The sequence below is a fragment of the Bradyrhizobium sp. ORS 285 genome (genome assembly GCF_900176205.1).
Lineage (GTDB): Bacteria > Pseudomonadota > Alphaproteobacteria > Rhizobiales > Xanthobacteraceae > Bradyrhizobium.
Window position 1 is genome coordinate 287,049 of record NZ_LT859959.1, and the last position, 115,343, is coordinate 402,391.

Here is a 115,343-nt window from a genome sequence, read left to right on the forward strand (position 1 = left end):
TTGACGACGCCCGCATCGAAGCCGTGATCGTGAGAACGTTGGAGAGTTGCCCCGAGAACGCCACTCACTGGAGCTCCCGGGACATGGCGAAGGCGAGCGGCCTATCCGTATCGACGGTACGACGCATCTGGCGGGCCTTCGGCCTCCAGCCGCACCGGATGGAGACGTTCAAGCTCTCGACCGACCCGAACTTCGTGGCCAAGGTGCGCGATGTCGTAGGCCTCTACGTCTCACCGCCGGAGCACGCCATCGTTCTGTGTGTGGACGAGAAGTCCCAAATCCAGGCGCTAGACCGCAGCCAGCCGATGCTGCCGATGCGTCCCGGCCAAGCAGCCCGAAGAACCCATGACGACAAAAGGCATGGCACCACATCTCTGTTCGCTGCCCTCGATATTGCGACCGGACGGGTGATTGGCAAATGCTACGGGCGCCATCGCGCAGCCGAGTTCCGCAAGTTCCTTGACGAGATCGAAGCGAGAGTGCCGTCTGAGCTCGACGTTCACTTGGTCATGGATAACTACGCCACGCACAAGACGCCATTGATCCAAAGATGGCTCGTAAAACGGCCGCGCTGGCACGTCCACCTGACCCCGACCAGTTCGTCGTGGCTCAACCAGGTGGAGCGCTTCTTCTCGCTCCTCACCGATAAGAAGATCAGGCGCGGCGTCTATCGCAGCGTAGCCGCCCTCAGGGCAGACATCGCCTCATTCATCGAACGACACAACGCCGATCCGAAACCGTTCCGATGGACCAAATCCGCCGACGACATCCTTGCTTCCATCGAGCGCTTCTGTCGTTACAATGCCCCGAAAAAACAAGACCTGATGTTGCGAACTTCTGGTTCAGGACACTAGTCAACCCGACGATTGCGCACAGGCTGCTACTACTCTGCGATGCCGTTGGCTAATATCGCTGTTGAGCTTTATCTGAAATGAACGATTTTCCATATCCTGCACATTAAAAGTGTGCGAATCAATAGTTCGAATTCAGATTGTGGGCGATCTTATTGTTGAATGAATAGAGGATTGGCGTCGTGGATATATTCAAACTCGATGGCGCTTTGATAGAAAGATATGAAGCGTTCGCTCGCTCATTCTCTGAGATCCGCGCGCCTGAAATTCGCAAGCAGGTCGATGCTGCTTATCGAGAGCAGCGCTTTTGGCCCGAGCCTCTCATTACAATCAATCCGCATTTCGAGGCTGGTCATTCAGTCGATCAACTTGTCGATCAGGGTGTGCTAGATCCAGCTCTCAGCAGGATATTCATAGGTGGCCCGCATAGGGCGCCGATCAAGCTTCATCGCCATCAGGAGCGTGCTGTCGCGAAAGCCCGCAACGGCGAAAGCTTCATCGTAACAACCGGCACAGGGTCGGGAAAATCGCTCTGCTTCTTCTTGCCGATCGTCGATGCGGTCGTGCGCGCGCGGCGCGCTGGCGAGGCTCAGCGGACGCGCGCGATCATCATTTATCCGATGAACGCTTTGGCCAACAGCCAACTTGAGGAGCTGGAAAAGTTCATTGGCGGCTCGGGAGTGGAAGAGGAGCTCCGTCCGACCTTTGGTCGCTATACAGGCCAGGAGAGCGATGCCGATCGACAAGCCATCGCCAAGGCCAAGCCGGACATTTTGCTCACAAACTTCATGATGCTCGAACTGCTCATGACGCGCCAGGACGATCTCGATCGTGCTGTCATCGCCAACGCGTGCGGCTTGGATTTCTTGGTGCTGGATGAATTGCACACATATCGCGGGCGACAAGGAGCTGACGTCGCGATGCTGGTGCGCCGCGTCAAGGACCGCCTTGTCAAAGAGCGAAAGCTGCTGTGCATCGGCACGTCGGCGACGATGTCGAGCGCGCAGGACGAGATGGAGCGAGCAAGTGCAGTGGCGCGCGTTGGCAAGCTCATTTTCGGCGAAGAACTAAGTCCGGCTTCGATCATCGATGAGAATCTTGCCCGGGCGACGGATCCTCGGATCGACAGTAAGAGCCTCGGAGCATCGCTTGTAGACGCGGCTCGAGCGCCAATTCCCGCCGATCTCAAAGACAAGGAGCTGTACGGCAATCCGCTTGCCTGCTGGATCGAAACCGAGATTGGGCTCGCTGAAGGTGAAAAGCTCCGCCGTCGCCCACCCATGACGTTAAGCGAAGCGACTGAGAAGCTAGCAGCTCAGACAAAGAGTCCCTCTGGGGAATGCAGGAATGCTCTGGCCGGAATGCTGTCTTTGATGGGGCGTCGAGAGGACCTTCGCGGTGGCATCAGCGACCGCGCATTCCTGGCGTTCAAGCTTCACCGCTTTATTTCCGGCGCCGGGCACGCCTATGCAACGCTAGAGCCTGCCACCGGCCGGCGTGTCGTGTTGGAGGGGCAGGTCTTTCATCCATCTGATCCAAACGCACGCCTATATCCAGTCTTCTTCTGCCGAGAATGTGGTCAGGAGCATCATAGCGTGCGCATCGAAAACGCGCTGGATGGGGTCCGCGTTCTTGCGCGGGCTATCGATGAGCCGGCAAGAGAAGACCCTGAACCAGACGGCTCGCGAGCGGGCTTCTTGGTTCCCGCTGTTAACGTCGATTTCCAGTTCGGGGGCGCTGTCGCTGACTATCCGGACGATTGGCAAGAAACGACGCCGGCCGGACAGGAGCGCCTCAAGGGAGGACACCGCGGCAAGCATGAGGGGCAGCTCCTTTTAGTGAAGCCTGATGGATCGCTCGGCGACGACGGGGTGCCAGCCTGGTTCTTCAGCGGCAAATATCGTTTCTGTCCCCACTGCCGCCATCAACCGCCTCAACAAGCACGCGACATCAACAAGCTGGCGGGCCTGTCAGCTGAAGGCCGCAGTTCGGCGACGACGCAAATCCGGCAGCCTCTCGCCGCTCAAACATTTCGCCTACGACCTGCGCGAGATCGTCCGCCGTCAGACATTGCCGGGCTACGAGCTCGTGCTCACCCGCGATCCGAACGGGACCGAGCGGCTGAACTTTACGGCCGCCGTCACGGACCCTGTCGCGCGCCGCTTCGCTAGGCATCCCTCATCGAGCGCTGCGGGGGACAAGCTGTGAATTGGCTCGTGCTATCGGGGACCGGAAGGCTCGTGCCATCGGGGACCGGATCCTCGTGCTATCGGGGACCGAAATCGGTCTTAAGTCGCTCTGTCCGCTTGGCTTTTCGGCCCCTTAACTTACCTAACTGCAAAATCCTTCGGATTTTGTCTAACGGGCACCGTTAGCGCCGCCCCGTTGGACGCCCGCCGCCTTTGCGTGGGCGGTCCTCAGGGGTGCCGGTCGGCGTGCCGATGCTGAAGCGGATCCTTGCCCTTCCCGGCCAAACCGTCTGTCGCCGCGCACTCGCGATCATCGTGGATGGCGTCGAAATCGGCGCCGCGCGATCGAACGATCACCATGGTCGTCCGCTTCCGGATTGGCAGGGATGTCGCATCGTCGGCGACGGGCAGATCTTCCTGATGAATTGGCAGTCGGACAGCTCGTTGGACGGCCGGTATTTCGGTTTGACGGCGATGTCGGATGTCGTCGGACGCGCGGTTCCCGCGTGGACCAGGGAGCCGTCGTGATGCGCTCGATCTGCAGCCGACTTGCAATGAAACCGTCTGACCCGCAGCAGAGCCGCAGCGGCTTTGGGGCTCTTAGCAGTGCTGCTAGCACCAGTGTTAGCACTATTGATAACGCCTGCTCGGGCGTCCATTTGGGTGCTATTGATAACACCGAAGGTCAATTTGCGGTCGAATGCCGTGCCGGGCAACCCCATGCTCAAAGAGCGTACGCCTTGCACTCCGGGCGTTTGTCTGGCGCCGGATTAGACGACGAAAGAGCTCGTTGGCCGAACGACTCAGATCGTGCAGTTGCCGCCTGCGGCCCTCGTCCGGACTACGCGAGACTGCACGGCGAACGACGGAAGTTTGCTCTCCTTCCGGCACCATCGTTGCAGCAGATTCAGTCGGTTGCTGAGGCCCTTAGCGGCCGATCTCCGGCCGACCTGTCGTCTGATGACGAGCACTGCCGTGACATGTCAGATGCCGCTCAGCCGGCTTTCCTGGTTGCTGCCAACCTGCCGTCATGTCGCACACCGCGCGCGCTGGTGGCGGCCAACGTTCTCGGCTTGTTTCGGGGTCGCCGTTTCATCTCTAGACTCGTCTGGAGTACGACGCGACGCGCGAACGTACGAACTAATAGCGCCGTAGAGAGCCAGCCGGAATCGAGCGACGTTTCAGGGCAAGATAAAAGGGGCTCGCCGGTTGAACGCCAAGCCATTGACATGGCTTGCGTTCAACCGTGCCGGTCGGTCGGAGCGCGTGCCGCGCTCTGCACTTTTAGTAATGAGATCAATGTTGTTTTCGGCACTGTAGAGTTTTGGGCCGCCTTGGGGCGCCGCGCATGAGCACGAGCGAGCGCGAGCTCCGCATCCGACCTGGCCGCATTCGTCAGGGGCGGAGCGCCAAGACGAAGAGCTTCATCAATCGCGTGCTGCGGGCGGCGAATGCAGCGGGGCACATGCCGCCGCTGTCAGTCGTGAATGGACGCTACGCGGTACGGGCACATTCGACCTTCGGGCGGGGCCGCGTCAGCTTCAGCCGAGAGCGGCTGTTCGCCCCCGCCCGACGGGTGACGGTCAAGGCGCGTATCGCAAGACACAAGGGGCGCGCGTTTCGTTCAGCGCCTCTGGTGACGCATCTCGCTTACCTGAAGCGGGACGGGGTAACGCGCGATGGCGAGCCGGCGCGGATGTTCGATGCAACTGGCGATCAGGCCGATGAGGCTGGCTTCGAAGCGCGGGGCAGGGGTGACCGGCATCACTTCCGGTTCATTGTGTCGCCGGAGGATGCCGCCGATATGGTGGACCTCAGGGCCTTCACCCGCGATCTGATGCGACAGATGGAGGCCGATCTCTCGACGCGATTGGAGTGGATCGCTGTCGACCATTGGAACACGGATAATCCACACGTCCACGTGCTCGTCCGCGGCGTCGACGAGACGGGCGCGGATCTCGTGATTTCTCGCGACTACATCAGCCGCGGCTTGCGCGCTCGTGCCGAGGAACTGGTTGCGCTCGAACTCGGTCCGAAGCCGGAGCACGAGATCCGCAGCGCGCTGGGGAGGGAGATCACAGCCGACCGTTGGACGCGCATCGATCGTGAGATCCGGATGGTGGCCGACGAGGTCGGCGCGATCGATCTTCGTCGAGACGCGCCCGGTCTTCCGGATCGGCAGGTCGTCGGACTAATGCGGGGGCGTCTACAATATCTCGAACGGCTGGGGCTCGCGACTGCGGCCGGCCCGAACGAGTGGATGGTCGAGCTCGGCGCCGAGCGGAAGCTGCGGGAGCTTGGAGCGCGCGGCGACATCATCAAGACCATGCATCGTGCGTTCGTTGTCCGCGGCGAAGAGCGCGCTGTCGCGGATTACACCATCGACGGCTTGGTGGCTGACTCGCCGATTGCTGGCCGACTGGTCGACCGCGGGCTGCACGACGAACTGACGGGCGAAGCCTATGCAGTGATCGACGGCGTGGATGGCCGAGCCCATCACGTCCGGTTCCGCGGGCTCGAAGCCTTTGCACAGGCGCCGCCGGCCGGCGGCATCGTCGAGGTTCGCCGCTTTGGCGGATCAGACGAGGCCCGGCCCACACTGGTGCTGGCGACGCGGTCCGACCTAGGCCTGGCCGACCAAGTCGGGGCCGAGGGCGCGACCTGGCTCGACCATCGGCTGGTCGAGCGCGAGCCCATGCCGCTGGCCCATGGCGGCTTCGGGGCCGAGACCAGGGACGCGCTTCGCGCCAGGGCCGAGCATCTCGTGCGCCAAGGTCTGGCCCGGCGTGACGGTCAGCGGATCGTCGTCCAGCGCGATCTTCTGAAGACGCTGCGGCAGCGGGAGCTCGAGGCTGTCGGCGCTAGGATCTCGTCCGAGTTCAAGCTCCCGCATCTGCCGGTCGCGGCCGGTGTGCCGATCGCCGGGACCTACCGCCAGCGGCTCGTACTCACCTCCGGTCGATTTGCCCTGATCGACAATGGGCTCGGCTTCTACCTCGTGCCGTGGTCGCGCGAGATCGATCAAAGGCTCGGCAAGTCAGTCTCGGGACTCGCCAAGGCCGGGGGCATCGAATGGCAGATCGGTCGCAAGCGCGACCTCGGCCTCTAGGTTCATCGGGAGAGCGTACATGCCGGCGACCAGGATTCTGTGGGGCCAAGTCTTTGCTGTCGCGCTGATCGTGCTGGTCGCGATCTGGGGAGCGACCGAATGGACGGCGTGGCAGCTTGTGTTTCAGCCACGACTGGGTCCGCCGTGGTTCACACTTGCAGGTTGGCCGGTCTATTGGCCGCCGGCGTTCTTCTGGTGGTGGTTCGTCTATGACGCCTACGCGCCTGCGGTGTTCGCTGAGGGCGCGGCCATCGCGGCGCTGGGAAGCATCGTGGCTGTCGCGGCCGCGATCGGCATGTCGCTGTGGCGGGCGCGTGAGGCGCGGATCGTTGCGACCTACGGGTCTGCACGCTGGGCTGAGCCGGCGGAGGTGGAGAGGGCTGGGCTGCTCGGCGAGGACGGTGTGGTCCTGGGGCGTCTCGGCCTACGCTATCTTCGTCACGAGGGACCCGAACACGTCCTCTGCTTTGCGCCGACGCGTTCCGGCAAGGGTGTGGGTCTCGTGGTGCCATCGCTTCTGACCTGGTCGGGATCAGCCATCGTCCACGACATCAAGGGCGAGAACTGGCAGCTGACGGCCGGCTTCCGCGCGCGGCACGGTCGGGTCCTGATATTCGACCCGACCAATCCGCATGCCTCGGCCTACAATCCGCTGCTCGAGGTCAGACGCGGGGCATTCGAAGTCCGAGACGTCCAGAATGTCGCCGACGTGCTTGTGGATCCCGAAGGGTCGCTCGACAAACGCAACCATTGGGAAAAGACCAGCCATTCGCTGCTGGTCGGCGCCATCCTTCACGTCCTCTACGCCGAGCCCAATAAGACCCTCGCTGGCGTTGCAGCCTTCCTGTCAGATCCGAAGCGTCCCATCGAGACCACGCTGATGGCCATGATGGCGACGCCCCATCTGGGCGAAGAGGGGCCGCATCCCGTCATCGCATCGAGCGCACGCGAACTCTTGAACAAATCGGAGAACGAGCGATCAGGCGTGCTGTCGACTGCAATGTCGTTCCTCGGGCTCTACCGCGATCCTGTCGTAGCCGAGGTCACCGGCCGCTGTGATTGGCGCATCGCCGATCTGATTTCTGGCGAAGAGCCGACCACGCTGTACCTCGTCGTGCCGCCGTCCGACATCTCCCGCACCAAGCCGCTCATCCGGCTCGTGCTGAATCAGATCGGCCGTCGCCTCACCGAGGATCTGCAGGCGCGCGAGCGCCGGCATCGCGTGCTGATGATGCTGGACGAGTTTCCGGCGCTCGGACGGCTCGACTTCTTCGAATCTGCGCTCGCCTTCATGGCGGGCTACGGGATCAAGAGCTTTCTGATCGCGCAGTCGCTCAATCAGATCGAGAAGGCCTATGGGCCGAACAACGCGATCCTGGACAATTGCCATGTCCGGGTTAGCTTTGCCACCAACGACGAGCGGACCGCCAAGCGTGTCTCGGATGCGCTCGGCACTGCCACCGAAATGCGGGCCATGAAGAACTATGCCGGTCATCGCCTGGCGCCCTGGCTCGGCCACCTCATGGTCTCGCGCCAGGAAACCCCGCGGGCGCTGCTGACGCCGGGCGAAGTGATGCAGCTGCCGCCGACCGATGAGGTTGTCATGGTCGCGGGCGCGCCGCCGATCCGGGCCAAGAAGGCCCGCTACTTCGAGGACCAGCGGCTCGTCTCTCGGATCCTGTCGCCACCAGAGTTCACTCGATGCGAGACGTTGCGACGGAAAGACGACTGGTCGGTTCTCGCGCCAATCGCGGCGGTGCTGGCCAAGTCGGAGGCGAGATCGCCGGCGAGCGAGGATCAGGCCAATGGTGGTTTGCGCCGTGAGCCGGAGCTGCCGGAGCACGTCGCGATTGCGACTGAAGCGGTGCCGGCGGACCCAGCTGACGAGTTCTCGCTCGTGCTCGATGATGATGACCAAGCGCCTCTTCCCAGAAGTGGTCGAGATCCGACGATGGTGGGTGTCGCGCGCCAAGCTGCGCTCGACCCTGGCGACGATCTCGGTCTCTGAGGATCGTCCGATGCGTGATCGCATGAATGTCTACTTCCCGCCCGCGCTGCTGAAGCAGATCACCGAGCTGGCCGACCGCAAGAAGCTGTCGCGCTCGGCGATCGTGGAGGCAGCCGTGCTGTCCTTCCTGTCGCCCGACGGCGCTGACCGCCGCGAGGCGGCCTTCACCCGCAGGCTCGACCGGCTGTCGCGGCAGATGCAGCGGCTGGAGCGCGATGTCGGCATTCTTGCCGAGACGCTCGCGCTGTTCGTCCGCTTCTGGCTGACCGTAACACCACCACTGCCGAACGAGATGCAGTCCGCGGCGCAGCTCAAGGGGCGTGAGCGCTTCGAAGGCTTCGTTGAGGCGCTTGGCCGGCGGTTGCAGAAAGGACAGAGCTTCTTGCGGGAGATCCCGGAGGACTTCGTGAGGAAGACACCGGAAGAGCCAGGCGAATGAGAGACGGCTTCGGACAGGGGCGAAGCAGGCGTCTACGCTGGAGCTTCTTTTCCTGCGCTTGAGCGAGAACGCTCGCTCGCCTCAGGTGCCATTCAGCAAGCAGGGGGATATCGACGGACCAAATGGGTCCGAACGATGAAGAAGAAGATCACTCTGCAGCTCTCTGATGAGATTCTCGATCGTCTGAAGAGCGCGACGGATGAGCGATGTGTGAACCGCGCGATCCTGGTGGAGAAGGCGCTGGAGCGCTTCCTTCGTGAGCCGGTGGATGGCGGAGCGCCGTCGCAAAATCGACTAAGTGGGTTGGAAGAGCAGCTCGAAGGCATTCAGCGGGATCTGAAGGCGCTGAATGAAACGGTCGGCCTGCATGCCCGCTATCACCTGGCCTTGACGTCGCTCGGGCGGGACGGGACCACCAAGGCGACGGCGGATCATTCTGGGGAGGCTCCAGGGAGCGGACGGGTTGAAGCGGAGGTTCGCGAGCGTGTAACGGCGGACCTTTCTTCCGAGCAGGGTGGCGAGCCCTTGCCGTTCGGAGCTCCGACCCGTCGTGCGAACCACACCGGGATCGCGGCGCCGATCACTGAGGTGTCGTGGGGTGTGCCGGCCGCCCGGGAGGGCGGCGAGGACCCCTTTCGCCTTGCGGAGGGATTGCTGCGCTGAGCAATCTTACCCGAACTGTCCCCGAGAGGCTGGGCCGGACTACATGTTCGGCAGGAAGGGAGCAGACGCCAAGGACGGCGGTGCCGGAATCTCCGGCTGGGCTGTCGTGGCTCTGGTCTTCATGCCATTCGCGGCCGGGTATTTCCTGTCGTACCTGTTCCGGACAATCAATGGCGTCGTCTCCGCACGCTTGGCCCCGGAGCTCGGACTGAATGCCGCCGATCTCGGCCTGATCACGGCCGTCTACTTTCTGGTGCTCGCGGCCGCCCAGATCCCGGTCGGCGTGATGCTCGATCGCTACGGGCCGCGGCGCGTGCAGAGCGCTCTGCTTCTGGTTGCTGCGTTCGGCGCAGCCGCGTTTGCGCGCTCGTCCGGGCCGCTCTCGCTGCTGATGTCGCGCGCTGTCATTGGGCTTGGCGTCGCAGCTGCTCTCACCGCCGGCTTGAAGGCGATCGTTCTCTGGTTCCCGCGGGAGCGTGTGGCGCTCGTGAATGGATACATGGTCATGCTCGGCGCGCTTGGTGCCGTTGCCGCCACGCTTCCAGCAGAAGCAGTGCTGGCGAAAACTGGATGGCGGGATCTGTTCGATATCCTGGCCGTGACCACAGCGGGCACGGCGATCCTGATCTTCTTCCTGGTCCCGGAGCGCGATGTCGAGGCGTCATCCGCATCGGCCGGCGGCGGTCTGCGAGAGATCCTGGCTGATCGACGTTTCTGGAGGATCGCGCCGCTCTCGGGCGCCTGCATCGGATCGGCCTGGTCGATGCAAGGTCTCTGGGCACCCGCGTGGCTGACGGACGTCGAGGGTATGACACGGACCGAGGTCGTGACGGCGCTCTGTGCGACGGCCATCGTGCTCAGTCTTGGGGCTTGGCTGCTCGGCATGCTCGCGAGTTGGACTCGCGGGAAAGGCATCAGGTCCGAGACATTGCTCGCGCTCGTGGCGGTCCTGTTCATCCTGGCCCAACTGGCGCTGGTGCTACGACTGCCGCTGCCGTCGATCGGTCCCTGGTTGATGATCGCCATTGTGGGATCGGCAACCGTGCTGAGCTTTGCAATCATCTCGGACTATTTTCCCAAGGAGATGGCGGGCCGAGCGAACGGCGTTTTGAATGTCGTGCATTTCGGGTGGGGTTTCCTTGCTCAATACGGGACAGGACTGCTGGTGGCGCAATGGGTCCAACAAGACGGACACTACCCGGCCGTCGCTTATCAGGTCGCGTTCGGCGTCAATGTTGCCCTGCAAGCTGCTGCCCTTGTTTGGTTCGCAATTCCGCACCGAAGGCGAGCGATAAGGCAGTCAGACGATCGATTCAGCTTCGCATCGGCTAAGGGCGCTGACGATTTCGGATCGTACTCCGAACTGCCTGTTCTGATCGAGGAGCCGGCGGTTCAAGGCAAGTGGTGAGGCGGTCGGTCCGACGTCCTCAGACCCTCTGAACGCGAGATCCGAGAAAAATTCGTGACGCATGACGGGCCGCCGCGCCTTCGAGATGCGGCGGCTCGTCGCGCACGCCGACAATTGTTTGGCGATCCTCCGGAAGCGGACCAGGCTCAGCGTCTACGCTTTTCTTCGCCAGAGCACGCAGACGGCAAGGGTGATCTTGCTCGGTTCGAGCTGCTGCATTCTTTGATTGTCCGGTTCGCGCAGCGTGAGTGCGCTTGACGAGTCGGAGATCAGGGGTGACCGAGATCGCTCAAACGCAGAGTGCCTCGCGTGGCGCGCGTATGCTGCGGACAGCTCTGGGGTCGGCAATAGAGCTCCTTCTCGACGATGCATCTGTGGTCGAGGTGATGCTCAATCCGGACGGCCGGCTCTGGGCTGATCGTCTGGCATCTGGTTTGGTCGACACGGGCGAGATGGTTTCCGCTGCCGATGGCGAGCGGATCATTCGTCTCGTCGCCCACCATGTCGGGCTCGAGGTCCATGCCGGATCTCCACGCGTCTCGGCAGAATTGCCAGGTACGGGCGAACGGTTCGAAGTTCTGATGCCTCCTGTCGTTGCCGCGCCGACCTTCGCGATCCGCAAGCCGGCCGTCGCGGTCTTCACGCTCGATCATTACGTCGCGGACGGGATCATGAGCCAGGTGCAGGCTGGTGGCTTGCGGAAAGCCGTGCTCGATCGCTGCAACATTCTGGTGGCTGGAGGCACGTCGACGGGCAAGACCACGCTGACGAACGCGCTGCTAGCCGTCGTTGCCGAAACCTGCGACCGCGTGGTGCTGATCGAGGATACCCGTGAGCTGCAGTGCCACGCGCCCAATCTGGTTGCGCTTCGGACCAAGGACGGCGTGGCGTCGCTCTCCGATTTGGTTCGTTCGTCTCTGCGCCTGCGGCCGGATCGCATTCCGATCGGCGAAGTGCGCGGTCCCGAGGCGCTCGATCTCCTGAAGGCCTGGGGCACGGGCCATCCCGGGGGTATCGGGACGATTCACGCGGGCTCCGCGCTCGGCGCGCTCCGGCGGCTGGAGCAATTGGTCCAGGAAGCCGTGGTGACTGTACCGCGAGCCCTGATCGCCGAAACCATCGACGTCATCGCTGTGCTGACGGGCCGCGGTCGAGCGCGCTGCCTGAGCGAGCTGGTGCGCGTGGAGGGGCTTTCTGAATCCGGAGACTACGTCCTCGCACAGATGGGAGATCACAGGTGACGACACCGACGAGAATATTGCTGGCGAGCTGGGTTGTTGCGACGGCGCTTTCGATGCTGCTTGACGCCCCCGCTCACGCCGCCGGTTCGAACATGCCGTGGGAGCAGCCGCTCAATCAGATCCTGCTGTCGGTCGAGGGGCCGGTCGCCAAGATCGTCGCCGTGATCATCATTATCACGACCGGTCTGTCGCTTGCCTTCGGAGAGACCTCGGGCGGTTTCCGGCGGCTGATCCAGATCGTGTTCGGGCTCTCCATCGCCTTCGCTGCCTCGAGCTTCTTCCTGTCGTTCTTCTCGTTCGGCGGCGGGGTGGTGATCTGATGGATGAAGAGGTCAAAGGTTTTGCCGCGCCGGTTCATCGCTCCCTGACGGAGCCGATCCTGCTGGGTGGGGCGCCGCGCTCTGTCGCGATCGTCAACGGCACGCTGTCGGCCGCGTTGGGCCTTGGTTTGCGGCTCTGGTTCTTCGGCCTGCTGCTTTGGTTCGTCGGTCACATGATCGCAGTGTGGGCCACGAAGCGCGATCCGTCCTTCATCGAAGTGGTGCGCCGTCATCTGCGCATTCCCGGTCATCTCGGTCAGTGAGATCAGCCATGTTCAATCTCGCCGAATATCGCCGCACCAACATCCGCCTTGCTGACTTCCTGCCCTGGGCGGCGCTGGTCGATGAGGGCATCGTCCTCAACAAGGACGGCTCGCTGCAGCGGACGGCGCGCTTTCGAGGTCCCGATCTGGAGAGTTCGGTCGAGTCCGAGCTCGTGGCGGTCGCTGCCCGCCTCAACAACACGCTGCGACGGCTGGGATCGGGGTGGGCCATCTTCGTGGAGGCCCAGCGGCATTCGGCGGGAGCTTATCCGCCCTGCATGTTTCCGGATGCCGCGTCCGCGCTGGTCGATGCCGAGCGGAAGGCGCAGTTCGAGGAAGAGGGGGCCCACTATGAGTCAAGCTATTTTCTGACCTTTCTCTATCTGCCGCCGCGCGAGGACGTCGCACGTTCCGAACGCGTGCTCTACGAGGGCCGGCCGCAGCCGGATGGTGTCAATGGGCGGGAGATCTTGCGCGGTTTCGTCGACCGAACCGATCGCATCCTGCAACTGATTGCGGGCTTCATGCCGGAATGCGCCTGGCTCGGTGACGACGCCGTGCTGAGCTACCTGCAATCGACGATCTCGACCCAGCGCCAGCGCGTCCGCGTCCCCGAAATCCCAATGCATCTCGATGGGTTGCTCGCCGATCAGCCGCTCACCTGCGGTCTCGAGCCGATGCTGGGATCGGTTCATCTGCGTGTTTTGACTATCGTAGGGTTTCCGTCGGCGACGACGCCGGGGATTCTGGATGATCTCAATCGGCTGGCTTTTGCCTATCGCTGGTCGACCCGCGCCATCATGCTGGACAAGCAGGATGCCGTGAAGCTCGTGACGCGAATCCGCCGGCAATGGTTCGCCAAGCGCAAATCGCTGGCTGCTCTTCTCAAGGAGGTGATGACCAACGAGGCAGCGAGCCTGGTGGATACCGACGCCCACAACAAGGCGATCGACGCCGATGCGGCGCTGCAGGACCTCGGCTCCGATGACATCGGCCAAGCCTATGTCACGGCGACCGTGACCGTCTGGGATGCGGACCCGGCACGAGCGGACGAGAAGCGGCGGCTGGTTGAGAAGGTCATCCAGGGGCGCGACTTCACCTGCATGGCCGAGAGCGTGAATGCCGTCGAAGCCTGGCTCGGCGGATTGCCTGGGCACGTCTACGCCAATGTTCGACAGCCTCCGCTCTCGACCCTGAATCTGGCGCATATGATTCCGCTGTCCGCCGTCTGGGCCGGCGAGACGCGTGACCATCACCTCAAGGCTCCGCCGCTGCTATTCGGCCGAACGGAAGGGGCGACGCCGTTCCGGTTCGCGCTACATGTCGGTGATGTCGGTCATACGCTGGTGGTCGGCCCGACTGGTGCTGGAAAGTCGGTTCTGCTGGCGACGATGGCTCTGCAGTTCCGCCGCTATCCCGGCTCGCAAATCTTCGCCTTCGACTTCGGCGGCTCAATGCGGGTCGCAGCGCTCGCCATGGATGGTGACTGGCACGACCTCGGTGGTGCGCTGTCGGCCGAGAGCGAGAGCTCGGTTGCGCTGCAGCCCTTGGGTGGTCGTGCTGCTCGCCTTCTTCATCCTGGCGATCCAGATCTTCGTCACCCTCATCGAGTTCAAGCTGACGACGCTCGCCGGCTTCGTGCTGATCCCGTTTGGCCTATTTGGCAAGACGGCGTTCGCTGCTGAGCGGGTGCTCGGGAACGTCATCTCGTCGGGCATCAAGGTCCTCGTACTGGCCGTGATCTCCGGCGTCGGCTCGACGTTGTTCACGCAGCTGACGCAAGCCGCCGGTGGCGATCCGCCGACGATCGACAGCGCCATGGCTCTGGTACTGGCATCGCTGTCGCTGCTCGGTCTCGGACTGTTCGGACCTGGCATCGCCAATGGACTGGTGTCTGGCGGGCCGCAGCTGGGCGCCGGTAGCGTTGCCGGCGCATCATTGGCGGCAGGCGGCCTTGTCGTGGCTGGCGCTGGTCTCGCGACAGGAGCTGCGGGGCTCGGTGGTGCTGCCTTATCTGGCTCAGCAAAGGCGGCTGCTTCTATTCGCTCTGGTGTGTCTAGCGCTTTGCGCGGCGGCATGACCGGAGATGATGAGGCGGAGGCAACCGCAAGCCCGCTTCGTCATAAGGCGGAAGCACGGAGGAGCGGAGTCGATGGCTCTCATGGAGCCGAGGGCGGCGGTTCGGCCGGCGGCTCGCCCCGTTGGGCGCAACGCATCAAGGCGGCGCGAGCCATTCATCAGGGCACATCCACGACCACGCAGGCCGTGCGCAACGCCGAGCAAGGCGGGCATGGCGGCTCGATTGATCTCTCCGAGGGGAAATCCTGACATGTTCAAGCGTCCATCCGTTCACTACGGCCGCACGCCCGAGCCGGTGACGCCATATCAGAAGGCGGCCCAGGTTTGGGACGAGCGCATTGGTTCGGCGCGCGTCCAGGCTAGGAATTGGCGGCTGATGGCGTTCGGCTGCCTTGTCCTCGCGGCCAGCTTTGCCGCCGCTCTGATACCGTGCCTTCGTCGACATGGTCGTCGGCCGGCGCAACGCCCATGTCGTCAAGCGGATCGCGATCGAGAAGGAGATGCTGGCACCGCTGCCGCGAGGTCGCACCAGCGACTTCGAGGAGAAGGTGATCCGCGTGACGTCGTCGGGCGGCTTCATCCTGCGCCGCGTTTTCTACACGATGCCCTCGAAGCTGATCGGCCATCGTCTGCGCGTGCGCATCTTCGATGATCGCCTCGAATGCTTCCTCGGCACCACGCAGGTCGCGATGCTCAGGCGAGGCCAGCCTGTGTCGGAAAGCCGGGGCGGACACGTCGTCGATTATCGTCACGTCATCCATGCCCTGCGCCGCAAGCCGATGGCACTTGCCAATCTCGTCTACCGCGATCAGCTGTTCCCGCGGGCAGCCTACCGACGCGCGTTCGAGACGCTGCAGGACAGATATGACGAGCGTCATGCCTGCAAGGTCACGGTCGAGCCCCTTGCTCTCGCTCACGAGCGGGCCTGCGAGGCCGAGCTCGCCGAGGCCATTGCCGCCGATCTCGATGCGGGACGGCTGCCGGATCTCGCCACGCTCCGCATCCGCTTCCGCCCCGAACAGGCATCAGTCCCCGACGTCGCCGTCGAGCTTGCTCCGCTCGCCGCCTACGACGAACTGGCGTCCCTGGGCTTTGCGCCGATGACCTCGAACACGGGAGATGCAGCATGACCAGCACGACGACACCCATTGATGCCGCGCGCGTCGAGTTGCTGCTCACCGAGCTGCGCCTGCCGAGCGTCAAGGCGATCTGGCCAAAGCTCGCCGCGCAATCTGACAAGGAGGGCTGGCCCGCCGCGCGCTTCCTCGCAGCACTCGCCGAGCACGAGGTCGCCGATCGTGGTCGCCGCCGGATCGAACGGCACATGCTCGAAGCGCGCCTGCCTGCCGGCAAAACGCTCGCGAGCTTCGACTTCGACAGCGTGCCGACGCTGTCCAAGGCGCAGGTGATGGCGCTCGCCGCGGGCGACGTCTGGCTCGAGTCTGGCGCCAACCTGCTGCTGTTCGGTCCGCCCGGCGGCGGCAAGAGCCATCTCAGCGCGGCCATTGGCCTGGCCCTCGTCGAGAACGGCTGGCGCGTGTTGTTCACGCGCACGACCGATCTCGTGCAGCGGCTGCAGACGGCGCGGCGAGAGCTGGCGCTGGAAGCGGCCATCGCCAAGCTCGACCGCTACGATCTGCTGATCCTCGACGACATCACCTACGTGTCGAAAGATCAGGCCGAGACCAGCGTGCTGTTCGAACTGATAGCCACCCGCTACGAGCGGCGCTCGCTGCTCATCACGGCCAATCAGCCGTTCGGCGAGTGGGGCCGCATCTTCCCCGATCAGGCCATGACGCTCGCCGCCGTCGACCGTCTCGTCCACCACGCCACGATCATCGAGATGAACGTCGAGAGCTACCGCCGCAAGGCCGCCCTCGGCCGCAAGCGCGGCGCCGGCCGACCGCCGGTTCACGCCACACCGAAGGAGGTCGAAAGCACGGCTGATTGACGCTGCGGCAATGCTGATTGTCGCCCAGCGTCAATCAGCCCTTGCCAAGCCGGGAGCCAGCGACAATGATCCGGCCACCCGGCTCCAATCTTCTCCTCCAGATTGACGCCAAGTTCTCATCCTGATCGTCGCGCTATACGAGGATCAACACACACAGCCCGCACGCCCCGGGCACGCAATTCCGTATAAAGCCAACGGGCAAGACCACCAATTTCAAGGCCGACCTTGTTAATGTCGACCTCAACGCTTGCGAGCCACTGGGCAATCGCATCTGGCTCCGATGCCGTCTTGCCCTCCCTCAGAATGAAGCCTTTCTCATCGACGACGCAGATCGCCGTTTCTTTCAAAGATACGTCCAGGCCAGCGTAGTGCATCATAGTGACCCCTCCGAGGAAGCGCGGCTCCTGCGGCCGCTCCGATCGACTTTGCCAAACGGAGCAGCGGCCGCAATCACCTCATCTACTCGATGACCAAGAACGCCGACGCCATCCGGCGGCTGTTCGGAGTGCAGCCGGGGAACGACCGCACCGGCAACCTGCCGTCCATGCCGGGCATCTTCCCGGACTATCCCGCGCCGATCGTCCGAAACTCGGCCGCCGGCCTCGAGCTTGCGATGGCGAGGTGGGGCATGCCGTGCTCGGCAAAGGCACTGATGGACGCGACCAAGAAGCGGGCCGAGAAGCTTGAAGCCAAGGGCAGGACCGTTGATTTCAAGGAGCTGTTGCGGCTTGAGCCGGACAGCGGGACGACCAACATCCGCAACGTCAACAGCGCACACTGGAAGCGCTGGCTCGGCCCCGACCACCGGTGCTTGGTCCCGTTCACCTCATTCTCCGAGTACGACACGATTGACGGCAAGAAGGTGCCCGTCTGGTTCGCCACCGACGAGAGCCGGCCTCTCCTGGCGTTCGCCGGCCTCTGGACGACCTGGACATCAGTCCGCAAAGCCAAGGAGGGCGAGATCACGATCGACGTGTATGGTTTTCTGACCTGCGAGCCGAACGCCGAGGTCGGCGCCGTGCACCCGAAGGCGATGCCGGTGATCCTGACTAGATCCGAGGAATTCGACGCCTGGCTGGGCGGCCCGTGGGACGAGGCCAAGGCGCTGCAGCGGCCCTTACCAGACGGCGCGCTGCGGATCGTAGCGACCGGTCCGAAAGAGGACCCTTGGCCGTCGGGTTAGGTCTTGAGGCCCGCAACAGCTGGACCAACGCGAGCTCTGACGATTGCGAATCCCTGCTGCGTGCTGACCGAGCGGAACGAGCAGGCGGACGGAAGGATTCGTTCTGGTGGAGTGATTTCGCCCCCTCAGCACCTCGCCTGACGAAGCCGCCTCCGAGTTCCGTAATGTCCTCGATCAAACGGGAGACGCCTTCCCAGAGTGCCTGCCCGAATAGCGCCATGTATCTGCGCGTGTTGCAAATTCGCGTGGTGTCCGCTTTGCTCATAAGCGACCTAATTTGTTGTGCCCAGCCAATGACGCGACCCGTCACATGCTGACGTCCATCTGCAGGCGCGTCGCAGATCTTGTCTTTAACGAGTCTTGGAATTAATCTTCCGGTATTGATTTCGGAATACGATCATCGATCGCGCTTCTGGTTCGTTCATTCCACATGGTGCCGATTGGGCTGCTTCGCAATTTCGCAAAACAGCCTAGACGGCGGGCTTTGCCCCCCACCCATCGTAAACACACAGCACGCTCTGCAGACATGCCGATCGTGCGCCCTCAATGGGAGAGAAGTTGCACTTCAATCAGGCGCGCTATTCAGTGGCGACATCAGCTGCTCTTCAGTCGGTTCTGAAGTTCCTGCCGATCGACGACGAGGTTGCTAAGGTTGAGATCTACCTGTCGCCCTCCTGCGAGCCTTCGTGCCAGCGCTCTCGTGCCGTCGACGACAAAAACGCCGCAATCGTAGCTGTTCCTCTGCTGAGCTATTGGGCCATGTCGCAGATTGGCCCCTACTGCCGCGGCGAGTGTTGCCGCGGGGCCGGCATTGCCGTGCCCTTGAGCGGAGTCGTAGTGATAGGCAACCGGCCTGTCGCGGTTGCGACGGTCGACCAGCAGCAACGACCAATGAGTGCCTCGCTCAGCGAGGCCTGCGACACTGGCATTGTTCACGGGCAAGAACAGGAAGTCGGCTGTGTCGTCTCCATTCCGATCGACCACGATTATATGGAATGCCCTTAGGGCATCGGCGCCGGTGCTATGGGCCACCTGGAAGGCCATCAGAGGATCCACGAACCGGGTCCGAGCGGCGAGATCTGGATTGCTTTGCTGCAATTCCTCCGACAGAAGCTCGTAGTCTCGCTGGATGTGCTCGTCACCCAGCCACTGCATGGAGCCCAGCACGCGTCCGCTACGGTCTGCGGAAGAAGCAGCGGCAACCGATGGGCCGGCCTGGGCATCCCGGGCGGCGAAGTGACCAGGATGATGGACAAATTGGAAGTCGTAGCGACTTTGGGGTCCCATTGTGATGGAATAGGTCTCTCTGTTGATGGTCACCGGCTGGGAAACCATTCCCGAATTCGGCAACAGCATCTTGTTGTCCAGCACATTCAGCAGATAATCCGGCACCGCCTGTGAGCGATGCTGCCAATCCTCACCGACGAGATGTCCAATGTCTTCGAGCTGCTGCAGAACGCCTGAGGGGCCGATGAAGAACGGTGGAGCGCCGGCTGGGCTGAGCACCGGCCTTGACTGGGCTTCGTCACGCAAGTCCCGCGGTGTAGACGGCAGATCGACGAACGAAGAGAGACCCTGGTAAATCTCTGAAGACGGGGCAGGGGCGCGCTCCGGCGCAGAATTGAAGTAGGAAGACCGGGCGTCGTCACGCAAATCCTGGGGAGTGTACGGCAGATCCATGAACGAAGAAAGACCCTGGTAAATCTCTGAAGACGGGGCAGGCGCGCGCTCCGGCAAAGAATTGACGTAGGCCGACCGAGCGTCGTCACGCAAGTCCTGCGGTGTGTACGGCAGATCCGCGAACGAAGAAAGACCCTGGTAAATCTGTGAGGACGGGGCAGGGGCGCGCTCCGGCAAAGAATTGAAGTAGGCCGACCGAGCGTCGTCACGCAAGTCCTGCGGTGTGTACGGCAGATCCGCGAACGAAGAAAGACCTTGGTAAATCTGTGAGGACGGGGCAGGCGCGCGCTCCGGCGAAGAAGCGACGTAGGCCGACCGGGCGTCGTCACGCAAGTCCGGCGGTGTGTACGGCAGATCCATGAACGAAGAAAGGCCCTGGTAGATCTGTGAGTACGGGGAGGGCGCGCGCTCCGACGTGGGAAAGTCGAAGAAGGACGGCAGCTGCAAATCTTGAAGCCACGTTGAGGTCGAGCTTAGGTCAGCCGGGATCTGCAACCCCGCCTGCCTAAGCGGCTCTATCAGCGGCCGGGGCAGCTCAGCTTCGGGGCGCGTCTGCGGCAAAGTTCGTGTCAAGGCCGAGCTCGAGCTCGGCTCGACTCTCTGCTGCGGGAAGTTCAGGCCGAGCGCCCTGTTTGCATCGACGATCTGCGCATACTGCCTGAGCTTACTCAGAGGTACGAAGACGTCACCCCTAACTTCTGTGAACGCCTGGTAGTCTCGATCCAGCGAGTGTCGCTGCTCGACATTGCCATTGATCCGGCTAGCGATGCTCGTTCTACCGGTTGTTCGGAGCCACTCGCCGAACTCGCGCAGTGTTGAAGCAGTTCTTCGTGCTGCTGCTTTCTTTTGTTGGAGAAGATTGGGCTTGTTCAACTCCTCGTTGGTAAGGCCCTCGATCAGACTGGCGTCCTCGTCGTAAAGGTAAATTCCTTCGATACCCAAAAATGCACGAATTCGATCAAGCTGAGGCACCTCCTTTCCGGCTTTCCGACACGCCGCGATATCATCCCTCAACGAGTCCTGCTGCTCAACAGTCCCGTCAATCCGGTTCACAATGCTGGGCCTGCTCTCCCTCTGAAGCCAATCACTGAAACTGCGCAGTCGCGAGGCTTGCGTCGTAGCGGTGCTTTTTTCTTCGCCCATAGACGGTGCATTGCTCAAGCCGCGGTCGATGGCGACGGCGTCTTCCCGATAAGGAGCTAATGTTTTGTGCCCCATCAGGCGGGGGCGGCTAAGAATACCTACGAGCTGCCCATCAGTCCCTAATCTACACAAATGAGACAGTGCCACACTGAGCCGGCCGTTATCGTCGCCAACGGCTTCGATGTACTCGTTCAGGTCGTCGCCCAACGACGTTGGCTCCGTGTATAACCGAGCCAATGTCTCCTTATCGTGCTCTCGGAGCCAACGCGCAAAATGCCTGAGAGCTCTCACGTACGATTTAATGGTCTCGGAGGCAATCACCCCAGTCCCGCGGCTGCTGGTACCATCAGGCGCAACTCCATACTCTCTGACGGCCTTCTCAAACTGAGAGATCATTTGCTCGTCGGCAGGATACATGGGGCCGAGACGTATACCCCGGCTAGGGACTGTGCTAGACCCTCCAGCCTGAAAGATCTGAAGCTCATGGAGAGCTCCACTCAAGGACCTCCTAGCCGTGCTAAAGGCGCCCGCGCCCTTTATAAATTCATCCTTACAGGCCGTCAGTAGATCAGGATGGCCAAGCACGTCCGTCAGAATGAGGTCTTTGGATTGGAGGAACTCACTGAACCCCCGAAGCGCCGACGAGTAGTTATTAATCGTGCCGCGTCTAAAGTGCGCGGCCGTCAACGCTTTCCTGAGCTCTATAAATAGTGCCTGGTCTGCAGCGGACGGGCGCTTGCGCTTTGCGCGCCTGATATGAAGCTCGGAGCGGAGCGTGACATCTTCTGGGTCACCAGACGACTTCTCTCGGCGGCTTCCTCCCAGGACATTGCCTAGTCCGGATTTGACCCGGGAGAGCAATCCAAGTGGCTTTCTGCATTCATCCGTCCGGACTTTAGATTGCACCTCCAGAGGCGCTTCGTAGCGCATGCTGCCGGATGACACCGAATCCAAGCCGTCTGAGCCCGGTCCAAGATGACCGCGCGGAACATCGGCGCTGTAGCGCGCATTGCTCAACGAGCTGTCGCGCAAGTTATGCTCTTGTGGCACACACATCGCAGCATCACTGGTCGTGCGCTGAGTATTGTCGCCCGATCGCGCGTCTGGAGTGTCAGGCGAACTCTCCTTGAAGGATAGAGGCTGCAGTTCGCCCAGTTGCTGCTCAAAGCGAGCCTGATCAACTGGCTCGAGATCGGCCTCCTGCCGCGTGCGCTGGAGCTCTTGCCGCTCTGCGTGCCGGCGCATCGAATAGTTCGGGTCGCTATAGCCGGGTTCCATGTCCCCTCCTTCGGCCAGATAACTCTTCATAGCTTCACCCGGACCACAGCCAGGTGGAGCGCCAACAAACTCTGAATTCAAGAGACCGAAAGCCACTTTCGGAGCAGCCGCTTCGAACTCAGTTCGATGTCCTCAACTTCGCGTTAACCGACGTGTCGTCACGGATTTCGTCTCACCTGCGACCCTATGGATATTGTAATCCTACTTCCGATCGTGAAGCGTAACGCTTTACCGGCCGAAGTTACAACCTGACGCAACGTGGGATTCAAGCTCAGTTTTACCAAGTGCCCCGAATATTGAGGCGCGACACCCGAGCGAGTGTTCGTTCGGGACGGTCTCTGAATGGAGCAGACACCTGTAGTAGGCCCTGACCCTGCCCTTTGGGTGAAGTTCGTTCTGGCCAAGATCGTGTCCCGTGGCGTGGTGTAGCTCGCGGTGGGTCACCGCGTTCGCCGGCGAGAGCCGGGCTGGTCAGCTGGCGATAGCCTGAAGGCTGACGGTAGGATCATCGCTCATCGGTGCGATGGTTTCCAGTGTCACATAGCGGGCTCGCTGGACGGCCCATTCGTCGTTTTGTTCGAGCAGGATCGCGCCGATGAGGCGGACGATGGCATCCTCATTTGGGAAGATGCCGACCACCTCGGTGCGCCGCTTGATCTCTCCGTTGAGACGCTCGATCGGATTGGTGGAGTGCAACTTGGTCCGGTGCTGGGGCGGGAACGTCATGTAGGCGAGTACGTCGGTCTCGGCCTCGTCGAGGAAGCCGGCCAGCTTGGGCAGCTTGGGGCGGAGCTGATCGGCGACCTTGCGCCACTGCGTTTTTGCGGCATCGGCATCGTCCTGGGCGAACGCGGTGGCGATGAAAGCGGAGACCACGCGGCGCCCGCTCTTTCCGGCATGGGCCAGCGCGTTGCGCATGAAGTGGACGCGGCAGCGCTGCCAGCTGGCGTTGAGCACCTTGGCGACGGTGGCCTTGATGCCCTCGTGGGCGTCGGACACGACGAGCTTGACGCCGCGCAGGCCGCGGCGGGCGAGCTTGCGCAAGAACGCGGTCCAGAACGTCTCGGCTTCGGAGGGGCCGACGTCCATGCCGAGAACCTCGCGCCGGCCGTCGCTGTTGACACCGACTGCGACGATCACCGCCACCGACACGATGCGCCCGTTCTGGCGCACCTTCACGTAGGTGGCGTCGATCCACAGATACGGCCAGTCGCCCTCGATCGGACGGCCGAGGAAGGCCTTCACCTTGTCATCGATCTCACCGCACAGCCGGCTCACTTGGCTCTTCGAGATGCCGGTCATGCCCATGGCCTGCACCAGGTCATCCACCGAGCGGGTTGAAACGCCTTGCACATAGGCTTCCTGGACCACGGCGGTGAGCGCCTTCTCGGCCATCCGGCGCGGCTCTAAGAAGCCCGGGAAATAGGAGCCCTTGCGCAGCTTGGGAATACGCAGTTCGACCGTACCGGCCCGGGTCTCCCAGGTCCGGTCGCGGTAGCCGTTGCGCTGGGCCAGACGCTCGGGGGTCTTCTCGCCGTAGCCTGCTCCGGTCTGGCTTTCGACCTCCAGCTCCATCAGGCGCTGGGCGGCAAAGCCGATCATCTCGCGCAACAAATCCGCATCAGGGGTCTTCTCCACGAGTGTTCGCAGGTTCATCATGTCGTCGGTCATCGGTGGGTCCTCGGTTGCGTTGGCGTGTCGCAACCCGATCCTACCGGAGAACTGCCGATGACCACCGCAAAGCCGCCCGCCCGCTACGGCGCTACGTGACAGCGCGCGTCCGGGCGGCTTTGCTCTACCGAGCTACACCACCACCGGGGACACGACCCTGGCCAACGAAGACCAGAGGATCAAGTGTAGCCGCTTTACGGCAGATGACCTGCCCCTAAGAATTTCCTCCAGAAGGATTTAGAGTCCGCCCTGACGAAGGACGGACAGATGAAGCGGAAGCGGTTCACGGAAGAGCAGATCATCGCGGTTTTGAAAGAGCACGAGGCCGGTGCGAAGACGGCCGATCTGGCTCGCAAGCACGGGATCTCGGAGGCGACGCACTACAATTGGAAGGCCAAGTTCGGCGGCATGGACGTCTCCGAGGCCAAGCGGCTCAAGGCGCTCGAGGACGAGAATGCCAAGCTGAAGAAGCTGCTGGCCGAGCAGATGCTCGATGCGGCGGCGCTGCCGGAGCTGCTTTCAAAAAAATGGTAGGCCCTGCCGCCAAGCGCGCCGCATCGGCGCACCTGCAGGCCAAGCTCGGCCTGTCGGAACGTAAGCATCCGCCGTAGGCCGCGGGGGGAGCCGGTTTGCGGCGTCATCTGGGAAGAGATTTCAGAGCTGCCGACGTGTTTTGACGAGTTCGATCAGGTTGTCGATCCCGAAGTCGGTCAAGGCCATGACGCCATCGTCACCAGCGCCATAGACCCAGATGACGCCATCCTCGATGTCCAATTCGCTGGCGACGTCGTGCAACCATTCCTCATCTTCGCCGAGGTCCTTGGCAACCTTGGCGATGGTGGTGACGTGGTGAACTTTGTTGACGTGCGTGGTCATGCTGCTCGGGTGGAGAGCGCTGCGGCCTGAGGCGTCCAGTTCCAGGGCAGCAGTTCGTCGAGCCGTTGGGACGGGTGAGCGGCAATCCGGTCAATGACATCGGTCAGCCAGGCTTGCGGATCGATCCCGTTCATTTTGGCGGTGACGATCAGGCTGTACATCGCAGCTGCGCGCCGGCCGCCGCGATCAGACCCGCAGAAGAGCCAGGATTTTCGACCTAGGGCGATGCCTCGCAGACCGCGCTCGGCGGCATTGTTGGAGAGGCACACACGACCGTCATCGAGGAACAGCGTGAAGCTCGGCCATCGCTTCAGCACGTAATTGAATGCCTTGGCAAGGTCGTGCCCCCGGGCGAGCTTGGCGAGTTGCTCTTGCATGTAGAGCCGCAGGTCTTCGGTCAAAGGCCGACTGAGCGTCTGCCGTGCTTCGAGACGCTCCTGCGCGCTTTTGCCATTGATGGAACGCTCGATCTCGAACAACGCGTCGATCCGGCGCACGACCTCGATTGCGATCGGAGAAAGCGGGATCTCCTTCTTGCCCGCAGCCTTGCGGCGCGCATTCTCCTCCAGATCGGCCATGGCAAAGAACGGGCGCCGCGCATGCGCCCAGCACGACGCCTCGCGGATCGGTCCAGGGCCGCGTCCAGCCAGATAGAGCTGGTTATAGCCGTCATAGGCGTCGGCCTGCAGGATGCCGGCATACCGCGCCAGATGCGCCTGCGGATGCTCGCCCTTGCGATCGCGCGAGTAGTAGAACATCGCTGCCGGCGGGTCCGCACCACCGAACGGCCGGTCGTCCCGGACATAGATCCAGCACCGCCCCGTGTCAGTCTTTCCCTTGGCCAGCACCGGCACGGTCGTATCGTCGGCATGAAGGCGCTCGGCCGTCATGACATGCGCTTCAACCAGGCGCAGCAGCGGGTCCAGCGACGCACAGACCGACCCCACGGCATCCGCCATGGTCGAGAGCGCTATCGGCACGCCCTCCAGCGCATAGCGCTCGGCCTGGCGGTTCAAGGGCTGATGCTGACCGAACTTCTCGAACATGATCATCGCCAGCAGGCTCGGCCCGGCCCATCCTCGCGCCACGGCATGGAACGGCGCCGGCACCTGGCTGATCTTCTCGCAGTCCCGGCAGGAGAACTTCTCCCGCACCGTCTCGATCACCTTCCATTGGCGCGGCACCACCTCCAGCGTCCGCGTCACGTCCTCGCCGAGCTTGCGCAGGCGATTGCTGCCGCAGCATTCGCAAGCCGTCGGCGGCTCGATCACCACCCGCTCGCGGGGCAGATGTTCGGGGAAGGTTTGTCGCTCGGTGCGCTTGCGCGTGAAGGCGCGGACCGTGCTGGTCTTCGCCGCGGCGCGTTCCGCCGCAAGCTCGTCCTCGGTGGCGCCAGCTTCCTGCTCTTCGAACGTCAGCGCCAGTTGTTCGAGCAGGCGTGATGAACGCTCCGACCGCTGCCCGTAGATCTGATGCCTCAGCTTGGCGATCTGCAGCTTCTGGGACGCGATCAGGGCTTCGTCTTCCGATGCCTTGGCTCGGGCAGCCGCAAGCTCGGCAGCGACCTCCAATTCCTTCGCGCGCTCGGCCGCCAGCGCCTGTTTCAGGGCGACGACGTCATCCGGTCCAGCATCGCAATCGGCGTTCATGCGACGCAGTGAATCACAGATCAGGCCGGTTGGAACTCCCTAAATACCGGAAAGCCGCAACTATCTCTGCTCAGCCTGCGCTCTGTGGCCGCCATGTCAGCTGCGGATTCCTCCAATCGATCGCCTCAAGCATGTAGGCCATCTGCGCGGCCGAGATCGACACCGCGCCATTGGACACCGAGGGCCAGATGAACTTTCCTCGGTCGAGGCGCTTGGCGTAGAGCGACAAGCCGATTCCGTCATGCCACAGGATCTTGACCAGATCCCCGCGACGGCCGCGGAAGATGTAGAGATCGCCGGCGTGGGGATCTCGCTTCAAAATCTCCTGGACCATCAGGGCCAGGCTCTGCATACCACGGCGCATGTCCGTGTGGCCGGTCGCAATCCAGACCTTGACGTCGCTCGGGATCGGAATCATCGCCGCCTCAAAAGGTCGAGAATGCGCCGAAGTGCCTCGGTGTCCACGTCGCGGTCGACGCGCACGCAGCAGTCGTCCAGTTCGATCTCGATCGTTCCGGCCCGCATGCTCGGTGCGGCACGCGATGGCGACGGTGGTGATGGCACCCTCGTCAAGTCGTCAGCCTGCGACGACACGATGGCGACAGGAACGATAGCCGGCACAGCCTCGGCACCCAGCCGGCCCTGCCGCGCCTGCCGGCGCCAGGTGAACAGCAGGCTCTGAGCCACCCCATGCCGCCGGGCAACTCCGCAGACGGTCTGCCCGGACTGCATCGTCTCCTCGATCAGACGAACCTTATCCTCATAACTCCATCGACGCCGCCGTTCGGCGCCCAAAACTTCCATCTGCATCGCCGCATGACCTCAAGGCTGGACTTAAGGCCATATCCTTAGGCGGCCGGTGACGCCGAACAAGGCGGCCTACGCCGGAGCGATACGTCGGAACGGCGGGCCTGCTCGATCGTCGGGGCGGATCGGACGATGGTGCGCTACCAGTCTCGTCGCCCCTCGGACGCCGAGCTTCGGGTCAGACTGCGCGAGCTTGCCAACGAACGGCGGCGGTTCGGCTATCGTCGGCTGTTCATCCTGCTGCGACGGGAGGGCGAGCGATCCGGCATCAACCGTATCCATCGGCTGTACCGCGAAGAAGGGCTTACGGTGCGCAAGCGACGCGCTCGTCGAAAGGCGATCGGGATGCGGGCTCCGATCCCGGTGGAAGCGAGACCGAATGCGCGCTGGTCGCTGGACTTTGTCTCCGACCAGTTCGCCAACGGTCGGCGCTTCCGCATCCTCAATATCGTCGATGATGTCACCAAGGAGTGTCTGGGCGCGATCCCGGACACCTCGATCTCGGGCCGGCGGGTGGCACGAGAACTGACGGCCATCGTCGCTTGGCGCGGCAAACCGGGATCAATTGTGTCCGACAACGGCACCGAGTTCACCTGCAATGCGATGCTGGCTTGGTGCCAGGACAACAGCATCGCCTGGCACTTCATCGCACCGGGCAAGCCGATCCAGAACGCCTTCGTCGAAAGCTTCAACGGCAGGATGCGCGACGAGCTGCTGAACGAGACGCTGTTCTTCGGCATCGCCGAGGCACGAAGCAAAATTGCTGCATGGGTCGCCGACTACAATGGCGAGCGGCCTCACTCCTCGCTGCAATACCAGACCCCGGCGGCCTACGCTGCCACATTCACCGCAACGGGCGATCGGCTGCGCAACCCCGACCTGCTCCGCCGCTCGCCCGTTGCTCAACACGCGCCAATCGGCGTAAAACCCACTCGGACTCTAAATGCTGCTGGATGAAACTTCGGTGGCAGGTCAGCTGTTGAATGGCAAAAATTTGCGGCGTTGGATTAAAGCCACTGAGGAATACTATTGCTATCCGTATTCACTGCCGCAAACACGGCACTGCTTATCGCCTGCTGTTGGCGCCGGAGGTGATCTCCCAACAGCCTAGGGCGCGTAATGTAGCCAGCGTTTACGCCAGGAATTGCGTGGTTCATCAGCAGCTTTGCGTCGAACTCCGACACGCCTGCCGCGGCTGCTATCGTGCGGAAGCTTTGTCGCAGATCGTTACCCCATTTCGACAGTATGGCCCGATTTTCTTTCTGCTCAACGATATGCCCCGATCCGCTGTCGGCAGGGAATATCCATCGGCGTGCCTGAGAGGGGTACATCTGATGTCCGGAGCGAATGACTCGGATCAGGCAGCGGATCATTTCGCGAGATAGGGGAATATCGAAAGCTCGCTTCGAGCCGCCCTTGGGCTTCGGGATGTGCAAGATCCGCCTCTTGAAGTCGATATCGCCGGGAGTTGTTTCCTGCAGTGCGGTCGGCCGACATCCCGAAAGTAGCGTGAAGAGATGGAATTCTCGACGGATCGGATTGTCCAGGGCGGACAGTTCGGCAAACCAGGCCTTTAGGTCACCTGGTCCCATGCCAGTGTCGCGTCGCTTCTCTCCATTCCAGTCGATCGCCCCAACGGGATTATCTGGCGGCAAGGTCTTATTGGCTTTGCGTGCGTGGGCATAGATGGCTCGGAGAGTCCGCATGCTGCCATTCGCGATATAGGGTCCGTTCTCCTTGGTGATTTCATCATGCCTCTCGACCACCTTTGCCGGGTGGCGGCCCAGATCCTCCAATGGCGTCTCGAGCCACTTGGCGAAGATCCGCTCCACGTGATCCCGATAGCTCTCGATCGTGCGCTCGCTGCGGCCTTTTCGGATCATGTGGGCGTCGCGATATCGCTCCCAAGCTTGCCTCAGCGTGATGCCGCCGGACTGGTGCGCCGTCGTGCCGTCACCGCCGCCCGCGATGCGATTCGGTTTCGATCCGGGCTTGGGGTGCTGGCCCCGGCTGATCTGAGCAAGATATTCCTTGGCAGTCGCGCGGGCCGTCCTTGTCGAAAGCTCTTTGACGTCGCCGATTGCGACCCGGACGGACGTTGCTCGCTTGCCGTCTTCGCGAAGGTCGCCTTGGACGGTGAAGGTTCGTTTCCGCTTTCCGACGACGACGAAGAAGCCCTTCAGTTCGGTATCGCGAGCCAAATACCACCCCTCGTTCGGGGTCGGCAGGCGGGCGATTTCCTTGTCGGTCAGCAGGAGGCGGACATCGGCCATCGGAGCGCTCCAAAACTCGAACGGTTTTTCAAACGGTTTTGGCAAATCGGGGAGTTCGACGGTTCGACCCCGACGTTGTGCGAGGATGTACGATAAATGTCTCGAAATTAAGGACTTTTTCGTCTATCGTTGCGCTGTGGCGTACAGTCGGATAGCGTGGCGAAGCGATGTTTTTGAACTACGAATCTGAGGGTCGGACGTTCGAATCGTTCCGGGCGCGCCATTTGCCGATGAAACTCTCCCCATCGCATCCGTACCTTCCGGGCCGCTCGGCGCTACGTCGGGCGCCGACGCTCGTGTCCGCTGGAGAACAGTCGTGAGTCGTTTCTGGTCAGAGCTGGCCCGCGGGCTGTCGCCTTACGTGCCCGGCGAGCAGCCGCAGATTCCGGGCCTCGTCAAGCTCAACACCAATGAGAGTCCGTTCGGACCGTCGCCCAAGGCAATCGAGGCCATCCGGGCGGCGGCGTCCGACGCGCTGCGCCTCTATCCCGATCCGCAGGCCACCCGCCTGCGCGAGGTCCTGGCCGACTATCACAAGGTCTCGCCCGCGCAGGTGTTCGTCGGCAACGGCTCCGACGAGGTGCTCGCGCACACCTTTGCCGCGCTGTTGAAGCAGCCGGCGCCCTTGCTGTTTCCCGACGTGACCTACAGCTTCTATCCGGTCTATTGCCGGCTGCTCGGGATCGACGCCACCACCGTTCCGCTCGATGCCGAGATGCGCGTGCGCATCGACGACTATCTCGATCGGCCGGGCCCGGTGATCATCGCCAATCCGAATGCGCCGACCGGCATCGCGCTGCCGCTCCAGGAGATCGCGCGACTCGCTGCGGCGCGCAGCGACACGGCGGTCGTGATCGACGAGGCCTATGTCGATTTCGGCGCGGAGACGGCCATCCCCCTCATCGCCGAGCATCCCAATCTGCTGGTGGTGCAGACGATGTCCAAGTCGCGCGCGCTGGCTGGCCTGCGCGTCGGCTATGCCATCGGCGATGCCGACCTGATCGGGGGCCTGACGCGGGTGAAGGACAGCTTCAACTCCTATCCGCTCGGCCGCCCCGCCCAGGCCGGCGCGATCGCCTCGATCGAGGACGAGGCGCATTTCCAGCAGACCCGCACGGCCATCATGCAGAACCGTGCCGACCTCACCACCGCGCTGATCCGGCTCGGCTTCGAGGTGCTGCCGTCGAGCGCCAATTTCGTCTTCGCGCGCCACCCTGACCATTCAGGCCAGGCACTCTCCGCTGCCTTGCGCGAACGTGCGGTGCTCGTCCGCCACTTCACCGCGCCACGCATCGCGGACTATCTGCGCATCACGATCGGCTCGGCGGCGGAGCTGGCGCGGCTGACCGATGCCTTGGGCGAGATCCTGGCGAGCGCTCGGGCGGTCTGATCGCCGTCCACAAGAGCGCCTTGCTGCGAGCGCACGACGCGCTGTTGCTTCGGCTTGCGAAACGGCAGCAGGACGCTCCGCACCATCAGTGCAATCAGCCCGCCCAGGAACATCGTCAAGGAGACGTCACGCCACACCGGGCCGGTCTCCAGCTGATGTGTGGCGTCGAGCGCATGGCGGATGGCAAAGCCGAGACAGGCCGAGAGAGCGCGCTCGCCCACATCAGGCGTGCACAGGCTGGAGCCCGCTCACACATAGTCCATGCTCACGCGCGTGTCGCCGCCAATGACGAGATATTCGCCTTCGCCCTTCAGTGCGTGTGACGCCAAAAGAGTGTTGAAGAACACGACCTTGCTCACGGGAATTCGTGCGGTGAGGATCATGTCGCCGAAGCAGCCCGCGGTGTCGCGGTCGGTGGAGAACGAGACGACATTGTTGAGCCGGATCACTGCCTCCCGCCGCGTCGTCCGCTCCACGATCCAATGTTCGTCGAACGAGTTGATGCCGCGATAGAGCGTCAGATGGGTGTCGTCCGGGAAGGCGAAGCGACGGATCGCCCATTGGCAGAACTCGAACAGGATGTCGAGCTGCACCCAGATCGCGTTGTTGTGGAAGCGGCTCGACATCTTCTCTTCGACATAGTTGGTCCATGCCCGGCTTGCCACGCGCTCGATGATCTGCTTGTGGTAGGACGGACCGAGGCCGAACCGGCTCTCGACCCAGCCTTTGAGCACCGCGCCCTCAGGGCCGTTGCTGTCGAAGCCCCAGCCCTGGATCAGCCGCAGGAACGAGGAACGGAAGCGCCGCTGCCCCCGGTATGCTGCTGCGCGCTGCTCCGGATCGAGGCCGAACATCGCCATCATGTAGCTGGAGAACGCCTGGCCGGCCTCGGTCAGGTCCTCTGCCTGATCGAGCATCGTGAACAGGCTGGGGTTCATCTCGGTGACACCCCAGATGTGCAGCGGCACTGCGCTGTCGTTGAAGGCGCAACTTGCCAGCCACTCGGAGGGGCGTCCCACCAGATTGGTCGAATGGCCGATGCCGCGGCGTGTGACGTCGCTCATGCCGCGCATGATGCCGCTTCGAGCGATGTTAGGAAAGGCTTTACGTATACCGGCGGTGAGCGACTGTATCAGCTGCAGCCGCCGCAACCGCCTCCGCCACCACCTCCGCAACCGCCTCCGCCGCAACCACCGCCGCTGCTGCTGAGCGCCTTGGACGTTGCCAGCACCGAGGCATAGGCGGTGCCGGACAGCACGCTCGCCCCCGTGAGTGCAACTGCGAGCAGCAATTCGTGCTCGCGCGGCGCGCGGGCGGCGCGCGCATGCGTCGCCTGATAGCTCCGCAGCACTTCGTTGCCGGCGTGGGTCCGTGTTGGGGCCCGGGCGAGCACGGCCGCGCCCAGTACGGTGGCAAAGATCAGCATCATCAGAAAGCCGACGTCGTGATGCCGCGAAGTACCGACGAGGACCTTGATGAGTCCGAACAGGACGAGTGCGCCGACGAACGGCAACACGGACTTGCGGAATGCCGTCATCTGGCTGGTGGTCGGTGCATAGCCGAGCGCCTCGAGCCGCGCCTGAATGCGGGCCGTGAGCGGCGCCAGCGCCTCCTGAAATTCCTGCCGTGTCATCTCCGGGCGGAGCGCAAGCTTCGGCGGACGATCCAGCAGCATTGCGAGCGGCGCCTGGTCCGTCACCGTGTGATCGCGCGCCGTGAACGTCGCTGCATTGTTCGCAGCGAAGCCGAGCAGAACGGTATCGCCGAGGCGTGCTGTGCCGCCGGCGAGATAAGCCAGCTCGAGCTCGTTCAAGGGCGGCTGAGGCGTGGCCGCGGTCGGGCCGATCGTGCCGCGCAGAACAAAGCCCTTGAGAAACACGATGGCGCCGAGAACGATGTAGACGAGTAGGAATGGGCCGGCCGTCCAGTCGAACGGATTAAGCGCCATCATCATCTCCTGAATAGCCGCCGCAGCCATGCGCGGGGCCGCGGCAGGATGAACCAATGATTGCGATCGGTGACGTGATAGCGCGGGCCGGCGAAACGGATGTGTGTCGCCGGCCACAGATCGGGGGTGGGCGGCCCGAAGAAGCGTTCGTGCAGCGCCAGCGTCGCGGCATATTGCCGGCGATAGGTTGTCTGCGCGTCCGGGCCGCCGGGTGTCGGATCATGATGCAGCGGGGCCTGCAGCCGTTCGCCGCACCAGATCGTCCAATAGTCGCGCGAGTAGATCAGATGCTGGTGCCAGACCTCGTCGACCACCTCGCTCGGCGTCACCGGGGTCGGCGAGACCATCGCAAGGAAGCAGAAGCGACGGTAGGCCTCGATGGCAGCACGAGCCTCGTCGAGGCTCCAGCCGTGATCGCGGGCCAGACGTTGTGTGAAGTTGAACGGCGTGGCCGGCTCGAAATCATGCGCGGCGATGCGCCGCCACAAATCCTGCCGCGCAGGCGTCCAGTCCGGCTCGTTGGCCTGGACATCGACCTTGAGCTGCGCGCGCTGTACCGACGGGTCTCGGAGATCGTGCACGAATGGACCATAGCACGGGCGCGCGCCGAGTTCCAAGGAGAGGCAGGCGCCGCCAGCAGATATGTTGAACGTCAGCCTCCAAGGCGGACCCTGATCTGTGCCGATTTGCACCACGCGGCATCGAGCCGGGCCGACAGCTCGCGTGCGGTATCCGGCGACAGCAGTCGTCCGATGGCCGGCGCCTCGATCGGATCGACCGCGGGGAGCGCCGTATAGCCGAGATTGGCAAGGCTCGCGCGAAGCGGCGGGTGGGTCGAGTCAGGGTTCTCGATGGGCTCCTCTTCCATCGTCTTGGCCGCGGCAGCGGTGAGCGCATCATGGTCGCGTATCTCGCCCAGATGGGTCGATATCCGCTGCTGCGGCGTGGCCGGCAGGCTGATGGCGCCGAGCATGTCGCTCTCCAGAGGAGCGAACACCAGATCGCGCAGCCGCGCCACGCCGCCGGCGATCAACACCAGGGATCGCGCCATTTCGGGTTGTCCCATCAGCGTGGCTGCGCGCCGGTCGGCGGCCAGCTCATTCTGACGCGAGAGGGCGAGATACTCCTTGTTGACCCATCCAAGCACCGCACGCAGCAGCCATGCTGCGATCCGGCCGGTGATCGTGCGATCAGGGTTCGCGTAATGGAGAACGTTCTCGCAGGCGCGCAGAAAGTCGAACAGATTGCCGGCCCCGGTGATGTGACGCAGCTCGGCATGGGCGACCTCATGGGCGATGGTGGCACGGACGGCGCGCTCGTCGAGGATCATCAGCAGCGGAAGTCCGACAGTCATGGTGACGTGCTGGCCGAAAAGGCCGGCATAGCCGCGCGCTTCGCTGATCGACGCATTGAACTCTGCATCGAACCGCAAGGTGCGCTTCGGCTTGGCAAAAGCCGGATCGAGCTCCCGCCAGATCCGCCAGAGCGCAGGCGCGGAGGCTTCGTCCAAGACGTTGCTCCGGTCGCGCCGAACCGGGACGAACAGAATTCCAAGCGCCAGCGCAACGGCGGCCGCGATCACGCAGAACATGACCGGCGCCGTGACGAGCGCGACCCGCGTGTAGTCGTCGAGCAGCATCAGCCAGGCAACGAGCAGTCCCCCGGCCAGCGCGACGACCGGCAGAACCGCGTAGCGCCCGAGTTGGAGGATGCAGGTGAGGACCAGACGCTTCATCGGCTCCCTGCGCAATCGGACAAACGGACGTCTCCCGCCTCAACTGATGCATCGCGGACCATCTGTGCATCGCGGTCGGCTCGCAGCCCGAGCTGGCGCGCTTGACTGCGCTGTGCGAGGTGCTGGCGCAGAATGGCTGAGACTGTCTGCGCCACCAGTGGGACCGCGTCAGCGACCTCCGGGCGACAGCCGCTCGATCAACGCAACGAGCTGCCGCCTTGCGCCGGGTCCGACAGACCAATCGCGTGCGAGCCCTTGATCATCGGACTCACCAGGCGTAACGCACGACGCCCTTGCCGGCGTAGGAACGCGTGACGTTCGAAAATTCACCCTCGAAGGTCGCAGCTGCCGCCCATCCGTTCGTCCACTTCATCTCGGCGGATGCGGTCGTCAGCGCGGATTCGCTGGCCTGCGCCGCGCCGTTGACGACGAAGCTCGCTGCCGGCAGCGCCTGGAAGGTCGCTGCGACCGCGCGGTTTGGATTGAAGTCGTGCGCCCACGCCGCGCGGCCGCGCAGGGTCAGCACGGCGTCCTGCAGGGCATAGGATTTGTCGCTGCGCAGGCCGATCTCGGTGCGCGTGTCGGTCGATGTCCGGGCTGCATAAGCGAGCGCAAAGGCGCCGCTGCCGGAGACCGCGCGCTCGCTATAGCCCGGCAGATCCAGGGCGGTCACCTGCGCCGCGGCATAAGGCGTGAAGCCGATGCCGCCGATCCAGGGCGCGACGAAGCGGGTGCCGGCTTCGACACGACCTGAATAGGCATTGGCGTTGAACGCGGCGCCCAGATGATCGATACCGGCAGCGGTCACGATGCGGTCGGTCGTGACCGCCTGCCAGCCATAGGCGAGCGACGCCGCGACATAGGCCGGGCCTTGCACATGACGCAGATAGGCGCCCGCCTGGAACAGGTCGGAGCGGCCCCAACCCTGGCCGGAGACGTTGAAGTTGGTGCCACCGCCCGCCAGCGCGAAGCCGGCAAGCGTGTTCGGAGACATCTGATAGTCGGCGCCGACGGCCGTGCCGTACAGGTTGCTGGTCGTGTTGGTCGAGCCGGCGGCCGCATTGCCGTCGGTGGTCTGAGAGCCGCCGAAGCCAGCGGCCCACATGCTCCAGCGTGAGGCGAACGGGGCCGCCGGCGCCTTGGTGGCCATCGCGAATGGGTCGCCGCGCCGGCGTGCCGCATAGGCGCTGGCGCGATCGTCTTCCTCGGCATAACCCGTCGCCGCGCCTGGAGCGCCCGTCGGGCCGCCGCGCTGCGCCGGATCGGTCAGCAGGCCCATGAACTGCCCCATCGCGCTGAACGTCGTCTGCTGTGGCGACGTGCCGAGCTGGCCGGCGACCTGGGTCAGGCCGGCTGGCGTCAGCGACGCGTAGGCGGCGGAAATGCCGCCGGCGGTGTTGAAGGCGTTCGTCAGCGCGTCACCGGCAGCGCGCTGATTGCCGTTCAGACCGGCGATGCCGGCATAGCCCAGCGCGACGTTTAGATAGACGTTGTTGGCGTCATAGCTGAGCGACCTCGTCAGCGTCGTCGAGTTCGTGGCGACGATCGGGGCGAAGCTGCCGGACACGCCGCCGCTCGCGGTGAGGATGGTGTAGGTCTTGGCGACATAGTTCCCCGATGCGAAGGCGACGCTCACGGTGGCGCCGCCGAGGCTTGCGGTGCCGCTGACATTTGTCGTGGACGCGGTCGTGGGCGAGACCTGCACCAGATAGATCGCCCCGGATTGGAAGGCGAGGTTGCCGGAGACGCCGAGCGAGCTGCCGGCGGTGCCGTTGCCGGGCGCCAGCGCGCCGCCGCTTGCAACCGTCGTGCGGCCGATCGTGCCGGTGCCGCTGAGGCTGCCCCCGGTGTTCACGGTCAGGCTGCCGGCGGACGCGAAGTTGCCGTCGACGCGCAAGGTGCCGGCATTGACGTTGACGGCGCCGGTGTAGGTGCTGGTGCCGGTCAGGGTCCAGGTCGAGTCCCCGACCTTGTTGAAGGTGGAGAAGTCACGATACTGCGCGGCCGGTCCGAGCTGCGAGATGTCGAAGCTGGCGCTGCCGCTGCCGCCGAGCTGCAGCGTGTTGTTGAGGCTGCCGCCGACGAGGCCGTTGATGACGGATCCCGGCAGGAGCGTCAGCGTGTTGCCGGGGCCAAAGAAGCTGATCCCGCCGTTGATCGTCCCGGCGTTGACGATCTGAGAGCCGGAGCCGGAGATGCCATAGGCGGCGCCGCTGATCGTGCCGTCATTGTAGATCAGAGAGTTGCTGCCGAGGGCGACACCGCCCCCTGAGCTGCTGCTGATCGTGCCCGAATTGAGAATTGCGAGAACACCGTAGCCGCCGCCGATGCCCAGATTTGTCCCGGTGATGAGGCCGCCCGCGAGGTTCGTGATGGTGCCCGAGCCGAATGGGCTGAGGAAGCCCGCCGCGCCGGAGATGGTGCCGGAATTGACGATGATGAAGGAAGAGTAGGCTTCGATCGCGTTGTTGTGTCCGGTGATGGTGGCGCCGGCTGCGTTCGAGATGGCGAGATCATAGCCCTGCACACCGTTCAAGCCGATGCCGGTGATGGCGCCTGCATTGATGATGCTGCCGTCGTGGATGTTCAGCCCGGCATTCGCGCCGGTCACCGTGGCTCCCGAGGCGATATTGACCGCGACCCCTCTCTCGGATCCGGTGCCGTAGCCGAAGGTGCTGCCGCTCGTTCCGGGCGCGCCCCCGCCCTGGTTCGCGGTCGTGCCGGAGCAGGACGCAGTGACGTTGTCGGCGGCGGCCGGCGTACAGTCGGCGTTGGCCGCATTGGTGCCGAGCGCCAGCACTGCAAGCCCGAGCGCTAGCGCCGAAACGGTGCTCTCATAAGGAAGCCGCCGGCGCTGCGGGGTGGGCTCGCGCAATGCACAGACGTCCCGATTGAGCTGCAATCCCATCCTCATTCCCATCACCCGCTACGCAACGTCAACGGTGTTCCCCTGAGGGAACCTATCATCTGAAACATGGCGTGCGATGGGAAACGTTGGGACATGATGAGAGATCGATCATCTGTGGCCGACCTGCTACATCGAGGTGTGATCTATCAAACTACTCGCGTTGGTGGTGATCGGCGGCGCCGCGGGCGAGCGTAGGCTGCTTAGAGATGATCGCTGATCCTCTCACTGTGCCGGCGCTCTAATCCCCGCCATCCTCCGGTCGCACCAGCTTGATGTCCTGCGCGGCGGCCCAGGACCAGATGTCCTGGCGCTTCAGCGCGGTGGCCATCAGCTCGGGAAACTGGTGCGGTGTGCAGGCGAACACCGGGCAGCCGAGCGAGGCGATGATTGCGGCGTGCCTGGCGTCGTAGGCGGGGCGGCCGTCGTCGTTGAGCGCGAGCAGCACGATCAGGTTGACACCGGAGGAGACCAGCGCCTTGGCGCGCGCCAGCATCTGCTCGGCGATGCCGCCTTCGATCAGGTCGCTGATCAGAACCATGTGCGTCCGTGTCGGCTCGTGCACAAGACGCTCGCAATAGGCCAGCGCCTGGTTGATGTCGGTGCCGCCGCCGAGCTGCACAGAGAACAGCACCTCGACGGGGTCAGCGAGCTCCTCGGTGAGATCGATGATGCTGGTGTCGAACACGACGAGCTTCATCGCGATCGCCGGGATCGACGCCAGCACCGCGGCGAAGATCGAGGAGTAGACCACGGAGGTCCCCATGGAGCCCGATTGGTCGACGCAGAGGATGACCTCCTCCAGATTGGTCCGCCGCGCCGCGCGGGCGTGACCGACCAGCGTCTCCGGCACGATGGTGCGATGCTCGGCCTGCCAGTGCCGCAGGTTCTTTCCGATCGTGCGCGGCCAGTCGATGTCACCAGCGCGCGGCCGCCTTGTGCGGCGGCGGCGGTCGACTGCGCCGCGGATGGTCTCGGTGGTGCGGGCGTCGAGCTTCTCCATCAGGTCCTTGACGACCTTCGCCACCACCTCGCGCGCCGTCGCCTTGGTCTTCTCCGGCATCACCGAGCGCAGTGCCATCAGATCGGCGACGAGATGCACGTCGGCTTCGAGCGCTGCGAGAAATTCCGGCTGCAGCAGCATCTCCTTCAGCCCGAGCCGCTCGAACGCATCCTTCTGGATCACCTGCACGACCGGCGCCGGAAAGAACTCCCTGATGTCGCCGAGCCAGCTCGCCACCCGTGGCGCCGAGCCGCCGAGCCCGCCACGGCGTCCGCCGCCGCGCTTGCCGCCTGAGCCGGCGTCATAGAGCCCGGCGAGCGCGGCATCGAGCCTGCGGTCGCGATCCGACAGGCCGGCCTGATCGTCGCCGCCGAGCACGAGGCGCCAGCGGCGATTGCGCTCGGCGTCAGCATCATCGCTCATCGCTTGGCATCCTTCATCGGCCGGTCTGCGCCGAGGATCGTCAGAAGCAGCGGCAGCGCGGCCTCGAAATCGGCAGTTCCGGCAGGCAGCGGCGTCAGCGGCTGCAAGGGCGCGACCTCGGTCGTCGTCGCCACAGCCAGCGGACGCTGTTTCGCGAGCTCATCGAGCAGCCGCCGTCGCTCGTTGCGATCGAAGCTCGAGAAAGCGCGGCGCATCACAGGCAGCAGATTGTTGAACGCCTCGTCATCGATCGCCGCGAGCCAGCCGTCGATGATCCGGCGCAGCGCGTGGTCGTGCAGCAGCACCTGGCCGCTCTGGCCGAGAAAGCCGTCGAGCCAGTCGCCGGCCTGCAAGGTCGGCACGCTGTGCGAGAGTGCGCGCGACAGAGCGAGCGCCGTCTGCTCCGGCGAGACCACGCCGTGATCATAGAGCGCGCGGCTCGCGAGTCCCTTCAACAGGGGATGCGCCGCCGCATCATTGGCGACGGATGCCAGCGCGCGCCGCCATCCCTCGCGCAGGCCGGCATCCTCGATCAGCCCGATCGCAGCGTCGAGCCGCGCCAGCCTGCCCCGCAGATCGGCCGCGACATCAGCCTGCAGGTTGCGGCAGGCATAGACGAGCCCGGCGCAGATCGCCTCGACCAGGCTGATCACCAGCAGCCGCAGCGCCTCGGTCGGCAGCTCGCGCGCCGTGCCATAGCGCAGGATCTCGGCCAGCGGCGGCACGGCCTCGGTAAGATTCGTGACGTCGCTGGTGGCCGCCGAGCGCTGCTGCAGCAGCGCGATCGTGGTCTCGGCGGCCTCGCTCAGGCCGGCTTCGAGACAGCCGCGCACGATGGCGGCGACCATGTTCAGCGACGTCGCCGTCTGCGCGTTGCTGACCGCGGCATTGCCCGCGGCCTGCGCGACCGTCGTGCCGTGCACCAGCGCCTCGACCAGGCGCACCGAGAATTCCGGCTCCCAGCGCAGCCGCCAGTTCTCACGAAAGGTGCCGCGGCTCTGTCCCGATCCTTGCAGCCGTCCCCACGGCACCTGGATCAAAGCGAGGCGATGCAGCAGTTGCGACTTGGCGAGACCCGCCTCGCTGCGCAAATCGAGCGCGACGTCACTGTCCAGCGCCTCGGGCTTGAGCTTCAGCTTGCGCTGCCAGCGCGCGAGATCCGCGGCGAGAGGCATCTGTGGCACGCTGTCGTCGATCTCGCCGACACGTTGCCCGATGATGAGCTGCTGCTCGATCAGGCGAAACAGCGCGGTCTCGCCTTCGCAGAGCGTGGCAAGGCTCGCCTCGCGCATCTCCGCCAGTCCCGGCAGCGCCACGTCGCGCAACGCGGCGAGCGTGATCGCCAGCCGTGACGCCTCGATGACGGACGCCGTCGACGCCGGCCGGCCGTTTCGCCGCAGCAGCTCGGCCACACGCGCCTGCCAGCGCGTCGTGAAGCCGGTGGCATCGAGTGCAGTCGCCTGGTCGTGCTGGAGCCCCTGCCACAGATGCGCGTACCAGCCGGGAGAGATCACCCCGGCGCCATAGCCGGAGGACGCGGCGAGCCGCGTCTCGGTCCACGGCACCCAGGTCGCGGTCACCTTGGTCAGTCCCTTGAGCAGTGCACGATCATCCTTCAGCGCGACCTTCTTGCGCAACGCCGGCACGTGCCAGGCGCCGCAAACCACGGCGACAGGGCCATCCTGCGCGCCCAGCGCGGCCGCGATTTCCAGGCGCATATGCGCCTCGCGGCGCAGCTCGCGCTCCGCTTCGTCCGCAGGCTGATAGGGCAGGGGATCGATCTTCTCGCGCAGCGCGCCGATCGCCGCTTCCAGCGCGGCAAAGATCTCCGGTCCGTGCGTGCCCTGCTCGACGAGCGCATTCCACCAGGTCTCGCTGTCGTCATAGCCGGCCAATGTCGAGAGATAGGCCAGGGGATCGCGCCGGATCTGCGCAAGCTGCGGATCGATCGTCTCAGGCTGATCCGGCGCAGCTGCGCCGGCGTCCTCCGGTGAGGCCTCGCCCGCATCATCCTCTTGCTTCGCCGCTTTGGCCCGTTCGGCGAGCCGATGCGACGCCGGAAGATCGATGAAGCGGACCGGGCGTCCCTTCTCCAGCGCCCAGCGGATCGCCTGCCATTCGGGCGAGAACATCGCGAACGGAAAGAAGCTCGCATTCGCCGCGTCGTCCTGCGCGTGCACCAGCAGCGCGATCGGCGGCACCATCGCTGGCGAGGCGGCGAAACTGATCAGCTCGTCGGCATCCGGCGGCCCTTCGATCAGCACGACCGCGGGATCGGCGGCATCGAGCGCCGTGAGCACCGCGCGTGCCGAGCCCGGCCCGTGATGCCTTATGCCGAGGAGATGCAGGCGATCGGGCTGAGCAGATGCCATGTCACATCACGTCGCGGATGGCGCCGTAGAGATCGGCCCACGGCTTGCGCTCGCGCACGACGGTTTCGAGATATTCCTGCAGCACCACCTTGTCCTGCACCGGGTCCTTGACGATCGCGCCGACCAGATTGGCCGCCATGCTCTGCGCATCGATCTCGCCGGAGCCGAAATGGCCCGCCTCGGCCCAGGCGCCGATCGTCACCGCGATCGCCTCCGCCGTCGATAGCGAGCCGGAGGGTGATTTCAGCTTCAGCCGGCCATCGAGCGTCTGGCCGTCGCGCAACTCGCGGAACACCGTGACGATGCGCATGATCTCCTGATCGGCCGGCGCGATCTTGGGCAACTCCAGGCCGCCGCCGATCTCGCCGACGCGCTTGGTCACGATCTTCACCTCTTCATCGAGGTCCCCCGGCAGCGGCAGCACCACGACGTTGAAGCGCCGCTTGAGCGCCGACGACAATTCGTTGACGCCCTTGTCGCGCGCATTGGCGGTGGCGATCATGTTGAAGCCGCGCGTGGCGTGAATGGAGTCGTTGATCTCCGGGATCGGCATCAGCTTCTCCGACAGCACGGTGATCAGCGTGTCCTGCACGTCCGAGGGCATGCGGGTCAGCTCCTCGAAGCGCACGATCCGCCCCGCCTCCATTGCCCGCATCAGCGGCGTCGCCACCATCGCCTCGCGCGACGGGCCTTTGGCCAGCAGCAGCGCGTAGTTCCAGCCATAACGGATCTGGTTCTCGTCGGTGCCGGCCGTGCATTGCACGATCATCTCGGACGAGCCGGAGATCGCGGCGGCCAGATGCTCCGACACCCACGACTTCGCCGTGCCGGGCACGCCGAGGATCAGGAGCGCGCGGTCGGTCGCGAGCGTCGCCACCGCGGTCTCGATCAGCCGGCGGTTGCCGATATATTTCGGCGAGATCTCGACGCCGGATCTGGTGCGGCCGCCCATCAGATAGGTGACGACCGCCTGCGGCGACAACCGCCACTGCGCCGGCCGCGCGCGGGTGTCCTCCTGCGCCAGCGCCTCGAGCTCATGGGCATGCAGCGCCTCAGCGGAGCGGCGCAGCTGGGCGTCTTGTGAGCTCACATCGGCAGTGGTCATGGGCGTACTCCCGGCATCATGTGGCGCGCTCACGCTGGCAGCGCGAGAACGAGATCGGTGAAATCCTTCGCCGCCCGGCTCGTCGAGAGCGGCAACGCTGCGAGCGAGGCGGTGAACGCGGCGATCGTCGCGGATGGCATCAGCGCGGCCATCAGCACCAGCCGTCCGTCGTCCTTCTGTGCGGCCGGCGTGGTCGCCTCCGCGAGCTCCTGAATGGTCTTCTGCCAGGCGGGCGACGCCAGCACGCGCTCGGCGATCGATGGGGCCAGCGGCTCGCGGGCCTTCGCCGCAAGCGACATCAAGGTGTATCCATTGAGCTGCTCGCCGGCCCCGAGGCGCGCGCCGATGATTCGCATCACCGTGTCGTCGTCGCCCTCGGCTGCGGCTGTGTCCATCAGCAGCATCAGCACGCGATGTTCGCTCGGCGGCAGCGCCGCGATCAGCGCTTCGGGCGGTGCGCCGACGGCTCCTGCGAGCGCGGAGAGCTGCAGGCCGCCGAACAGCCGCTCGCGCAGGGCTTCGGTCTCCTGCCATTTCAGCCCGTCGCTCGGCAGCTTGAAGGTCAGCGTCGCTGCCGAGCCCAGGCCGATCTTGGACAGAAGCGAGCTCGCGCGCTGGAAGCATTGCGCGGCTTCCGCAAGACGCGTCCCGCGTTCGGCACGTTCGGCGATGCGCATCAGCAATTGAGCGCCGAGCTGCTTGACGCTGTCGGCGCGATCGGCGCTGAGGCCCTCCAGGAACGGTCTGTCCTCTTCGCTAAGACCGACCACCAGCGCATCAAGCAGCGCGGCGCGCACCGGTGCGGGCTCGCTCTTCCAGACGGATTCGATCAGCGCGCGGCCTTCGGCTGGATTGTCGCGGCGAATCCCGGCGACGAACGCCCGCCGCTGTGCCCTCGGGAAGGTGGTCCAGGTCTCGGCGGTGATGCGCTCGAAGAACAGGCCCTTCGCGGCGTCCTCGTCGGAGTCTGCGGCGATCAACGCGATAAAGGCGCGTTCGGCGAGGCCCTGGTCGCCGGCTTCCGCCTTGATGTGAGCGGCAAAGTCCGGCAGGTCGAATGGATGCAGCCGGCAGCCGCTGGCATTGATACGGCGCAACGCCAGCGGCAGGACGTTCGACGCGAGCGACTTCTCGACGCTGCGCGCCAAGGCCTTCAATGCGCGCCGCGCAGGCTCCGGCAGGATCGGCCGCGCATCCTCGTGCAGCCGCCGCGCGGCGTCCGGAACGGCATCGGCGACCGGCGCCGGCGTGCCGGCAAAACGCTGCCACTGCGCAGCCAGCGCGAGCAGCGGCAGCGCCGGCTCGCGCTCCCGCGGCAACAACTCGGTGAGGGCGGCCGGCACGGCTAGCGGCTGGCGCGTCAGGCCGAGCAGGAAGGACTGGCGCAGCCGGGCGTGGGTCTGCGGATCGATCGGGTTCGCCATCGTCAATCCTCGTGATGCCAACGTCCGAGCGGCGTGTCGGCGGCGAGCACCTGCGCGATGCGGCCGTCCCACAGGCACAGCATCGACAGGCCGTCGAGACCAAGCAGCGGCATCAACTGATCGGACTGGCCGCGCTCGACCGCGATGGCCCCGCCGCTGGCGTCAGTGATCGCAAGCGCGCCCTTGCCTGCGGTGCGCAGCCCGACATTCGCCAGCAGCAATGGCCAGCGCTCCAGCCATGGCAGCACGCTGAGCGTCGCCGCGTAGTCCTTGAGCGCCGCCGCGAGGCCTGGGAGCGGGTGCGGCCACGACGCGGCGACCCCGGTCTTGCGACTCGCCAAGAGTCCGCGCAACGGTGCGGCTGACGGATAGAACACGATCTCGCCGTCGATCACCTCGCCGGGTGTGAACGGAAAGCCGGTGCCGCCGCCGGACACCGGTACGAAGTCGATCAGCACAGCGGCGCGGGGCTGGCTGACATCGTCGCGTGCGTTGACGAGCCAGGTCTCCAGACGTCGCAGCTTGTCGGGTTGTACCTCGGACAGATTGGCGGCGACGATCCAGACGCTGCTTGCGCGCGGCGCCGTGACGTCGGCCAGCAGCTCCTCGCGGCGCACTGACCAACCGACCGCGCGCCTGACATCCTCGCGCAGCGGCGCGGGCAGGCGATCCTGGTGCCGATAGGCTGAGGCGATCAACGTCATCGCGCCCAGCCGCTCGATCGCGAGATCGGCGCGGCGCTCGTCGCCGACGCGAAACAGCTCGGTGCCGAGCGCTTCGAGCCGCGCGGCCAGGCCGCCGGCCTTGGCATCGACGAGACGCGTCGACAGCGTGCGCCCGGCCGCTGCCGCGCGCGTGGCGAAATCGGCGAGGCCCTGATTGAGCTGGTCCGCGATCCAGCGGTCGAGCTCGTCCAGGCCGGCGAGGATCGCGGTCTCGCGTTCGGCCTTGATGCGCTCGCGCTGCGCCTCGGCGCGGGCAGCCGCCTTCGGATCGACCGTGGCCGGCGTCGCAGCTTCGGCCAGCGCCGCATCGAGCGACGGCGCCGCGCTGGTCTCTTCGCCTTCGGTCTTCGGCTTGCCCGGTGCGCGGCCGCTGCTGCCGCGCCGCCGTGCGCTCCAGTCCTCGACCCATTGCGGCGGGCTCGCGCTCTCGAACCGCTCCGGCTTATCCACGCGCAGCCACAGTACGGCGAGCACATGCTTGCAGGGAAACTTGCGGCTCGGGCAGGTGCATTTGTAGCCGCCGCCATCGGCGGCGGTCACGACCCGGTAGGGCGTCGCGCCGGACCCCTGGCATTCGCCCCACAGCGTCTCGGCGTCAGTGCTGGCGGCCAGCACCGGCCAGCTGGCGGGCTTCACCAGCTTGAGCGCTGCGGCAAGCGAGGCCTGGTCGGGGGCCAGCCCCTCGATCCGTTCGCGTGTCAGAGACACTCACTCTCCCAACCGGTCGATCGCAATGGCGCATTCCCTAAAGCGCGATGAGATCAGGATGAATCGTCATCGCGCTTTAGGTTATTGTTTGCGCATGATCTTTTCGGAAAACCGCTGCGCACTTTTCCGGATCATGCTTTAGCAGATGGCAGGAGAGCCGCACAACAATTCAGGCGGGATGCCGCCGATTCGCCCGGCCGCTACGTTGCACCGAGGAATGAGAGAATCTGGTGGCAACGCGGAGAGCATGTGGCCGGCGAGGGAGGCGCGACAGTGTCCGGCCTGGCATGACCTCCGTTGCGATTATCCAGTTCCCAGTCGGGAAAACCGCCCGCATGTGGCGGGCAAGATATCGCTCAGCGCTGCGAACAGAGCGCGCTCGAATCGATTTCATCCGAGCGACAGTTGCAAGCTTGGCAACTGCGCGCAGGATGTAATGCTGCGGTAAGGCCGGGACTCCATTGTCCTCGCGTCCTTGCGGTTGAAGACGCATCGAATTCGCAAATCCATTTGCGTTGTCGGCATTGATAGTTTGCCGACGGGCAATGTGTGGTTCGGCCGCTAAGACAATGGATCGACGTTGCAGAGCTGAACCGACCTCACAGGGTCGGCTCCGTCCCGACTGCGACGTCTTCCATCATGAGCTGGTGCCGCATGGCTTCGAACGTCGTCGGAATCCAGCGAGCAGGTCGTCCGGGCTGTGACCCCAGCCCCACACACACCCGGGCGACCTGCGATGATGGCGCTTCAGTCCGTTTCATCCCGTCGTCTCCGCATGGTCTAGCTCTTGAGAGAGAGCCGACGCTCTGTGTAAGGATGCGGTAAGCGCCAGCAACGAGTCTCCTCCGCACACCGCTCAGCGAGTGAGGGAGAACGGAATGAAACGAATTGGTGCGCTTCTGCTTGCAGCATCGCTCATCGCGAGCATGACGGCGATGCCGGCCCATGCCGGTGACCGCGGCGCGGCGGTCGCAGCCGGTGTCGTCGGTGGCCTGGCGATCGGAGCTCTGATCGGATCGGCGGCGACGAGCCGCGCCGCTCCCACCTACGTCTACAGCTATGACGACTTCCCGCCGCCGCGCGTCGTTCATCGCCGTTACCGCGCCTACGATTATGACGTGGGCTATGGCGGCGGCTACGACCATGGCTACGCGTCCGGCTACCGCGACGGCTACTCGGACGGGGCGTGGGACGGCTACTGAGACCGACGCCTGACGATTGTGAGAAAGGTCCCGCCGGTGCGGGGCCTTTCTTTTTTGGCCGACCTTGGGGCCTTCGCTTGGCGCCGGTCAGCGGGTGACCAGGAAGGCGACCACGCCGCGCGTCCGCCCCGGCCATCCGAACAGTCGCGATTGCAGGGCGAACGCGTGCCGGGTGGAGTTCCGACCGGCGACGGCAATCGCCTCGGCGGACTCGATGCAATCCTGCTGGTCCTCGAAGCAGAGCAAAACCCAGCCCTCGGGGTTGGTAATGTTTGTTTCGGTGTCCTGCAGGTGGCGCTGTGCGGTCGCGGGCAGGGCGTAATAGGGATGATCCGGGCTGTAGAATGCGGTCGCCAGCGCGAGGCTTTCGGTGCCGCTGACATGCTTGAGGGGCCGTCCCGTCTGCTCGCGCCAGAGGCGGGTCGCTTCCTCCGCGGTCTGCCGATAGAACGTACGGCCTTCTTCATAGCCGTAGCTGTTGCGGTAGTACGCGTGCAGCGGAGCGCCGATCGTGACGGCGGCGAGGGCAATTGTGGCGGTCATCACTGCCATGTTGACGGTGTGGAAGCGCTTGATCTCGTAGCTGGCGCCGCCGACGACCACCACCACGAACAGGAACAATCCCTGCAGCGCCCACAGCGAGGGCAGGTCCGTGCCCATCACCACCGCATTGATCACGGGCAGGGCGACGGTGCCGATCGCGACGTAGAACAGAAGCCGCAGGCCATTGTCCAGCGCGGCCATCTCTGCGCCGACGTGCTTGATCCGGGAGCCGGCCACCACGATCCAGGTCACGGCCGGGACGGCCATCGCCGCCAGCAGGCCGAGCACGAAGAACAGGGAATCCCGCAAGGAGGTCGAGATATCCGACCTCGCATGCGTCATTGCGTGATGAATGGGGGCTCCATCGTTGGCGGCGAGCCAGTCCAGATGTAGCCACAGCGCGGCCAACCCCACTGCCCCCGAAATCCAGGGGGATGCCGAGCCGTAATAGGCCCGCCGCTGCGGATGGGCGAGCGCGGCGAGCGCGAAGCTGATCAGCAGGAAGATCGAATAGTATTTGCCGAGCAGGGTGATCGCGGCCGCGACGCCGGTCGCGACGGACCAGAGCAGGTTGCGCGTTTCGAACGCGCGCAGAAAGCAGTAGGTGGCCAGCGGCCAGGTCGCGAGCTGCACCGAGTTCGCATTGAAGCGCTGTGCATGAAACTGGTAGGCAGGCGTCAGCATCAGCAGCAGCAGCACGATGACCCGCTTGTCGCCGGCCATGAAGCGCCGCGACACCAGGTCGACGAACCACAGCGCCACGGCGGCATTGGTCATCGCCATCAGGTGAAGCGACCAGTCGGACGTGGGAAACAGCGTGGTCCAGGCACCGGCGATCCAGCCCATCAGCGGCGGATGCTTGGCGTAGCCCCAGCCGAAATCCCGTCCGAAGGTCCAGGTCTCCAGGACATCCGGGTGCAGCCCGGCACCGGAATAGGCGATCGAGAGATAGGCCGTCCACATGGCCACGAAGACGGCCAGCAGCAGCGGCACCGCCCAGCCCGCCTCGACGGCGTCCAGCCAGCACAGCAGCGGCCGGCGCCACGTCGCCGGATTCCGGTCCGACCGCTCGGCGGCCGCGGAAAAAGACAGGTCGTAGAACATTCCGGATGGCATCAATGACGGCGCGCTGAATGCTGCGTTCGCCGGGACTCCGCCGGAGGTCGGCCGCCGTGGGGCAGCCGGGTTTGAGCGTCTCTGCAGATCCATGATCCGAGCCGCGATGAACGTCGCGCCATTGCCGCGAATGGAACCGGAGTTGGCTGCCGCACTGTGCGGTCGATCATGCGTCCGGCTTCATGTGATGGAATCCTTGGAGCTTGCTTGTTTGTTCAAGTCTTGCCGGAGACGATTACGACAGACTGACGTCAAGCTCTAGAGCGATCTAATAGCGGAGCGTCAACTCCGGCCGTTGTCCTCACGTCATACGATTGCAAGGACTCCGACCCACAAGCCGGCCGTGTTCGCATTGTCGAAGATGCGGTGGAACCATCGCCGCAGTGTCGGCTCGCCGCCCGCGAGGCGTCCGAAAAAAATCCGTGCCGGGCGAGGCTCGTGAAAAAATCGCTATGATGTCAGGAGCTTGCAAGAATGGTAGGTGAGTGCTGGCGACGTAATCCTATTGTAATCCGTCCGTAATGATAGAAGACCTCGGCTCGCCTATCATGCAGGAGAATAGTGTGCGCGTACTGGTCGTTGAGGATGATCCGCAGCTCGGAATCTGGCTGCGGGATACGCTCGCAACGGCCTTCGGCTCGTCCGACGTCGTCACCACGCTGGATGAGGGACGCGCCGCGATCGCCGTGCGCAATTTTGAGCTCGTCGTGATCGATCGCGGCCTGCCCGATGGCGACGGGCTGGCGCTGTTGCCGGATCTGCGGCAGCAGAAGCCGAGCCCGGCGACCGTCGTGCTGACCGCGCTCGACGATCCCGCCGATATCGCCCGCGCCCTCGACGAGGGCGCCGACGACTATGTCGCCAAGCCGTTCGAGCCGATCGAGCTGGTCGCGCGGGCGCGCGCGGTGCTGCGCCGGCTATCGCTCGATCGCGGCGCGATGGTCTCCATCGCCAACCTGACCTACGACATCGTCAACCGCGCGGTCACTGTCGATCAGACGCCGATCGTCGTGCCGCGCCGCGAGCTGGCGATCCTCGAGGCGCTGGTCCGCCGCAGCGGCCGTGTCGTCCTGCGCGAAACGCTGGAATCGGCGGCCTACGGCTTCGAGGACGAGATCCAGTCGAATGCGATCGAGGCGCATGTGTCGCGGCTGCGCCGCCGTTTGCGCGAGGCCAATTGCAAGGCCACGATCAAGCCGGTGCGCGGCCTCGGCTATCTCATGAGCGGCGAGTGATGAAGGTCAGGTGGCAGAAGCTCGCGCGCATCCGGCGGTCCATCACGTTGCTGTCGGCGACGTTGATCGGCATCGTCAGCACCATCATGCTGATCTGCGCCGCTGCCCTGCTGATCCGGTTCGGCGGCGACGATGACGGCACCTGGGGTGCCGCCGATGTCGCCGATGCCTTGAAGGAGGCGGTGGCGCGCGACGCCGGCGGCAAGCTGCTGGTCAAGCAGACGGCGCGGCTCGACAAGATCATCCAGGACTTTCCGACCTTCTGGTACGTCGTCTCCGACAAGAGCGGCGAGGTCAGCTACGGGCCGATCCCGAAATGGCGGCCGCACAAGAATCCGTCGACGCAGGACGGCACCAGCTTCCTGGCCTATGCCATCGACGGCGAGACCCGCAACCTCAAGCGCATGACCGCGGTCCGCAACACGCCGGTCGGCGAGGTCTGGATCGAGACCGGCGGCGTCGCCTACACCTCGACCCAGCTGATGCTGGGCACGCTGACCGATGCGACGATCGTCGCGCTCCCGATCATTCTCGTCCTGTTGGCCACGGTGGTTGCGGCGCTCGTGTTCATGCCGGCGCTGATCGCGCGCCCGGTTCGCGCAGTGGCGAGGGCGGCCGAGCTGATCGACGGCGTGCCGGATGGCCGACGCCTGCCGGAGCAGGATGCCCCGGCCGAGCTGCTGCCGCTGGTCACCGCGTTCAATCGCGCTTTGTCGCGCATCGACCATGCCGCCGAGGCGCAGCGCAACTTCCTCTCCAATGCCGCGCATGAGCTGAGGACGCCGCTGACCAATGCGCGCACGATGCTCGAGACGATTCAGGATCCCGGCCTGCGCGCGCGGCTGGTGGCCGAGAACCAGAAGCTGTCGTCGATCGTCACCATGCTGCTGCAGCTCGCGCGCATCTCGATGGAGCCGATCGAGCCGACCGAGATCGATCTCGTTGCTCTGGCGCGGCGCGTGACCGCGGAGCATGTTCCGATGGCGCTGAAGGCGGAGCTCGAGATCGGTTTTGTTGCGCCGGAGACGCCGGTCTGGATCCAAGGCTCCGAGCCTGCGATCGCGGTGGCGCTCTCGAACCTGATCAGGAATGCGGTCACGCATGCCGGCTCGGGCGGTCCGATCCTGGTCGACGTCAATCCCGCCGCGCAGCTGAGCGTGATCGATTCGGGCCCCGGCCTGGACTCCGATCAGCCCGAGCGCCTGCTGCAGCCGTTCGAGCGCGGACACGCGCGCGGCGACGGCATGGGGCTCGGGCTTTCGATCGTGTCGCAGGTCATGGCCACGCATCAGGGGCGCGTCGAACTCCGGGAGACGCCGGGCGGCGGCACCACCGTCGAGCTGAGCTTTGCGCGCGCAGCGGCGCAGCCGTCGAGCGCATCGGTGACAGGCGAAGCCGCCTTGCCGCTCCGGCGCCGCGCCGTTGTGAAGGCTTAGTTGCCGCGGCGGGCCGCCTTGATGCGCAGCCTCAGCGCGCGTCCTTGCTTCGCTGCCATTTCAGAAAGTCGCTGTACAGCTTCGCCGCTTCGTCCGACGACATCCGCGCCTGCGCCTTGCGCTCGTCGAGAAACTTGCGGAACTCGGCGGGATTGCCGTCGCTCGACGGCGACTGCACCGCACGTGCGCCGTCGAGCCAGTCCTGCGCCGCCTTGAAGCGGATCATGCCCTGCACCGGCGCCGACAGCACCGTGTCGCGCCATTTCGGATGCCGCGGCGGCGACTGCAGCACCTGGATCTTGCCGAACAGCGCATCGACGAACCGCGCCGTGCGCCGATAGCGGTCGCTATTTTCAGGCCAATTATAGACCATCAGCACGGTGGACGCCGCGACCGCGTCGACCTTGGTGCCCGGCGGCACCAGGTTGGGATATTCCTCCGACGAGAACGATGTCGGCAGATAGATGTCCTGCAGCGCGCGGTCATACGGGACCGGCAGCAGATGCAGCCGCCCGCCCTCGTTCTTGATGCCCTTGATGATCGGCGCGTCCTTCGACACCGATGCGATCCAGGCATCGCCCTGGCCGTCGATCAGCTTCTGCAGGCCGCCGGTCGGGTCTGTCACGGAGTCGATGTCGGCGCGGATGCCGAGCCGGCGAAAGATCGTGGTCGCGGCCGGCAGGCCGATCGATCGCTCGGCGAACACGCGCTTGCCATTGAGATCCTCGAGCGAGCGGATCTCGCGCCGCGCGATGATGTGGACGTCGTTGTGGAACAGTTTTGCGATGTAGCGGACGCGCTGGGCGATGTCCGGAATGTTATATTCCGTCTTGACGAATTCCAGCGCGTCGGTGGCGACGAAGCCCATGTCGATGTTCTTCAACATGATGATGTCGACGAGGTTCTGCGCTGAGCCCTTGCCGAGGATCGGCAGCACGCGGAGATTCTCGCCGTCGTCGAGCACCGCGGCCATGTCCGAGCCCATCACCGACATCGGTCCGCCGATCGGCGCGGTGATGACCGTGACCGTGCCGGAGTTCAGCGAATCCCGATCCGGCAGATTGCCGACATTGGCCGCGCCGGTCGCCGGACGCGGCTGCTGCTGCGCCTCGGCACTGGGGCCGAATGCCGCAGTGGCCGCCAGCATGATTGTCGAAACGAGTACGCAAAGACGAACACGCGACACACCTGCCCCCAACGCTTTCCCTTTGAGTCTTTCTAATTTGGCAGTGCACTTAACGTTTCGATCCGGGCCGAATTTTGGCCGCTGCGAGGCGATGCCCCAGATGTCGGTCAAGACGCTGCAAATTAGCCCGACTGGCTCCACGCCTGTGCTGGAATTGCGTTGTGCGGAAGATCCGCGTAGCTCACGGCGCGATGCGTCAACGCGTCGCGCCGTGCTTTGGATGAACGAACTAACAACTCAAGCGCTTGCGGTGTCGAGCCGCGCAACCTGATCGGGCGTCAGCGCGAGCCGCGTCGCTGCGACCAAGGTATCGACATGCTCCGGCTTGGTCGCGCTGGCGATCGGCGCCGTCACCGACGGTTTGGCGAGCAGCCAGGCCAAGGCGACGGAGGCCTGTTGGGCGCCGGTTTCCTTCGCCACCTCGTCCAGCGCGGCGAGGATACGCATGCCGCGCTCGTTCATGTATTTCGGAATGCCGCGCTGTCCCCGCGGACTCTTGCCGTAGTCGGCCTCCGAGCGGTACTTGCCGGTGAGGAAGCCGGCGGCGAGCGAGAAGAAGGTGATGACGCCGACCTGGTTCTGCTCGCAGACGCGCTGCAGCGCGCCTTCATACACCGATCGTTCGGCGAGACTGTAGTCCGGCTGCAGGCTCTCATAGCGCGGCAGGTTGTTGGCCTTGGAAATGTCGAGCGCGGCCTGCAGCCGCTCGGCCGAGAAGTTCGAGGCGCCGATGACGCGCACCTTGCCGGCCTTGATCAGTTTGTCATAGGCCGCCAGCGTCTCCTCCTGCGGCGTCGTCTCGTCGTCCTTGTGCGATTGATAGAGATCGATGAATTCGGTCTGCAGCCGGCGCAGGCTGTCCTCGACCGCGCGCGCGATGTAGTCCGCCTTCAGCCCGACCTTGCCGTCACCCATGTCCATGCCGACCTTGGTGGCGAGGATGACGCGGTCGCGGTTGCCGCGCAGCTTCATCCATTTGCCGATGATGGTCTCGGACTCGCCGCCGGTGTGGCCGGGCACCCAGCGGGAATAGACGTCGGCCGTGTCGAGGAAGTTGAGGCCGGAGTCCAGCACCTTGTCGAGCAGGCGGAATGACGCCGCTTCGTCCACGGTCCAGCCGAACACGTTGCAGCCGAAGCAGAGGGGCGGGACGTTGAGGCCGGAGCGGCCGAGCTGACGATGCTTCATGACGATCTCTCGATTCGGACGGGCTGATGAAGTCTGTGGCTGGATGTGTGGCGGAACGCCGGCGGCAGATTGCCTGCGTTCGCTGCGCCTGACCAGCGCGGCGGCAGCATGGCAAGGCGCGCATCGCGCATCCAAACCGTGGCGCCGATGCCCTGAAGACGGTCCGACGGCGTCAGACTTTGCACTTAGTTGCCGACGATGGTCCGCCCATTGCGAACGTCTCGCAAATGAGGATGCGGGGCACGGGAGGGAGTCCGTCCAATGAACACGCTGACCTATGACCAGCTCGGATTGAGCTCCGATGCCCTGATGCCGGACACGGCTGCTGCGAAGAACACTCCGACCGCGACGGCTGCGGCAGCGACGCCGTTCGTGCTGCCGCCTGGTGCGGTGTCGGCTCCGGTCGTGCATGCCGACGGCTCAGAGACCGTCTCGGTCCACACCGGCGGCCTCACCTTCAATCTGAACTTCGATGCCGCCGCGGCGGCCGCGCCGGAAAGCTTCCGCGCCGGCGTCGAGCAGGCTGCCGCGATCCTGTCGTCGGCGATCACCGACAAGGCCACCGTCAATCTCGCGATCGACTTCGCCGGCACCGGCGGCGGCGCCGGCGCCAATGTCAGCAACGGCGTGCTCGCCAACTACACGCAGCTCCGCACCGATCTGCAGGATCATGCCGCGGCCGGCGACACCGTGTTCGACAATTTGCCGACCACAAGGGCCGTGCAGGGCCACTCTCAGGTGTTCGTCGCCAATGCGCAGGCCAAGGTGCTCGGGCTGATCGATCCGAACAGCACCACCACCCAGGACGGCTTCGCCGTCTTCAACACCGACATCCCCAGCCAGTCGCTGGTCGGCGTCGCGCTGCATGAGCTGTCGCATGCGCTGGGCCGGGTGCCGTCGCCGGGCAATCTCGACATTTTCGACCTGTTCGACTTCACCAAGCCGGGACAGCATCTGATCAACAACAACATCGGCTCTGGCCCGCCCGCTTACTTCTCGCTCGACGGCGGCGTCACCAAGATCGCCGATTACGGCCAGATGTCGGATCCGGCCGACTTCCTCAACACCGGCATCCAGGGCGCCCGCGATCCGCTGAACGAATTCTACAATCCCACCACGTCGCAGACGCTGTCGCCGATCGACCTCGTGGTGCTGGAAACACTCGGCTACAACATCAAGACGCCGGATACCGCGGCGCTGCTCGCCCAGCTTCCCCACGCCGCCGGCGTCGCCGCGCCGCTGCAGACGCCGGCCCAGGCCGCCGCGATCGCGTCCGCTGTCGCCGCGGAGACCGCCGCCAGCCTGACCAAGCTCGGTGACGCCGCCGGCGCCGCGCAGGTGCTGGCAAACGCGCAAGCCGATGCGGCTGCGGCCAATGGCACCGATGCCGGCGCAGCCCACGACCACACCGCAGCCTATGCCGGCTATTCCGCCGAGCCGCATCATGATCCGATGATGCTCGCGATGCACCTGCACGCGATCAGCGCGAACTAAGGCGGGTGCGCGATAGCAGACGATTGATACCGGGAGCAGGGCAATCGCATCAGCCGATCCGAGCGATGCGCCTGGCTGTTTCAACGTGGTCGTGGCCGGGCCTGTCCCGGCCATCCGCGTCGCAATCGCCTGAATGAAAGACGTGACGCCAAGCGATCGCGGTTCCGAGATGTGGCCTGCTCACGATCGATCGCCGCGAAGCCGCCGCTGCAGCTCAGGATCGCTCGCGGCCGCGCTGCCGGTCCAATTCGCGCAAATAACTCAGACCGCAGACCGTCAGCCGGCCGGGATCATGCATGCCCTGTTCAGCCATCCCGCGCATATGCCGCGCTAGCGCGCGCCGCGTTCCCGGGTCCAGATCATGTCTGGCCACGCGGCGATAGATCTGCATCGCTCGAGAGAGCGGCTTGGCGAGTTCGATCGAAGGCATAGGAATTAACGGGAGCCGGCTGGGATCGTTCCGAAATGACCGACTTAGCAGTCGCAAACTTCACGGTTGTATCATGTCGTGATACATGCCTGCCATGATCAGGAACTTCCGGGACAAGATCACCGAGGCGGTCTTCGAGAGAGAGAGAATCCCGAAGGGCTTTCCATCAGATTGTTGAAGGTAGCCCGCCGAAAGCTCCGTTATCTGCATGCATGTGATTCAAAAGCACTCGGGCCAACGCCGCGCGCTGTGAAGCACCCGTAGGATTTGGATCACATCGTTGGATAGCCGATACGGGACGATTTAGGGCGTCTTGGGGATGACGAGTTCACGTGTGCCCTGAACACGACCATGTCGCCCCATTTGTGGACGATTGGCCAACAGAGTCTCGACATTCCGGAGAATATGAAGTGCAACGCGCTGTGCTGCCGCCGGATCGTCTTGCGCGATGTAGGCCCTCAAGGCGACGAGGTCAGCGATCGCCTGCGGAGACCAGATTGGAGTCATTGCCGCTTGGAGCTGCCCTTGAGCGCGTTCCCAGGCACCGGCCGTTCGGTTGGACTTCCCCAGGACGCGATCCAATCCCTGACGTCCTCGTGGGGAATTCCTTCACCCCGATCAAGCGACGAGATGGCCTGCTGGATGCCCTCTGCCTGCGACTCATAAACATCAAGCGAATCGTTGATCAGTTCGGCCGCGACCACATCGAGGCTCCGACCAGTGCGCTCGGCCAACCGTTCCAGGCGTTCATTCACGCTGGCATCGACGTGCACGGTCAAGGTGGTCGACGTCATGAGATCGTCCTTCGTTTGCAGCGCCATTCAATTATATGGCTAGGTTCCGAGCGACGCAATTGTCGGCGGCGGCCTTCGCATTGCTACAGGGCGGTATTGGATTTTGCCCTCATGCCCGACGGGCAATTTCCGCATCCCCCTCATGCACCAACTGCCCGTCGAGCCAGTTTGTCGCATGCTGCGTGCCTTGTGTCGTCGGGCAAATCAGATCGATTGTCTCGGCCATCCCGTTCGCGATGAAGAGGGGCGTTTCGGCCGATCGTCACGGAGCGTAGCAAGCGGGGAGCGGTGGACGTGTCGGGCTTGGGGCTTTCGCGCAAGCGGGCCGGCGAGCGAGCCTGGTGCGTACGGTCAAGTCGCGTGGTCCTGACCTCCCGATGCTGAGGTCAAGCTGGCTGATGATGCGGAGGACGCGTCGCGCCGGCGATGGGGGCAACAAGCCGGTCCCCAGGGAGAGCGCGAAGCAGCCGTTAAAACCAGCCGCGCGGGGAAGGCCGGGTCGTCCGGCTGAACTCGTGGTACCTGCCGCCTGCATTTTTTTCCGCAGGCGGGCCACGGGCCTCAGTCGAGGTCCGGTCTTCCCCGCGCCCTCTCATCGTCGAGGGCGCCTTGTTGGCAGCATGACCCGGACGCGGATGCGCCGCGGGGCAGCGGTGGGCTGTTTGCAAGCATCGGCAAGAGGATGTCGACGGACGCGCGATGGATTGCCGTTCACTCCACGAACTTCCGTCATTATAGTGGGAACTGGTCATCAGAGGCGCGACGGCATGCAATGCGCGGTATGCGGCACAGCCAATCCTCCCGAAAACCGCTACTGCCACCATTGCGGTGGGCCATTCTCCCTGCGTTGCCCCCACTGCGATCATGAAAACTGGCCGAGCGCGCGCTTTTGCGGCTCGTGCGGATCGTCGCTGGGGGCGCGGCCGACGAAGTCCCGGGCCGGTCGGCGCCCCCTCAGCGAGCGCAAGCAGGCGACAGTGCTCTTTGCCGACATCGTCAGCTCGACAGAGCTGGTCGTCGGCCTCGACCCAGAGCAGGCGATGGAGCGTCTGGCGCCAGCCGTCTCGCTCATGTGCGAGGCGGTCGAGCGCTGCGGGGGGCACGGTCGTTCGCACCCTGGGTGATGGTGTCATGGCGCTGTTCGGCGCTCCTCTCGCGCAAGAGGGGCATGCGATTCTCGCTTGCGAAGCTGCCCTCAGCATGCAGGAGGCATTTCCTCCCCAGGAAGGCGGGTTGCGACTACGGATTGGATTGCATTCGGGAGAAGTGGTCTCGGAGTTGTCCGCCGGCGAACTGAGCACCGGAGGTGCTCACGGCTCGACGATCCACCTGGCCAGCCGCCTGCAGCAGATCGCCGAGCCGGGAGGCACGTGCATCACCAAGGACTGTCATCAGCTGGTCCGTTCCTGTTGTGACGTGCGCTCGCTGGGTCTCCATGCCTTGAAGGGGTTTCCCGAACCGCTCGAGATCTACAGCCTTCTCGGTTTCAAGCCTGCGGTCGCCAGTCAGCACTTCCGCGGCGCGAACCTCACGTCCTTCCGCGGCCGCGATCCGGAGATCGCCATGCTGCAGCGTGCCCTGCGCCGGGCAGAGAGCGCGGAAGCCGCGGTGATCGGCTTGTCGGGCGTCCCCGGCGCCGGCAAGAGCCGGCTCTGTTTCGAGTTCGCGCAGTGGTGCCGCGGCCGCCTCATCCCCGTTGTCGAGGCCCGGGCGCTGCTCTATGGCCACGCGACCCCATTCCAGCCCGTGCTGGAATTCCTGCGTGTGTTTTGCCACATCGCCCCATCCGATGATGCGACGGTCGCTGGCGATCGCATCCGTGAGCGCCTTTCGACCATCGGTCCGACATTCGATGCCGATTTCCCTCTGGTCTGCGAGTTTCTCGGGCTATCGCATCAAGACAGCGCGCCCATCCTTTTGTCGCTCACGCCCAAGGCCAGACTCAGGCGCCTGCTTGACATCATTCGTCACATGGTGCGGCAAGGCAGTACGACCACTTCCGTCATTATCGTGGAAGATCTGCACTGGCTCGATGAAGCAAGCGAGGACTTCGTCGCGACGCTGGTGGACGCGGTCGAAGGGACACGGACGATGCTCGTCCTGACCTTTCGGCCCGGCTATGCGGCACCGTGGATGAGTTGCTCCTACTACAAACAGATCGCGCTCGTCGATCTCACGCCAACCGAGGCCGATGATCTGGTCCGCGAGCTGATCGGGGACCGCCCCGAGCTTCGTGAGATTTGCCAGAGAATCGCAGAGAGAAGCGGCGGCAATCCGTTTTTTGCCGAAGAGCTGGTGCGCTCGCTCGCAGAAAACGGCAGCATTTTCGGCGATCCAGGCGACTATCTGCTGGGCTTCATGGCCGCTGAAGGTGCGCTTCCGACCACTGTGCAGGCCGTCATTGGAGCGCGCATCGATCGGCTGAGGGACGTCGACAAGGCGATTCTGCAGCTTGCCGCGGTGATCGGCGCGGAATTCCCGCGGGGGATGCTCGAGAAGCTCGCGCCGGCGCCGCCCAGCGAGATCGAAAGTAGCCTCGACTCTCTGTGTGATGCTGAATTGTTGCAGCGACAGGCGGCACGGGATGGCATCTGGTTCGAGTTTCGACACCCTCTCATCCAGGAAGTCGCCTACGGGGCCCAGCTCAAGACGCATCGCAGTCTTCTTCATGCCGCTGTTGCCCAGGCCATGGAGCAGTTCTATGAGGACCGGACCGACGAGTTTTCTGGCCTTATTGCCTATCATTACGAGGCTGCAGGCCATGTCCTTCAGGCTGCAAAGCACGCCGCGCGAGCTGCAATCTGGGTTGGCTCGACCCATTCTGCGCAAGCGATCAAGCATTGGGGCAAGGTCCGAAGTCTCTTGCAGACGCAGCCTCGGTGCAGCGCAACCGACGAGTTGAGGATCATGGCCAGTGGCCAACTCGCCTGGCTCGGCTGGCGCGAGGGCCTGACGGCAAATGAAGGCAAGCCGTTCATCGATGAAGCGTTGACGTGGTCTCGCGAGACGGACAACAGGATGATCCCGCTCCTGCTGCTTGTCGACGGTCGGATTACCGTGACGAGCGGCGGCGCCGCCGACACTTATGTCGGGCGTGTCAAGGAGGGTCTCTCGCTGCTGAAAGAAGGAATCGACATCGGACGGATGGCAACGCTGAACGTCGCGCTGAGCCAGGCCTATGGTTGGGCGGGCATGTTGAACGAGGCGCTGGCTGCGAATAGTGTCGCGATGGATGGCATATCCCGGATCGAGAAATTCGATCATCAGTTCCTCGGATACAGCGTGGAGCATTGGGCTCTCGGCTTGCGGGGACGCATCCTCGTTCGACTTGGCCGCTTCGAGGAGGCCGCCAAGTGCTTCGATCTGCTGCTGGGAATCGAGGAAGACCTCCAGGATCCGACGGCCCGGCTGATCCCGCATCTGGGTTACGTCGATCTGGCCTGGTGTTTCGGCGATCCGGCCCTGGCGGAACGCCATGCGCTGCGCCTCGCGCAGATCGCCGAGAAGCACCAGAGCCCTTATCTGCAGGTCTTTGCACTTGCCTGCATGGGAACGGCGAAGTGCGTCGCGGGAGACTTCACGGCGGCAGTGCATGACCTTGTCGCGGGCGTGGAGTATCTGCGCAAAACGAAGGCCGCGATGGAATATGAGCCTGAAATTCTGGCGAGCCTGGCTGATTGTCATGACCAGAACGGCGATGCCGAACTTGCCATGCAGGTCGCAAGGGAGGCGATTCAAGTCGCCCAGCAGCGAAACGCCCGTCTCCCCGAGTGTCGCGCCAGTATCACGTTAGGAAAGACGCTGATCGCAGCGGGAGGCGCGTGCGCCAACCATGAAGCCGCCGCGCTTTTTGCACGAGCTGATCAACTGATGCGGATGACAGGAGCCTGCATCTACGAACCTTTGCTGGCGCAGGCCCGTAAACACCTCCCGATCAGCGGCCAGCATTCGATGTGTTGACCAGCAACGTGAATTCGCGAAGACCGTAGCCTGCCACGACCCTGGCCGATGACCTCAATTGGTCGGTCGAAAACCGGACCCAGCGATCAGGCGTGGTGCAATACAAACCCTCTGGATTATCGTTGACCGGATCGGGAGTCATGAAATTGACGGCAAAGCCCCGGCGGCTGCTTGCATGAATGTCAGCGAGGGTCTCGCTGACATAGCGTTCCCAAGCCTCGCTGGAGCAGCCGAGGCTGACGTTGAAGATCCCGCTCGCCACCGAATAGTCGGCGATCCGCGGGCTCGTGGTGGCAACCTTGAAACTCGCCCGGCTCAGGTCACGCTGTAGCCTGTCCGCCTGGGAGATCATGGCCGGAGAGAGATCGTAGCCGAGATAGTCGATGTCGGTCTCGGAATGGTACCTGTTGAGGTAAGACAGCAGCGCGCCGTATCCACAGCCGACGTCGTTCAAGGCAAACGGAGCTCCGAAGTCACAGATCTTCAGGAGGTGAAGAAACCGCACCTCCTGCGTGATGGCGGAGTCCCAGTCGGCGCCGGCCGGGACAGGACCAAAGGCGATGATCCTGTCGCTGTAGTAGGATTCGACGCCTGCATGGATTGCGTCGATCTCCCGATCGGTCGCGCCGTGCATCAGGGTTGTCCGGATGCTCCAGATGTCTGCGGAAGCAGTGCGGCACGCCCGGACCATGGCGTCATCGGAAAGGAAATCGTCAGATGGTCATCGTCCATATAGACGAGAGGCTTTCCGATAGAGGCGAGGACGCGTGGATCATCATCCAGCTTGTGAGTGGTGAAATACACCGGATATGGAATGTCGGACTCGAGATTCTGCCGTAACGCGGTCGAGATCCCCCGGTCTCCCGCTTCTCCGGTGTTGGTCCCGTTCATCGCGAAAAGCTCTTGAGAGAGACCATTCAGATAGCCGTACAGCTTGCTTTTGAGGGCCGGATTCCAGAAGCCGCCCAAGCCAAGGACAGCAAAGCTGTCCGCAAGCGAATGCTGGTCGGAAAAGATCTGGAACGCACTTTGCAGCGATTTGAGCTCGTCGATGCCGTCCTTCAGCGGCAAGCTCAGCGGTGGTGATGCGGCTTCGGTTACGACCCGGGCAAACCGAAGATTGGCCAAGTCCAGCAAGCTCGAAATGAGATGATCGTCCTGACGAAATCGAGGACCCATTGTTATCGCCCCTCAAGTAAACAGCCCACTCCATCATACCGCTTGATTGCAGCCGGATACAACTCCGAGGGGACTCATTTTTCGAAGCACGATCGGTCAGGCGGCCTGCACCGCCCTTCGATGCATTCCGGCGAAGCTCTCCGCGAGGAAGTCCTAATCCCTCTCAGGATGTCCGTCGGCGAAATGGCCGGTAACGCGTCTATGGTGATCATTCCTGCCTGTTTGTCGTGATGCCCTCGTCATGCCCGACGGGCAAATCCCACATCCCTCTCATGCGCCAACTGCCCGTCGAGCCAGTTTGTCGCATGCCGCGCGCCTTGTGTCGTCGGGCAAATCAGGCCGATGTTCTCGGCCATCCCGTTCGCGATGAAGAGGGGCGTTTCGGCCGATCGTCACGGAGCGTAGCAGCGGGGAGCGGTGGACGTGTCGGGCTCGGGGCTTTCGCGCAAGCGGGCCGGCGAGCGAGCCTGGGACGTACGGTCAAGTCGCGTGGTCCTGGCCTCCCGATGCTGAGGTCAAGCCGGTCGAAGATGTGGAGACGCATCGCGGCGGTGATGGAGGCAACAAGCCGGTCCCCAGGGAGAGCGCGAAGCAGCCGCTAAAACCAGCCGCGCGGGGAAGGCCGGGTCGTCCGGCTGAACTCGTGGTACCTGCCGCCTGCATTTTTTTCCGCAGGCGGGCCACGGGCCTCAGTCGAGGTCCGGTCTTCCCCGCGCCCTCTCATCGTCGAGGGCGATGTCGACAGCATGACCTGGACGCGAATGCGCCGCGGGGCTGCGGTGGGCTGTTTGGAAAATCGTACAGCGGATGTGAGGCGGAGGTGCACGCATGAGCTATGCGCATCCTGTGAGTTGGAACGGCGCTACCACAAACTCAGTGTCATCCCGGCCTTGAGCCGGGACCCATAACCACCGGCGGGTGTGTGAGGCAGGCTGGTGGCTCAGGACAAGCCCAACACACCGTTCTGTGGTTATGGATCCCGGATCTTCGCGCGCTGTGCGCGCTCGTCCGGGATGACGGCAGAGGTTGAGGCGCAATGGCCGTGCTACAAACTCAGTGTCGTCCCGGCCTTGAGCCGGGACCCATAACCACCGGCGGGTGTGTGCGGCAGGCTGGTGGCTCAGGACAAGCCCAACACACCGTTCTGTGGTTATGGATCCCGGATCTTCGCGCGCTGTGCGCGCTCGTCCGGGATGACGGCGGAGGTTGAGGCGCAATGGCCGTGCTACAAACTCAGTGTCGTGCCGGCCTTGAGCCGGGACCCATAACCACCGGTGTGGTGTGAGGCAGGCAAGTGGCTCCAGGCGTGCCCAAAACATCTCCCTGTGGTTATGGGTCCCGGGTCAGGCCCGGGACGACAGCGGAGAGGATGCGAGAGTGCGTCTTCATGACAAGATCGCGCTCTACCAACTACTTCCTGATCTTCACGCCCTTGGTCGTGAACTTCTGCGGCCGTTGCTCCGGCCGGACCGGCCGGCGCGTCACGGCGGCCTTGCCGGTGCCGGGCGGCTGATGCGCGGGCACCAGCTGGTCCGGGCGCGAGCCGATCAAATCGGCGCGGCCCATGGCGCGGAGCGCGTCGCGCAGGACAGGCCAATTGTCCGGGTCGTGATAGCGCAGGAACGCCTTGTGCAGCCGGCGCTGCTTGAGGCCCTTGATCGCCTCGACCTTGTCGCTGGCGCCATGGCGCACGCCGCGCAAGGGATTGACGCCGGTGTGGTACATCGCGGTCGCCGTGGCCATCGGCGACGGCAGGAAGGTCTGGACTTGATCCGCGCGGTAGCGGTTCTTCTTCAGCCACAGCGCGAGGTTCATCATGTCCTCGTCGGATGTGCCCGGATGCGCCGCGATGAAATACGGGATCAGATAGTACTTCTTGCCGGCCTGCGCGGCGGCGGCATCGAACATCTGCTTGAAGCGGTGATAGGTGCCGATGCCCGGCTTCATCATCTTGTCGAGCGGGCCGCGCTCGGTATGCTCCGGCGCGATCTTCAGGTAGCCGCCGACGTGATGCGTCACGAGCTCCTTGATGTAGGCCGGGCTCTCGACCGCGAGGTCGTAGCGCACGCCGGAGGCGACCATCACGCGCTTGACGCCCTTGACCTCGCGCACCTTGCGATAAAGCCGGATGAGATCGTCATGCGAGGTGTTGAGGTTCGGGCAGATCTCGGGGAAGACGCAGGACGGCCGTCGGCACGCGGCCTCGACCTTCGGGTCCTTGCAGGCCATCCGGTACATGTTGGCGGTGGGGCCGCCGATGTCGGAGATCACGCCGGTGAAGCCCGGCGTCTTGTCTCTGATGCGTTCGATCTCCTGCAGGATCGAGCCTTCGGAGCGGCTCTGGATGATGCGGCCTTCATGCTCGGTGATCGAGCAGAAGGTGCAGCCGCCGAAGCAGCCGCGCATGATCGTGACCGAGAACTTGATCATGTCCCAGGCCGGGATCTTGGCGTCGCCATAGGACGGATGCGGCGCGCGGGCGTAGGGCAGGTCGTAGACCGCGTCCATCTCCGCCATGGTCAGCGGGATCGGCGGCGGGTTGAGCCAGAGGTCGCGGTCGCCGTGGCGCTGCACCAGCGGCCGCGCATTGCCGGGATTGCTCTCGCGATGGAGCACGCGCGAGGCCCGCGCATAGGCCTCCTTGTCCTGCTCGACCTGTTCGCAGGACGGCAGCCGAATGACGACGTCGCCCTTTTCGCGCGCGGCACCTTCGTCGGCGGAGTCGAGATCGTCGGCATGCAGCTCGACATACCCCTCAGGGACTTTCCGGAACAGAGCGGTGCCGCGCACCGACTCGATGTTCTTCGGCGGCTCGCCGCTCGCGATGCGATGCGCGACCTCGATCACGGCGCGCTCGGCATTGCCGTAGATCAGGATGTCCGCCTTGGCGTCGGCGAGCACCGAGCGGCGCACCTTGTCGGACCAGTAGTCGTAATGCGCGATCCGGCGCAGCGAGGCCTCGATGCCGCCGAGCACGACCGGGACGTCCTTGAACGCCTCGCGGCAGCGCTGCGCATAGACCAAGGTGCAGCGGTCCGGGCGCTTGCCGCCTTCGCCGTTCGGCGTGTAGGCGTCGTCGCTGCGGATGCGGCGATCGGCGGTGTAGCGGTTGACCATGGAGTCCATGTTGCCGCCGGTGACGCCGAAGAACACGCGCGGCTTGCCGAGCGCCTTGAACGGCTCGGCGGAGTGCCAGTCGGGCTGGGAGATGATGCCGACACGAAAGCCCTGGGCCTCGAGCAGCCGGCCGATGATCGCCATGCCGAAGGAGGGATGGTCGACATAGGCGTCGCCGGTCACCAGCACGATGTCGCAGACGTCCCAGCCGAGCGCGTCCATTTCCTTCCGGCTCATCGGCAGGAACGGCGCGGGCTTGAGGTCGGCGTGGTGGCGCGGCCAGGAACTCAAGGCGCGAGAAGTCAACGGGGCGGTGAGGGCGATGTTCATCGCCCACGCATAGAGAAACGGGGCTGTCAGTTCAACCGAGCCGCCTGTCGCAGCCTGCGGCGGATGATCAAATTGTCCGGAATGGTTCCCGCGGGGTATCGCGGGACGGCCGTTCGGGTCGGTCGGGTGTCAGTTCAGCCCCTGGTTCGCCTCGGTGCGCCGCTTCAGCCAGCCATGGCCGAAGAACGCCAGCAGCGCCGCGGCGGCGAGCATGATCCAGATCGACGGCAGCCGGGACCGGGAGCTGCCGGCCTCGCCGACCGTCATCGGGCCCTGCGCCATGCCGGTGTCGCGCATCGAGACCAGCCGCATGTCGGCGCCGTCGGTGGTGCTGCCGCGCAGACCGGCCACCGCTGGCTGCAGATCGGTCGACAGCATGCGGCCCATCTCTGCGCCGGCAGATGCGACCGAGCCGTCGTCGCCCTGCGGCGGGTCCATGGCGGCCTGTCCGGCGTGGGCGCCGGCGGGCAGCTGCGCGAACGAGTTCATGTTGGCCGGGCGGTGCGGCTTGGCGGGATGCTGCGTCATCCGCGGCTCGGCCTTGTCCGCCTTGGAGTCCGCCTTCGACTCCGCCTTGGCCATCTTCTCCGGCGTCGAGTTGTGCGGGACCGCCACGCGCACCTGAGGCCGGGCGTAATTCGGCTGCGTGATCGCCAGCATGCGATTGGACCAGGACATGTAGGCCTTGCACATCGAGTTGCAGTATTGGCCGTTGACCATGTCCTCGCTCGCCTGCGCCGGGCCGGGGGCCGCGAGCAGCATGGCCGTGAGCATCGCTGCGGCCGCGCCGAGCTTCATGATCGATCTCGAATGGGACGTCGCTTGCAAATGGCCGATCATCGCAATTTCCCCCGTCGCGGTTTCACGCCGTTTCGGAGATAACGACAGCCGCTGTGGTCGAGAGTTGGATCAGATCACGTCAACATCCGGATGAGTTTGAGGTCAATTTGCTGATGCGAGGCGTTCTTAACAGGCGACCGGTGCTGCTGTTCGACATCGACGGCACGCTTGCCGACACGGATGCGCTGCATATCGAGGCGTTCAATGCCGTGTTTGGGCCTCGCGGCCACGTGTTCGACCGTCCGCGGGCGGCTCGCGAACTGCTCGGCCGCTCCAACGCCTCGATCGGTGCGGAGTTTCTGCCCGATGAGCCGCCCGAGCGGCGCGTCGAAATCATGGCGGAAAAGGAGGCGGTGTTTCGCAGCCTCGCTGCCGGCAAGGTGGAGCCGCTGCCGGGCCTGATGGCGCTGCTCGATCAGGCCGCGGCGGCGGCCGTGCCGGTTGTGGCAGTGACCAACGCGCCGCGCGCCAATGCCGAGCTGATCCTGCAGGGGATCGGAATCGCCGATCGGTTTCGCGCCGTCATCATTGGCGACGAGCTGCCGCACGGCAAGCCGCACCCCCTGCCTTATCTCGAAGGGCTGCGTGCCGCGGATGCCGCGCCGGACTGCGCTGTCGCCTTCGAGGATTCCCGCGCAGGCATCACGGCTGCAACGGCCGCGGGCATCGTCACCGTGGGCATGCGCACCAATCTTGGCCACGACGATCTGATCGCCGCGGGAGCCGCGCTGTCAGCCGCGGCGTTCGACGAGGCGGAGGTGTTGGCGCTGGTGCAGAGGCGTTTGCAAGGCGATTGAGTCGCCGCATCGCGACGCAGGTTCAACGTTGGGAGACGAAATATTTCGGCGGCGGTGGTCTTTGAAAAATCCGCAGGAGGTCTAGGTTCTCGCGCGCCGACACCGATCGGCATGATCGCGCGCGGTGACAGCGCGGCGGCAGCAGCCGCCCCGGCCATGCGCGACTTGGAGACCCCTCATGGACATCACCACTCTGGTCCAGCCGGCCCTCGCGGCCGGGGCGATCATTGCGTTGCTTGCACTGCTGAAGCTTTCCAACGTCATCCGCTACATCCCCAACAACCAGGTCGGCATCGTCGAGAAACTGTGGAGCATCCGCGGCTCCGTCGCCGACGGCTTCATCGCACTGAACGGCGAGGCCGGCTTCGAGCCGGAGGTGCTGCGCGGCGGCCTGCACCTGTTCTTTCCCTTCATGTACCGCATCCACACCTCCGATCTCGTGACAGTCGGCCAGGGCAAGATTGCCTATGTGTTTGCCCGCGACGGCGCGCCGCTCGGTGCCTCGCAGGTGCTGGGCGCCAACGACAGCGAGGACAACAGCGACTTCCAGGATACCAGGCGCTTCCTGCTCGCCGGCGGCCAGAAAGGTCCGCAGCGCAAGATCCTGCGCGAAGGCACCTACGCGATCAACACCACGCAGTTCGCGATCATCACCGACGAGCGCGTCTATGGTCACGCGCTGAGCGACCAGGAGCGCATCGTGCTCGACGCCATGCAGCTGACGATCGCCGAGCGCTGGGGCTTCACGCCCGTGATCCTGGCGGCCGATCATGACCTGGTCGGCATCGTCACCGTGCACGACGGTCCGTCGCTGCCTCCCGGCGAGATCATCGCGCCGGAGGTCGGCACCGAGCTGCGGGACGCCGCCACCTTTCACAACAATTTCCAGGAGCCCGAGAAATTCCTCGCCGCCGGCGGCCATCGCGGCCGTCAGCTGCAGGTCATCGTCGAGGGCACCTGGTACATCAACCGCCTGTTCGCCACCGTCGAGAACGTGCCGAAGACCATCATCCCCGTCGGCAATGTCGGCGTCGTCATCTTCTACACCGGCCCGCACATGGCCGACGTGTCGGGCGAGACCTATCGCCATGGCGAGCTCGTCAGTAATGGCGGCCGCGGCGTCTGGAAGGATCCGCTGCTGCCGGGCAAATACGCGTTCAACACCTATGCCGGCAAGATCGAGATCATCCCGACCGTCAACTTCATCCTCAAATGGGTGCGTGGCGAGGTCGGCGCGATGAAGCTCGACGAGAACCTGTCGGAGATCTCGCTGATCACCAAGGACGCGTTCGAGCCGACCTTGCCGCTCTCGGTGGTGATGCATATCGACTACAAGAAGGCGCCGATGATCATCCAGCGCTTCGGCGACGTGAAGAAGCTGGTCGAGCAGACGCTCGATCCGATGGTGTCGGCGTTCTTCAAGAACGTCGCGCAGAAGATGACCCTGATCGAACTGCTGCAGAACCGCGCCGCGATCCAGGAGGAATCCGCGGCCGAGATGAAGGTGAAGTTCGAGGGCTATTCGCTCGAGCTGCAGGAGGTGCTGATCGGCACGCCACGCGCCGCGCCCGGCGACCAGACCATCGAGAACATCCTGATCCAGCTGCGCATGCGCCAGGTCGCGCGTGAGCAGGTCGAGACCTTCCAGGAGCAGGAGAAGGCGGCGATCCAGGAGCGCACGCTCAATGAGGCCAAGGCGACCGCGGCGGCGCAGGCCGCGCTGACGCAGTCGCTGATCCAGATCCGCGTCAACGAGAACGAAGGCGCGGCCGCGCTCGCCCGCGCGCAGAAGGATGCCGAGACCCGCAAGGTGACGGCGGCCGCCGTCGGCGAGCAGTCGCGGCTCGAAGGCCAGGGCGAGGCCGATCGCGCGCTCGCGGTTGGTGCAGCCAACGCGCAAGCGACCAAGCTCGCGGTCGATGCTTATGGCGGGCCGGAGTTCAGGCTGGCGGAGCAGAACTTCGCGAAGTTCGCGGAAGCGCTGACCCGGATCAACCAGCCGCTGGTGCCGCAATTCCTGATGTCCGGCGGGCCGGCGCAGGAGAGCGGCAATTCGGGCCTGATCCCGACGGCGATGCTGAGCTCGATGTTCGGTCGAATGATGCCGGAGGCGCTGGAGCAACTGAAGCGCGAAGCACCGCGGGCCGCGCGGCAATAGGAGGGAACCACGTGGGACGGCGAGCTGACATTTGGCTGACATGCGGCGACAGCTCGCCGTCACTGCGTCTGCGCGATGGTCACGACGAACGCGGCCGAGGCGTCGGCCGCTCTGAGTTGAAGGTGAGACTGATGCGCAAGATGTTGATTGCAGCCGGCCCGTCGGAACAGCCGCTTCGCGTGATGCTGCCCGCCGATGATGGCGCATCGGCCAGCGATCGGCGCGGTCGCCGCGCGTGGGCGCTGGGCCGTCATCGGTCGGCACGGCCGTCTCGCGCAATGAAGGCCATCCTGAAAGGCCTCAGGGCGACGCTGATGGTCCTGATGCCGCAGGATCTTCGCCGTCCTGCGGACGACTTCCGTGCGGAGGTCCTGCCATCGTCCCCGGCTCTGCCGGAGCTCTACCTCGTTCGCGATTGCGGCCGCGCCCTCGATGTGGCCAGTCCAGCGCCTCGCGTGCCCGGTACCTTCGCGTACGAGGCCGTCACCCCACGTCATCACCTGCGCCAGCTGCGCGGGAGACGCCGGCGCCCATGACCCGCGACGCGTGCACGCTCCGATCCCGATGGATTCTCACGTCCATCGCACCTATGCTGGAGCCGGTCTCACGAGGGCTCGCGCGCCATGCATCGGTCCGGGTTGAGCGCAGCAGTGCGTGAGTGTCGAGGTTCGTATTGGTAATGGTCTCATTCCGATTTCCGCTGGCCTGTCTTGCCTTGCTGTTCGCCACCGCCGTCCTCGCCGCCGACAAGCCCGGTGAGACCAGGGGCTCGGTGCTGGAGCCCTCGCCAGAGAACATCGGCCTGACCTGGACGAAGGCCAACCTCGTTCTGCCTGCGGCGCTCGCAGGCGGACGGCGCTGGGAAGGGCGTGCCGAGGATGCGCCCGATGTGATCGGGATCGCGCCGCTGGTGGTGGTGATGCACGGCTCGAGCGGCGTGGCGCCGGCGATCAAGGAGTTTCAGGTCTGGCTCGCCGATGAGCTCGGCGTAGCCTCCGTCGCGCCCGACAGTCTGGCGATCCCCGATCGGTTGACCTACACGTCGCCCATCGATGTCGCCACCTATGAGCGCGTCCATGCGTTGCGGCTGGCTGAGCTGGAGAACGCGCTGAAGGCGTCGCGCGACTGGAGCTGGGTCGACCGGCAGCGTGTCGTCATCGCCGGCACGAGCGAGGGCTCGGTGGCGGTCGGCCGTTATGCCGGCAAGGATGTCGCGGCGCGGCTGATCTATTCCTGGTCCTGCGAGGACAACTATTTTGTCACCGCACCGCGGCTCGGCATCGGGGCGAAGGAGCCGGTGCTCAACGCGATCTCGGCGCGCGACCCGTATTTCTCGGCGGCCAATCCCTGGAACAAGGACCGCGCCGTGACCGGCTCCTGCGCAGCGGTGCTGAAGGATGATCCGAAGGCGGAGGTCATGGTGATCGATGCCGACGTGCACACGATCCTGAACCGGCCCGAGGTGCGCGAGCGGAGCGCGCAGTTCTTGCGCGGTGTCCTGGATCAGCAGTAAGGCGACGTGGCCGCCGAGAATTCGGAGAATGATGTGCTGAGACTGCTCGTCCTCGAAGGCAACTCGCTGGCCGGACGCCGCCGCTGGGCGGAGGTCGCCGGGCATACGCCGTCGGAGAGCTATGCGGACGTGCTGCGCGCGCTAGCACCGGACGCTCAGGTCGACATTGCCACGCCAGCCGATGCCGATGCCACGTTGCCGCAGCCGATCGACGCCTATCAGGGCATCGTCATCACCGGCTCGGCGCTCAACATCTACCAGCGCGAGCCGGAGGCGCTGCGCCAGATCGAGCTGGTGCGCACGATCTTTGCGCAGGGCGTGCCGATGTTCGGTTCGTGCTGGGGGCTGCAACTCGCGACCGTTGCGGCCGGTGGGGAGGTGTCGCTCAATCCGGCCGGCCGCGAGGTGGCCTTCGCCCGCAAGATCATGCTGACCGAGGCGGGCCGCGGTCATCCGTTGCACGCGGCGCGCACCGAGGTGTTCGATGCGCCGGCGATCCACAGCGACATCGTGACCACGCTGCCGCCGGATGCGACGGTCACGGCGCGCAATGGCTTCAGCGAGGTGCAGGCCGCGGAGATCAGAAGCGGCCGCGGCCGGTTCTGGGGCGTGCAGTATCATCCGGAATTCAGCCTGCAGGACGTCGCCTGGGTGATCCTCCGTATCGGCGAACCGTTGGTCGAAGAGGGCTTCTTCGCCGACATGACGGAGCTCGAACGCTACGCGGCCGAGCTGGCAGCGCTGCATCATGATCGCGCCCGGCGCGATCTGCTGTGGCGGCTCGGGCTCGATCAGGATGTCGCGAACGATGCGCTGCGCCAGGCTGAGATCAGCAACTGGATCAGCTCGCTCGCGCGACGCTGAGCTACCGCATGAGCTGGATGATCAGCGGCGCGAGCGCGACGTTCATCAGCCCGACCAGCACCATCACGAGGCCGGCGATCGCGCCTTCCTCGCGGCCGATCTGATGCGCCCGCGCGGTGCCGGCGCCGTGGGCGCCGACGCCGAACAGCGCGCCCTTGGCTAGCGTCGAGCGCAGCGGCAGCCGCGCCAGCACGATGTCGCCGACGGCGGCGCCAATGATGCCGGTGAGCACGACGAACACAGCAGTGAGGTCGGGACTGCCGCCGATCTCGCCGGAGACCTCCATCGCGAACGGCGTGCTCATCGAGCGCGGGAGCAAGCTCAGGCGCAGCTCGCCGTCGATGCCGAGGACATAGGCGAGCGCCCAGCTGGTGGCGACCGCGGTCAGGCTGCCCGCGATCATGCCGGCGAGCAGCAGCGGCCAGCGCCGGCGGATCAGCGCGCGCTGCTCATAGATCGGCACCGCGAAGGCGACGGTGGCGGGACCGAGCAACGCGACGAGCCAATGCGTGCCGCGGATGTAGTCGCGATAGGAGACGTTGAGCGCGAGCGCCGCGATCATCAACAGCGCCGGCGCGACCGCGAGCGGCATCAGCCACCAGCGCGGCCAGCGCCGGTGCACGCGCTTGGCCAGCAGATACAGCAGGATCGTCGCCAGCGACCAGACCGCAGCCTGGACCAGCGGCTCACGCCACAGCGTTGCCAGCGTCATGACGTTCGGTCCAGCGATAGCAGAGGTCGACGGTCAGCGCGGTCACGCACATCACGGCGGTCGTGCTGACGATGATGACGGCAAAGATCTTCAGGCCCAGCAGGCCGAACAGCTCGCGATGGTCGAGCAGCGCCAGCACGGCCGGCACGAAGAACAGCAGCATCTCGGCCAGCATCCAGTTGGCGCCGCGCTTCATGTTCGCGACTTTCAGCCCGCCCGCCAGGAACAGCACGAGCGCCAGCGCCATGCCGATGATGCCGCCCGGGAGCGGCAGGCCGGTGGCGCGGGCCAGGCCTTCGCCCGCCGCCCAGAACAGGCCGAGCAGGACGATCTGCACCAGCCGGTTGCGGCGGAGGAGGCGGTGAAGGGATACGGAAATGCTGCGCTGCGTCATTGGACGGTCCAAATGGTCTTGCTGCAGCAAAGATATGTCGCAATGCAGCATGTACAAAATGAATTGAATGAATGAATTTAAGTCGAAACTGGAATAGCCTATGCCATTATGGAACTCAAAGCCCTCAGAACCTTCGTCGAGGTCGTCCGCCAGGGCGGATTTTCCCAGGCCGCCAAGGTGGTATTCGCCACGCAGTCGACGGTCAGCAAGGCGATCAAGCAGTTGGAGGACGAGCTCGGCCTGCCGCTGCTGGACCGGCTCGGCCACAAGAGCCGCATGACCGCCGCCGGCGAGATCGTCTATCGCCGTGCGATCCGGCTGCTGGCGGAGCGGGACGACCTGCAGGCGGAGCTCGCGGAGCTGCGCGGGCTCAAACGCGGCGTGCTGCGCCTCGGCCTGCCGCCGATCGGGTCGAGCACGCTGTTCGCCCCCTTGTTCGCCTTCTATCGCCAGCTTTATCCGGATATCGAGATTCGCCTGGTCGAGCACGGCAGCGACCGGCTCAGCGAGCTGCTCGCCGCCGGCGACATCGATTTTGCCGGCCTGCTGCCGCCGATCGCAGACGAGTTCGCGGCGCAGATCGTGCGCCGTGAGCCGCTGATGGCGCTGATTGCCGTGGATCATCCGCTGGCGCAGCGTGAGTCCATCTCGCTCGCCGAGTTGCGCGACACGCCCTTCGTGCTGTTCGAGGCCGGCTTCGCCCTCAACCGTATTCTCCGCGACGCCTGCCGCCGCAACGGTTTCGAGCCGGTCGTCGCGGCGCGCAGCACCCAGATCGACTTCATCGCCGAGCTCGCCGGCGCCGGCCTGGGCGTCGCCTTCCTGCCGCGCATGATCGCGACCCAGCGCACGCAGGTGCCGATCAGCCTCGTGCTGCTCGACGAGCCCGAGACCGAATGGACCTTGGCAATGGCGTGGCGGCGTGGGGCCTATTTGTCGCCTGCGGCGGCCGCGTGGCTCCGGCTTGTGCGCGAGCGTGGCGAAGCTTGAGCCCTGTGCGACGATGTCGCGGCATACGCCGAGGAACGTGCGAGGAGGCGGACGGTTGGCGACCACCGACTGTCCGACCGCCGAGGCTGCGTCATGGCTGAATTCAGACTGCCCAAGAACTCCGAAATTCGTGCAGGCAAGTCGTGGCCGAAGCCGCAGAGCGTCACCTTGCGTGAGTTTCGCATCTATCGTTGGGATCCGGACGTCGGCGGAAATCCGCGCCTCGACAGCTATCACGTCGACACGTCCGACTGCGGACCGATGGTGCTCGACGGCCTGATCTGGATCAAGAACAACATCGATCCGACCTTGACCTTCCGCCGCTCCTGCCGCGAAGGCATCTGCGGCTCGTGCTCGATGAACATCAACGGCCAGAACACGCTCGCCTGCACCAAGTCGATGAGCGACCATGACGGGGCCGTGCAACTGCTGCCGTTGCCGCATCAGCCCGTGGTGAAGGACCTCGTGCCGGATCTCACCAATTTCTATGCGCAGCTCTCGGTGATCGAGCCATGGCTGCAGACGAAGACGCCGACGCCGCAGAAGGAGTGGCGGCAGAGCGAGGAGGACCGCGACAAGCTCAACGGCCTCTACGAGTGCATCCTCTGCGCCTGCTGCTCGACCTCATGCCCGAGCTATTGGTGGAATTCGCAGCGCTTTCTCGGACCGGCGGCGCTGATCCAGGCAGCGCGCTGGATCAACGACAGCCGCGACGAAGCCACCGGCGAACGGCTCGACATTCTGGAAGATCCGTTCAGGCTCTATCGCTGTCACACCATTCTCAATTGCGCCAAGGCGTGCCCGAAGGGACTCAATCCCGGTGAGGCCATTTCAGAACTGCGCATGAAGCTGGTCGCCCGAAAGATGTGAGCAGGAACGGCTGACGCTGACGAAGGTTGGCGAGGGAGCGCATGCCCCGCGCGGACGCATGGTCCCCGCGGGCGTCGCAGGCAACGCATCACCAAACCGGGATGTCAGCAGGGGCCTATACGGTCTGCTGAGCCCGCACAGGACGATTGATGAGCGAGAATGATCGCAAGGCGTTGGACGCCGGCCCTCAAGAGCGCGATGAACCGAGAGGCTCGCACGGATCCGCGGCGACCAAGCCGGGCGCTCAAGACAGCCTTCCTCCTGCCGGGCCACATGCACGGCCGGATCTCATCGATAAGGACAAGACGCCGGGGACCGGAATGCTGCCGGATCCTGACGACTCCAACCCTAGCCCGACCGGGTAAATTGGCGTCGAGCCTGGGATGAAACAAATTCAAACAGGTCAGCGCATCCTATCAATCAGGACATGAACCCACTAACCAAGCCTTCCGTCGTCGTAGTAGGAGCCGGCTTTGCCGGCCTCGAGGCCGTCCGCGCGCTCGCGCACGCCGACGTCTCCGTGACGCTGATCGATCGCAAGAACCATCATTGCTTCCAGCCTTTGCTGTACCAGGTCGCGACCGCGGCCCTTTCGCCGGCGGATGTCGCCTGGCCGATCCGCGCCATCCTGGCCGATCAGGCCAACGTCACGGTGATCATGGCTGAGGTCGATCGTGTCGATATCGGTCGGCGCGTCGTGGTAACAAGCGACGGGCCGGATCTTCCGTTCGACTATCTGGTCCTCGCGACCGGCGTGACCACCTCCTATTTCAATCATCCGGAATGGGCACGCTTTGCGCCGGGGCTGAAGACGATCGAGGACGCAACGCGCATCCGCGCGCAGATCCTGACATGCTTCGAGCGCGCCGAGCGGACCGATGACGAGGCCCTCAGACAGAAGCTGATGACGTTTGTCATCGTAGGCGGCGGGCCGACCGGTGTCGAGATGGCTGGATCGATCGCCGATATCGCGCGCAATGTTCTCGCGGGCGATTTTCGCAACATCGATCCGCAATCGGCCACGGTCGTGTTGATCGAGGCGGGACAGCGGCTGCTATCGAATTTCGCCGAGGAGCTGTCCGACTACACGCGGAAGGCGCTGCAGCAGATGAATGTGGACGTGATCACCGGCGCGGCGGTCACCGATTGCACGAGCGACAGCGTGACCCTATCCAATGGCCGCCACATTGCATGTTGCTGCCTGCTGTGGGCGGCTGGGGTTCGCGCGACGCCGGCGGCGAGTTGGATCGGTGCGAAGTCCGACCGTGCGGGACGCATCATGGTGGACGATCATCTCCGCGTGTCGCCGCACACCAACATCTTCGCCGTGGGCGATATCGCGGCCGCCAGCAGTGGCGGCAAGCCGGTGCCCGGCCTCGCGCCCGCGGCCAAGCAGATGGGCCGCTATGTCGGAGAATTGATCGCGGGTGACGTCATCGGACGCGGCAGAGCGCCGCGGCCGTTCGTCTATCACCACCAGGGCGATCTTGCGACCATCGGACGAAAGTCCGCCGTCGTCTCACTCAAGCATCTCAAGCTCACAGGGGTGCTCGGCTGGGCGTTCTGGGGCGTGGTGCACATCTACTTCCTGATCGGCCTTCGCAACCGCATTACCGTGGCATTGAACTGGCTGTGGGAATATCTGACGTTTCAGCGCGGCGCGCGGCTCATCTCCTGACGGTAACGTGGCATCACGCGCCCGCATGGAACTTGAGCTTTTGCGAAACGTTTCCGCATGCCTCGAATTTGAGCCGGAGACGTCACCTTGAGCAAGCCGCTGCCGCTTCCTGTCCGTGACCGGGCCTCGGGGCGCGTGTTCCAGGAATTCATGGACGATAGTCCGGCGACCTATGAGAGCGAGCCGCGCCGATCGTGGATGCAGTGGTTGCAGTCGCAGCCGGCCGTGGACTGGCTGATCGCCGCCTATCAGGATACGCGGTTCAGTGCGCGCAAGATCGAGCCGTTCATCCGCAAGCACGGCATCGACATGTCGCAGTTCGAGCCCGGGCCGTTTCGAACCTATGCAGAGTTCTTCGAGCGCAGGTTTCGCGCCGGTATGCGCAGCTTCCCCGAGCAGGTCGAGCGGATGGGAGCGTTTGCCGAGGCGCGGTACTTTGCGTGGGAGAGGCTGCGTTCCGACATGGAGTTTCCGATCAAGGGCACATCGTTGCGGCCGCAAGATCTGCTGGGCAATGCCGAGTTCGCTGCACGCTTCGAAGGAGGTCCGGTGATCGGCGCGCGGCTCGCCCCGATGGACTATCATCACCTGCACTACGTCGACGATGGCGAGACCATTCATCAACATCGGATCGGCGGCCGGCTGTGGACCGTCAACCGCAATGCGCTTCAGCATCAGCCTGGGCTGCTGTTCCAGAATGAGCGCGTCGTGCAGTTGCTGCGAACGGCGAATTTCGGAGTGGTCGGTTTCGTCGAGATCGGCGCGCTGACTGTCGGCCGTATCGTGCAGCAGCACCCGTTCGCCCGTCCGTTCAGCCGTGGTCAGGAGAAGTCGACCTTCCGGTTTGGCGGCTCCGCCGTCGTGCTGTTCGGAGAGCCCGGCCGCTGGCTGCCGGAGCGCGATCTGCTCGACAACACGGCGCGCGGGATCGAGACGTTCATTCGGCTCGGCGAGCCGATCGCGCATCGCGCATAGCCGCTCGCGGCAAAGCCATCCCATCGCATTGGAGCACCGCCATGTGCCGCTGGATCGCCTATCGCGGAGAGACGACCGCTTTCGAGCATTACGTCACCGAGCCCGAGCATTCACTGGTGACGCAGAGCATCCGTGCGCTGGAATCGACGGCCGGCACCAATGGCGATGGATTCGGCCTCGGCTGGTACGGTGATCATCCGGAGCCGGGCCTCTATCGCGAGACGCGGCCGGCATGGTCGGATGAGAATTTGCGCTACCTCTGCAGACACCTGTACTCGCATCTGTTCTTCGCCCATGTGCGCGCTGCGACCGGCACGGCGGTGACTCGGCAGAACTGTCATCCCTTCGCCTGCGGCCGCTGGCTTTTCATGCATAACGGCTTCGTCGGCAGCTGGAACAGGCTGCGCCGCAAGGTCGAGGCATTGATCCCGGATGCGCTGTATCCGTCGCGGCTCGGCACCACCGACTCGGAAGCGGTGTTCCTGGCCATCGTCGGTGCCGGCATCGATCAGGATCCGATCGGAGCGACGCGCAGAGTGCTGCGATTGCTTTCCGAGCTCGTCAATGAGGACGGTTTGCGCGAGCATCTGCGCTTCACGTCGGCGCTGTCGAACGGTCACGATCTCTACGCGTTTCGCTTCGCCGCCAACGATCGTGCCAACTCGCTCTACTACCGCGAGGATGGCGATCAGGTCATCGCGGTCTCGGAGCCGTATGACAAGGAGCCGGATTGGATCGAGGTGCCGCCCGATCACGTGCTGGTCGCGCGCGCGTCGCGGCCGGCCGAAATCGTTCCGCTTTTTGCCGCAGCCCCAGCGGCCTTTGAACAGGAACGTAAGCGATCACAGAGGGTTGTCGGAGGTACGTAGAAGAACAGGAGCGCTTGGAACCGCGATGTGCGGCATTTGTGGTGAAATCAGACATTCGGGCCAGCCTGCGCTTGCGGCGCTCGGCCGAGTCAACGATGCCATGCAGGCGCGTGGTCCCGATGCTGCCGGCTTCTATGTGCAGGGTGGGATCGCGCTCGGCCATCGCCGGCTCAGCATTCTCGATCTGTCCTCGGCCGCGCAGCAGCCGATGATCGATGCGGCGCTCGGGCTCGGCATCGCCTTCAACGGCTGCATCTATAATTTCCGCGAGCTGCGCACCGAGTTGCAGGCGAAAGGCTATCGCTTCTTCTCCGATGGCGACACCGAGGTCATCCTCAAGGCCTACCATGCCTGGGGCAAGGGCTGCGTGCAGCGCTTCAAGGGCATGTTCGCGTTCGCGCTGTGGGAGCGCGATAGCGGCCGTCTCCTGCTCGCGCGCGATCGGCTCGGCATCAAGCCACTCTACTACACGGAAGGGCCGGGCTTCTTCCGCTTTGCATCTTCGCTGCCGGCGCTGCTGGCAGGCGGCGACGTCGATACCTCGCTGGACCGGACGGCGCTGCACCATTATTTCAGCTTTCATGCCGCGGTTCCCGCGCCACGAACGATTCTCAAGGGCGTGAAGAAGCTCGAACCCGCGACCCTGCTGACCATCGAGCCGGACGGCACGCAGCATCGCGAGCGCTACTGGCAATTCAATGTCGGTGAGCAGCGTCCCACGGACCGCGCGATGAGTCACGAGGAATGGTCCGATGCGGTGCTGGACGCGATGACGGCGGCCGTCGATCGTCGCCGCGTGGCCGACGTGCCGGTGGGCGTGCTGCTGTCCGGCGGCCTCGACTCGTCGCTGCTCGTGGCGCTGCTGTCAAAGCTGGGACACGAGGACATCCGCACCTTCTCGATCGGCTTCGATGCGGTCGGTGAGCACAGCGGCGACGAATTCCGCTACTCGGACATCATCGCGCGCACCTTCGGAACAAATCACGAGCAGATCAGGATCGGCGGCGACCGCGCGCTCGAGGCCCTGCCGCATGCGATTGCCGCGATGTCGGAGCCGATGGTCAGCCACGACACGGTGGCGTTCTATCTCTTGTCCTCGGAGGTCGCCAAGCGCGTCAAGGTGGTGCAGAGCGGGCAGGGCGCCGACGAGGTGTTCGGCGGCTATAGCTGGTACCCCGGCTTTCTCTCCGCCAACGATCCGGTTCAGCAATATCAGAACGCGTATTTCGACTGGAAGCATTCGGATCTGCAGCGGCTGCTTGCCCCGGATCTCCTGGGCGACGATGTGAGCCTCGAACTCGTCGACCGCTTTTTCGCCGACCACGGCGGCGCCGCCGTGGACAAGGTGCTGCAGATCGACACCGAGATCATGATGGTCGACGACCCCGTGAAGCGGGTCGACAACATGACGATGGCGTTCGGCCTCGAGGCCCGCGTGCCGTTCCTCGATCACGAGGTGGTCGAGCTCGCCGCGCGCATGCCGGCCGAGCTGAAGGTGAAGAACGGCGGCAAGCATATCCTGAAAGAGGCGGCGCGCCGCTGCGTTCCGGCGGAGGTGATCGATCGTCCCAAGGGATATTTCCCGGTGCCGTCGCTCCGCTATCTGCGCGGACCGTTCCTCGACTACGTCCGCGACGTGCTCGGCGACGACAAGGCGCGGACGCGCGGACTCTATCAGCGTGAGTTCATCGACCACATGCTGCAGAACCCCGAAGCCGAGATGAGCCCCAAGGGGCATTCGCGGCTTTGGCAGGCGGCCCTTCTGGAAGCCTGGCTGCAGACCCACGGCATTTGAGTCTGACAGGATTGGTCACATGGGATTGGATCCGAAAATTCTCGAACGGCTCAGGCTTGGCCTGAGCGACGATGAGCGCCGGCTGGTCATTCGCTCGGCCACCGGCGGCGAAGACGTTACCGAATATTCCTTCGGCATCGAGGAGGAATACTTCCTGGTCGATGCGCGGACGCTCGATGTCACGATCCGCACGCCCGACGACCTGTTCGAGGCGGCCAACTGGTCCACCGGCGGGCAGGCGATGCGTGAGATGCTGCAGTCGCAGCTCGAGGTCGCCACCAACGTTCATGTCGACGTCGGCGATGCGCGCGAGGAGCTGAAGTTTCTCAGGCGCGAGGTCGCCAATGTCGCCGCCCAATACGGCCTGACGATTCTGGCCTGCTCGACGCATCCGACAGCGACCTGGCGCAGCTCGCAGCCGAGCCCCAAGCCGCGCTACGCCGAGATGATGGAGGACCTGCGCATCGTCGGCCAGCGCAACATGCTGTGCGGCATGCACGTGCATGTTCAGTTGCCGGACCCTGAGCGACGCTTCGCGGTGATGCGGGCGATGATCCCCTATATCCCTGTCTTCATCGCGTTGTCGGCGTCATCGCCGTTCTGGAATTCGCGCGAAACCGGGCTGAAGGGCTATCGCCTCGCGGCCTATGACGAGCTGCCGCGCACCGGCTTGCCGGAGCTGTTCACCAGCAAGCGTGACTATGACCGCTACGTCTCGGCGCTGGTGAGATCCGGCGTGATGCCCGACGAGAGCCACGTCTGGTGGGCGATGCGGCCGTCATTGCGCCATCCGACTTTGGAGCTGCGCGCGCCCGATGTCTGCACGTCGGTGGACGACGCGGTCGCTGTCGCCTCGCTGTATCGCGCGCTCGCGCGCTATCTCGATCTCAATCCCGAACGCGCAGAGAACGTGGGCAATGTCGAGCGCGCGATCGCGGTCGAGAACAAGTGGCGGGCGCAGCGCTATGGCTGCGACTGCCTGTTCGTCACCGAGGACGGCCCGGTGACCGGCCAGGAAATCCTGAACCGGATGATCGCCGATATCGCTGAACATGCCGAGGCGCTCGGCTGTTTGGCCGAGGTGGAGCGCTGCCGCACCATCATGCAGTTCGGCAGCTCGGCCGACTACCAGCTGCAGGCCTATCGCGAGTCCGGCGGGCAATTGTCGGCGGTGACGCAGTGGATTGCCGCGGCGACGGTCTCGCGTGCCGAGCCGCCGCGGTCGCAGGCGCCGGTTGAGCCGGCGCAGTAGCGCCGGCCTAAAGCATGATCCGGAAAAGTGCGCAGCGGTTTTCCGAAAAGATCATGCGCAAACAATAACCTAGAGCGCGATGACGATTCATCCTGATCTCATCGCGCTTTAGCGTGGCCTGACGACCTGGCCGTCGCGCGCGACGAGGCGGCCGCCCTTGTACACGGAGCGCCCCTTTGGGACAGCCACCACCGCCTCTGGCACGTGCTCCGCGTTCAAGGTAACGAAATCGGCGCATGCGCCGACGCACAGGCCGTAATCCGCCAGTCGTAGCGCCTTGGCGCCGGCCTCCGTCACGAGGTCGAAAGCGATGCGCAACTCGTCATCGACATAGAAGCCGGAGCGATAGCCGACCATCATGGCGCGGTTCAACAGATCGCCGTCGCCATAGGGCCACCAGGAATCGCGGATGTTGTCGTTGCCGCTGAACACGGTGGCACCGGCCGCGCGCAACAGCGCCACCGGAGGGAAGGGCCGTGCGCCCGGCGCGTTGGTCATGATGGCGACGCCGGAGGTCGCAAGCACGTCGGCGATCTTCTTGAGGGCATCAATCGGCAAATCGCCGAGCGCATAGGCGTGGCTGACCGCGACGTGACCCTTCATGCCGAGCGCGCGCGTGCGCGCCGCAATCTGCTCCAGCTCAAATAAGCCGAGCATGCCTGGATCATGCAGGTGAATGTCGACGTCAACGCCGTGCTTCTGCGCGACGCCAAAGACGACATCGAGATGCTTCTCGACGTCGCGATCAAAGCTGGCGGGATCGAGCCCGCCGACCAGGTTTGCGCCGAGCTTGATGGCTTCGTCGAGGAGCTCGGGCGTGCCAGGGCTCTTGAGGATTCCGCTTTGGGGAAAGGCGACGAGCTGGATCTCGATCAGCTCGCGATACTCCTCGCGCACGCGCAGGATTGTTTCCAGAGATTTGAGACCGACGGAGCCGTCGACCATCACGTGGCTGCGCATCCGCGTCGTGCCGTGGCCGATGCAGAGATCGAGCTGGTTGCGGGCGCGCACGTCCATCGGCGCGGCCGCTGCCATGTTCTGCGCCTGGAACGTGACGCGCTCGTGCACGTCGAAGCCGTTGGTGCAGGGCTTGTGCGGCTTCCAGGCATCGCCATAGAAGCTGGTGTCGAGATGAATGTGGCCCTCGACGAAGCCGGGCACGACAAGGGCGCCGCCGAGATCGATCACCTCGCGCGCCTCAGGCCGTTCGGTCTCCGCGAGCAGGCCAGTGATGCGGCCGTTGTCGACCGTGATGGTCTGGCGTACGCCGCGATCGAGCCGCGCATTGATGAAGAGCTGGTCGACGGCCATGCGCAGAGTCCTCCCATCCAAAACTCAGCATCGGGCCGCTTGGTGCGGTCCGATGCCGTGGGAGCATTCTCGATCAGGATGGATGCGGGCCGCAAGCGCAGATGGCGGTCACGCTGCCTTCGTCTGCTGCAGTCCGGCGAGCCAGTCGCGCGCCAGCGCGACGTCGGCCTGCGACAGCTGATGCCCTGTCGGCAGGGTCGTGTGGGTCACGTCAGCGCCGGCCTCGATCAGCTGATTGCACAACTGCGCCGAATTGCTGGCAGGCACGATCGGATCGGACAAACCCGACAGGATCAGCACTGGCTTGCGCGCGAGCTTGACGACCGGCGGTTGCTTGAGCGGCACCATGGCGCGGAACAGCACCGCGCCCGCCAGCGTCTCCGGCTGCAACAGCAGCAGCGCCGCGGCGATGTTGGCGCCGTTGGAGTAGCCGACCGCGACCGGCGCTTCGATGCCGTAGCGTTGCCGCGCCTCGCCGACGAAGGCGCCGAGCTCCAGCGCGCGCCGTCGCACATCATCTTCGTCGAACACGCCTTCCGCCAGGCGGCGGAAGAAGCGCGGCATGCCATGTTCGAGCACCTGCCCGCGCGGCGACAGCAGCGCCGCGCCGGGCGAGAGCGTGGCGCCGAGCGGCAACAGATCGTTCTCGTCGCCGCCGGTGCCGTGCAGGAGCAGCAGCGGCGCTGCTCCCGGCTTGCTTCCGGGCTGGAAGCGGTGGGTGAAGGACAATGTGGCGGTCACGACGCGGCCTCCTCGAGGTTGGGCAGCACGCCCTCGATCTGCTTGCGGTGCGTCTCGAGGAAGGCGGGCAGCTTCAGGTTTCGTCCGAGCTCGGCGACGGGCTCGTCGACCGCAAAGCCCGGGATGTCGGTCGCGATCTCGAACAGCACGCCGCCAGGCTCGCGGAAGTAGATCGAGCGGAAGTAGTTGCGGTCCTTCTGCTCGGTCGGATGCAGGCCGTGGCGATCGACCAGCTTTTGCGCCATCACGCCCTGCTCGGCATCGTCGGCCGCACGGAAAGCGATGTGGTGCACGGAGCCGGCACCTTGTGCGCCGCGCAGAAAGCCCCTGGCCTCGTAGATGTCGACCACGCTGCCTTGCGCATCTCCCGGTGCCTTGAAGCGGATCACCGAGCCTTCCCGACCTTGCTCGGCGAAGCCGAACACGTCGGTCAGCACGGCGGCGGTCTTCTCCGCGGAGTCGAGCAGCAGGGTCACGCCGTGGAAGCCGCGGATCGCATGCTCGGCCGGGATGTCGCCATTGCTGTAGCCGGGCTCGTTCTCCGCGCCGGGGATGCCGACGAGCGCCAGCGCCATGCCGTCGGGATCGGTGAACGGCAGCACCGATTCCCCAAAGCGCTTCTCCAGCGCCTCATAGGCGATGCCCTTTTCGGTCAGGCGCTGCGTCCAATAGCCGAGGGAGCGCTGCGGCACGCGGAACGCGGTCTGATGCGTCTCGCCGACGCCGCGGCGGCCCGGCCGCACGCCGGCCCAGGGGAAGAAGGTCAGGATGGTGCCGGGGCGGCCGGTCTCGTCGCCATAGTAGAAGTGGTACGTACCGGGATCGTCGAAATTGACCGTCTTCTTGACGAAGCGCAGGCCGAGATCGCGGGTGTAGAAGCCGAAATTGCGGATCGGGTCGCCGGCGATCGCGGTCACGTGGTGCAGTCCGGGCATGTGGGTCTCCTATCGGTGTGGCCCGGTCAGGGCCGTTGAATTCTTGAAGGCAATATCGGGCGGCTTTGATTTGGAGACAATCCGTGCTCTTGTGACGTCTCTGTCTACGATTTGGCGACAATGGCACGAGGACCATGGACAAGCTGAGCAGCCTCAGGGCGTTCGTGAAGGTGGTCGAAAGCGGCAGCTTCGCCGAGGCCGGCCGGCAGCTGCGGCTGTCGCGTTCGGCGATCTCGAAATATATCGGCGAACTCGAGCAGAGCCTCGGCGTGCAGCTGATCGTCCGCACCACCCGCCACGCCAGCCCGACCGAGACAGGTCAGCGCTATTTCGAGCGCGCCGTCGCGATCCTCGCGGACCTCGATGCCGCGGATCAGGCTGTCAGCCAGTCGCAGGCCGCCCCGCGCGGGCTGTTGCGCCTCAACGCTCCGATGTCGTTCGGCACGATGCGGCTTGGGCCTGTCGTGGCCGACTTCATGGTCCGCTATCCCGATCTGCAGTTGCAGATCGTGCTGAGCGACGACCTGCTCGACCCAGTCCAGGACGACTTCGACGTGACCTTGCGCATCGCCGAGCTGGAATCGTCGAGCCTAGTGGCGCGGCGGATCATGCCGGTGGATCGCGTCATCTGCGCCGCGCCGGCCTATCTCGCCCGGCACGGCACGCCCGAAAGCCCGGAGGATCTGCGCCGGCACAATTCGCTGACCTATGGCTTCCTGCTGACCGGCAATCAGTGGAAGCTGACCGGCCGCGACGGCGATCATTGGATTCAGCCGGCCTGGAGCCTGTGCGTCAACAATGCCGAGGTGCTGCGCGACGTCGCGGTGAAGGGGCAGGGCATCGCGCTGATCCCGCATTTCATCGCGGCGGACGCGCTGGCCAGCGGCGCTCTGACCGCGATCCTCCCCGACTACAAGGCGCCGCCCCTGGCGCTCTATGCGATCTATCCCCCGACGCGGCATCTCTCGGTGAAGGTGCGGCTGTTCATCGATTTCCTGGTCGAGCGTTTCGGCCGGGCCGGCGCGTGACCAGGCTTTGGGCTTGGAGTGACCGGCAAAACGCCTCGAAGCTTTAACCGGGCGCTGCTAGGCTTCGCGCAACAGCAGCAGGGGAGCATGGATGGGCCGTCTCAGTACGCATATCTTGGACACGGTGAGGGGCAAGCCGGCCGCCGATGTCGCGATCGATCTCGATGTTCTCGGGCCGGGCGGCGCCTGGCGGCGCATCAAGCAGGTCCGGACCAATGCGGACGGGCGCACGGATGAGCCGGTTCTGGCGGGCAACGACTTCGCCGCCGGCACCTATCTGCTGACATTTCACATGGGCGCGTACTTCAAGACCCATGGCCTCGCCTCCGGCGACCCGCCGTTCCTCGATCTGATCCCGCTCCGCTTTTCCGTCGCCGACGCGAGCGCGCACTATCACGTGCCGCTGCTCGCGACGCCCTGGAGCTACCAGACCTATCGCGGGAGCTGAGACGATGAGTGTCGATTATCCGCGCGACATGGTCGGCTACGGCCGCACGCCGCCGCATCCGCGCTGGCCGGGCGATGCCCGCATCGCCGTGCAGTTCGTTATCAACTACGAGGAGGGCGGCGAGAACAACATTTTGCACGGCGACGCCGCTTCGGAAGCCTTCTTGTCCGAGATCGTCGGCGCGGCGCCCTGGCCCGGCCAGCGCCACATGAACATGGAGTCGATCTACGAGTTCGGCTCGCGCGCCGGCTTCTGGCGCCTGTGGCGGATGTTCACCGCGCGCAAGCTGCCGGTCACGGTGTTTGCGATCGCGACCGCGATGGCGCGCAATCCGGAGGCCGTGGCGGCGATGAAGGAGGCCAATTGGGAGATCGCCTCGCACGGCCTGAAATGGATCGACTATCGCGACTTCTCCGAAGCCGACGAGCGCGCCCATGTCGAGGAGGCGATCCGCCTTCACACCGAGCTGACAGGCGAGCGGCCGCTCGGCTTCTACCAGGGACGCACGTCGGAGCATACGCTGGACATCGTTCTCGACGAGCAGGGCTTCGTCTACAGCGCCGATTCCTACGCCGACGAGCTGCCGTATTGGATCGAGGGCCCGCATGGTCCGCAACTGATCGTGCCCTATACGCTCGACGCCAACGACATGCGTTTCGCCACCCCGCAGGGGTTCAATGCCGGGGATCAGTTCTTCGCCTATCTCAAGGATAGTTTCGACACGCTCTATGCCGAAGGTGCCGAGAGCCCGAAGATGATGTCGATCGGATTGCATTGCCGCCTGGTCGGCCGTCCCGGCCGGGCCGCCGCGCTGGCGCGCTTTCTCGATTACATCATGAGCCATGAGAAGGTGTGGGTCGCGACGCGGCTCGATATCGCGCGGCACTGGATCCGCACGCATCCGCCGACAGGCGTGTGGCGGCCGTCGCAGATGTCGCGCGTGCTGTTCGTCGAGCGCTATGGCGACATCTTCGAGCATTCGCCGGAAGTGGCCGACCGCGCCTATCGCGCGGGACTCTCGGCGTTCGACGACTCCGCGGATGCGTTGCATACCACACTCATGAATGTCGTCCGCGGCATGAGCCGCGACGAGAAGCTGAAGCTGATCCGAGCGCATCCAGAACTCGCCGGGCGTGAAGCGCTGGCCGGCGAGATGACGAGCGACTCCATCGGCGAGCAGAGCCGCCTCGGCTTCACCTCGCTGTCACGCGCGGACTTCGAGCGCGTCGCCGACATCAACCGCCGCTACCGCGACAAATTCGCCATGCCGCTGATCGTCGCGCTCGCCCTGCATGCCGACCGCGCCTCGGTCATCGCCGAGATGGAGCGGCGCATCGGCAACGACATGGACGCGGAGATCGCCAACGCCATCGACCAGATCGGCCACATCACGCGGGCGAGATTGGCGAAGAAATTCGAACAGGAATGAGCGTTACGGTTTCGTCGCCTCCTTCGTTGGATCCGGGCTCGTTCTCCACGAGCAGCGCGCTCCCTCTCCCCGTACTTCACGGGGAGAGGGTTGGGGTGAGGGGCAGCCACACCCACCGAATGCGCGGTGAGTCCCCCTCACCCGGATTGCATCTGACGATGCAATCCGACCTCTCCCCGCAAGCGGGGCGAGGTAACGGGAGCAAGCCGCGAGATCCGGGCTCGAGCTACCCTCGAAAAACTCGCTCCGCCTGCGCAGCGACCTCAAGCAGCACGCGATCATGTCCGCGCGCAGCGATCAATTGCAGGCCGAACGGCAAGTCCCGTGAGTTAACGCCGCACGGAATCGAGATCGCCGGTACCCCCGCATGATTGGCGAACGGCGTGAACACCGCATGCGCACGCGGGCTCGCAGCCTTGCCGCCGATCTCGGACGGGCCAAGCTGTGTGAACGGCCAGGCCACACACGGCACCGTCGGTGCCAACAGCACATCGACCTCCGTGAAGAACGCCGCGAAAGCGCGCGCGATCTGCGTGCTCGCCTCCAGCGCGCGGCCGACCTCGGCGCCGCTCAAACCAAGGCCGCGCTCGATCTGCCTGGCGATATCAGGATCGAACTGCGTGGGATCGCTGCGGAGCGCGTCGCCATAGAGCGCCGCAAGCCCGGCGTGCTGCAACGGCATCACCGCGTCTTCAGCGAGGTCAGCCGGCCAGACTGGATCCTTGTCAAGGATCGCCAAGCCGCTGGCCCGAACCCGGTCGACTGCCTGCTGTAATCCGGCGCTCACCGCGTCATCGACAGAGACGTCGAGCCCAAGCCGCGGCGAGAACGCCAGCCGCAACGGCGCCCCTGCAGCAGCGGATGGCAAATCGAATGAGTCCGGGTCGCGCGCATCGGCTCCCGCCATCACATCGAAGGCGAGGCTGGCGTCGGCGACATCGGTCGTGATCGGCGCGATCGCCGAGATGCGCCAGAACGGTTCGGCAAAGCCGGGTCCATAGGGGATCGCGCCATAGGACGGCTTGAAACCGACCACGCCAACATGCGCGGGCGGCCGCCGGCTCGAGCCGCCGGCATCGGTGCCGATCGCGAGCGGCACCTGGCCGGCCGCGACCGCTACCGCCGGTCCGCCTGATGAGCCGCCGGGCGTAAGCCGCGGGTCGAGCGGATGACGCGTCGGTCCATAGAGCGGCGACGTCGTCACGCCCTTGCAGGCAAACTCCGACGTCGCGCCGATGCCGACGATCACAGCGCCGGCGCGGCGCAGCCGCGTGATGGCAATGGCATCCTCAGGCGCAACAAAGTCCGCGAACAACCGCGAGCCCTGCGTGATGCGCCAGCCCTCGACCCAGATGTTGTCCTTGACCACAATAGGCACGCCGGCGAGCGGTAACGTCTCGCCGGATGCAACACGGCGGTCGACAGCCTTCGCGTCCGCGCGCGTTCGCTCCGGATCGATCGTCACGACAGCGTTGAGGTCACTCGCGGCGATGCGCGCCAGCGCCTGCTCGGCGATCTCCATCGCCGTCGTCTGCCGCGCCGTCACGGCGCTTGCGATCTCAGTTGCGCGCATCGGATCGCTCCATCAGCAGCACGGCGGCACCGGCGGCCGCGGTCAGACCAAGAATGACGAAGCTGCCGCCGAGGCCGATGCGCGGCGTCAGCACCGCAACCAGCAGCGGCGCCGCCACGAGGCCGAGAAACGACGTGGTCAGCACCGCGCCGGTGGCCTCCGCCACGCGACCGGGCTTGGCGAGGTTGGCGATCTCGGCGATGAACACGCCGTTCCAGCCGCTCGCCGTCAGTCCGAACACGAATGTGAGCAGGACCAGAATCGATCCGCTCAGCAGCGGTCCGTAGAGGCCGAGCAGCAGCGCGCACACCGCCATGCCGGCGCCCGCCATCACCAGCACCGCGCGCGCCGAGCGCAGCCGCGTCGCCACGGCGCCCCATCCGAGCCGTCCGATCAGGCCCGCGCCTTGCGCTGAGGCCAGCAGCCAGCCGGCCTCGACATGACTGAGCGCAAGCTCGGATGTGCCGAAGGAGATGTAGCAGGTGTTGAGGATCACCTGCATGCCGCTGAACGGGATCGAGGCCACGGCGAGCGCAGCCATGCGGCGGTCGGAACTGACGAGTTGCAGCCGTTGCCGCAGGCCGAGATACGGCATGGCGGGCAACTTGACCCCATAGGCCGGGCGCAGCCGCTCGAAGCTGATGAAGCCGATCACGGCGCAGACGATCACCGCGGCATAGGCGGAGCTTGGCGCCAGCCCCACCGCGAGCGGCGGCAGCAGCAGCGAGCCGACGACAGCGCCGATCTGGCTGCCGGTCTGCCGGATCGAGAACACCATCGCGCGTTGCTCGGGCGGCACGAGACGCCCGAGCAGCGCCGCGCTCGCCGGCGTTTCCGGCCCGGCCGCAAGTCCGAGCACGAGGCCCGCGCCGAGCAGCGCCCAGCCGTTGCCGAGTGTCGCCAGTGACATTCCGGCGCAGACGGCCACCGCGCACAGCGCCGCCACGCGCAGCGAGCCGGCCTTTTGCACCAAGGTGCCGCCCCAGAACGAGGACACCAGGCTGATCGCGAACGCGGCGGTCGAGAACAGCGACAATTCCTCGATGCTGAGCCCGGCGCGCGGCGCCACCGTGCCCGGCGCGAACAGCGCCAGCGACACCAGCGCCTGCAGTGCGGTCATCGCAACCAGCGCAGGCCACAACGGCGGCGCTGGCGCCGCCTCAGGTTTCGCGTCTATCATGCCACGATAACCTGACAGCGGAGCTCGAAATGGCCGGCGGGATCTCGGTTCATGCAGTCGATGTGGCGAATGGGCGCCCTGCGCTTGGTCTGCGCGTCGCCATCTGGCGGGTGGCGCCAGACCGCACGCTGCTTGCCGAAGGAACGCTCGGCGCCGACGGCACCTTGCAGGCGCCGGTCGTCAAGGGCGACGGCGTCACCATGGGTGAGTATGAGGTGCTGTTCCATATCGGCGAGTTCTTCGGGGCAAAGGCGCAAACGAAATTCCTGACCACAGTGCCGTTTCGCTTCGCCATCGACAAGGTCGAGGAGCATTTTCACCTGCCGCTGAAATTCACGCCGTGGGGCTATTCGATCTTCCGCGGGGCTTAGTGAGTGCGGCCGTCCTTCGAGACGCCCGCCTGCGGCGGGCTCCTCAGGACGAGGACTGATTTCGCGGCGAGATGGTCATCCTCATGGTGAGGAGCGCCGCCTGCGGCGCGTCTCGAACCATGAGGCCCCAGATGTTGCGCCCATCACCCCGTCAGCCGCTTCGACAGCCCCGTGGTGCGCTCCATGATCGCCATCAGCGCGACCGTCGCGATGATCAGCACGCTGGACAGCGCGGCGATGGTGACGTCGAGCTTCCCTTCGAGGTCCTGCCACATCCGGATCGGCAGCATGTCGGTGGCGGCGTCGCGCAGGAACAGCGACACCGGCACGTTGTCGAACGACGACATGAAGGCGATGAACGCGCCGGAGATGATGCCGGGACGGATCAGCGGCAGCACGATGCGGCGGAACGTATAGAGCCTGGAGGCGCCGAGGATCGCTGAACTCTCCAGCAAGGTCGGCTCGAGCTGCGCCAGCGCGGCGACCGTGTTGCGGACGACATAGGGCACGCAGACGATGGTGTGGCCGATGACTAGCGTCAGCAGCGACACCGGCAGGCCGATCAGCGAGAAGAACATCAGTGCCGCCAGCCCGAAGGCGAGCGCGGGCAGCACCAGCGGCGACATGAACAGGGAGTCCAGCAGCTTCGCGGTCAGCGCCTTGGATCGCGAGATCGCCAGCGCCGCGGCGACGCCGAGCACGATCGACAGACCCGTCGACCACAGCGCGACCACGACGCTGTTACGCGCGGCGAATTGCAGCTGCCAGGCGTTCCACAATTCGATGTACCAGCGGGTCGAATAGCCCGGCGGCGGGAATTTCAGCGAGAAGCCTGATGTGAAGGATACGATCACGACGACCAGCGACGGCGACACGATCAGGATCAGTGCCAGCACCGCGATCACCGTCATAACGATCTGGAAGCTGAGCGCCTCCCAGTTGCGCTGCCGCCCGCTCATCTGATGTCTCCATAGCCGCGGGCGCGCCGGCCGAGGGTCGAGAACAGCGCGACGATGGCGAGCACCGCAAACAGGAAGATGATCGAAATTGCGGCTGCGAACGGCCAGTTCTGCAACGTCGAGGCCTGTTGGTAGAGATACATCGGCATGAACAGCATCTGCCCGCCGCCGACCAGCGACTGGGTGATGAAGGCGGTGATCGCCGCGGCGTAGGTCAGGGTGCAGCCGGCGATGACGCCGGGCATCGACAGCGGCAGCATGACCTTGAAGAAGGTGCGCCAACTGCCGGCGCCGAGCGAGGCCGAGGCGTCGGAGAGGTTGGGATCGATGCGGCCGATGGCGGTGATCAGCGGCAGGACCATCAGCGGCATCTGCACCTGCGCCAGCGCGGCGATGAGCCCGCCTTGCGTGTAGATCATGCGCAGCGGCGTGCCGATCAGTCCGAGCGATTGCAGCACGGAGTTGATGATGCCCTGCCGGCCAAGAATGACAATCCAGGCGAAGGTGCGGACCACGACGCTGGTGAGCAGTGGCAGCAGCACGATCATGATGATCAAGGTCTGCACCCGGCTGCCGGAGCGCTGGTACAGCCAGGCGATGGGATAGCCGAGCACGAGGCAGGCGAGGGTCACCTCGGCGCCGAGCAGAAGCGTCGAGCCGAGCACGGCGAGGCTGAAGGGGTCGGTCAGGAACTTGACGTACTGGCCGAGTCCCCACACCGTCGCCGCGGTGTCGTTGTGGAGCGAGAGATACAAGAGCTGCGCCAGTGGCAGCACGAAGAAGATCGCGAACACCAGGCCCAAGGGCAATGCGAGCCCCAGGCTGAAGCTGGTCACGTCTCCAGGCGCCGTCATCCGTGCTGTCGTGGCGCTCTTCATCGCTCAGATCTTGATGTCGCGGTTGAACTTCTCGATCCAGGAGGCGCGCTGCTCGTTGATCTTCTTCCAATCCTGGAACACGAACTTCTTCTTCAGCTCCGCGGTGTCCTTGGCCAGCACCTTTGCGATCTCGCCGGACATCGCGACCTTGGTGTTGGTCGGCACGATCAGATAGGGCGAGTTCATCAAGGTGGTCTGCACCTCCGGCGACAGCGCGGCCTCGATCAGCTTGAAGGCGAGCTCCTTGTTCGGCGAGTTCTTGACGATGTGGATCGTGGTCTTGAAGGCGATCGCGCCTTCCTTCGGCGCCACGAATTCGACCGGCACGCCGCGCGCTTTGAGGATCTGGATGGCGTTGAAGTTGCCGGGCGAGATGTCGATCTGGCCCTGCTGGAACAAGGTCGCGAGCGCGCCGGGATTGGCGGCGACGGCGGCGAGGTTCGGCTTCAGCTCCTCCAACGCCTTGAAGCCCTCGTCGACATTGGCCTCGGAGCCGCCGCGCATGCGCGCGATCTCGACCAGCCAGCCGGTGCCGAGCGTGGAGTTGAGATTGGTGATGCCGACCTTGCCCTTGAACTCCGGCTTCCACAGATCCGCCCACGAGGTCGGCGGCGTCTTCACTGTCTCCGGATTGTAGGTGAGACCGACGACCTGGAAGAACGGCGCCGGGCCCATCGCGTCCTGCGCTTCCGGAATCAGGTCCTTGAAATAGGTACTCTTGTCGGCGGGGTAGGGCTCCACGAGGTCCTGGCCGATCGCGACCAGTGCAGGACCCGGATCATGCAGCATGACGTCGATCGGCGGATTGGCCTTGGCGGCATTGACCTTGGCGATCTGGTCGACCGACAGCATCGGGTCCAGCACGATGGCGGCATCGGCGTTTGCCTTGCGGAACGCGGGCACGAGCACCGCCTTGTGCGCCTCCTCCCAACTGCCGGTGAACGTCGCGAACACCAGCGGCCGCGCCTGCGCGAGGCTGAGGCCTGGAAAGGCGTGCATGGCGCCCAGCGTCAAGGCGCTGGTCAGGAGCCGGCGGCGATCAAGCATCATGTTTCACTCCGATATGTTGGTTGTCTATTGCGGGAACACGGTCGCGAGCCCGGGCGCGAGCGGCGCCACGCGCACCGGCGTGCCGGCCTCGCGCAGCGGCGTGCCGCCGGTGCGGGCCTGCGAGATCTTGATGCTGGAGCCGTCCTTGGCCTTGATCTCGTGCACCACGGTGGCGCCGAGCGGCAGCGCCATGCCGATCTCGCCGGCGAAGCCCGAATCGTCGTTGACGAAGGCGAGATGCTCGGGACGCAGGCAGACGGTGACCTTGTCTGAGGCACGAACCGGGTTCGGCGCACGCGCAATGATCTCGCCGCCGGCTTCGAGCGCGACCTTGACCTCACTCGCGTCGGTCGCAAGCACCGTGCCTTTCAGCTTGTTCGCCGTCCCGACGAAGGTATTCACGAACAGCGTCTGCGGCTGGTCGTAGATCTCGGATGGCGTGCCGAACTGCTCGAGATGGCCGTGGCTGAGCACCGCGACGCGATCGGCCATGGACAGCGCCTCTTCCTGGTCGTGGGTCACGATCAATGTCGTGGTCCCCGCCATGCGCTGCAGCCGTTTGACCTCGATCTGCATGTCGAGCCGCAAATTCTTGTCGAGCGCGGCAAACGGCTCGTCGAGCAGCAGGATCGACGGCTTGATCGCGAGCGCGCGCGCCAGCGCCACGCGCTGCTGCTGCCCGCCCGACAATTGCCGCGGCAGCCGCTCGCCGAACGGGCCGAGCTGCACCATGTCGAGCAGCCGCTGCGCCTCCTTGTTGCGCGTCGCCTTGTCGACGCCGCGCGCGGCAAGGCCATAGCCGACATTCTCGGAGATCGAGAGATGCGGAAACAGCGCGTAGTTCTGGAACACGATGCCGACCGCGCGGCGGTTGGGCGGTAGCGCGTCGACGACGTCATTGCCGATGATGACGCGCCCTTCGCTCTGGCCGATGAAGCCGGCGATGATGCGCAGCAGCGTGGTCTTGCCGCAGCCGGACGGGCCGAGCAGCGCGATGATCTCGCCGCCTCTCACATCCAGATTGATGTCGGAGACGGCCATCGTGCCGCTGGCGAAGCGGTGCGTGATCCGATCGAGAACGAGCGACTTGGCTTCCGATACGCTGGCCATTGGGCTTCCTGCTCAACGGAGTTGAAAAAGCAAGAAGCATGCCGTGTTTTGAGGCAGCGAGGGCCGTTTGTGTACAAGCGAGCGGTTGAGCGGTACGTCAGTGTGTGGCTATGGACGAGGCCTCGATCCAAGCGCACGTGGTCAGCTTACGCCCGCCTCTCTCCACGTCATTCCGGGGCGCCCGAAGGGCGAACCCGGAATCCATACCCACAGGCAGCTGTTGTCGGGCGAGATGGTCGTAGGCACATCTCGTATCTCCAAAGACAGTCGTGATTATGGATTCGGGGCTCGCGCTGACGCGCGCCCCGGAATGACGATGTGGAGAGACGAGGCCCTTCACCGCTTCGTTCAACTACACGTCGCGATGCTCCAGCCGGGCCGCCAGCGCCTCCGGCAGGCCCGTGGTCGGCTTCGCCGCCGGGCGGCGGAACGTGCCCGCGGTGGCCTTGCGCATGTTCAGCGCGAGCAGCGCCTCGGCCTGCTTCACCGCGGCGATCACCTGATCCACCACCGGCACGGGAATGCGATGCGCGACTCTGGCAGCGAGGCCCGACAGCGGCGCGCCGGCGAAGATCAGCACGTCGGCCTCGTTCTCCTCGACCGCGCGCAACGCCAGCTCCACCAGCAGATCCTCCTTCTCGTGCTGCACGTCCGAGATCTGCTTGAAGCTGCCGTCGAGCATGCGGATGCCGGCCCAGCGCTCCATCAGCCCGTGCATGCGCACGCACTCCTCGTACCAGGGGCCGAGCGCTTGCGCGAAGGTGACGATGGCGAAGCGCCGTCCGGCCATGCAGGCCGTCAGCATCGCCGCTTCCGCAAGTCCGATCACCGGCACGTCGAACAGCTCGCGCGCAGCGAACAGGCCGGGATCGCCGAATGCGGCGATGATGGCGGCATCGAACGTGCCGTTGCGCTCCGCCAGCATTTCCAGCGCCACCGCGCCGCCGATCTGCGCTTCCGCGCGGGTGGCGATGTAGGGCACGCCGCGCGGCGCGGTGCAGGGGATCAGCGTCGTGCCCGGCGCGGCGGCGTCGCGGCCGACCTGCAGCATCAGGTCGGTGATGTCGGAGCGGATATTGGGATTGAGCAGCAGGATGTTCATGGCGCCTCGCGAAAGTTGCGCGAGCTTGCCAGCGAGATTGCCGCCTTGTCCAGGACGGCGGCGTCAGGATCCTTTAATCACGACGCCGCTCAGCGTCACCACGAGAGAGAGCATCGCGCCGATGCTGAGCAGGCGCCGCAGCTTGACGAACCAGGCTCGCGACGTATCGCCGCCGAAGCTGAACTCATCGAATACGAGCGCGGCCAGCAACGCGGCCGTGAGCAGCACCAGCGCCGGGAGCGGCGGCAGCAGCAAGGTGACCCAGCCGAGCAATGACGGCGTCACGCCCCAGGCCATGCGCGGCCAGTTCGCCAGCGCCGGCGTCTGTACGGCGGCGCCCCAATGCAACGCGCCCAGGAAGCTGACAATGACCGCGCCGTAGCCGATCTGCGCGCGCAGAGCTGCAGCGCGGAGCGTCTCATCGCTAGTGATGACGAGGATCGCGAGGCCAACGAAGGGTATGAGACCCGCAAGGCCGAGGCTTCGCATCGGTGCGGGGATGTCAGACAGCATGCTGTCGTCCTCCGGGCGTGGCAGGTGGAGCGGAAGACGTCCGGCTGCGATCCGACCGACAGCGGTCGGAGCAATACTTCACCTCGTCCCAGTCGCGGGCCCATTTGCGCCGCCACGCGAATGGACGGCCGCACGCGGCGCACATCTTGGTCGGCAAATCGGACTTGCGACGCATCTTCGGCATGACGCGTCACCACGGCACGGGCGTGCCGCGCCAATCGTAGAAGCCGCCGGAGTCCTGCGGCCCGAGCCGATCGATCACCCCGAGCAGATGACGCGCCGCTTCGACTGGGGCAACGCCGGAAGCCGAGGCGAACGGCGCCGACAGTTTCGTCGCCACCGTGCCGGGATGCAGCGCCACGCAGATCGCTTCGGGCGCGCGGCGGGCAAGCTCGATGGCTGCGCAGTGTACGAACTGGTTCAGCGCAGCCTTTGAGGCACGATAGCCGTACCAGCCGCCGAGCCGGTTATCGCCGATCGAGCCGACCCGCGCCGACAGCGCGGCAAGCATGGCCTTCCCCGTGCGCGGCAGAATTGGCAGCAGATGCTTCATCAGCAAGGCTGGTCCGGTCGCGTTGGTGGCGAAGACGCGGGCAAGACGCTCGGCGTCGAGCTCGCGCAAACTCTTCTCCGGCAGCGCGTCGCCCTCGTGCAGCATCCCGGTGGCGATGATGACGAGCCGGATCTCACCGGCCGCTGCGATTGCCTCGGACGCCTGAGCCACGCTGGCTTCATCGGTGAGGTCGAACGCGGGATCGCTGCTCCGGCTGCAGCAGAGGATCGCATTGAAATGGCCGGTTTCGGCGAGCGCCGAGCTCAGCGCCGCACCGATGCCGCCGCTGGCGCCGAACACCGCAGCGACGCCGCCGCGCGGGAAGGAGTCGAGTCGGACGGTATGCCGGGGCAGGGGAGGCGCAGCGCCCGAAGCGGCGTCTCGCGTCTCGGTCGCGATTAGCTGGTTCGCCACGTCCATCCTCACTGGAGCCGCGCAGCCCCGATAAGGGCTGCTTCCCATCCTAACGAAATCGCGCCGCGCTCGGATCATTGCGCTAGGCTTGGCGAAGCCGATCCGGTTCTGGCGCTCGGAACCGGCCGACCGGCGATGGCCCGTCGCGATCACGATCGAGGGATCGTTCACCGCGCCGCAACGAGTTGCGTCCAAGTTGTCGATGCGAACCGAATGAGCGGTCATGACACCAGAGAGCTCCGCCCTCGCTGTGCGAGGGTTAACCAAATGTTTCGAACGGCCGGCTGTCGACGGGCTCGACCTCGTCGTGCGCGCCGGTGAGTTCTATGCGCTGGTCGGCCCCAACGGCGCCGGCAAGACCACGACCTTGCGCATGGTCGCCGGCCTGTTGAAGCCGGATGGCGGCGAGATCGCGATCTTCGGCATCGACGCGCTGCGCGACCCGATTGCCGCCAAGCAGGTGATGGCGTGGGTGTCGGACGAGCCGATGATCTACGACAAGCTCACGCCGCTCGAATATCTCGAATTCGTCGCAGGGCTCTGGGGCGTCGATCCCGCGAACTCGGGCAACGCCGCGCGCGAGCTGCTGGTCTCGCTCGGGCTCGAGCCGCATCTGCACGAGCGCTGCGAGGGCTTCTCCAAGGGCATGCGGCAGAAGGTGGCGCTTGCCGGCGCGCTGGTGCACGACCCACAGCTGATCATTTTGGACGAGCCGCTGACCGGCCTTGATGCGGTCTCCGCCCGTCACGTCAAGGGTCTCCTGGCTGAGCGGGTCCGCCGCGGCGGCACCGTGATCATGACGACGCACATTCTCGAAGTGGCCGAGCGCATGGCCGACCGCATCGGCGTCATCGCGGCCGGGCGGATCGTGGCCGAGGGCACGCTCGCCGAGCTGCGCCAGCAGAATGGCCGCACCGATACCAGCCTCGAAGAGCTGTTCATCGCGCTCGTCGACGTCGAGTCCGCGGCATGACACGGGCGGCGACGCTCGCCTGGTTCGCCCGGCACGAGCTCAGGCTCGCCTGGCGCGAATGGCTCGCCATGATCACCGCCGGACGGCGCCGCCGCACCCGCGCCGCGATCATCGGCCTCGCGCTGTTCGGCGCGCTCATGCATCTGCCGGCCTGGGCCGTGGTCGGCCGCTATGCCGACCTGCAGCCGCCGCTCGACAAGACCGCGCTGATCGTGATCACCGCGACCATCCTGCTGTCCTGGGCCTTGATGCTGTCGCAGGCGATCGAGTCGGTCACGCGCGTGTTCTACGCCCGTGCTGATCTCGATCTCATCATGTCGTCGCCGGTGCGGCTCGCCGAGATCTTCTCGGTTCGTATCGCCGCCATCGCGCTGTCCGTGACCAGCATGGCACTGCTGCTGGCGACGCCCTTCGTCGACGTGCTGCTGATCGAGGGCGGCGCGCGCTGGCTCGCCGCCTTTGTCGTGGTCGCGGCCGTCGGCCTCTCGGCTGCTGCGACGGCCATTGCGATCACAATCGTCCTGTTCCGCCTGATCGGGCCGGCGCGAACGCGGCTGGTGGCGCAGATCCTGGCCGCCGTGATCGGCGCCGGCTTCGTCATCATGCTGCAGATCGCGGCGATCGTCTCCTACGGCACGCTGTCGCGCTTCGCCGTGCTCACCTCGGACGCTGCCGCCGCCATCGCTCCCGATCCGGACAGCCTCGTCTGGCTGCCGGCCCGCGCTGCCCTCGGCGACGGACAGGCGTTGCTGCTCCTGCTTGCGGCCGGGCTGCTGTTGCTCGGAATCGTCATGATGGTGTTCTCTCCGCGCTTCGCCGACACTGCGATCAGCGCCGCCGCGCAAGGCGTTTCCAGCCGCGCCGGCGCGCAGCTCCGCAGCTTCCGCGGCGGCTCGCGACAGCAGGCGCTCAGGCGCAAGGAGCTCATGCTGCTGCGGCGCGATCCCTGGCTGATCTCGCAGACGTTGATGCAGCTGCTCTATCTGGTGCCGCCGGCGCTGCTGTTGTGGCGCAGCTATTCCGATACATCGCAGGCGGTGATCCTGATCACGCCGGTGATCGTGATGGCGGCGGGCCAGCTCGCCGGCGGCTTGGCTTGGCTCACGATCTCCGGCGAGGACGCGCCCGAGCTGGTGGCCACCGCGCCGCTGCCGGCGGCGCGCATCGTGCGCGCCAAGATCGAGGTCGTGCTGATGACCATCGCGGTGATCTTCGCGCCGCTGGTGCTCGCGCTCGCCTGGGTCGCGCCATGGCAGGCTTTGGTGACGGCGGCGGCCGTGCTGATCGCGACGATCTCCTCGACTGCGATCCAGCTCTGGTTCCGGATCCAGGCGCGGCGCAGCCAGTTCCGGCGGCGGCAGACCTCGTCGCGGCTGGCGACCTTTGCCGAGGCCTTCTCCTCGATCGGCTGGGCGGCGACCGCGGCGCTCGCGATCGCGCTGCCCGAAGCGGCCGTGATCTGCGGCCTGATGACCACGGGTCTGCTGTTCGCCGCTTGGAAGCTCAGCCCGGCAAGATCCTGATCGCGTCAGCGCAGCATCTCCATGACGGCGGCGGCGAAGGCCTCGGGCTCCTCCTGCGGCAGGTTATGTCCGGCGCGCGGGATCACGCGATGGGCGAGGCGGTTGCTGAACTTCGCGGCGTGCGCGCGGCCATCCGTCGCCGGGATCACGCCGTCGCTGTCACCGTCGAGCGTGATCGTCGGCACGGTGATGACGGGCAGGCTCGCCAGCCGCTGCTCCAGCTCCTGATAGCGCGGATCGCCTTCGGCGAGCCCATAGCGATGGCGATAGCTGTTGATCACGATATCGACGTGATCGGGATTGTCGAACGCCGCCGCCGAGCGCGTGAAGGTCGCATCATCGAACTGCCAGTTCGGCGACCATTGCTGCCATAGCAGGCGGGCGATTTCGGCGCGGTGGGCCGCGAGGCCGGCGCGGCCGCGCTCGGTCTGAAAGTACCATTGATACCAGAGCGCGAACTCGCGCGGGACAGGTGCAGGCTCGAGCGCCTTGGAGATGTCCTGGATCAGATAGCCGTTCACGGAGACCAGACCCGCGCAGCGCTCGGGCCAGAGGGCCGCCCCGACGCAGGCGCCGCGTCCGCCCCAATCATAGCCGGCGAACACGGCGCGCGGGATCGCCAGCGCGTCCATCAGGGCGATCAAATCGGCGCCGATGGCGGCCTGCTGGCCGGAGCGTGGCGTCGACGGGTCGCGGAAGCGGGTTGGCCCATAGCCGCGCACATAGGGCACGATGACGCGGCAGCCCTGCGCGGCGAGGCGCGGGGCGACGTCGACATAGGAGTGGATGTCGTAGGGATAGCCGTGCAGCAGGATGACGACGGGACCATCCGAGGGGCCGCTTTCGACATAAGCGATGCTCAGGAGTCCAGCATCGATCGCCTTGATCGGATGCATCACCTGCGCCTGCAACGATCCGCCCCGATCACTCATGCCATCCTCCTGCGTGCCGGCCCTGTCCCTCGGGCGCTGCGATGAGGATAGTTCTGATCGCAATTCCTCGCTACACTCACACGCGCTGTTGAAAAGGAACCGCCATGCTGCGTTCGCTGCTCTCGCTGCTTGCCGTCCTGATCTCGTTCGCGTCGCCTGTATCGGCGCAATCGGGACCGCGCACCAGCGAGTGCCTGGCGATGGCCGGCGATACCCCCCGCGCCGTCCCGGTTAGCCTGCGCCGGACGGCCGCGTCCGGCAACGAGGTGACGATCACCTATGCCGGCCATTCGACCTACTTCATCGACACCCCGATGGGCATCCGTATCGCCACCGACTACAGTGGCGCCTATCAGGTCGGGCGATTGCCTGATGTCATCACCATGAACCGGGCGCATTCGACTCACTACACGCTGGCGCCCGATCCGCGCATTCCGCATGTGTTGCGCGGCTGGGGCGATGACGGCAAGCCGGCGCAGATCTTCGAGCGCGTCGGCGACGTGCTGATCCGCAACATCACCACGGACATTCGGCGCTACTTCAGCGACTCGCTCGGCGGCGACATGATCAAGGACGGCAACTCGATCTTCATCTTCGAGGTCGCGGGGCTGTGCATCGGCCATCTCGGCCATCTGCACGTCAAACTCGACGAGACGCATTTCGCCGCGATCGGCCGGCTCGACGTGGTGATGGTGCCGATCGACGGCACCTACACGATGTCGCTCGACGGCATCTCGGAGATCACCAAGCGGCTGCGCGCCTCGGTGGTGCTGCCGATGCACCGCTTCGCAACGCCGCTCGACGAGTTCATGCGCAAGATCGGTCAGCAGTTCGAGATCGACCGGCGGACCGAGCGATCCTTGAAGATGTCGCGCGAGCTGTTGCCGTCGAGCCCGACCGTGATCATTCTCGACGGCGTCTAGCTTTACGCGCCGGCCAGGCTCGTCCCGCGGCGCCCTTCCGGCGTCAGGAACATGCGCTTGAGCTTGTTGATCACGCGCACCGCGAGGCCGAGCAGATAAGGCTGCGTCTTCAGGCAGAAGGCGAGCTTCTTGACGTGGCCCTCGACATGCCACTTCGCATGCGCGCCGTCGCGGAAGAAGATCACGTCGCCCGGTCCATAACGCTTCGCCGGCATCCCCTCGCTCTCCAGCACGATTGCGCCTTCGAGGATCAGGATGGTCTCGTCGAAATCGTAGTACCAGTTGAACTTGCCCTCGGTGCAGTGCCAGACGATGGTCGAGCCCAGGCCGTCGCTGCTGCGCGCGATGGTGCAGGAGGTCGCGGTGGGATTGCCCTCGATGATCCAGGACGGCTCGATCGGCGCCGGCGACAGGTCGACGGCGAGATTGGCGGTTTCGATCAAGGAGGGCGACATCTTGGACCTCAAATATCTGCAACTGAAATAACCCGGCGGCGGCCGGCATGAGCTCGCGACCGTAGCGGGTTGCACCTAACCGGTGCTTTCCGCAGCCGTTAAGATTTGAGCCGATCGCCGCGACCTGCCGTCGCATCACAACCACGCCAGCGCTATAAACATCACGCGAACGCCGCAATTTGTTCGCGGCCTCGCCAAACCTTCTGATCTACTGTTTGACCGCACTGCAAGATACGGCCATGCCTCCCGAAGGGCGCGCCTGACCCATCCTGCAACGTGCCGTCACCATTAAAGATTTTCCGCCGTCGCAGAGATAAGGATTTCCCAAGATGCGCCGACTGAGCCTCGCCATCGCCCTCACGCTGTCCGCCGCCACCCTTGCAACCAGCTCGGTGGTCATTGCCGGCGAAACGCCCGCCCCGGACAATGCCAAGGCCTACTTCATCAACCTCAAGGACGGCGACAAGGTCTCCTCGCCCGTCCTGATCCGTTTCGGCCTCTCGGGGATGGGCGTCGCGCCGTCCGGCACCGAGGCGCCCAACACTGGCCATCATCATCTCCTGATCGATGCACCCGCGCTCGAAGGCGATGCGCTCAATGAGGCGATCCCGGTCGATGCCGAGCACGTCCATTTCGGCAAGGGCCAGACCGAAGCCTCGGTCAATCTCTCTCCCGGCAAGCACACCCTGCAGCTCGTGCTCGGCGATTGGAGCCACATCCCGCACAACAAGCCGGTGATGTCGGAGCGGATCAGCATCACGGTCGAGCCTGCGACGCAGGCCAAGTCGCCCTAGCACGCGATCTGCGCAGCCCGCGACGTCGCGGGCTGCGCCTTGCGTCCTGTTTCGATCGTTCGGCTTGCTGTCCATCTACACCTTGAATGCCAGCCGCAGCCCGCCCCAGTGCCGGTCCTTGATCCTGATGGGCACGTCGATCTCCTTCAGCGGCACGGTCACCCCGCCGCCCATGTCGCGCTCGTAGCGCTGCGCCAGATGGCCGTGGAGCGTTCGCGCCGCGGCCATGCCGGCGCGGTCCTTGTAGAAGCGTCGGTTGCGGCAGTTGGCGATGTTCCACAACCGATCACCCGGCCGCTGCGGCTGTGAGACCTTGCGGTTGTGCGCCGGAATGTAGGCGTTCCGGTCGATCGCCACGCAGAACACGACATTCGGATCAGCGAGGGCGGCCTCTTGAATCGGCATCAGCAGCCGGTCGCAGACCGCGGTGAACGGCGCCTCGAACTGCTCGGGGTCCGTCCCTGCAAGGCGCCGATAATCGAAGTCGAACCATGTTGAAAGCGTTGTTTCCCCCGACGCGATCGACTGCTCAATGGCGGCCGTGATCTTGGCGGCCACGGCCAAGGCAGCGTCGACGTGGACCTGGTCGGCGCGATCGATGGTCGCGAGGAACCCTGCAACAGCGTCGCGCTGCGCCGTCACCTGCTCGCCGAAGCTGATATGGACGTCGCGATTTCCGATGGCGACGATCTCGCCATCGAGCACGCCGAACGAGGGACATTCCAGCTTGACCTGCTGCTGCTCGGACAGCCCGACAACGTCCATGGCCGCGCGGAATCGCGCGCCGCCCTCCGACAGATCCAGCACCGCGCCGTCGATCTGGCCGCCCCTGCCGTGCAGGCGCCCGCGGACATTCGTCGGCCGGCGTTGACTGGACGATCTGCGATCGCCGACGCTCGATGAGCGCAGTGATGACATCAGGTTGGCGCGCAGCTCCGAGACCCGGCCATTGGTGCCGGTAACGAGTTCGGAGACGACCTGAGTCTGCTGCTCGATCGCGGCGGAGCGTCCGGAGATGCGCGTGACGTTCTCGGCCACGGAGGCAACGCCCGCCGACGCTTCGGTGAGGCTGCGTGCGACTTCGCGCAGGGTCGCCTCCTGCTCTTCGGCGGCCGCGGCCATCGCGGCGCTCGCGCCGTCGATGCTGCCGATCGCCGCGCTGATCTTGCTGATGACGGCAGTCGAATCCGAGGTCGCAGTCGAGATGCGATCGATCCGCTGGGCAATGTCATCGGCCGCTTCCGAGGTCTTGCGCGCCAGCGCCTTGACTTCATGTGCCACGATCGCAAATCCGGCGCCGGCTTCTCCGGCCCGCGCCGCCTCGATCGTGGCGTTGAGCGCCAGCAGGTTGGTCTGTGCAGCCACCTCGGCGATGGTGCTGACGACTGACGAGATCTGCTCGGCCGCATCGCTGAGCTCGGCCACCGTCGAGCCGGCCTGCTGGGCTTCGCGCGCGGCACGGCTGGCGAGCTCCGCCGTCTCGGCCGCGCGTTGCGCGATCTCACGTCCCGTTGCCGACAACTCCTCGGCCGAGCTCGATACCGTCGTGACGTTGCTGCTCGCGCCGGCGGAGGCGTGCGCGACCATGCCGGCCTCGCTCGCAATGGTCTTCGCTTCCGCCACCGCCTGGGCGCTGCGCGTCGAAGCGTCGCTGCTGATGGTCATGACTTCGGCAACGGCGATATCGAGATCGGTCTCGAGCAGCTCCCACATCTCGGCGAACATCTTGCGGCGCTCGCGCTCGGCCGCCTCCTTCGCCCGGGCCTGCTCCTCGGTCAGGCGGCGGTTCTCCAGCAGCTTGCCGTGGAACACGCCCAGCGCACGCGAGATCTGGCCCACTTCATCGCGTCGCTTCACCGACTTGAGCTGGACGTCCAGATCGTTCTGCGCCAGCCGCTCCATGGCGCGTGCCATGTGTAGCAGCGGCGATGCAAGCCAACGTCCGAACAGGAAGGCCGCCGCTGCCGTGATCAGCACGGTGACGCAGATCGACCAGAATACGGCGTCCTTTACGCTGGCCAGCTCGGCCTTGACGAGCCCGAGACGCTGGTCGGCCGCGGACCGGATGCCCTGCAGCGTCGGACTGATGCTCTCGTAGTGCCGTGTCAGCTCCGCCGCCTCGCCGATCAGCCTGGTCTGTCCGCCCATATAGGCGAGGAAGCTCGCGCGATAGACATCCATCAGCTTGGAGATGTCGACCTTGACGGCCTCCGGCAGCTCCGACTTTGCAAGCTCGGCGCCGAACTCATCGACCCGCTTGCGCAGATCGTCGCCATATTTCGAATCGCCGCGCACCATGAAATCCTTCTCGTGCCGGCGCATCATCAGCATCAGCACGGCGAGGCGCGGCTGATCGAACTTCATCAACTGGGTTTCGACCGAGCGAACGGCGCTGCGCAGCTTGCCTTGCAGGCCGTCATTCTCGTCGAAGCCGATGGTCTTCTGCGCGGCGACCACATTGGCGAAGCGTGTTGAATAGCCGGTGATCGCCTCGCGTGACGCAGCGGCCTGCCGCGCGGTCTCGTCATTGGGCGTAGCCGCGAGAATGGCGTCGACACGGTCCAGTTGCGACCTGATCGATCCGACGATCTGCTCATGGCCGGCCACCTTGGCGTCGGACGGCTTCTGCAGGAAGTCCGTCGCGGTCCCGCGCGCCTGCAGCAATCCCTCCCAGATGCCGCCGCTCAAGCCCGCCAGGGTCGCGACGCGATCTGCAATCTGCTGGCTGCGGCGTTCGATCGAGAGCCCTGCCAGATAAAGGCAGCCGATAACGGCGACGCCGGCGAGTCCCAGACAAAGAATTTGGCCCTTGAGCCCAAAGCGAATCCGACCCTGCGCCAATGCGGGGAGCGAGGCATCCATTGTTGTTCCCTGTGAATCGATTGAGCAACAGTGGGCAGTTTTAGGGATCGTGCTTAAGGACGAACTAATCAAGGTGCGTAGTCCAGAATTATTCAACCAATGGGTGCAGTAAAATTACGGGCTTTAGTGCAACAACAAACCTCACTACGCATGCTCTCGTGCAGTCGGCGGCGCCGCCAAGCGACAGACCGCCGACGCACGATCGAGATCAGGCCCACTCGCCCTTGCGGAATACCGGCACGCGGCGGCCGTCTTCATGGACGCCATCAATGTCGGTCTCGGCCGCGCCGATCATCCAGTCGATGTGGATCAGGCTCTGGTTACCGCCTTGGGCGGCGATCTGCTGCGGCGACAGCGAGGTGCCGTTGACGAAGCACTTCGAGTAGCACTGGCCGAGGGCGATATGGGAGGCGGCGTTCTCGTCGAACAGCGTGTTGTAGAACAGCAGCCCGCTCTTCGAGATCGGCGAGGAGTGCGGCACCAGCGCCACCTCGCCGAGCCGGCGCGCGCCCTCATCGGTGTCGAGCACCTTGTTCAGCACCTCCGCGCCCTTCGAAGCCTTGGCCTCGACGATGCGGCCTTCCTCGAACTTCACCTGAATGTTGTCGATCAGCGTGCCTTGATAGGACAGCGGCTTCGAGCTCTTGACGTAGCCGGAGACGCGGCGGCAGTGCGGCGTCGTGAACACCTCTTCGGTCGGGATATTGGCGTTGCAGGTGATGCCGTTCTTCGCGGTCGAGGCGCCGCCTTCCCATTCATGTCCGTCGGCAAGGCCGATCGTGAGGTCCATGCCGGGGCCGGTGTAATGCAGCGCGCTGAAGCGCTGGCTGTTCAGCCACTCGGTGCGCTCGCGCAGCACCGCGTTGTGACGCTCCCAGGCGGACACCGCATCCTCGCGGTCGACCCGCGAGGCCGCGAAGATGGCATCGGCGAGCTTGGCCACCGCGACCTCCTCCGGCACGTCGGGGAAGACGAGCTTGGCCCAGGCCGCGCTCGGATAGGCGATGATGTTCCAGTTGGTCTCGAAATTGGTGATCTTCTCCAGCGCCGGCTGATAGGCCTTGGAGTTGGCCTTGCTCGCCCGCGCGACCTTGGCCGGGTCCTGGCCGGACAGCAGCATCGGATTGTCACCGACGATGGCCAGACGTGCGGTGTTTTCCGAGAACGCCTTGGCCATGCCTTGATAGAGCCAGTCGGCGGCGCGATCGAAGCTGTTGTCGTGGCCATAGCGATAGCGCGCGAGCGTCAGCTCCTCGTCGGAGAAGAACGAGGTCACGATGCCGGCGCCGGCCTTGTAGGCGTGCTCGGCGACCTTGCGCACCAGCGGCAGCGCCACCGACGGCGCGGTCAGCAGCAGATCCTGCCCCGGCCGCAATTGCAGCCCAACCTTCACCGCCACCTCGGCAAGGCGGTCGAGCTTCACGGGATCGATGGCGGTATCGAAGCTACTGACATGTGCTGTCATGGGGTCCAGTTCCGTTGCTTTGGGATACGTCAGAGATAGGCCAATGGATGGGGCGGTCAATGGCGAAGACGGCGCCGCATTCTCCGCTGTCGTCCCGGGCCTGACCCGGGACCCATAATCACCGGAATGGTTGCACGAGCTGGATGCTCAAGCGTGCCTCGAACGTCTGCTGCGGAGTATGGCCCCGGATCGGCGCCGCGACGCGCGTCGGGCGGCTTGTCCGGGACGACAGCGGAGTTGGCGGTTACGACTTTGCATTCTCGCACCCGCTTTCGCGTCCGAGTTTTGCCGGTCCAATCACCCTCTTCTAAGCGAGGGTGCAGGGAGAGCCGGGCCTCGACTGAGGCCCGTGGCCCGCCTGCGAAAGAAAATGCAGGCGGCAGGTACCACAGGTCCAGCCGGATCGACCCGGCCCTCCCTGCGCGATGGCTTTAACGGCTGCTTCGCGATCTCCCCGGTGCGCCGGGCTTGTTGGCCACCGTCATCTGCAGGATGCGCCTTCAGCGCATCACCGCAGACTTGACCTCAGCTTCGGGAGGCCAGGACCACGCGACTTGACCGTACGGGCCAGTGTTGTTCGTCGGCGCGATCTCTCACGCTGCAACCCGGCCCGTCCACCACATCCCGCACTCCACGCTTCGTGACGACCGCGCAGCGCCCCTCGTCGATGAGGCGGGATGAGGGGATAAGATCACGATTTTCCGAAATAGCAAAGCGGAATATTTTCAACCGCAGGACTGGACAGGGCAAATCAGTTTGAGCCTGTTGATGAAATCAGGCTGTGCGCGCATCGCGGCTCGCGCGTTGAACGTCCCCCAACACGCCGTTCGCATGACTCGTGACGCGCTGTGAGTCGCCCGACGGGCACGATGCTATCCTTGCTCTCCGAGCTGTCTTCAACGAGGAGACCGTTGAGCTGACAGTGCATCGCCGCTGTCAGCTGTCGTCCCTGCGAACGCAGGGACCCATACCGCGGAATTTCTCGGTGAGGCATAACTGCCAGTCATCATCACATGAAAGGCCGGGGGTTATGGGTCCCTGCGTTCGCAGGGACGACGGCGGAATTCTTGGCTTCATCCATCCGTACAAACAGTTCTCCGAGAAACTCGGCCATTTCTGCCTCCTTGGACCCAACGGCCGGCCAGGCCGAATTGGCGAAGGGCACTTCGACAATGAGTCAAGTAAATACGTTAATTCGGAACCGCTGGAGCGGGCAGGCGCATCCCGGAAATGCATGGCTCATGGGCGAATCCGTCACGTTGAGGACACGTTTGCCGGGTGATTGGCGCGCGGCAGGGGGATTTCACAGTGTACAGGAGTCCTCCGAATGTACCGCGTTGTTCTTGTCGTCGCCGCATTGCTCGCTCTGTCCGTTCAAGCCGAGGCGCGTCCTCGTCACCATCATCATTCTTCTTATCATCATCACTCCGCACATCACCGCTACTCCTATCGCCACCATTCCTACATGAACGCGATGGCTTCGATTCCGAGTGAAGCCCGCGTCGGCGAAGCCCGGGTCGTCGGCGGCCGCCCCTCGGGATGTCCGCACGCCTTCTGCGGCTGTGAGGCCTCGCTCTACACGTTCGGCCGGGTCATTCCCGAGCTGAACCTCGCCGCCAATTGGCGCCGCTTCCCGCGCGCCATGCCGGCTCCAGGCATGGCCGCGGTCCGCTCCGGCCACGTCATGATCCTGCAGCAGCAGGTCGCCGGCAATGTCTGGCTCGTGCATGACGGCAACTCAGGCGGCCACGTCACCCGCGAGCATCCGCGCTCGATCGCCGGCTACACGATCGTGAATCCGCGCGGCGGCTCGACGATGTTCGGCGCGGCGGCCGGCGCCACGCGCGAAGCCCGTGCGTCGCGCTATCAGCGGGTCGCACGCAACACGAGGTCGGATGGCTGGATGGCGAGTGCAACGCCGATGGCGTTCAACTAGCTGATCGGCACAGAAGCGGAGCGGTCTGCGTCTCGCATCCCGCTTAGCTCCTGCCGGTCCCCATCTTGTCTGATGGCCCTACGGCTTGAACACGTAGACGGGGCGGATCGCCGCCGCCTCGGGAAAATTACACCGCTTGTGTCTCCCGCCTGAACAGCGCGTACAGCGCCGGCAGCACCAGCAAAGTCAGGACCGTCGAGGAGATGATGCCGCCGATCACGACGGTGGCGAGCGGGCGCTGCACCTCGGCGCCGGCGCCTGACGCGAGCGCCATCGGCACGAAGCCGAGCGAGGCGACGAGCGCCGTCATCAGCACCGGCCGCAGCCGCGCCAATGCGCCGTCTTCGACGGCGGCCAGGATGTTGCGTCCGTCCCGGCGCAGCCGCTCGATGAAGGCGATGATCACGAGACCGTTGAGCACGGCGACGCCCGACAGCGCGATGAAGCCGACGCCGGCGGAGATCGATAGCGGCAGGCCGCGCAGCAGCAGCGCGGCGATGCCGCCGGTCAGCGCCAGCGGCACGCCGGAGAACACCAGCGCGGCATCCGCGAACGAGCCCATGCTCATGAACAGCAGCAGGAACACCAGCGCCAGCGCGATCGGCACGACGATGGTCAGGCGCTTGGTGGCGGAGAGCAGTTGCTCGAACTGGCCGCCCCAGCCGATCCAATAGCCCGGCGGTAGCTTCACCTTCTCGGCTACGGCAGCTTGCGCCTCAGTGACGAACGAGCCGAGGTCGCGGGCGCGGACATTGGCTGTGACGACGACGCGCCGCTTGCCGTTCTCGCGGCTGACCTGGTTAGGCCCCGGCGCCGACGTGACGGCGGCGACCGAGGATAGCGGCACGTAGCGTGGCTGTGCTGACGTGTTGAACGCGGTGCGCAGCGGCGCCGCGCTCGCGTCCTCGCTGGCCGGCAGCGGGATCGGAATGGCTCTGATAGCATCGAGATTGCCGCGGAGACGCTCGGGCAGGCGGACGACGATGTCGAAGCGGCGGTCGCCGTCGAACAGCTTTCCGGTGGGCTTGCCGCCGATCGCGATCTCGACCACGTTCTGCACCTCGGCGACGCTGAGGCCGTAGCGCGACAGCGCCTGGCGGTCGATCTTGACGGTGAGGATCGGCAGGCCGGCGACCTGCTCGGTCTTGACGTCGGTGGCGCCATTGACGCCGCGGATCGCGGCCTCGACCTGGCGCGCGGCGCCCTGCAGGATGTCGAGATCGTCGCCGAAGATCTTGACGCCGACATCGCTGCGCACGCCCGAGATCAGCTCGTTGAAGCGCAACTGAATGGGTTGCGAGATCTCGTAGTTGCTGCCGGGGATCTCGTCGGCGGCGGCCTCGATCCCGGCGACGAGCTCCGCTTTCGTCTTCGCCGGATCGGGCCACTCGCTAGGCGGCTTCAGCATGATGTAGCCGTCGCCCTGCGACGGCGCCATCGGATCAGTCGCGACCTCGGCGGTGCCGATGCGGGTGAAGACGTCCTTGACCTCGGGGATCTGCCGCAGCCGGGCCTCCAGCGCCTTCTGCAGGTCGACGGAGAGCGTCAGGCTGGTGCCGGGAATGCGCAGCGCGGCGAGCGCGACGTCGCCCTCGTCGAGGCTCGGAATGAACTCGCCGCCCATCCGCGTCGCGGCAACGCCGCTCACGACGACGATCACGGCCGCAACAGTGGCGACCGTCACGCGATAGGAGATGGCGGCGCGCAGCAGCGGCGCGTAGATCCGACGCGCGCCGCGCATCACGATATTCTCCTGCTCGGAGACCTTGCCGGTGACGAAGATCGCCACCGCCGCCGGAACGAAGGTGACCGAGAACAGCACGGCCGCGCCGAGCGCCATCAGCACCGTCAGCGCCATCGGCGTGAACATCTTGCCCTCGACGCCCGTCAGAGTCAGCACCGGCAGGTAGACCACGGCGATGATCAGCGTGCCGAACAGGCTCGGCCCGATCACCTCGCGTGCGCCGGTGACGATGGTCTGCAGCCGCTCGGACACCGTGAGCAGGCCGCCCTTGCGGTGCTGCGCCTGAGCCAGCAGCCGGAGACAGTTCTCGACGATGATGACGGCGCCGTCGATGATGATGCCGAAATCGATCGCGCCTAAGCTCATCAGGTTGGCGCTGACCTTGCTCTCGACCATGCCGGTGATGGTCATCGCCATCGACAGCGGGATGATGCAGGCGGTGACCAGTGCGGCGCTGATATTGCCGAGCAGCAGGAACAGCACGACGACGACAAGTGCGGCGCCTTCGAGCAGGTTCTTCTCCACGGTGCGGATCGTCGCTTCCACCAGATGGGTGCGATCGTACAGCGTGCGCGTGATCACGCCCTCGGGCAGCGACTTGGCGATGTCGTCGAGCCGGGCCGCGACGCGGCGCGCCACGGCGCGGCTGTTCTCGCCGATCAGCAGCATCGCGGTGCCCAGGATCGTCTCCTCGCCATTGAGCGTCGCCGCGCCGGTGCGCAGGTCGCGTCCCTCCATGACCGCGGCAACGTCGCCGATGCGCACCGGCGTGCCGGCACGGGCACCGATGACGATGTCCTTCAGCTCGGCGGCGGTGCCGACCTGGCCCGGCGCGCGCACCAGATACTGCTCGCCGTTGCGTTCGATGTAGCCGGCGCCGACATTGGCGTTGTTGGACGCCAGCGCGGCGATGACGTCGCGGAAGCTGATCTTGTAGGCCATCAGGCGGCCGGGATCCGGCAGCACGTGGAACTGGCGCTCGAAGCCGCCGATGGTGTTGACCTCGATCACGCCCGGCACGCCGCGCAGCTGCGGCCGAATGATCCAGTCCTGGACCGTGCGCAGGTCGGTCGGCGAGTAGTCGGTACCTTCCGGCGTCTTGGCGCCGGGCTTGGCCTCGACCGCATACATGAAGATCTCGCCCAAACCCGTCGACAGCGGTCCCATCGCGACCTCGACGCCGGGCGGGAGCTGATCCTTGATCTGCTGGATGCGCTCGTTGACCTGCTGACGCGCAAAGTAGATGTCGGTGCCATCCTGGAACACGACGGTGACCTGGCTCAGGCCATAGCGTGACAGCGAGCGCGTGGTGTCCAGGCGGGGCAGGCCGCCCATCGCGGTCTCGACCGGGAAGGTGATGCGCTGCTCGGTCTCGAGCGGCGAGTAGCCCGGCGCCTTGGTGTTGATCTGCACCTGGACGTTGGTGATATCGGGCACGGCGTCGATCGGCAGCCGGGTGAAATTCCAGGCGCCGAAGGCGGCCGCGGCGAGCACGAACAGCAAGACCAGCCAGCGCTGGCGAACGGCAAAAGCGAGGATCGCGTCAATCATGCTCGGCCTCCCCCTTGCCCACCTCCGCCTTCACGACAAAGCTGTTCTCGGCGACGTAGTGCTCGCCGGGCGAGAGGCCGTCGCGGATCTCGACATAGGTCGGATCGGATTCACCTGTTGCGACCGGGCGCGCCTCGATCTTGTCGCCCTCCTCGCGGACGAACACGACGGTCTTGTTCTCCAAGGTCTGAATGGCGCTGGCGCGCACCGCGACGGCCACGCTGCGCTTGGCGAGCACCAGACGCGCTGTCACGAACAGGCCGGGACGCAGGCGACCATCGGCGTTCGGCAGCACCACGCGCGCCAGCGCCGTCTGTGTCTCGCTGGCGCCGATCGGAGCGATGTAGGAGACGTGCCCGCGGATTGCACCGCGGCCGTCATCGGGATCGATCAGCACTTCGTCCTCGAGCCGGACACGCCGGAGATCCTGGCGATAGATCGAGAGGTCGACCCAGATGGTCGAGAGGTCGGCGACCACGAAGGCCGGCTTCTGCTCGGAGGCGTATTCGCCGAGCGAAATCTGGCGGTCGATGATGGTGCCGCCGATCGGCGCCTTCAGGTCGTAGGCGGTCAGGCTCTGGTTGCTTTCGATCGAGGCGAGCAGCTCATCCTTGGCGACGGTGTCGCCGATGCGCTTCCTGATCGCGCGGACGATGCCGGGAAAGCGCGGTGTCACCTGCACCAGCGCCTCCTGGTTGGCGCGCAGCACGCCGTTGAAGGCCAGTATGTCCGATAAGGTCGCGGGCCCTGCTTCAGCGAGTGTGACGCCGGCAGCCGCGAGCTTCACGTCGCTGAGGCGGATGCGGTCGGCGCCGTGCTCGTCCTGCTCGACGTGGTCCTTCGGCGCCTTCTCGGCATGCTCTGCCTTGCTAGGAGCCGCCTCGGTCTGCGGCGCCGCCTCGACCAGAAAGCGCGACGCGACGGCGCCGGCGGCGGCCGCGAGGACCGCAATCAGGATGACGGTGGGTGCTCTCATCGCGCGGTCTCCCGGGCCAGAGTGAAGGGACGGCCGACCAGGCCTTCGATGGTCGCCACGGCGACATGGATGTTCTGCAGCGCTTCCTGCTCGCGCAGCCGCGCCTGCGCGACACTTGCTTGCGCGTCCAGCACTTCAAGCAGCGAGAAGCGGCCGGCGCTGTAGCCCTGCGCGATCTCGTCCGCGGCCTCCTGCGCCCGGGGAATCGCGATCTCGCGCAACACCGCGAGCTCGCGCAGCGAGCCTTGCAGCGAGTCGTAGGCGCGGCCGGCGATCACCAGCAGCGCGTTACGGTTGGCCTTGCGCTCGACTTCGGTCTTGGCGACGCTCTCCTGCGCCGAGAGGATGTTGCCCTGGTTCTGGTCGAACACCGGAATCGGCACGGAGACGCTGAGCCTGACGGCATCGTCCTGGGTGTCGTTGAAGTGACGCCAGCCGGCGCTGACGCGGACATCGGGATAAGGCTTCAGCCGCCCGAGCAGCAGCTCGGCATTGCGCTGCGCGTAGACGGTGGTCCAGCGCACGAGCTGGGGATTGGCATCGATGGCGGCTATGACGGTCTGGAACGACGGCGGCTGGCTGGTTGTGTCGAAGCGCCCGGTTGCGGCTGGGAGTTTTGCCGAGCTGTCACCGGTCAGCACCGCGAGCTCACGGCGCGCGCTCGCCAAGGTCGCCTTGACGCGCTCGCGATCGGCCCGCACCAGCGCCGAGGCGACCTCGGCGCGGCCGGTTTCTGCCGGCGACGAGGCGCCGGCCTCGACGCGCCGCCGCAGCAGCGGCGTCAGGCGATCGAGCGCTGCGACCTGATCGTCGAGGATCTGGATGCGGCGTTGCGTCGCGAGCACGGTGACGAAGGCGATCGCCGTTTCCGACAGCACTTCGAGCCGCACCGCCTGGCGCTGGATCTCGGCGGTGCGGACGGCGGCCTGTCCCGCGGCGATGCGTGCATCGCGCTTGCCGAACCACTCGAACGCCTGGCTGATCTGCAGGGTCGTCTCGGCCGAGCGCGTGCCGCGATATTGGCCGGAGCCGAACGAATTGTCCTGCTCGTAGGACAGCTCCGGATTGAGCAGCGCGCCGGCCTGCAGCCGCTGGCCGGAGGCGATGCCGATGTCGCGATCGGCGGCGGACAGGCGCGGATTGGCGGCGAGCGCGCGCGACAGCGCCTCGCGCAAGGTAAGGGTCTCTGCTGCCGCGCCGTGCACGGACAGCGCGAGCAGGGCTGCGGCGCATGCGATGCGCGCAGCCATTGCGGGGAATGGCATCGAGATGAACCTGTCTGGACGGGCAATGAGGACGGCGGCGGCCGTCCGGCACGGGACGTCAGATCAGGTGTTTGGGGGGCGGCGACTCGGCGTCGGACAGAATGCCGGCACGGAGCACGGGAATGGGCCAGTCCGTTGCGGCGACGATGTCGGCCGGCACCGCGGCCAGCTGCAGTTGCGGCACGGAGACCGAGAAGCAGCCATGGCAATGATGATCGGCGACGCCGCGCTGATCGGAATGGCCGGCATGATCGAGCAGCGCTGCGATCTCCGGCTTGCCGGACGACGCATGCGCGACGTCGAGATCACAGGCGCCATGCAGCGCGCCGGCGAGCAGATAGGCTGCGATCACGCACAGCGCCGCGATCCGGCGCAAGAGGCCCGGATGGCTCGTCAGATATCGCTGGCCAATGCTGCGCACGGCATCCCCTGTTCGGCCAGCGGATAGCACGTGGCGTCAGACGTTGTCGATCAGCAACAATGTAACAAGGGGAACCGCGTCAGCCGATCGTGAGTGCGGGCGCCAGGATCACGCAGGCGAGCACCGCGAGCGCCGCAGCGCTGCAACGATAGCCAATCGCGGCCGGTACGACGCCGCCGAGGCCGTGACGCACGCTTGCGCCGAGCACGATCCAGCCGCAGCCGATCGTGGCGATTGACAGCCCGAGCGCGATGACGAACGGCAGCAGGCTGGTGGCGTCGCTTTCTGCCGGCAGCAGGGTGAAGGCGAAGATGATGGCCTTGGGATTGAGCAGCGTCGTGATGAACACGCGGCGCAGCGTCACCGGCATCGCATCGCTGCTCCCGCCGCCGCCGTGGCGCCACAGCGCGACGGCGAGGTGGAGCAGATAGAGCACGACCGCGATCCGCAGGACATGACCGATCATCGGCATCGCCGCGAGCGCCGGGCCGAGCACGACGCGCAGAACCAGGATCGCGAGCAGATAGCCCGTGAGCTCGGCGAGCAGCAGACGAACGGAGGCGCTGACGCCGCGGCTCGCGCCTGCTGTGGCGAGCAACGTGTTGGTCGGGCCTGGCGTGGCGAGGAGGGCGATGCTTGCGGCGATGAAGGTCGGGATGTCCATGCAGGCATCGAGCACGTGCACCGATCGTTCGCCTTGATACGGGTCAAGGCCGGCCGGAGATCGCCTGATCCGCTCGCAGCGTTGCGCGTGGGATCGCGAGTCCCGATTTCCGGAACGGGTCCTGCGAGCGGCGGTAAGCCGTGGCGCATGAGCACGCCGTATTGGCGGCATGCAGCCTGCTTGATTGACTCGCTGCCCTCGCAAACTAAGGTTCGCGCCAGAACAAGACAGCGCAGAATCGTCGCATCGATCGATGGTCAGCGCGAAGGATCGGACAGCAGATGACTTTGGCGATGAGCTGGGACGAATGGGCCCGGCATGACGGCGTGGCGCTCGCGGCCCGCATACGCAACGGCGAGCTGACCGCGGCAGAGCTGGCGCAGCAGGCCGCCGAGGGCATCGCCAAGGTCGATCCGCAACTATCAGGCGTTGTGGAAGTCTTCGCCGACGCGGTGGACGATCCGATCAAGGCCGGCGCCAATGCCGATGGCCCGTTCGCCGGCCTGCCGTTCCTGATGAAGGATCTCGGCCCGACCATGGCCGGTCGCCTGCAGGAGCAGGGCTCGCTCTACATGCGCGGCAACCGTCCTGCCGCCGACACGCACCTGACGTCGAAGATGCGCAAGGCGGGCCTCAATCTGATGGGCCGCACCACGACGCCGGAGTTCGGGGTGTGCAGCTCGGCGGAGAACCCGGCCGTCTATGTCACGCGCAATCCGTGGGACACCGACTACACGACCTGCGGCTCGTCCGCCGGAAGTGCCGCGATGGTCGCCGCCGGCGTGGTGCCGATCGCGCATGCGACGGACGGCGGCGGCTCGATCCGTATTCCTGCTGGGGTCAACGGCAATATCGGCCTGAAGGTCTCGCGCGGCGTATTCTCGATCGCGCCGCATCTGTCGGATCTCTCCGGCCTGGTCTCGATCCAGGGCTGCCAGTCGCGCAGCGTGCGCGACACTGCGGCGTTCGTCGATCATTGCCGCGGCGGCGCGCCGGGCGAGTTCATGCCGTATTGGACCACGCCGGAGCCGTATGTCGAGCTGATCAAGCGCGATCCCGGCAAGCTCAGGATCGCGCTGTCGCACCAATGGGGCGACTACCGCGCGACGCCGCACATTGCGGCCGAGCTCGAGCGGGTCGGCAAATTCCTCGAGGGTCTCGGCCATCACGTCGGCTACGCGCTGCCGGACGTGGACTATCGCCAAGCCTTCGCGGCGCAGACCACCTGCTACATCTCCAACTTCGCGATCGTCATCAACAACCTGCTCGCACAGCGCAAGCTGGAGCGGCCGCCGGCCGAGCTGATCGAGCCGATCAACATCCGCATCTGGGAAGCGGGCCGCGGCACCAGCTTCGCCGAGCGTGCGGCGATGCAGGCGGTGTTCAACACCACCTCGCGCGCCTTCGGCGCCTTCTTCGAGGCGTGGGACATCATCCTGACGCCGATCACGGCGCTGCCGACGCCGAAGATCGGCACCACCGAATATCTGACAATCAGCGACAATCCCGACGTGCTCGACTGGTTCGG

General features: G+C 65.2%; 92 protein-coding genes and 9 pseudogenes (2 of these 101 cut by a window edge). 49 read left to right on the plus strand and 52 right to left on the minus strand.

Features of this window, described 5'->3' with window-relative positions; translation table 11 throughout:
• The 17 genes and pseudogenes from BRAD285_RS01280 to istB all read left to right on the plus strand — a co-directional run.
• Window positions 1-854 carry the 3' portion of an IS630 family transposase gene (locus BRAD285_RS01280; protein ID WP_035646847.1) on the plus strand. Its footprint begins 265 nt before the window's first position, so the window shows 854 of its 1,119 coding nt (coding positions 266-1,119); the start codon falls outside the window, past its left edge; its stop codon occupies window positions 852-854.
• Window positions 855-1,234: 380 nt separating this feature from the next.
• Window positions 1,235-1,801, plus strand: a pseudogene (locus tag BRAD285_RS36040) (DEAD/DEAH box helicase); the annotation flags it as partial.
• Window positions 1,802-2,852: 1,051 nt separating this feature from the next.
• Window positions 2,853-3,059, plus strand: a pseudogene (locus tag BRAD285_RS01290) (RepA replication protein); the annotation flags it as partial.
• 215 nt (window positions 3,060-3,274) lie between these two features.
• A pseudogene (locus tag BRAD285_RS01295) lies at window positions 3,275-3,568 on the plus strand (S26 family signal peptidase); the annotation flags it as partial.
• Window positions 3,569-4,388: 820 nt separating this feature from the next.
• Entirely contained in the window at window positions 4,389-6,149 is a 1,761-nt protein-coding gene (locus BRAD285_RS01300; RefSeq protein ID WP_035646858.1) for a DUF3363 domain-containing protein, read from the plus strand.
• A 19-nt stretch (window positions 6,150-6,168) separates the two neighbouring features.
• Window positions 6,169-8,157 (plus strand): conjugal transfer protein TraG, encoded by a 1,989-nt coding sequence (locus BRAD285_RS01305; RefSeq protein ID WP_006612558.1) that lies wholly within the window; start codon window positions 6,169-6,171, stop codon window positions 8,155-8,157.
• A gap of 10 nt (window positions 8,158-8,167) precedes the next feature.
• The gene (locus BRAD285_RS01310) at window positions 8,168-8,596 is read left to right on the plus strand and encodes a CopG family transcriptional regulator (RefSeq protein WP_006612557.1); all 429 of its coding nucleotides are present in this window, start codon (window positions 8,168-8,170) and stop codon (window positions 8,594-8,596) included.
• A 135-nt stretch (window positions 8,597-8,731) separates the two neighbouring features.
• Window positions 8,732-9,259 carry a CopG family transcriptional regulator gene (locus tag BRAD285_RS01315; RefSeq protein WP_006612556.1) on the plus strand — a complete coding sequence of 176 codons (528 nt, stop codon included), beginning with the start codon at window positions 8,732-8,734 and terminating at the stop codon, window positions 9,257-9,259.
• Window positions 9,260-9,302: 43 nt separating this feature from the next.
• Window positions 9,303-10,667, plus strand: a complete 1,365-nt coding sequence (locus tag BRAD285_RS01320) for a nitrate/nitrite transporter (protein WP_006612555.1) — start codon at window positions 9,303-9,305, stop codon at window positions 10,665-10,667.
• 275 nt (window positions 10,668-10,942) lie between these two features.
• The gene (gene trbB, locus BRAD285_RS01325) at window positions 10,943-11,908 is read left to right on the plus strand and encodes a P-type conjugative transfer ATPase TrbB (RefSeq protein ID WP_035646840.1); all 966 of its coding nucleotides are present in this window, start codon (window positions 10,943-10,945) and stop codon (window positions 11,906-11,908) included.
• Between the two features lie 53 nt (window positions 11,909-11,961).
• Window positions 11,962-12,228: a TrbC/VirB2 family protein gene (locus tag BRAD285_RS01330; RefSeq protein WP_050886883.1), complete on the plus strand. Its 267-nt coding sequence runs from the start codon at window positions 11,962-11,964 to the stop codon at window positions 12,226-12,228.
• Window positions 12,228-12,491 carry a VirB3 family type IV secretion system protein gene (locus BRAD285_RS01335; RefSeq protein ID WP_006612552.1) on the plus strand — a complete coding sequence of 88 codons (264 nt, stop codon included), beginning with the start codon at window positions 12,228-12,230 and terminating at the stop codon, window positions 12,489-12,491. The genes BRAD285_RS01330 and BRAD285_RS01335 overlap by 1 nt, the downstream gene beginning before the upstream one ends.
• Before the next feature lie 8 nt (window positions 12,492-12,499).
• Window positions 12,500-14,041 (plus strand): annotated as a pseudogene (locus tag BRAD285_RS01340) (conjugal transfer protein TrbE); the annotation flags it as partial.
• Window positions 14,040-14,819: pseudogene (locus tag BRAD285_RS01345) on the plus strand (type IV secretion system protein); the annotation flags it as partial. The pseudogenes BRAD285_RS01340 and BRAD285_RS01345, both read left to right, overlap by 2 nt.
• Window position 14,820: 1 nt before the next feature.
• Window positions 14,821-14,997: pseudogene (locus BRAD285_RS01350) on the plus strand (VirB8/TrbF family protein); the annotation flags it as partial.
• Window positions 14,996-15,700: pseudogene (locus tag BRAD285_RS01355) on the plus strand (IS21 family transposase); the annotation flags it as partial. The pseudogenes BRAD285_RS01350 and BRAD285_RS01355, both read left to right, overlap by 2 nt.
• Entirely contained in the window at window positions 15,697-16,521 is an 825-nt protein-coding gene (gene istB / locus BRAD285_RS01360; protein WP_006611535.1) for an IS21-like element helper ATPase IstB, read from the plus strand. The pseudogene BRAD285_RS01355 and the gene istB, both read left to right, overlap by 4 nt.
• 116 nt (window positions 16,522-16,637) lie before the next feature.
• On the opposite strand, the gene BRAD285_RS35100 is transcribed toward istB, so the two are convergent.
• Complete coding sequence (locus BRAD285_RS35100; protein ID WP_157681648.1) at window positions 16,638-16,898, minus strand: hypothetical protein; 261 nt, start codon at window positions 16,896-16,898, stop codon at window positions 16,638-16,640.
• Between the two features lie 89 nt (window positions 16,899-16,987).
• Here BRAD285_RS35100 and BRAD285_RS01365 point away from each other — a divergent pair, with 89 nt between their 5' ends.
• On the plus strand, window positions 16,988-17,704 hold the full coding sequence (locus BRAD285_RS01365) for an SOS response-associated peptidase (RefSeq protein ID WP_006612294.1): 717 nt from the start codon (window positions 16,988-16,990) through the stop codon (window positions 17,702-17,704).
• A 594-nt stretch (window positions 17,705-18,298) separates the two neighbouring features.
• Here the strand turns inward: BRAD285_RS01365 and BRAD285_RS01370 are convergent.
• On the minus strand, window positions 18,299-21,805 hold the full coding sequence (locus BRAD285_RS01370; protein WP_244563577.1) for a Ulp1 family isopeptidase: 3,507 nt from the start codon (window positions 21,803-21,805) through the stop codon (window positions 18,299-18,301).
• Window positions 21,806-22,276: 471 nt separating this feature from the next.
• Window positions 22,277-23,476, minus strand: coding sequence for an IS256 family transposase (locus BRAD285_RS01375; RefSeq protein WP_035648604.1), 1,200 nt, complete (start codon window positions 23,474-23,476; stop codon window positions 22,277-22,279).
• A gap of 267 nt (window positions 23,477-23,743) precedes the next feature.
• On the opposite strand from BRAD285_RS01375, the pseudogene BRAD285_RS01380 reads away from it, so the two are divergent.
• Window positions 23,744-24,075, plus strand: a pseudogene (locus BRAD285_RS01380) (transposase); the annotation flags it as partial.
• A 55-nt stretch (window positions 24,076-24,130) separates the two neighbouring features.
• Here the strand turns inward: BRAD285_RS01380 and BRAD285_RS01385 are convergent.
• The 4 genes from BRAD285_RS01385 to BRAD285_RS01400 form a co-directional block, all read right to left on the minus strand.
• Window positions 24,131-24,352, minus strand: a complete 222-nt coding sequence (locus BRAD285_RS01385; protein ID WP_087877564.1) for a hypothetical protein — start codon at window positions 24,350-24,352, stop codon at window positions 24,131-24,133.
• Window positions 24,349-26,001 (minus strand): IS66 family transposase, encoded by a 1,653-nt coding sequence (locus BRAD285_RS01390; protein WP_157681649.1) that lies wholly within the window; start codon window positions 25,999-26,001, stop codon window positions 24,349-24,351. The genes BRAD285_RS01385 and BRAD285_RS01390 overlap by 4 nt, the downstream gene beginning before the upstream one ends.
• Window positions 26,002-26,071: 70 nt before the next feature.
• Complete coding sequence (tnpB, locus tag BRAD285_RS01395; protein WP_006613318.1) at window positions 26,072-26,419, minus strand: IS66 family insertion sequence element accessory protein TnpB; 348 nt, start codon at window positions 26,417-26,419, stop codon at window positions 26,072-26,074.
• On the minus strand, window positions 26,416-26,805 hold the full coding sequence (locus tag BRAD285_RS01400; RefSeq protein ID WP_157681650.1) for a transposase: 390 nt from the start codon (window positions 26,803-26,805) through the stop codon (window positions 26,416-26,418). Before BRAD285_RS01400 ends, tnpB begins: the two co-directional genes overlap by 4 nt.
• Window positions 26,806-26,898: 93 nt before the next feature.
• Between BRAD285_RS01400 and BRAD285_RS01405 the strand changes: the two are divergent.
• Window positions 26,899-27,765 (plus strand): annotated as a pseudogene (locus BRAD285_RS01405) (IS3 family transposase); the annotation flags it as partial.
• Window positions 27,766-27,815: 50 nt separating this feature from the next.
• Here BRAD285_RS01405 and BRAD285_RS01410 read toward each other — a convergent pair.
• A complete protein-coding gene (locus tag BRAD285_RS01410) occupies window positions 27,816-29,081 on the minus strand; it encodes an integrase arm-type DNA-binding domain-containing protein (RefSeq protein WP_006610172.1) in 1,266 nt (421 codons plus the stop codon).
• Between the two features lie 316 nt (window positions 29,082-29,397).
• On the opposite strand from BRAD285_RS01410, the gene hisC reads away from it, so the two are divergent.
• Entirely contained in the window at window positions 29,398-30,471 is a 1,074-nt protein-coding gene (hisC, locus tag BRAD285_RS01415) for a histidinol-phosphate transaminase (protein WP_006610173.1), read from the plus strand.
• A gap of 248 nt (window positions 30,472-30,719) precedes the next feature.
• On the opposite strand, the gene BRAD285_RS01420 is transcribed toward hisC, so the two are convergent.
• The 10 genes from BRAD285_RS01420 to BRAD285_RS01465 all read right to left on the minus strand — a co-directional run bounded on the left by BRAD285_RS01420 (window position 30,720) and on the right by BRAD285_RS01465 (window position 44,819).
• Window positions 30,720-31,544: an NAD(+)--dinitrogen-reductase ADP-D-ribosyltransferase gene (locus BRAD285_RS01420; RefSeq protein WP_006610174.1), complete on the minus strand. Its 825-nt coding sequence runs from the start codon at window positions 31,542-31,544 to the stop codon at window positions 30,720-30,722.
• A 59-nt stretch (window positions 31,545-31,603) separates the two neighbouring features.
• Window positions 31,604-32,419 (minus strand): TIGR04222 domain-containing membrane protein, encoded by an 816-nt coding sequence (locus BRAD285_RS01425; RefSeq protein ID WP_006610175.1) that lies wholly within the window; start codon window positions 32,417-32,419, stop codon window positions 31,604-31,606.
• A 2-nt stretch (window positions 32,420-32,421) separates the two neighbouring features.
• Window positions 32,422-33,000 (minus strand): hypothetical protein, encoded by a 579-nt coding sequence (locus BRAD285_RS01430; protein ID WP_006610176.1) that lies wholly within the window; start codon window positions 32,998-33,000, stop codon window positions 32,422-32,424.
• Between the two features lie 71 nt (window positions 33,001-33,071).
• On the minus strand, window positions 33,072-34,154 hold the full coding sequence (locus BRAD285_RS01435; protein WP_083846332.1) for a M48 family metallopeptidase: 1,083 nt from the start codon (window positions 34,152-34,154) through the stop codon (window positions 33,072-33,074).
• 268 nt (window positions 34,155-34,422) lie between these two features.
• Window positions 34,423-37,074, minus strand: a complete 2,652-nt coding sequence (locus tag BRAD285_RS01440; RefSeq protein ID WP_371507482.1) for an autotransporter domain-containing protein — start codon at window positions 37,072-37,074, stop codon at window positions 34,423-34,425.
• A gap of 226 nt (window positions 37,075-37,300) precedes the next feature.
• Window positions 37,301-38,485, minus strand: coding sequence for a VWA domain-containing protein (locus BRAD285_RS01445; RefSeq protein WP_006610179.1), 1,185 nt, complete (start codon window positions 38,483-38,485; stop codon window positions 37,301-37,303).
• Window positions 38,482-40,857: a DUF5682 family protein gene (locus BRAD285_RS01450; RefSeq protein ID WP_006610180.1), complete on the minus strand. Its 2,376-nt coding sequence runs from the start codon at window positions 40,855-40,857 to the stop codon at window positions 38,482-38,484. Before BRAD285_RS01450 ends, BRAD285_RS01445 begins: the two co-directional genes overlap by 4 nt.
• A gap of 1 nt (window position 40,858) precedes the next feature.
• Complete coding sequence (locus BRAD285_RS01455; protein ID WP_035644984.1) at window positions 40,859-41,962, minus strand: AAA family ATPase; 1,104 nt, start codon at window positions 41,960-41,962, stop codon at window positions 40,859-40,861.
• Between the two features lie 29 nt (window positions 41,963-41,991).
• A complete protein-coding gene (locus BRAD285_RS01460; protein ID WP_006610182.1) occupies window positions 41,992-43,386 on the minus strand; it encodes a DUF5691 domain-containing protein in 1,395 nt (464 codons plus the stop codon).
• A gap of 2 nt (window positions 43,387-43,388) precedes the next feature.
• Complete coding sequence (locus BRAD285_RS01465) at window positions 43,389-44,819, minus strand: SWIM zinc finger family protein (protein ID WP_006610183.1); 1,431 nt, start codon at window positions 44,817-44,819, stop codon at window positions 43,389-43,391.
• An 878-nt stretch (window positions 44,820-45,697) separates the two neighbouring features.
• Here BRAD285_RS01465 and BRAD285_RS01470 point away from each other — a divergent pair.
• Entirely contained in the window at window positions 45,698-46,021 is a 324-nt protein-coding gene (locus BRAD285_RS01470; protein ID WP_006610184.1) for a hypothetical protein, read from the plus strand.
• Between the two features lie 87 nt (window positions 46,022-46,108).
• Here BRAD285_RS01470 and BRAD285_RS01475 read toward each other — a convergent pair whose 3' ends face one another.
• The gene (locus BRAD285_RS01475) at window positions 46,109-47,668 is read right to left on the minus strand and encodes a glycosyltransferase family 39 protein (protein WP_035644987.1); all 1,560 of its coding nucleotides are present in this window, start codon (window positions 47,666-47,668) and stop codon (window positions 46,109-46,111) included.
• A gap of 575 nt (window positions 47,669-48,243) precedes the next feature.
• On the opposite strand from BRAD285_RS01475, the gene BRAD285_RS01480 reads away from it, so the two are divergent.
• Together BRAD285_RS01480 and BRAD285_RS01485 are read left to right on the plus strand one after the other, a co-directional pair.
• The gene (locus BRAD285_RS01480; RefSeq protein WP_035645003.1) at window positions 48,244-48,915 is read left to right on the plus strand and encodes a response regulator transcription factor; all 672 of its coding nucleotides are present in this window, start codon (window positions 48,244-48,246) and stop codon (window positions 48,913-48,915) included.
• The gene (locus BRAD285_RS01485; protein ID WP_006610187.1) at window positions 48,915-50,351 is read left to right on the plus strand and encodes a HAMP domain-containing sensor histidine kinase; all 1,437 of its coding nucleotides are present in this window, start codon (window positions 48,915-48,917) and stop codon (window positions 50,349-50,351) included. Before BRAD285_RS01480 ends, BRAD285_RS01485 begins: the two co-directional genes overlap by 1 nt.
• A 31-nt stretch (window positions 50,352-50,382) precedes the next feature.
• Here BRAD285_RS01485 and BRAD285_RS01490 read toward each other — a convergent pair whose 3' ends face one another.
• Window positions 50,383-51,498, minus strand: coding sequence for a TAXI family TRAP transporter solute-binding subunit (locus BRAD285_RS01490; protein ID WP_050886761.1), 1,116 nt, complete (start codon window positions 51,496-51,498; stop codon window positions 50,383-50,385).
• Between the two features lie 276 nt (window positions 51,499-51,774).
• Complete coding sequence (locus BRAD285_RS01495; RefSeq protein WP_006610189.1) at window positions 51,775-52,725, minus strand: aldo/keto reductase; 951 nt, start codon at window positions 52,723-52,725, stop codon at window positions 51,775-51,777.
• 261 nt (window positions 52,726-52,986) lie between these two features.
• On the opposite strand from BRAD285_RS01495, the gene BRAD285_RS01500 reads away from it, so the two are divergent.
• The gene (locus BRAD285_RS01500; protein WP_006610191.1) at window positions 52,987-54,219 is read left to right on the plus strand and encodes an NF038122 family metalloprotease; all 1,233 of its coding nucleotides are present in this window, start codon (window positions 52,987-52,989) and stop codon (window positions 54,217-54,219) included.
• 214 nt (window positions 54,220-54,433) lie between these two features.
• Here the strand turns inward: BRAD285_RS01500 and BRAD285_RS01505 are convergent, their stop codons facing one another.
• From BRAD285_RS01505 to BRAD285_RS01520, 3 genes are all read right to left on the minus strand, one after another.
• The gene (locus tag BRAD285_RS01505; RefSeq protein WP_035644990.1) at window positions 54,434-54,649 is read right to left on the minus strand and encodes a hypothetical protein; all 216 of its coding nucleotides are present in this window, start codon (window positions 54,647-54,649) and stop codon (window positions 54,434-54,436) included.
• Between the two features lie 303 nt (window positions 54,650-54,952).
• A complete protein-coding gene (locus BRAD285_RS01515; protein WP_244422091.1) occupies window positions 54,953-55,156 on the minus strand; it encodes a type II toxin-antitoxin system RelE/ParE family toxin in 204 nt (67 codons plus the stop codon).
• Complete coding sequence (locus BRAD285_RS01520; RefSeq protein WP_139020574.1) at window positions 55,153-55,443, minus strand: CopG family ribbon-helix-helix protein; 291 nt, start codon at window positions 55,441-55,443, stop codon at window positions 55,153-55,155. Before BRAD285_RS01520 ends, BRAD285_RS01515 begins: the two co-directional genes overlap by 4 nt.
• Before the next feature lie 767 nt (window positions 55,444-56,210).
• Between BRAD285_RS01520 and BRAD285_RS01530 the strand changes: the two genes are divergently transcribed.
• Window positions 56,211-56,567, plus strand: coding sequence for a zinc ribbon domain-containing protein (locus BRAD285_RS01530; protein WP_157681651.1), 357 nt, complete (start codon window positions 56,211-56,213; stop codon window positions 56,565-56,567).
• A 7-nt stretch (window positions 56,568-56,574) separates the two neighbouring features.
• Window positions 56,575-59,403, plus strand: coding sequence for an AAA family ATPase (locus BRAD285_RS01535; RefSeq protein WP_006610192.1), 2,829 nt, complete (start codon window positions 56,575-56,577; stop codon window positions 59,401-59,403).
• Here the strand turns inward: BRAD285_RS01535 and BRAD285_RS01540 are convergent.
• The 4 genes from BRAD285_RS01540 to BRAD285_RS01555 form a co-directional block, all read right to left on the minus strand.
• Window positions 59,378-60,037: a class I SAM-dependent methyltransferase gene (locus tag BRAD285_RS01540; protein WP_006610193.1), complete on the minus strand. Its 660-nt coding sequence runs from the start codon at window positions 60,035-60,037 to the stop codon at window positions 59,378-59,380. The genes BRAD285_RS01535 and BRAD285_RS01540 overlap by 26 nt on opposite strands.
• On the minus strand, window positions 60,037-60,582 hold the full coding sequence (locus BRAD285_RS01545) for a hypothetical protein (RefSeq protein WP_006610194.1): 546 nt from the start codon (window positions 60,580-60,582) through the stop codon (window positions 60,037-60,039). Before BRAD285_RS01545 ends, BRAD285_RS01540 begins: the two co-directional genes overlap by 1 nt.
• A gap of 1,410 nt (window positions 60,583-61,992) precedes the next feature.
• Window positions 61,993-64,029, minus strand: coding sequence for a YgiQ family radical SAM protein (locus BRAD285_RS01550; RefSeq protein ID WP_006610195.1), 2,037 nt, complete (start codon window positions 64,027-64,029; stop codon window positions 61,993-61,995).
• 129 nt (window positions 64,030-64,158) lie between these two features.
• On the minus strand, window positions 64,159-64,869 hold the full coding sequence (locus BRAD285_RS01555) for a hypothetical protein (protein WP_006610196.1): 711 nt from the start codon (window positions 64,867-64,869) through the stop codon (window positions 64,159-64,161).
• Window positions 64,870-64,976: 107 nt separating this feature from the next.
• Here BRAD285_RS01555 and BRAD285_RS01560 point away from each other — a divergent pair, with 107 nt between their 5' ends.
• The 5 genes from BRAD285_RS01560 to BRAD285_RS01580 all read left to right on the plus strand — a co-directional run bounded on the left by BRAD285_RS01560 (window position 64,977) and on the right by BRAD285_RS01580 (window position 70,201).
• The gene (locus BRAD285_RS01560) at window positions 64,977-65,666 is read left to right on the plus strand and encodes an HAD family phosphatase (RefSeq protein WP_006610197.1); all 690 of its coding nucleotides are present in this window, start codon (window positions 64,977-64,979) and stop codon (window positions 65,664-65,666) included.
• Window positions 65,667-65,844: 178 nt separating this feature from the next.
• The gene (locus BRAD285_RS01565) at window positions 65,845-67,824 is read left to right on the plus strand and encodes an SPFH domain-containing protein (RefSeq protein ID WP_006610198.1); all 1,980 of its coding nucleotides are present in this window, start codon (window positions 65,845-65,847) and stop codon (window positions 67,822-67,824) included.
• A 131-nt stretch (window positions 67,825-67,955) separates the two neighbouring features.
• The gene (locus BRAD285_RS01570; protein ID WP_035644993.1) at window positions 67,956-68,360 is read left to right on the plus strand and encodes a hypothetical protein; all 405 of its coding nucleotides are present in this window, start codon (window positions 67,956-67,958) and stop codon (window positions 68,358-68,360) included.
• Window positions 68,361-68,503: 143 nt separating this feature from the next.
• Window positions 68,504-69,337, plus strand: a complete 834-nt coding sequence (locus tag BRAD285_RS01575; protein WP_035644996.1) for a hypothetical protein — start codon at window positions 68,504-68,506, stop codon at window positions 69,335-69,337.
• 33 nt (window positions 69,338-69,370) lie between these two features.
• Window positions 69,371-70,201 (plus strand): type 1 glutamine amidotransferase, encoded by an 831-nt coding sequence (locus tag BRAD285_RS01580; protein WP_006610201.1) that lies wholly within the window; start codon window positions 69,371-69,373, stop codon window positions 70,199-70,201.
• Between the two features lies 1 nt (window position 70,202).
• Here the strand turns inward: BRAD285_RS01580 and BRAD285_RS01585 are convergent, their stop codons facing one another.
• Together BRAD285_RS01585 and BRAD285_RS01590 are read right to left on the minus strand one after the other, a co-directional pair.
• Window positions 70,203-70,913 carry an LrgB family protein gene (locus BRAD285_RS01585; RefSeq protein ID WP_006610202.1) on the minus strand — a complete coding sequence of 237 codons (711 nt, stop codon included), beginning with the start codon at window positions 70,911-70,913 and terminating at the stop codon, window positions 70,203-70,205.
• Window positions 70,888-71,319 carry a CidA/LrgA family protein gene (locus BRAD285_RS01590; RefSeq protein WP_371507486.1) on the minus strand — a complete coding sequence of 144 codons (432 nt, stop codon included), beginning with the start codon at window positions 71,317-71,319 and terminating at the stop codon, window positions 70,888-70,890. The genes BRAD285_RS01585 and BRAD285_RS01590 overlap by 26 nt, the downstream gene beginning before the upstream one ends.
• Before the next feature lie 96 nt (window positions 71,320-71,415).
• On the opposite strand from BRAD285_RS01590, the gene BRAD285_RS01595 reads away from it, so the two are divergent.
• The 7 genes from BRAD285_RS01595 to BRAD285_RS01630 all read left to right on the plus strand — a co-directional run bounded on the left by BRAD285_RS01595 (window position 71,416) and on the right by BRAD285_RS01630 (window position 79,736).
• The gene (locus tag BRAD285_RS01595; RefSeq protein WP_006610204.1) at window positions 71,416-72,297 is read left to right on the plus strand and encodes a LysR family transcriptional regulator; all 882 of its coding nucleotides are present in this window, start codon (window positions 71,416-71,418) and stop codon (window positions 72,295-72,297) included.
• Between the two features lie 93 nt (window positions 72,298-72,390).
• A complete protein-coding gene (locus BRAD285_RS01600; protein WP_006610205.1) occupies window positions 72,391-73,167 on the plus strand; it encodes a succinate dehydrogenase iron-sulfur subunit in 777 nt (258 codons plus the stop codon).
• Window positions 73,168-73,594: 427 nt separating this feature from the next.
• Window positions 73,595-74,845 carry an NAD(P)/FAD-dependent oxidoreductase gene (locus BRAD285_RS01610; protein ID WP_006610207.1) on the plus strand — a complete coding sequence of 417 codons (1,251 nt, stop codon included), beginning with the start codon at window positions 73,595-73,597 and terminating at the stop codon, window positions 74,843-74,845.
• A gap of 87 nt (window positions 74,846-74,932) precedes the next feature.
• Window positions 74,933-75,820, plus strand: coding sequence for a phosphatidylserine decarboxylase (locus BRAD285_RS01615; RefSeq protein WP_006610208.1), 888 nt, complete (start codon window positions 74,933-74,935; stop codon window positions 75,818-75,820).
• A 41-nt stretch (window positions 75,821-75,861) separates the two neighbouring features.
• The gene (locus BRAD285_RS01620; RefSeq protein ID WP_006610209.1) at window positions 75,862-76,689 is read left to right on the plus strand and encodes a class II glutamine amidotransferase; all 828 of its coding nucleotides are present in this window, start codon (window positions 75,862-75,864) and stop codon (window positions 76,687-76,689) included.
• A 25-nt stretch (window positions 76,690-76,714) separates the two neighbouring features.
• Window positions 76,715-78,484, plus strand: a complete 1,770-nt coding sequence (locus BRAD285_RS01625; RefSeq protein WP_006610210.1) for an N-acetylglutaminylglutamine amidotransferase — start codon at window positions 76,715-76,717, stop codon at window positions 78,482-78,484.
• 19 nt (window positions 78,485-78,503) lie between these two features.
• On the plus strand, window positions 78,504-79,736 hold the full coding sequence (locus BRAD285_RS01630) for a carboxylate-amine ligase (protein WP_006610211.1): 1,233 nt from the start codon (window positions 78,504-78,506) through the stop codon (window positions 79,734-79,736).
• A gap of 108 nt (window positions 79,737-79,844) precedes the next feature.
• On the opposite strand, the gene BRAD285_RS01635 is transcribed toward BRAD285_RS01630, so the two are convergent.
• From BRAD285_RS01635 to BRAD285_RS01645, 3 genes are all read right to left on the minus strand, one after another.
• Window positions 79,845-81,047 carry an amidohydrolase family protein gene (locus BRAD285_RS01635; protein ID WP_006610212.1) on the minus strand — a complete coding sequence of 401 codons (1,203 nt, stop codon included), beginning with the start codon at window positions 81,045-81,047 and terminating at the stop codon, window positions 79,845-79,847.
• Between the two features lie 108 nt (window positions 81,048-81,155).
• Window positions 81,156-81,788 (minus strand): alpha/beta hydrolase, encoded by a 633-nt coding sequence (locus BRAD285_RS01640; protein WP_006610213.1) that lies wholly within the window; start codon window positions 81,786-81,788, stop codon window positions 81,156-81,158.
• Entirely contained in the window at window positions 81,785-82,723 is a 939-nt protein-coding gene (locus BRAD285_RS01645; protein ID WP_006610214.1) for a ring-cleaving dioxygenase, read from the minus strand. Before BRAD285_RS01645 ends, BRAD285_RS01640 begins: the two co-directional genes overlap by 4 nt.
• A gap of 134 nt (window positions 82,724-82,857) precedes the next feature.
• Between BRAD285_RS01645 and BRAD285_RS01650 the strand changes: the two genes are divergently transcribed.
• The 3 genes from BRAD285_RS01650 to puuE all read left to right on the plus strand — a co-directional run bounded on the left by BRAD285_RS01650 (window position 82,858) and on the right by puuE (window position 85,628).
• Window positions 82,858-83,751 carry a LysR family transcriptional regulator gene (locus BRAD285_RS01650; protein ID WP_006610215.1) on the plus strand — a complete coding sequence of 298 codons (894 nt, stop codon included), beginning with the start codon at window positions 82,858-82,860 and terminating at the stop codon, window positions 83,749-83,751.
• 91 nt (window positions 83,752-83,842) lie between these two features.
• Complete coding sequence (uraH, locus tag BRAD285_RS01655) at window positions 83,843-84,199, plus strand: hydroxyisourate hydrolase (RefSeq protein WP_006610216.1); 357 nt, start codon at window positions 83,843-83,845, stop codon at window positions 84,197-84,199.
• Between the two features lie 4 nt (window positions 84,200-84,203).
• Window positions 84,204-85,628 carry an allantoinase PuuE gene (gene puuE, locus BRAD285_RS01660; RefSeq protein ID WP_006610217.1) on the plus strand — a complete coding sequence of 475 codons (1,425 nt, stop codon included), beginning with the start codon at window positions 84,204-84,206 and terminating at the stop codon, window positions 85,626-85,628.
• A gap of 226 nt (window positions 85,629-85,854) precedes the next feature.
• On the opposite strand, the gene BRAD285_RS01665 is transcribed toward puuE, so the two are convergent.
• Window positions 85,855-87,201: an amidase gene (locus tag BRAD285_RS01665; RefSeq protein WP_006615312.1), complete on the minus strand. Its 1,347-nt coding sequence runs from the start codon at window positions 87,199-87,201 to the stop codon at window positions 85,855-85,857.
• Window positions 87,188-88,381 (minus strand): MFS transporter, encoded by a 1,194-nt coding sequence (locus BRAD285_RS01670; RefSeq protein WP_006615313.1) that lies wholly within the window; start codon window positions 88,379-88,381, stop codon window positions 87,188-87,190. The genes BRAD285_RS01665 and BRAD285_RS01670 overlap by 14 nt, the downstream gene beginning before the upstream one ends.
• Before the next feature lie 29 nt (window positions 88,382-88,410).
• On the opposite strand from BRAD285_RS01670, the gene uraH (BRAD285_RS01675) reads away from it, so the two are divergent.
• Complete coding sequence (gene uraH / locus BRAD285_RS01675; RefSeq protein WP_006615314.1) at window positions 88,411-88,752, plus strand: hydroxyisourate hydrolase; 342 nt, start codon at window positions 88,411-88,413, stop codon at window positions 88,750-88,752.
• Between the two features lie 143 nt (window positions 88,753-88,895).
• Here the strand turns inward: uraH (BRAD285_RS01675) and BRAD285_RS01680 are convergent, their stop codons facing one another.
• The 8 genes from BRAD285_RS01680 to BRAD285_RS01715 all read right to left on the minus strand — a co-directional run bounded on the left by BRAD285_RS01680 (window position 88,896) and on the right by BRAD285_RS01715 (window position 95,331).
• Window positions 88,896-89,711: an ABC transporter permease gene (locus BRAD285_RS01680; protein WP_006615315.1), complete on the minus strand. Its 816-nt coding sequence runs from the start codon at window positions 89,709-89,711 to the stop codon at window positions 88,896-88,898.
• Window positions 89,708-90,589, minus strand: coding sequence for an ABC transporter permease (locus BRAD285_RS01685; RefSeq protein ID WP_006615316.1), 882 nt, complete (start codon window positions 90,587-90,589; stop codon window positions 89,708-89,710). The genes BRAD285_RS01680 and BRAD285_RS01685 overlap by 4 nt, the downstream gene beginning before the upstream one ends.
• Before the next feature lie 3 nt (window positions 90,590-90,592).
• Window positions 90,593-91,639, minus strand: a complete 1,047-nt coding sequence (locus BRAD285_RS01690; RefSeq protein WP_006615317.1) for an ABC transporter substrate-binding protein — start codon at window positions 91,637-91,639, stop codon at window positions 90,593-90,595.
• Between the two features lie 24 nt (window positions 91,640-91,663).
• Window positions 91,664-92,749, minus strand: a complete 1,086-nt coding sequence (locus BRAD285_RS01695) for an ABC transporter ATP-binding protein (protein WP_006615318.1) — start codon at window positions 92,747-92,749, stop codon at window positions 91,664-91,666.
• Between the two features lie 352 nt (window positions 92,750-93,101).
• Window positions 93,102-93,851, minus strand: a complete 750-nt coding sequence (locus BRAD285_RS01700; protein ID WP_006615319.1) for an aspartate/glutamate racemase family protein — start codon at window positions 93,849-93,851, stop codon at window positions 93,102-93,104.
• A gap of 63 nt (window positions 93,852-93,914) precedes the next feature.
• Window positions 93,915-94,364 carry a DUF3429 domain-containing protein gene (locus tag BRAD285_RS01705; protein WP_006615320.1) on the minus strand — a complete coding sequence of 150 codons (450 nt, stop codon included), beginning with the start codon at window positions 94,362-94,364 and terminating at the stop codon, window positions 93,915-93,917.
• Window positions 94,354-94,548 (minus strand): DUF2256 domain-containing protein, encoded by a 195-nt coding sequence (locus tag BRAD285_RS01710; protein WP_083846476.1) that lies wholly within the window; start codon window positions 94,546-94,548, stop codon window positions 94,354-94,356. Before BRAD285_RS01710 ends, BRAD285_RS01705 begins: the two co-directional genes overlap by 11 nt.
• 6 nt (window positions 94,549-94,554) lie before the next feature.
• A complete protein-coding gene (locus BRAD285_RS01715) occupies window positions 94,555-95,331 on the minus strand; it encodes an SDR family NAD(P)-dependent oxidoreductase (protein ID WP_006615321.1) in 777 nt (258 codons plus the stop codon).
• A gap of 223 nt (window positions 95,332-95,554) precedes the next feature.
• On the opposite strand from BRAD285_RS01715, the gene BRAD285_RS01720 reads away from it, so the two are divergent.
• Complete coding sequence (locus BRAD285_RS01720) at window positions 95,555-96,304, plus strand: ABC transporter ATP-binding protein (protein WP_006615322.1); 750 nt, start codon at window positions 95,555-95,557, stop codon at window positions 96,302-96,304.
• Entirely contained in the window at window positions 96,301-97,827 is a 1,527-nt protein-coding gene (locus BRAD285_RS01725; protein ID WP_006615323.1) for a hypothetical protein, read from the plus strand. The genes BRAD285_RS01720 and BRAD285_RS01725 overlap by 4 nt, the downstream gene beginning before the upstream one ends.
• A gap of 5 nt (window positions 97,828-97,832) precedes the next feature.
• Here BRAD285_RS01725 and BRAD285_RS01730 read toward each other — a convergent pair whose 3' ends face one another.
• The gene (locus BRAD285_RS01730; RefSeq protein ID WP_006615324.1) at window positions 97,833-98,759 is read right to left on the minus strand and encodes an alpha/beta fold hydrolase; all 927 of its coding nucleotides are present in this window, start codon (window positions 98,757-98,759) and stop codon (window positions 97,833-97,835) included.
• A gap of 104 nt (window positions 98,760-98,863) precedes the next feature.
• Between BRAD285_RS01730 and BRAD285_RS01735 the strand changes: the two genes are divergently transcribed.
• Complete coding sequence (locus tag BRAD285_RS01735) at window positions 98,864-99,682, plus strand: MBL fold metallo-hydrolase (protein WP_006615325.1); 819 nt, start codon at window positions 98,864-98,866, stop codon at window positions 99,680-99,682.
• Window positions 99,683-99,684: 2 nt separating this feature from the next.
• Here the strand turns inward: BRAD285_RS01735 and BRAD285_RS01740 are convergent, their stop codons facing one another.
• Complete coding sequence (locus tag BRAD285_RS01740; protein WP_006615326.1) at window positions 99,685-100,137, minus strand: cupin domain-containing protein; 453 nt, start codon at window positions 100,135-100,137, stop codon at window positions 99,685-99,687.
• Between the two features lie 329 nt (window positions 100,138-100,466).
• Between BRAD285_RS01740 and BRAD285_RS01745 the strand changes: the two genes are divergently transcribed.
• Window positions 100,467-100,931, plus strand: a complete 465-nt coding sequence (locus tag BRAD285_RS01745) for a DUF4399 domain-containing protein (protein WP_006615327.1) — start codon at window positions 100,467-100,469, stop codon at window positions 100,929-100,931.
• 75 nt (window positions 100,932-101,006) lie between these two features.
• On the opposite strand, the gene BRAD285_RS01750 is transcribed toward BRAD285_RS01745, so the two are convergent.
• Window positions 101,007-103,793 (minus strand): methyl-accepting chemotaxis protein, encoded by a 2,787-nt coding sequence (locus tag BRAD285_RS01750; protein WP_139020732.1) that lies wholly within the window; start codon window positions 103,791-103,793, stop codon window positions 101,007-101,009.
• Between the two features lie 208 nt (window positions 103,794-104,001).
• Window positions 104,002-105,258 (minus strand): aminopeptidase, encoded by a 1,257-nt coding sequence (locus BRAD285_RS01755; RefSeq protein WP_006615329.1) that lies wholly within the window; start codon window positions 105,256-105,258, stop codon window positions 104,002-104,004.
• Window positions 105,259-106,585: 1,327 nt separating this feature from the next.
• Here BRAD285_RS01755 and BRAD285_RS01765 point away from each other — a divergent pair.
• Window positions 106,586-107,194, plus strand: a complete 609-nt coding sequence (locus BRAD285_RS01765) for a hypothetical protein (protein WP_006611526.1) — start codon at window positions 106,586-106,588, stop codon at window positions 107,192-107,194.
• 127 nt (window positions 107,195-107,321) lie between these two features.
• Here BRAD285_RS01765 and BRAD285_RS01770 read toward each other — a convergent pair whose 3' ends face one another.
• The 5 genes from BRAD285_RS01770 to BRAD285_RS01790 form a co-directional block, all read right to left on the minus strand.
• On the minus strand, window positions 107,322-110,489 hold the full coding sequence (locus BRAD285_RS01770) for an efflux RND transporter permease subunit (protein WP_006611525.1): 3,168 nt from the start codon (window positions 110,487-110,489) through the stop codon (window positions 107,322-107,324).
• Entirely contained in the window at window positions 110,482-111,465 is a 984-nt protein-coding gene (gene ihpB / locus BRAD285_RS01775; RefSeq protein WP_006611524.1) for a divalent metal ion exporter adaptor subunit IhpB, read from the minus strand. The genes BRAD285_RS01770 and ihpB overlap by 8 nt, the downstream gene beginning before the upstream one ends.
• Window positions 111,462-112,730 carry a divalent metal ion exporter subunit IhpA gene (gene ihpA, locus BRAD285_RS01780; RefSeq protein WP_006611523.1) on the minus strand — a complete coding sequence of 423 codons (1,269 nt, stop codon included), beginning with the start codon at window positions 112,728-112,730 and terminating at the stop codon, window positions 111,462-111,464. Before ihpA ends, ihpB begins: the two co-directional genes overlap by 4 nt.
• Before the next feature lie 58 nt (window positions 112,731-112,788).
• Entirely contained in the window at window positions 112,789-113,151 is a 363-nt protein-coding gene (locus BRAD285_RS01785) for a hypothetical protein (RefSeq protein WP_244422166.1), read from the minus strand.
• 79 nt (window positions 113,152-113,230) lie between these two features.
• The gene (locus BRAD285_RS01790; protein WP_244422165.1) at window positions 113,231-113,836 is read right to left on the minus strand and encodes a LysE family translocator; all 606 of its coding nucleotides are present in this window, start codon (window positions 113,834-113,836) and stop codon (window positions 113,231-113,233) included.
• Between the two features lie 260 nt (window positions 113,837-114,096).
• Here BRAD285_RS01790 and BRAD285_RS01795 point away from each other — a divergent pair, with 260 nt between their 5' ends.
• Window positions 114,097-115,343, plus strand: partial view of an amidase gene (locus tag BRAD285_RS01795; RefSeq protein WP_006611520.1) — the 5' portion only. It continues 229 nt past the right edge of the window; 1,247 of the gene's 1,476 nt are visible here — the first part of the coding sequence; the start codon lies at window positions 114,097-114,099; the stop codon falls past the right edge of the window.

Excerpts from the sequence above, each read along its gene's own strand:
- BRAD285_RS01300 (WP_035646858.1), top strand. The coding sequence starts at position 4,389 with ATGAGCACGAGCGAGCGCGAGCTCCGCATCCGACCTGGCCGCATTCGT.
- BRAD285_RS01305 (WP_006612558.1), top strand. The coding sequence starts at position 6,169 with ATGCCGGCGACCAGGATTCTGTGGGGCCAAGTCTTTGCTGTCGCGCTG.
- BRAD285_RS01310 (WP_006612557.1), top strand. The coding sequence starts at position 8,168 with ATGCGTGATCGCATGAATGTCTACTTCCCGCCCGCGCTGCTGAAGCAG.
- BRAD285_RS01315 (WP_006612556.1), top strand. The coding sequence starts at position 8,732 with ATGAAGAAGAAGATCACTCTGCAGCTCTCTGATGAGATTCTCGATCGT.
- BRAD285_RS01320 (WP_006612555.1), top strand. The coding sequence starts at position 9,303 with ATGTTCGGCAGGAAGGGAGCAGACGCCAAGGACGGCGGTGCCGGAATC.
- BRAD285_RS01330 (WP_050886883.1), top strand. The coding sequence starts at position 11,962 with ATGCTGCTTGACGCCCCCGCTCACGCCGCCGGTTCGAACATGCCGTGG.
- BRAD285_RS01335 (WP_006612552.1), top strand. The coding sequence starts at position 12,228 with ATGGATGAAGAGGTCAAAGGTTTTGCCGCGCCGGTTCATCGCTCCCTG.
- istB (WP_006611535.1), top strand. The coding sequence starts at position 15,697 with ATGACCAGCACGACGACACCCATTGATGCCGCGCGCGTCGAGTTGCTG.
- BRAD285_RS35100 (WP_157681648.1), bottom strand. The coding sequence starts at position 16,898 with ATGATGCACTACGCTGGCCTGGACGTATCTTTGAAAGAAACGGCGATC.
- BRAD285_RS01365 (WP_006612294.1), top strand. The coding sequence starts at position 16,988 with ATGACCAAGAACGCCGACGCCATCCGGCGGCTGTTCGGAGTGCAGCCG.
- BRAD285_RS01370 (WP_244563577.1), bottom strand. The coding sequence starts at position 21,805 with ATGGAACCCGGCTATAGCGACCCGAACTATTCGATGCGCCGGCACGCA.
- BRAD285_RS01375 (WP_035648604.1), bottom strand. The coding sequence starts at position 23,476 with ATGACCGACGACATGATGAACCTGCGAACACTCGTGGAGAAGACCCCT.
- BRAD285_RS01385 (WP_087877564.1), bottom strand. The coding sequence starts at position 24,352 with ATGACCACGCACGTCAACAAAGTTCACCACGTCACCACCATCGCCAAG.
- BRAD285_RS01390 (WP_157681649.1), bottom strand. The coding sequence starts at position 26,001 with ATGAACGCCGATTGCGATGCTGGACCGGATGACGTCGTCGCCCTGAAA.
- tnpB (WP_006613318.1), bottom strand. The coding sequence starts at position 26,419 with ATGATTCCGATCCCGAGCGACGTCAAGGTCTGGATTGCGACCGGCCAC.
- BRAD285_RS01400 (WP_157681650.1), bottom strand. The coding sequence starts at position 26,805 with ATGGAAGTTTTGGGCGCCGAACGGCGGCGTCGATGGAGTTATGAGGAT.
- BRAD285_RS01410 (WP_006610172.1), bottom strand. The coding sequence starts at position 29,081 with ATGGCCGATGTCCGCCTCCTGCTGACCGACAAGGAAATCGCCCGCCTG.
- BRAD285_RS01420 (WP_006610174.1), bottom strand. The coding sequence starts at position 31,544 with ATGCGCGGCATGAGCGACGTCACACGCCGCGGCATCGGCCATTCGACC.
- BRAD285_RS01425 (WP_006610175.1), bottom strand. The coding sequence starts at position 32,419 with ATGGCGCTTAATCCGTTCGACTGGACGGCCGGCCCATTCCTACTCGTC.
- BRAD285_RS01435 (WP_083846332.1), bottom strand. The coding sequence starts at position 34,154 with ATGAAGCGTCTGGTCCTCACCTGCATCCTCCAACTCGGGCGCTACGCG.
- BRAD285_RS01440 (WP_371507482.1), bottom strand. The coding sequence starts at position 37,074 with ATGGGAATGAGGATGGGATTGCAGCTCAATCGGGACGTCTGTGCATTG.
- BRAD285_RS01445 (WP_006610179.1), bottom strand. The coding sequence starts at position 38,485 with ATGAGCGATGATGCTGACGCCGAGCGCAATCGCCGCTGGCGCCTCGTG.
- BRAD285_RS01450 (WP_006610180.1), bottom strand. The coding sequence starts at position 40,857 with ATGGCATCTGCTCAGCCCGATCGCCTGCATCTCCTCGGCATAAGGCAT.
- BRAD285_RS01455 (WP_035644984.1), bottom strand. The coding sequence starts at position 41,962 with ATGACCACTGCCGATGTGAGCTCACAAGACGCCCAGCTGCGCCGCTCC.
- BRAD285_RS01460 (WP_006610182.1), bottom strand. The coding sequence starts at position 43,386 with ATGGCGAACCCGATCGATCCGCAGACCCACGCCCGGCTGCGCCAGTCC.
- BRAD285_RS01470 (WP_006610184.1), top strand. The coding sequence starts at position 45,698 with ATGAAACGAATTGGTGCGCTTCTGCTTGCAGCATCGCTCATCGCGAGC.
- BRAD285_RS01475 (WP_035644987.1), bottom strand. The coding sequence starts at position 47,668 with ATGTTCTACGACCTGTCTTTTTCCGCGGCCGCCGAGCGGTCGGACCGG.
- BRAD285_RS01485 (WP_006610187.1), top strand. The coding sequence starts at position 48,915 with ATGAAGGTCAGGTGGCAGAAGCTCGCGCGCATCCGGCGGTCCATCACG.
- BRAD285_RS01490 (WP_050886761.1), bottom strand. The coding sequence starts at position 51,498 with ATGCTGGCGGCCACTGCGGCATTCGGCCCCAGTGCCGAGGCGCAGCAG.
- BRAD285_RS01495 (WP_006610189.1), bottom strand. The coding sequence starts at position 52,725 with ATGAAGCATCGTCAGCTCGGCCGCTCCGGCCTCAACGTCCCGCCCCTC.
- BRAD285_RS01500 (WP_006610191.1), top strand. The coding sequence starts at position 52,987 with ATGAACACGCTGACCTATGACCAGCTCGGATTGAGCTCCGATGCCCTG.
- BRAD285_RS01505 (WP_035644990.1), bottom strand. The coding sequence starts at position 54,649 with ATGCCTTCGATCGAACTCGCCAAGCCGCTCTCTCGAGCGATGCAGATC.
- BRAD285_RS01515 (WP_244422091.1), bottom strand. The coding sequence starts at position 55,156 with ATGACTCCAATCTGGTCTCCGCAGGCGATCGCTGACCTCGTCGCCTTG.
- BRAD285_RS01520 (WP_139020574.1), bottom strand. The coding sequence starts at position 55,443 with ATGACGTCGACCACCTTGACCGTGCACGTCGATGCCAGCGTGAATGAA.
- BRAD285_RS01530 (WP_157681651.1), top strand. The coding sequence starts at position 56,211 with ATGCAATGCGCGGTATGCGGCACAGCCAATCCTCCCGAAAACCGCTAC.
- BRAD285_RS01535 (WP_006610192.1), top strand. The coding sequence starts at position 56,575 with ATGGCGCTGTTCGGCGCTCCTCTCGCGCAAGAGGGGCATGCGATTCTC.
- BRAD285_RS01540 (WP_006610193.1), bottom strand. The coding sequence starts at position 60,037 with ATGCACGGCGCGACCGATCGGGAGATCGACGCAATCCATGCAGGCGTC.
- BRAD285_RS01545 (WP_006610194.1), bottom strand. The coding sequence starts at position 60,582 with ATGGGTCCTCGATTTCGTCAGGACGATCATCTCATTTCGAGCTTGCTG.
- BRAD285_RS01550 (WP_006610195.1), bottom strand. The coding sequence starts at position 64,029 with ATGAACATCGCCCTCACCGCCCCGTTGACTTCTCGCGCCTTGAGTTCC.
- BRAD285_RS01555 (WP_006610196.1), bottom strand. The coding sequence starts at position 64,869 with ATGATCGGCCATTTGCAAGCGACGTCCCATTCGAGATCGATCATGAAG.
- BRAD285_RS01565 (WP_006610198.1), top strand. The coding sequence starts at position 65,845 with ATGGACATCACCACTCTGGTCCAGCCGGCCCTCGCGGCCGGGGCGATC.
- BRAD285_RS01570 (WP_035644993.1), top strand. The coding sequence starts at position 67,956 with ATGCGCAAGATGTTGATTGCAGCCGGCCCGTCGGAACAGCCGCTTCGC.
- BRAD285_RS01575 (WP_035644996.1), top strand. The coding sequence starts at position 68,504 with ATGGTCTCATTCCGATTTCCGCTGGCCTGTCTTGCCTTGCTGTTCGCC.
- BRAD285_RS01585 (WP_006610202.1), bottom strand. The coding sequence starts at position 70,913 with ATGACGCTGGCAACGCTGTGGCGTGAGCCGCTGGTCCAGGCTGCGGTC.
- BRAD285_RS01595 (WP_006610204.1), top strand. The coding sequence starts at position 71,416 with ATGGAACTCAAAGCCCTCAGAACCTTCGTCGAGGTCGTCCGCCAGGGC.
- BRAD285_RS01600 (WP_006610205.1), top strand. The coding sequence starts at position 72,391 with ATGGCTGAATTCAGACTGCCCAAGAACTCCGAAATTCGTGCAGGCAAG.
- BRAD285_RS01610 (WP_006610207.1), top strand. The coding sequence starts at position 73,595 with ATGAACCCACTAACCAAGCCTTCCGTCGTCGTAGTAGGAGCCGGCTTT.
- BRAD285_RS01620 (WP_006610209.1), top strand. The coding sequence starts at position 75,862 with ATGTGCCGCTGGATCGCCTATCGCGGAGAGACGACCGCTTTCGAGCAT.
- BRAD285_RS01625 (WP_006610210.1), top strand. The coding sequence starts at position 76,715 with ATGTGCGGCATTTGTGGTGAAATCAGACATTCGGGCCAGCCTGCGCTT.
- BRAD285_RS01630 (WP_006610211.1), top strand. The coding sequence starts at position 78,504 with ATGGGATTGGATCCGAAAATTCTCGAACGGCTCAGGCTTGGCCTGAGC.
- BRAD285_RS01635 (WP_006610212.1), bottom strand. The coding sequence starts at position 81,047 with ATGGCCGTCGACCAGCTCTTCATCAATGCGCGGCTCGATCGCGGCGTA.
- BRAD285_RS01645 (WP_006610214.1), bottom strand. The coding sequence starts at position 82,723 with ATGCCCGGACTGCACCACGTGACCGCGATCGCCGGCGACCCGATCCGC.
- BRAD285_RS01650 (WP_006610215.1), top strand. The coding sequence starts at position 82,858 with ATGGACAAGCTGAGCAGCCTCAGGGCGTTCGTGAAGGTGGTCGAAAGC.
- uraH (WP_006610216.1), top strand. The coding sequence starts at position 83,843 with ATGGGCCGTCTCAGTACGCATATCTTGGACACGGTGAGGGGCAAGCCG.
- puuE (WP_006610217.1), top strand. The coding sequence starts at position 84,204 with ATGAGTGTCGATTATCCGCGCGACATGGTCGGCTACGGCCGCACGCCG.
- BRAD285_RS01665 (WP_006615312.1), bottom strand. The coding sequence starts at position 87,201 with ATGCGCGCAACTGAGATCGCAAGCGCCGTGACGGCGCGGCAGACGACG.
- BRAD285_RS01670 (WP_006615313.1), bottom strand. The coding sequence starts at position 88,381 with ATGATAGACGCGAAACCTGAGGCGGCGCCAGCGCCGCCGTTGTGGCCT.
- uraH (WP_006615314.1), top strand. The coding sequence starts at position 88,411 with ATGGCCGGCGGGATCTCGGTTCATGCAGTCGATGTGGCGAATGGGCGC.
- BRAD285_RS01680 (WP_006615315.1), bottom strand. The coding sequence starts at position 89,711 with ATGAGCGGGCGGCAGCGCAACTGGGAGGCGCTCAGCTTCCAGATCGTT.
- BRAD285_RS01685 (WP_006615316.1), bottom strand. The coding sequence starts at position 90,589 with ATGAAGAGCGCCACGACAGCACGGATGACGGCGCCTGGAGACGTGACC.
- BRAD285_RS01690 (WP_006615317.1), bottom strand. The coding sequence starts at position 91,639 with ATGATGCTTGATCGCCGCCGGCTCCTGACCAGCGCCTTGACGCTGGGC.
- BRAD285_RS01695 (WP_006615318.1), bottom strand. The coding sequence starts at position 92,749 with ATGGCCAGCGTATCGGAAGCCAAGTCGCTCGTTCTCGATCGGATCACG.
- BRAD285_RS01700 (WP_006615319.1), bottom strand. The coding sequence starts at position 93,851 with ATGAACATCCTGCTGCTCAATCCCAATATCCGCTCCGACATCACCGAC.
- BRAD285_RS01705 (WP_006615320.1), bottom strand. The coding sequence starts at position 94,364 with ATGCTGTCTGACATCCCCGCACCGATGCGAAGCCTCGGCCTTGCGGGT.
- BRAD285_RS01710 (WP_083846476.1), bottom strand. The coding sequence starts at position 94,548 with ATGCCGAAGATGCGTCGCAAGTCCGATTTGCCGACCAAGATGTGCGCC.
- BRAD285_RS01720 (WP_006615322.1), top strand. The coding sequence starts at position 95,555 with ATGACACCAGAGAGCTCCGCCCTCGCTGTGCGAGGGTTAACCAAATGT.
- BRAD285_RS01725 (WP_006615323.1), top strand. The coding sequence starts at position 96,301 with ATGACACGGGCGGCGACGCTCGCCTGGTTCGCCCGGCACGAGCTCAGG.
- BRAD285_RS01730 (WP_006615324.1), bottom strand. The coding sequence starts at position 98,759 with ATGAGTGATCGGGGCGGATCGTTGCAGGCGCAGGTGATGCATCCGATC.
- BRAD285_RS01735 (WP_006615325.1), top strand. The coding sequence starts at position 98,864 with ATGCTGCGTTCGCTGCTCTCGCTGCTTGCCGTCCTGATCTCGTTCGCG.
- BRAD285_RS01740 (WP_006615326.1), bottom strand. The coding sequence starts at position 100,137 with ATGTCGCCCTCCTTGATCGAAACCGCCAATCTCGCCGTCGACCTGTCG.
- BRAD285_RS01745 (WP_006615327.1), top strand. The coding sequence starts at position 100,467 with ATGCGCCGACTGAGCCTCGCCATCGCCCTCACGCTGTCCGCCGCCACC.
- BRAD285_RS01750 (WP_139020732.1), bottom strand. The coding sequence starts at position 103,793 with ATGGATGCCTCGCTCCCCGCATTGGCGCAGGGTCGGATTCGCTTTGGG.
- BRAD285_RS01755 (WP_006615329.1), bottom strand. The coding sequence starts at position 105,258 with ATGACAGCACATGTCAGTAGCTTCGATACCGCCATCGATCCCGTGAAG.
- BRAD285_RS01765 (WP_006611526.1), top strand. The coding sequence starts at position 106,586 with ATGTACCGCGTTGTTCTTGTCGTCGCCGCATTGCTCGCTCTGTCCGTT.
- BRAD285_RS01770 (WP_006611525.1), bottom strand. The coding sequence starts at position 110,489 with ATGATTGACGCGATCCTCGCTTTTGCCGTTCGCCAGCGCTGGCTGGTC.
- ihpB (WP_006611524.1), bottom strand. The coding sequence starts at position 111,465 with ATGAGAGCACCCACCGTCATCCTGATTGCGGTCCTCGCGGCCGCCGCC.
- ihpA (WP_006611523.1), bottom strand. The coding sequence starts at position 112,730 with ATGCCATTCCCCGCAATGGCTGCGCGCATCGCATGCGCCGCAGCCCTG.